Raw genomic sequence first — 114,468 nt, forward strand, 5'->3', positions numbered from 1 at the left:
TCAGTGTCGTGCCGGACACCCCCGCGTACGCCATTGTCGCTATCGGCGACTCGATCACGGACGGCATGCGTAGCACGTTGAACGCTAACCGGCGCTGGCCGGACGGGCTGGCGCGGCGGCTGGAGAGTGCCGGGCGGCGCGACGTTGCGGTGCTCAATCTCGGTATCAGCGGTAATCGTCTGCTGCATGATTCGGCCTGCTACGGCGAGCGTCTCGTCGCGCGTTTCCGCCGCGATGCGCTGGAGCAACCGGGCGTGCGAACCGTCATTGTGCAGATCGGTATCAACGACATCAACTTCGGCTACGTGCCACCCCACGGCGGTCTCGACTGCGACGTGCCCCATGTGATCGTGACCGCGCCGGAAATGATTGCCGGATATCAGGCGCTGATCGCCGCGGCACGCGCGCGCAACGTCCGCATACTCGGAACGACGATTCCACCGGGTAAGCTGCCGCCCGAGCGAGAGGCCGTGCGTGAGGCTGTCAATCAATGGGTGCGTACGGGCGGTGCGTTCGATGGCGTTATCGATTTCGATGCTGCCCTGCGCGATCCGGCGCAGCCCACGCGTATGTTGCCGCGTCTGGATAGCGGCGACGGCACGCACCCGAGCGATGCCGGCTACGCCGCCATGGCGGATGCCGTATCGCTGCCGCTGGTGCTCGGCGGGGTCAGGTAACGCCTCGGGTAATGTGCGGGTAATACGCGGGCAGGCACGTCAGCGTTCGCGCTGAACACCGATCGTCACCTGCTGCAAACGCGCTACATCGGGCGAGCGCAGCCATTCCGGGTGAGCGAGGCAGTGGCGGAACAACGCTGTGGCATCGTCTCCCCAATACAACTCCCCCTCGTAGGCGAACGTCGGCACCCCGAATATCCCTGCGGCAATCGCCGTTTCGGTGTTCGTGCGCAGGGCCGCCTTGGTCTCGGGCGCTTCGGCCCGGGCGATGGCGTCGTCGGCCGGGAGACCGAGACGCTCACATAAGTCTTGCCAGCCCTGTGCATCGGTGACATCGCGACCTTCGGCCCAGATGAAGCGGAAAATCGTACGCACGACGTCATGGGTGGCGCCGAGCGCTACCGCCAGCCGCAGCACACGTATCGGATGAAACGGATGCACCGGCGGCATGCGAAACGCGATGCCGTCTTGCTCGGCGCGGAATTGCGCCATGCGGTACGTGAAGATGCGCTTATGGGGGGTCTCGGCCGGCCCCTGCGTTTTCAGATGCGCGAGGATCGCGCCCAGCACGATCGGCTTGAGGTCGATGGCGAGCGAGCGCGGCAGCGTGTCGAAACGCTCGAATTGCAGATAGGCGAACGGGGAAGCGAAATCGAAATACCACTGCGCGCGGGGCACGGCGGCGTCGGCGGCTTGTGACATGAGGCATGGTCTCCGTATCGGAATGCTGGACGCTCTTTCAGGCGGCTTCGAAGAGTGTAGCGGCCCACGGGCGACGGTTGCATCCGTCTTCCTCCGTGCTGCGCGGGAAAAATGCCAATTATTCAGAGGGTTGTGCGATAAATCGATAATTATCGGTTATTTGGATATATCGTATCCGATATAACGATTTTTATTATCGAAGCGGAGTTTTTAGACTTGTAGTCATTCCAGAGGAGTGCCTGCAATGACCACAAAAACCCATACTACCCGCCCCGCCACGGCCAGCCGGCCCGATACGCTGGTGCCGGATCAGCAGAATCCGTGGGCCGGTCTGGTGCTGTCGACGGTGATCGCGTTTGTGGCGTTGCTGCTTGGCCGTCAGATGCCGATCATCGGCGGCCCGGTATTCGGCATCCTGCTTGGCATCATCGTTCGCAATGTGTTCTCACCCGGCGTTCGCTACGAGGCGGGCATCAAGTTTGCCTCGAAGTATGTGCTCCAGTGGTCGATCATCGCGCTTGGCTTCGGCTTGAGTTTGTCGCAAGTGGCGCATACGGGCCTGGAATCGCTGGCGGTCACGGCGGTGACCATTACCGCCGCCGGCCTGTCGGCCTGGGGGCTGGGACGCCTTCTGGGCGTGGGCGACAAGCTCAAACTGCTCATCGGCGTGGGCACGGCAATCTGCGGCGGATCGGCCATTGCGGCGGTCACACCCATCGTCAAACCGGACGACCACGAAACGGCGTTCGCCATTTCAACCATCTTCCTGTTCAACATTGCCGCCGTGTTGCTGTTCCCGATGCTCGGTCACATGCTTCATCTGTCGGATCTGGGCTTCGGCATGTGGGCGGGCACGGCGATCAACGATACGTCGTCGGTGGTGGCTGCCGGGTATAGCTACAGCAAGGCGGCGGGCGATTACGCCACCATCGTCAAGCTCACGCGAGCCACGCTGATCATTCCGATCTGCCTGACGCTGGCTGCCATCGTGGCGTACCGTGCCAAGCGTGCCGGTGCCGGAAACTTCAGCCTCGCCCGTATCTTCCCGTGGTTCATCCTGGGCTTCCTGATCGCGTCGGGTGTGCGCACGGCGGGTCTCGTACCGGCGGAGTTGCAGCCGTGGATTCACGACGCTGCCGAGTTCCTCATCATCGTCGCCCTGACGGCTATCGGTTTGTCGTCGAACCTGCGTCGCATGGCGTCGACGGGTGTGCGTCCGATTCTGCTGGGATTGGGCGTGTGGGCCGCCGTGTCGGTCAGCAGCCTCGCGGTACAACTGGCGATGGGTCAACTCTGATGTCTCCGGGGTTTCCGTTGCCGCGGGCCGTGAGCGCCACTCAAGCCTAGGGCAGACCCGGCGGGCAAGCCGGGTTCGGTCGCCTAAAATGAAATCACGGATGACCGTTGGTCGTCCGTGAAGCATTTTCCGGAGGCCGTGATGGCAACCTCATTCGGTGAGATCTGGTACACGGTCGGCGCACTGGTCGTAATCGCAGTGCTGGCCGCCATGGTGTGGGAGCTGGGTGTCTGGTGGACGCGGCACCCCGATCACCGCGCAGTGCAACGTCTCGAGCACGCGTGGGAGAAGATTCGCCACCCGCGTCATTGAGTGCCCGAGGCAGGGCAGCGGGAGACAGACTGGGAAGGCGGTAGGGCGGCTGACGTGCGTCGGCCGGCGGGAAAGTGTGTGCCGCCTCAGTTGAGTTTCAGATGGCCCGGAACGTCGGAATCCCAGCGTTCCAGATCTTCCAGCGGATACGGTTTGCTGCCGTGCACGGCGCGCTTGAAGCGGCTCTTGCCGCTGGGCCGGGGCACGTTGGGCAGGGCGGCGCCGGCCGGCGTGCCCGCCAGATCCAGGTAGCCGCGTTTGAATTCCGCCTGCGTCATTCCCCACTTCATCAGAAATTCGCGGCTCCCGCGATTTTTCACCACGCGGCCCGTCGACCGGCAGCCGAAGTGATACACCACGCTCTTGCCAACGATGCGGAACGTGCGGCAACCCACGAGCCACAACTTCATCAGGAAGTCGTCGTCGCTGCTCATGCCCGGGCCGAACTCGATGCTGTAGCCGCCAACGAGATGCCACAGGCTGCGGCTCACGAGGGTGGGCTGCGTGGGTACACCGTTGACGTCCTCACGGCCGAGCGACGCTGCGAAGGCGAGCAGGGCGGCTTCGTCGAACGTTTCCGTTGTCGTGCCGAAGTCTCGCGAGACCACCTGATTGCTGGCGCCGGCGTTCGGCTCGATCATCACCGACGAGAGGTAGTACACCGGCGTGTCGAGCGCGCGGGCGGCGTCAATGAGTGCAGTATCCCAGCCGGGCGTGACGAACATGTCGTCGTTCAGAAAGAGCAACTGATCGTGCGACGCGAGCGGCGCGAGCTGGTTGAGCGCCAGACAGACGCCCACGTTGCCGGTGCTGTGTGTGTGGCGCAGACCCTGTTCCCGGACCCATTCGAGCGTGCCGTCGCTGCCGTCGTTCACGTGAACGAGGATCTCGTGCGCCTCGCCGGAGTGACGGCGAACGCTGTCGATACACAACTTGAGGAACGGCAGGTTGTTCCAGGTCGGGATCAGGATACTTAGCATGTAGGGAGCAGCGCGGTTACCGGGCGGTGGGTGTCTTGTCGTCGGTCGTATCGACCGGCGTGCCGACAGGATAGGCGAAGGCCGCGAACAGAGCCACCATTGTCGAATAGAAAGCAACCGTGACCTTCAGATTGAAGGTCTCGACCGTCAGGCCGAAGATCGCGAAAGCGACTGCCGTCATCAGGCCCATCAGTGCCGCGCGGTGCTCTGTCGGACTATGGCGGATCTTGGCTGATCGGATGAAGAAGTAGGCCGGCCCCGCGTAGACGCCAAGAATGCTCAGCAAGCCGAACACGATTCCGTAATCGACGGCGTAAGCGAGGATCTGGTTGTGTACTTCGCCTTTTCCATAGTCCGCCGCCATGGGGGTCAGCACACCGGTGGCTGCCATGGCGGGCATGGCGTCGCGATAACCGTGGGCGCCCAGTCCGAGCAACGGCTTCGCCTCGATGAGCTTTCCAGCGGCTTTCCATAATTCAAGCCGGATGCCGGTGGATGAATCGGGCCGTCCCGCAGACAAGCCGGTGATATCCGTTCGAATGGCCTCGAATCGTTCCCGTACCACGGAGGAAGCGAAGGTACTCGCCAGCAGAACCACCGCGATGACGGCAATGGCAGCGCGCCGACCCGTGCTGATGGGATGTTTGTGCCAAAAAAACCACACTACAAGCAGGCACGGCAGTGCGATCCAGCCTCCACGTGACTGACTTGCCCATGACGCGTAGCAGCCGGCAGCGGCCCCGAGAATCTTGAAGGCCACAATCCAAGGCCTGTCGTGGGATAGCCAGTGGATCGAAACCAGCGAGAGGACACCGAGCAACAGAGCCATGTCTCCGAAATGAATCGGATTCAGAAATGAACTCTCTGCTCTCGCAACGAGAAGGTCTGCCGTCGAGTAGAGGGCCATGATCGCGGCACAGATAGCGCCAGCGGCAAAGGTGAGGTCCACCCATTTCGGGACGACATTGACAAGCCTGCGCAGACTGAAAAACACGACGGTGGCGAGCAGAAAGCGCACGGGGGAATCGAGCGTATTTGCGGCGATCTTGCCGTGGAGTATCTCGACCGCCAGGATCGCAAAAAAAGGCAGGAATAACGTGACGACGAGCACCCGGACGTGCAGGCTGGTCTTGAGGAGCGAGGAAATCTCACCGCGCTTGCGATCCATCAGGAGGATGGTCGCGCCAAGGGCCACGGTCAGGAACATAACAGTGTTCCCTCCGCGCGGTACGACGAGGGCGGCTGCGGGAAACAACAGGATCAGGGTGCCGAAAATTCTGGCAAAGAGATGCCGGCCGGGAATCAATGCCGACGCTTCAGACTTGCTCATTGGCTAACAGGCGAACTTCGCGGTTTACTTGGCACGAAGTATGCCAGAAATGCTCGCGCCAACGTGTTTTCGTAGGTCACACGCAACGACCTACGAAAATTCTAATGGCGATGCCTCCGATTTACAGGTTCATCGCTCCCAGCACCCCGCACAGGTGCAGCGCCACATGGGTCCAGGCCGCTTCATCGTAAGCATCCCCTTCGCGCGCTTTTTGTTGTGCTGTATGAAACGCGCGCCAGAGGGCGGCAGCGCTCGACGGCGTGCCGCCGGCCAGTTGATATTGACGCTGAAGGGCTTCGGCCAGCCACGGTTGCTCGTGGGCACAGGCTTCGGCATAGGCCTCGACGGCAACCCGCGCATAGGGGTCTCCCGCCGGGTCCAGTACCACAGGGTGACTGGCCGCCGGAAGCGGCAAGGCGGACAGGGCGTGGCGCTCGGCGGCGCTATGGCGTGTGTGGTGCTGTTTCATGAAGGTCTCGTCTTGTTGGCCGCGCCAGAGTCGCTGGCGCGGAATCACTTACGTGGACTCAGTCGTTTTCCATATCGCGGATGAACAGCATGGCCGCGTGCTTGGCCTGATCGATGCTCGAGAACGTTCTCCCGTCCATCGGCCAGACGTCGACCAGAACGGCATAGTTGCCCGGCTGATCGGCCTGCATGATGCGGATGTAATGCTGCCGGAACACGCAGCGTGCGAGTTCCACTGTCGGGTGCGGTCGGCGGAAATGGGCAGTTGCCATGACAGTCTCCAGAAATTCGGCCCTCCGGCCTCGACGGGCCGTTGGAATGTCATAAGCAAGTTGCGCGCCACCCGCGATGAGATGGCTAACTGTTTGATGTTTAAGGGAGTTGCCGGGTGGCAGGGCGGGCGGGGATGAAAAAACGTTACGAAAACGAAACACTGCCGGAACGGCAGGACGTAACACCGCCTGAGAGTGTGAAGCCGGGGCCCCCAGACCCCCCATGGGGTGCCGCTTTTTGCTTGCGCCGGACACGAAGCGCAGCTGATGCCCGCTACGCAAGCGGGCTCACCCGATCTCGATCTGCGGGGAGCAACGTCATCGCCGTCACACAGGGTCTGTGGCCCGGGCCCGAGGCGCGTTAGTCAGCCCAGATGCCGCGCAGGCTTTGCCGCCGCGGGGCGTAGTTGTGCTCGGCGATCAGGCTGGCAACGGTGCCGCACATAACTCGGCCAGTCCGGCGAGATCGCCACGCTGTGCGAGATGATGGACGTGCCGGGCAAAGCCGTCGAATTGCGGCGATTGATCGCTCAGGTCGCGCGCCCAGTCCATCAGATCGGTAATGGCGCCCATGGCGATCAATTGCCGGGCCTGCACGAGATGCTCGCGTGACGGCAGCAACCATGGTCCGTCGTCCGGATGACCTGTATCGCTGCGATCCTGCGTGTTCGCGAGCGCGTCGTCGCGATGCAGATTGAGCAGCCGGGCGAGCGTATTGCGCAGGTCGGCGAGTTCGATCGGTTTGAGCAGGCTCGCATCGTAGCCACTGCCAGCGACGATCTGCGGCGATGCCGAGATCGCCAGCACGGGCATATCGGGCCAGTGCTGGCGTATGGCCCGCGCGACGGCAAGGCCGTCGGCATTGGGCATCATGTGATCGGTGATCACCAGATGCGGTCGCGTCAGACCGGGGGTGCCAAGCTCGGCGATGAGCGCCACGCCATCGCTGAATGTATGCACCGTGAAGCCGAGACTCGCGAGTTCGTCATGCAGGAATTGCCGGATCTCTGGCGAATCTTCCGCGAGCCAGAGGTGGTATCCGCTGCCGTCGAGCGGCGGCAACGTGTGAGTCGCGCCGGCAAGCGACTGCGGCACGAGATCCGATTCGCGCGCCACGCGCAGCGGCAGCGTGAACACCACGCGCGTGCCCACGTCCGGTGTGCTGTCGAGTGTGATCGTGCCGTCCATGCGTTCGACCCATTGCTGCACGATGGCCAGCCCGAGGCCCACGCCCGGCACGCGGCGTGCCCGGTCGAGTCGCGCGAACGGTTCGAAGACGCGGGACAGATCGTCGCTGGCGATACCGCAGCCGGAATCTTCCACGCTGAATCGCACATGGACGATATCGGCGCGCGTCACGTCCGATGTCGCCGAGAGCGACAGCGTAATCGTGCCGTTGCCGGTGTACTTCGCGGCATTGTCCAGCAGGTTGCCGAGCACCTGGCGCACGCGCTTGGCGTCGAACTCGAGCAGCGCAGGCAGCGGCGCTCGCACATCGAGCAGGAAGGTGTTGCCGTGCTTGCGCGCGAGGCTCATCCCTTCGTGCGCCATACCGTCGATGAACGCGTGGACGTAGACGGGCGCGACATGCAGCGCATCGGCCGCCCCGCCGCCGGCATACTCGATGAGGTCGTTAACCATGGCGAGCATGTGATGCGCGCTGCGGCGGATGATGCGTCCCCGGTCGGCATCTTCGCGCCCGCCCGACTGCACGAGGTCCGCAAAGCCGATGATCGACGTGAGCGGCGTGCGCAGATCATGACTGATGCGGGCGAGGAAGTCGTTCTTTGCGCTGTTGGCTTCGTCGGCGGCGATGAGCGCGGCCTGCAATTCCCGCGTGCGTGCGTCGACGGCATTGGCAAGCCGGGTCTGTTCTTCGCGCCGTGTCTGAAGCAACTCGTGCTGTGCCGCACGTTGTTCGCGCACGAGTTCGCGCGAGCGTCCGGCCACGATGATCGTGAGCATGAGCAGCACGGCGATATTCGTGCTCCATGCCATCGCCGTGTTGGCGAGCCAGTCCTCGGGGAGCCGGCCGTTGATGATCGCCAGCCGCCAGAACAGCGCGACGCAGCTGGGCGAGAACGAGAGCAGGCAAAGCCGCGCATTGGCCAGGCCGCGTCGCCAGCCGTCGATCAGCGACACAACCCACAGGACGTTAAGTGCCGAGAGCAGTTGCAGATGCGTAAAGGCGGCATCCCGGTGGTCGCCGAACGCGACCCAGACCGTCATGCAGGCCATGACACCGATTACCACGCGATAGGTCCGGCGCCACAGGGTCACGCGGCGCAGCCCGGTGAAGCTCAGCACCATCGCGCTGAAGAAGCCTGCGGTCAGCGTCGAGAAAAAACTCGGCGCGCGCACGATGAATTCGCCGCCCTGTGTCAGCAGGTAGCGATACAGGAAGCCCTGAAACGCCATGTCTTGCGCGACCTGCGTGATCGTGGTGAGTGCGAGCAGCACGAACACCCTGTCGCGTCGCGCAATGCCGAGCACGAAGGCGTAGAGCGCGATGGAGATCATCGAGCCGGCGAGAAGCATGGCGATCATCGCGTTGCGCGATTCGGCGATGCGGAAGTCGTCGGGGTGCCAAAGCTGCGGCACGATGCTCACCGACGAGCGGGTCTCGACGCGCACGAGGAACGTCAACCGTTCGCCGGGGGCGAGCGTGATCGGGAAGACCGGCGTTTCCGACACGATCGGGTGCCGCTCCAGCGGCACCTTATGCCCCGCGAGCCACGTGACGGAGGGTTGCGTGCTGCCGGCTGGCATCGAATAGAAACGTACGTCTTCCAGTCGCACGATGCCGACGCTTAGCCAACGGGTAACGGTGGCCTTGCCGAGGTTGACGAGGTTGCCTTGCAGCCAGAACGCCGAGCGGCTATAGCCGGGGTTGAGCATGCGCGGCACAACGTCGTGCCAGCCAGACGCGTTGAGCGCTTGCGTGGCGTCGAGGCGTGCGGAGCGGTCTTCCAGCAAACGCAGTTGCCGGTCTAGCTTGAGCGGTGACGGCGCGCTCGCGAGGTCGATGGCGGCGGATGACGCCTGCGAAGCCGGCGATGCTGGCGATGCTGGCGACGCCGTCAGGAGGGGCGGCGCAGAAGTGTTCGCTGCCGGTAAGGCGAAGGCGGTAGCGCCATGCAGCATCCACGTCAGGAGGACGACGAAGAAGATAAGGCATTCAACACGCGACCGGCGCAAATCGGGCGTTGGCATGTCCGAAGGCGCAACGGTCATGGCGCGGGGGCGGATGTGCTTTGCGCGCCGAGCTCGCGGAAACCGCTCGGCGGCATGCCGAAGCGCTCGCGAAATGCCGTGGCGAAATTGGCGGCGCTGGCGAAGCCGACGGCGCTGGCAATGTCCTGCACGTCGAGCGATGTTTCCGAGAGCAGACGGCGCGCCTCTTTCATGCGTTCTTCGCGCAGGAAGTCGAACACCGTCACGCCGACGCAGCGTCGGAACGCCAGATTCAGACGGCGCGTGTTGGTGCCGACGGCACTGGCAAGACCGGCGAGTTCGGGCGTGATGTCGAGCCGGTTGAGCAGCAGGGTGCGCGTGGCGCGATAGAGAACGGCGTCGAGCGTGTGCGCCTGCACGGGCAAGGGGGTCGGCTTGCTGCTTTCACCCCCGGCGCCGGGTAGCGGCGCGGGTGTGGTCGCCTTCAGATGAATCGACAGCCGCAAGCGCACCTCTTCGAAGTCATACGGCTTGGCGACGTAATCGACGGCACCCGCCGAGAGTCCGGCAACGCGCTCGCCGGGCAGGGCGGCAGCCGTCAGGAAGATCAGCGGAATGTGCCGGGTACCGGGGTCGGCCTTGAGCAGGCGGCAGGCGCCGAGGCCGTCGCACACGGGCATGCGGATGTCCATGAGGATCAGATCGGGCTGCACCGTGCGGGCTTTCGTGTAGCCGTCGCGGCCGTCTTGCGCGATGTAGACGCGGCACCCCTGCTGACTGAGAAAATCCATCAGCAGCATGCGGTCTTCCTGATTGTCGTCGACGACGAGCACTCGCACGCCCGACAACTGGCGGGCATGCGGCGAAGTGGGCCATGTGCCACCCGGCGAATGGGTGCCTGGCGCGGCAAACGGCTGCGAGGGCGGGGGACGATCGCTCATGATGGTCGCCATTCTTTCACATTCGCCTCGTTGCGCTTCACGCTTGCGATGTGAATTCGGTTGCGAGAGAAATATTTTTCCGCCGGGCAAACGTCACATGCCGTCGGGCAAAGGTGTGGAGACGTCGGGCGGGATCGGCTCAGGTAAGGTCAGCCGTCGGGTTCGCCGGGGTGAGGACCGGTGCGTGGGCGATCGGGGGGTTGTCTGCCGCTGGCGTGCCCCGTCTGGCGAACCCGGCCCCCCCGGGGGGGCCGGATGCCGGTACGAGACGAGCGACTTACTCCGGCGTTGTCCAGACGACGTTCGCGCCGACCGAGCACAGATTCTCGACAAAGCGCGGGTGCGCGCGGCGAATCGGCTGAGCGTTCTTGATGGTCGACTGGCCGTCGATGCTGGCGGCCACCATCAGCAGTGCAATCGCCACGCGGATGATGTAAGGACTCTCCACGACCGCCGGCGTGAGCGGCACGCCACCGAACGTGATCAGGCGATGCGGATCGGATTGGAAGACGTGCGCGCCGAACTTCGACAACTCGGTCGACCAGCCCATGGCGCCGTCGTACACCTTGTTCCAGAACATCGCACTGCCTTCTGCCTTCACGCCCAGCGCGATGAAGATCGGCAGCAGGTCGACCGGGAAATACGGCCACGGTGCGGCTTCCACCTTCGTCAGAATGTTCTGCGTGAACGGTGTCTGCACCTTGAGCTTGCCTTGCGCAGTGGCCGTCGACCAGCCGTCGCGGTGTTCGACTTTGACACCGAACTTGGCGAACGTGCGGTCGATCAGCGGGAACTGATCCGGCGCCGTGTTCTTGACGGTGATTTCACCGCCGGTGATCGCGCCGAGCGCGAGGAACGTGGTGATCTCATGGAAGTCTTCCGCGAAACGGAATTCGCCGCCGCCGAACCGTTCCACGCCTTCGATGGCGAGTTGCGATGTGCCCACGCCTTCAATGGGCACGCCCAGCATCTGCATGAAGCGGCAGAACTCCTGCACGTGCGGCTCAGAAGCCGCGTTGTTCAATTGCGAGCGGCCCTTGGCCGATGCGGCGCAGAGCACGAAGTTTTCCGTCGTCGTCACCGACGCGTAATCGAGCCAGTGGCGAATCGCGGGGCGCGTTTCGTCGGCATGGATCAACAACGAGCCTTCGGTGCGCTCGACGCGTCCGCCGAAATGGCGCAGCACTTCGATATGCGGGTCGATCTCGCGCACACCCAGCGTGCAGCCCTTGATGTTGTCTTCAATGCGCGCCACGCCGAACCGGGCGAGCAGCGGCGGCACGAGCATGATCGACGAGCGCATTTCTTCCGGCAGGTGGTCGGTGCGCGGGTCGAACTTCGTGTTGCGGTGGTGGATATCGAGCGTGCCGGCCTCGAAATCGACGCTCACATCGCTGCCGAGCTGCCGGAAGATATCGAGGATCTTACGAACGTCGGTGATCTCGGGCACGCCAATGAGGCGTACCGGCTGATCGGTGAGCAGCGTGGCGCACAGCACCGGGAGAACGGCGTTCTTGTTGGCAGAGGGGGTAATGCGGCCACGCAGGGGCTGGCCGCCGTGGACTACCAGATGGGACATGGGCTTCCTTCGGGCTTCGTGCCGTCGTGCTTTCGTGTATCGGGCGGGGGGCGAAAGTGGCAGGCGGGCCGCTGGCCCGTCGCAAACAGGCGAAATATACCCCTGAAAGCGGCGTGTGTGCCATGCGACCCCCTCCCCGTGGTGGGATTGCCGCGCGGCTTGACGGGCAACAGGCCCGTGGTATCGGCCGCGTGGTTGCGGCCGATCCACCATGCCGCCCGGCACATCAGGAGGCCCCGCCTGCAAATGCCTCGGCAAAGATGGCGCGGAAATCTGGCGTTTCGGCGGCGGCGGCACGCGTGAGTACCCGGGCTTCGAGTTCGTCGAGATGCGCCGCGGCAAGGGCAATGGCGGCTTGCGTCTTGCCGTCGCGCAACTGTCCGACGAGCTGGGCGTGCTCCGTCGGCGCGCAATGCATGAACTCCGCGGGGTCGTACAGGGCTTTGTATAGCTCGGTCTTGGCGACGAGCTGGCGCGCGAACGTATCGAGTTCGGCGCTGCCCGCCATGCCGATCAGCTTCAGATGGAACTCACCGGCCAGGCGGATCGAGCGCTCGTGCGTGCCGTCGGCATGCGAGCGGGCTTCGGTGGCGACGTGCGCGTCGAGCACCGCGAGTTGCGACACGCTCAACTGGCCGCAAATGCTCGCGATCACCCCGGTTTCCAGCACGCGCCGAGCGCGATAGGTCTGGCGAATGTCGTCGAGCGAGGGCTGTGGCACAAACGCCCCGCGATTGGGTTCGAGCACGAGCTTGCCTTCGAAACCGAGCCGCGCGAGTACCTTGCGCACTGCGCCGCGCGTGCAGTCGAACGCCTGCGCCAGATTGCGCTCGCGCAGCGGCATGCCCGGGCGGAGCTTGCCGGAGAGCAGTGCCTGCGAGATCGCCTGATAGACGCGTGCCTCGATCTGCTGTCCCGCGCTGCCCGGCGAGCCATCGCCGTCGGCCGGGAGATTCGGGGCCGTATCGGACGCGGCCTCAGGGCGGGAAGCGTCGCGCGGCGACGCCGGTGCTGCGGTGCGGCTCAAGCCTGATCTCCTTGAGTATCGAGGGGCACGGCCCGTAGTTCACGGTTCGCGCAGGTGTGGGCCGCATTGTAACCGGCCCCCTCGACCTCCCGGTTTCGCTCCCGGAAAACCCTCGGTTTCGGCCGCCCGGACATTGCGACCTTGCATTTCGGCAAATCGTTACCGATAATGGTCAACAAAAATGGTTAACCATTTTATTGCGTTTGGTTGATGATATGGCAAATCGGTGCGATATGCCATGCCCCGACAGTGATGAAGTGGACAAGCCATGGGGCCGCCGACGAACGCATCCGAGCGGCCGACCGTTGAATCCTTTTTGGGTCTGGAGACGTCATGAAACCTGTGCATTGCCTGGCTGCGCTTCCTATCGCGGCCTTTTACAGCGGCGGTTGGCTCGCCGAACATGTGGGTACCCGTCTGGCCGGGCTGCCGTTCCTGATGACGTGGAACATCGTCTGGTTGCTGCTTACCTCGGTGGTGATGGTCGTGATGTTCCGCTTCGACGGATCGCGCGAAGCGGCGAGCACCCCGGGGAAGGATCTGCGCGAACATGACGGAGTGGCGTCATGAACGCCGCGCTGGCCGTGATCGCGGCATTTCTCGCCTTTGCATTGTTCGTGGGGCTGCGCGCACGGCGCGGCCGAACGATGAGTCTGGAGCAGTGGGCCGTGGGGGGGCGTGGTTTCGGCACGTTGCTCGTGTTCCTGCTGATGGCCGGGGAGGCCTTTTCGACCTTCACGTTCCTCGGGGCGAGCGGATGGGCGTACAGCAAGGGGCCGCCGGCGTTCTACATCCTCGCCTATGGTGCGCTTGCCTACCTGCTTGGCTACTGGATGTTGCCGGCGGCGTGGCGTCATGCCACGCGGCATGGCTGTGTGTCGTTCTCGGACTTTTTCGCCACCGCGTACCGTTCGCGTGCGCTGGGGGTAGTCGTCTCGCTGGTGGCTGTGCTCGGCATGACCGCGTTGCTCATCATTCAGTTGCGCGGGCTGGGCATCATCGTGTCCGAGTCCTCGTACGGCACGATTCCGCCCGCCGTGGCGATCTGGTGCGGGGCTATCGCGATGGTGCTCTACATCACGGTGTCGGGCATTCACGGCTCGGCGAGCATTGCAATTTACAAAGACATTCTGATTCTCGTGATCGCGGTGTTCCTCGGTATCTATCTGCCGTTGCATTACTTCGGCGGCTTTGGCGAGATGTTCGATCGGATTGAAGCGGCACGGCCGGGCTTCCTGCAAATGCCTACGAGCGGCCTCACGTTGTCCTGGTACAACTCGACGATTCTGCTCACGTCGCTCGGCTATTACCTGTATCCGTACGTTTTCACGTCCGTGTATGCAGCCAAGAGCGAGAGCGCCGTGCGCAAGAACACGATTCTGATGCCGCTCTATCAGATGGTCATCGCATTCATGTTCTTCGTGGGGTTCGCGGCGATTCTGCAAGTGCCGGGCCTCACGGGAGCGGACTCCGACCTGGCGTTGCTGCGTATCGTGAAGCAGACGTTCTCGCCGTGGTTCGTCGGCGTGATCGGTGGCGTGGGGGTGTTGACCGCGCTCGTGCCGGGCTCGATGATCCTGCTCAATGCGTCGACCCTGATCGCGAAGAACATCTACCGCGACGGCTTTGCGCCCCATGCGAGCGAGGCCTTCGTGGGCAAGCTCGCCAAGCGCGTGTTGCCGGTTTTCGGTCTGGTGGCGGTGTTCTTCGTGTTGCGAGGCGGTGCAACGTTCGTGGCGCTGGCGCTTTTCGCGTCGAGCTTGCTGACGCAGTTGTTCCCATCGTTCGTGGCGAGCTTGCTGCCGCGTCCGTTCGGTAACAAAAACGGCGCGTTTGCCGGCATCGGCGCGGGCGCTATCGTGTTGGCGGCCGCCGTGGGGTTCGACGTCAATCTGCGCACGCTGTTGCCCAGCGCGCCGGATACCGTGGGGTCGATCAACATGGGCCTCGTGGCGCTGGCCGTCAATGCGGTGACGTTCGTGGTCGTGAGCCTGTTCACGCGGTCGCACAACGTCGCCACGGAAATCAACTTGAGGAAGGCATGACGACACTGGACATACGCAACGCACGCGGCCTCGACGGCAAGCCGGTCGAGGTGCGCGTCGAGGGGGGACGAATTGCGGCCATCGGGCCGTCGTTACCCGCCCTGCAAGGAAACGTCCCCCGTGAGATCGACGCGCGCGGTGCGTTGCTGCTGCCCGGTCTGGTGGAGTCGCACACGCATCTGGACAAGACCGTGTGGGGCATGCCGTGGTACGTGAACGAGTGCGGCTCGCGACTGATCGACCGCATTGATAACGAGCGCCGGTGGCGTGCCGAGAGCGGACACGACGCGGGTGCAGCGTCGCTTGCGCTCGGGCGCGCGTTCCTCGCGGCAGGCACCACGCGCCTGCGCACGCACGTCGACATCGATACCGATGCGGGCCTGCGCCATCTCGACGGCGTGCTGGCCACGCGCGCGACGCTGGCGGACACGCTGGACATGCAGATCGTCGCCTTTCCGCAGTCGGGGGTGCTGGATCGCGAGGGCACGCTCGCCTTGCTCGACAACGCACTTGGGCGGGGCGCCGACGTGCTGGGCTGGCTCGATCCGTGCGCCATCGACCACGACCCCAGGGCGTCGCTCGACGCCATGTTCGCCTTGGCCGACAAGCATGGTTGTCCTATCGACATTCATTTGCACGAGCCGGGCGAGATGGGGGTCTTCTCGTTCGAGCTGATGCTCGAGCGGATTGCGGCGCTGGGCATGCAGGGCAAGGTCGTCGTGTCGCACGCGTTTTGTCTGGGGGAACTGGAGGCGGCGCGCGCCGACGCGTTGCTCGCGCGGCTGGCGCACGCCGGTGTCGCGCTGATCACCACGGCGCCGCCTTCGCGTGTTGTGCCGCCGCTCATGGCATGCCGCCGTGCGGGCGTGCCGCTCGCGGGAGGGAACGACGGCATTCGCGACACATGGACGCCCTACGGCACGCCCGACATGCTTGAGCGCGCCATGATGATCGGTCTGCGCTACAACCTGCGCCGCGACGACGAGTTGGACATCGCGCTCGACTGCGTCACCTATCAGGGGGCGAGGGCTTGCTGGTTCGATGACTACGGCCTGCATGCCGGTGCGCGCGCCGATCTGGTGCTGGTCGATGCCGTCAATGCCGCGCAGGCCATCGTCACACGCGCACCGCGCCGCTGGGTGGTAGCGAACGGCCACCTCGTGGTGAGCGAGGGCGTAGCGGTATGACCCTGTGGCTGGCCATCGTCGCGGTCGGGTTGACGCTGCGACCAACACTCACCTCCATCAGTCCGCTGCTGCCGCAGATTCGCGAAGCCACTGGAATGACCTATCCGGTGGCGGCGTTGCTCACCTCGTTGCCGGTGCTGGCGATGGGCGCGGGGGCGTTTGCGGCGAACGGACTGAGCCGACGGTTCGGCGAACGTCGGGGCGTGCTGCTCGGATTGGTCGCGCTGGCGCTGGCGTGCGGCGTGCGATTCGTCGCCGACGATACCGTAACGATGATTGCCACGGCGCTCGCGTCGGGTATCGGCATCGCGATCATTCAGGCGCTCTTGCCCGGCGTGGTGAAGGCCAACTACAGCGCCGCGCGCATGACTGCAATGATGGGCCTGTACTCGGCGGCGCTCATGGGCGGTGGTGGGCTCGGGGCGGCGGCGAGTCCGTGGATGGCGGCGCGCACGGGAGACTGGCGCATCGGCTTGGGTATGTGGCTCGCGGTGGTCTGCGTGGCGGCGCTCGCGTGGTGGCGTGCACCGCTGCTTGGGGCGGCGGCCCGGCCAAAAATGGAAACGCCTGCGGGCACGATGACCGCAACGGACCTGCGCATGGCGTGCCGCGAGGCGAGCGAGCGCGTGGCGTCGACAGCCAACGGCGCGCCGTCCATGCTCGAACTGCTGCGCAAGCGCCGCGCGTGGACACTCGCCCTCTACTTCGGTCTCATCAACTGCACCTACACGACGATGGTGGCATGGTTGCCGCCGTTCTATCAGCAGCACGGCATGAGCGCAACGCAGAGCGGCGCGTTGCTCGCCGGACTCACCGCATGTCAGGTCGTGGCGGCATTGATGCTGCCGTGGCTCGCCCGGCGAAACGTCGATCGCCGGCGCTGGCTGACGCTCGCGCTTGTAGCCACGCTCGGCGGGCTGATCGGATTGGCGGCCGCACCGGACACCGCACCATGGGAATGGGTCGGCGCCATCGGATTCGGATTGGGCGGGACCTTCTCGCTCGGACTCGTGCTGGCACTTGATCACCATGCGCATCCGCGCCATGCCGCCGCGCTTGCGGCGTTCATGCAGGGCGTGGGTTTCTGCATCGCGGCACTCGCGCCGTTCGGTGCAGGCGCGGTGCTGGCGGCGACCGGAAGTTTCGTGCCGTCATGGATCGGACTCATGGGGCTCAACGTGGCGCTGATCGCATTGACCTGGCGCTTCGATCCGGCCGGCTACGCGTCGGCGCTAGGTCTGTCGCGCGACACCCAGAGCGGACATCGTCAGCGCGCCTAAGCCTGCGACGCGGGACACCCGGCGCCCGTGCGTTGCACACGCGAGACAAGTATTCCGTATGCAAAATTCATGCGAGTCTCTACGCAATCCGCGCTAAGATGATCCATCGTGTGATGTCGCAGCGGGGCTTCGGCGCGAGACCGTAGTTCCCGGCCCGATCGGCCTGCGTGGCCCGGGTGGCTATGGGCTGCCAGAAACCAAGGGAGAACGGATGCTCGGAATGTCGCGCAGGGCCGTGAGACGATCGTTCGCGACGATGCTCGTCGCGCTCGGCGCCTGCAGCCTCGGCATGTCCTTGCTCGTATCGTTCCCTTCACAGGCTTCGGCTGCCGACACGACGGTGCCAGGCAAGTCGGTCGTAGCGCCTGCCCCCGCATCTCCCTCGACTTCTGCATCTCAGTCTGGCGCAGCGTCTGCACCGAATGCCCCTTCGCCCACCGGTGTCGACCAGCGAGTGCTGCGTAGCGACGGCGGATACGTCAACCTCCATGTCTTCCGGCCGCCGACGGCGTGCAGCGGTGTTGCGGTGCTCAGCCCCGGCGCAGGCGACGACCGCGATGCACTGGCCTGGCTCGGTCGTGCGCTCTCGCAATACGGGTGGTTCACGGTAACGATGGCCCACAAGGAAAGCGGGCGAGAGTCGTTGCGCGATCGCGTGCGCAACGGTGGGTTGCGCGACGGATTGCTGGCGCTCACTACGGACCCCGAAGCGTATGACGACCGGCTCGAAGACACCGGTGCTGCGCTGCATTGGGCGCGCACGCAGTGCCGGTCGGGGCCGGCGGTCTTTGCGGGGCATTCGATGGGTGCGGTCACGGTCATGATCGAGGCGGGGGCGAAGAACAAACTGGGGCTCGACAGCGACGACCGTTTCGACGGTTACATCGCACTGTCGCCGCAGGGGCCGGGGCCGATCTTTCCGGCGGGAGCGTGGCACGACATCCATAAGCCCATGTTGCTCGTGACCGGCACGCGAGACGCGCCGCTCGATGGCAAATGGCAGACACGCACCGAGCCGTACACCGACTTGCCGGCCGGTTGCCATTGGCTCGCCGTGGTCGATGGCGCCACGCATTTCAACTTCGCGGGATTCGGTTACGGGCATGGAGACATCGAAGTCAAGGTGTTGCCGCTGATCCAGCGCTTTCTCGATAACTTGCGCGCTCACCGGTGCGCCGTGCCTGTGCCGGCAACCGGCGTGAAGTTCGACGCCAAGTAGGCGCGCCATGGCCGGACACGACCTCACGCGCGGCCCCATCGGCAAAACGCTGTTCTGGTTCTCGCTGCCGGTGCTTGGCAGCAACGTGCTTCAGTCGCTCAACGCTTCGATCAACGCCATGTGGATCGGGCACTATCTCGGCGAATCGGCGCTGACGGCGGCATCGAACGCCAACATTCTGCTGTTCTTCCTGCTGGGCGTGGTGTTCGGCATCAGCATGGCGAACACCATTCTCATCGGCCAGTCCATTGGCGCCAAGAATCAAGAGCTTACCCGGCGTATCGTTGGTACAAGCGCCTCCTTTTTTATACTGGCGTCGACTGCCGTGGCTGTCTTCGGCTACCTCTTCACGCCTGAATTGCTAGGGGCATTGGGCACACCGGGCGATGCGCGCGCGTTTGCCGTTGCGTATCTGCGCATCATCTTCGTGGCGTTGCCGGTCATGTACTTCTACAACTTCGTGATGATGGCGTTGCGAGGGGCGGGAGACGCACGAACGCCGTTTCGTTTCATGCTGCTCTCGGCGGGGCTCGACGTTGCGCTCAATCCGCTGCTGATCTTCGGCTGGGGACCGCTGCCGCCGTTCGGCATTGCGGGGTCGGCGGGCGCAACGCTCATTGCGCAGACGGTAAGCCTGGCCGCGCTCATGTACACGCTGTACCGGCGCCGCGATCCATTGTGGCTGCGACGCAAGGACTGGAAGTACCTGCGCATCGATCCCGAGTTGTTGCGGCTGCTCGTTGTCAAAGGCTTGCCGATGGGGCTGCAAATGGTGGTGATCTCGTCGTCGGCGATGGTGATGATGGGTTTCGTCAACGGCTATGGATCGCAAACAACGGCGGCTTACGGCGTGGCATCGCAGCTTTGGACGTACGTTCAGATGCCGGCGCTGGCCATAGGGGCGGGGGTATCGGCGCTGACCGCGCAGAACGTCGGGGCCGGATTATGGGATCGCGTCTCGCGCATCGGGCGGGTGGGCGTTGGGCTGAACTTCGTGATGACGGGAAGCCTGGTCGTGGCGATCTTGCTCTTCAACCGACAGTTCATGAACGCCTTTCTGCCCGAGGACGGCTATGCGATTGCTGTCGCGCAGCACATCAACGCGGTGGTGGCGTGGTCGTTCGTGCTGTTCGGCGTGACGATCGTGCTCTTCGGTGTTGTGCGTGCGACGGGCGCCGTGACGGCACCGCTCGTCATTCTGTTCGTGTCTCAGTGGGTGATCCGGTTGCCGTTTGCGTGGCAGATGCGCAAGACGTGGGGGGCGGAGGCCATCTGGTGGAGCTTCCCGCTCGGTTTCGCCGTGTCGCTGATCATGGCGCTCGCCTACTACCGCTGGGGGCATTGGCGGGGAGTGCGTATGTTGCCAAGGGGAGCCCCACCCGTTGTCACGCCGTTGGGCGATGGTGTGAATGCCGCAGCCGGCCCGCCGCCGGCACCGATGTCACCGACCTCGGTGCCCCCTGCCGTGCAAGCGGAACGCGCACCGGAGGATGGTTGCCGCTGAGCGGCGGTCGTCGGCGAGTATTAGCGAATACCCACCCGGTATCGACGCAAAGGACATTAGCTCATATCAACGCATGTCCGTTTGTGCGTCGTGGGCGATCCACTTCGCGGCCGATTCCGCGAGTGCGGCGCGAAGCCAGTGCAAGAGTGCTTCGCGTGCCGGGTTTGCGGCAAAGGGTTCACGCGCGAGTGCGACGTAGGCCGAACCGTCGCGAACAAAGCCATAGGGGGCCACCAGGCGTCCGGCGTTGAGCTCGTCGCTCACCATATACACAGAGCCGATGGCGATACCCAGTCCGGCTCCTGCTGCCTGCAAGCTCAAATAGAAGTGTTCGAACGGCGGCGTGGACATCGCGCTCGCGCCGATGGTTGGCGGGCGGGTGGCCCGCTGCCAGTCCTGCCATGCCTGCGGGCGCGTACGGGTATGGAGTTGCGTGGGGTGGGGCGAATCGAACGAGGCGGGCAGGCCGACGGGGCCGATCCATTCGTCGGCCAATGGCTCCGAGACAAGCGTATGTCCCCAAAAAAAATCATTGCGTCGGATAGCGACATCGACACCGGCGGCGGTCAGGTCGAGGGGGCCGCCTGCCGAGTGGAGATGCAGGGCGATGTCTGGGTGCGACTGGGCGAAAGTGCCTAGACGCGGGATGAGCCAGCGCATGGCGAGGGTGGGTTCGCAGGAGACAACGAGTGTGTGCGTGGGGGATGGGGGGTGGAGATTGGCGACGGTTGAGGCGAGTTGTTCGAACATTTGCCGGGTGGTGGCGTAAAGGCGTTCACCGGCGGGGGTGAGGAAGACTGCGCGATTACGGCGTTCGAAGAGTGGGAGACCGAGGGCGTTTTCGAGGGTACGAATTTGACGGCTGACGGCGCCGTGGGTGACGAACAGGCGATCGGCGGCGCGGGCGAAGCTGAGTTCGTTGGCGGCGACGTCGAAGACGTGGAGGGCATTGAGTGGCAGCGATCGATTCATGGGTGAGAAATTATCACGAATAACCGTGAAAAAAGATCGTTTTCAACGCCTGGAAATCCCCGGGAAAATACCAAAAAGCGGGGGCGCCCTAAGCAAATAAACGCCAGAACAACCAAATAAGACGGACCGCAGCCCTGTTTTGCGGCGAGTTGGGTCAATGTCTGAGCGGCGGAACAGGGCTGCGGTCCGTCTGGCAAATACTCGGCAAATCAGGTGAAATTTAATCATGCAAGAGCTACTGGCGGTAATGACGATCACGGTATTGGCGGTTATCAGCCCGGGGGCTGATTTCGCGATGGTGACGAGAGCGAGTTGGCGGCACGGTCGGCGGGCGGGGTTATGGTCGGCGGCGGGGATAGCGGCGGGGGTGCAGGTACATGTCATTTACACGCTGGTGGGCGTGGGGTTATTGATCACGCAGTTGCCGTGGCTCTTTACGGCGATCAAGTGGATTGGCGCGGCGTATTTGATGTATATCGGCTGGCGGACGTTGAGAGACCGTTCGTTGGTGGTTGATGTGACGCGGGAGGGGATGGAGGACGGGGCCGTGTCGGCGTCGCAGAAATCGGGGTTGCCTGAGCGTGCTGCCTGGCGGGCGGCGGCAAGTGCCTTTCGCACGGGTTTTTTCACCAACGCATTGAATCCGAAGACAACGTTATTCGTGGTGAGCACGTTCACGCAGATTGTTCATCCGGGAACCGGGTGGGCGCTTGGGCTGGCATATGGCGCGTTCATGTCGTTTGCGCATTGGGTGTGGTTCAGCCTGGTTGCGCTGGGATTCTCGGCAGGTTGGATGCGCGCGGCGATGGTGCGGCGTCAGCACATCGTTCGGCGCACCATCGGTGGGGCGCTCATGACACTTGGCGGTTTATTGGCGGTGGCGAATCGATAAGGGCTTTGGCGAGGGGGGGTGGCAAGAGCTACCCACCGACATGGCACAAAAATGGCGCGACAATGACTTCCCGATGACCGGAACTGGATTGAAAAGGGGGCGAAACCTTATCGTTTTGCGCATTCGTCACAAATAGTCACAAATTTATGATTCCCGGGGAGCGGCGTCCCAGCAGACGATTGGGGTAATGTGAGTGCCTGCTTCGAAGGTTTTGCCGATGCATCTTTAGTCAATCGGTGAATGAACGGGTAAAATTGCGCGTTCGGCGCACGCTGGCGACAGTCGGCACGCGCGTTACACGCTATCCCCCACTGCCGATGGAATTCCTGCTCAACGCGGTTCCCCGCATGATTTCCCACCGTGCCGTGCGCCTGGCGCTTGCCAGTGTGCTGAGTCTTTGCGCACTCGTCTCCGGTGCGGCGCATGCTTTCTCGTTCGACGATGTCGCCAAGCAGGCGCGCACCCTTGCGAACAGCCGCTACAAGCCGAAAGACCCGAATCTGCCCAAAGACCTGCAGAACCTCAGCTACGACCGCTATCGCAACATTCGCTTCAAGCCCGACAGGGCGTTGTGGCGTGCGCAGAAGCTGCCGTTCGAGCTGATGTTCTTCCACGAGGGCTCGTACTACGACCGTCCCGTCAAGATCAACGAACTTTCGGGCAACACCGTGCGCGAACTGCGCTACAGCCCCGATATGTTCGATTTCGGCGCGCTCAAAGTCGACCAGAAGCAACTGCGCGGCCTGGGCTTCGCTGGCTTCCGCGTCCACTTCCCGGTCAACACTCCGAAGTACAAAGACGAAGTGATGGTCTTCCTCGGCGCGAGCTACTTCCGTGCGCTGGGCAAGAACCAGACATACGGCCTGTCCGCGCGGGGGCTGGCGCTCGACACCGCGCTTAATTCCGGCGAGGAATTTCCGCGCTTCACCGAGTTCTGGATTCAGCGTCCGGCGCCCGGCGCCAAAGAGCTGACCATCTACGCGTTGCTCGATTCGCCGCGCGCGACCGGTGCTTACCGATTTACCTTGCGTCCCGGAGTGGATACCACGGTCGACGTGAAGGCCGAACTGTTCCTGCGCGAGAACGTCACCAAGCTAGGCATTGCGCCGCTCACGAGCATGTTCTTCTTCGGTGAAAACCAGCCGGCAGCGGTGGCCGACTATCGCCCTGAAGTGCACGACTCCGACGGCCTGTCGATCCAGTCCGGCACAGGCGAATGGATCTGGCGTCCGCTCGTCAATCCGAAGCGCTTGCTCGTGTCGTCGTTCGCGTTGTCGAATCCGGCCGGATTCGGACTCGTGCAGCGCGATCGCGACTTCAGCAACTATCAGGATCTGGAAGATCACTACGAACTGCGTCCGAGCGCCTGGGTCGAGCCCAAGGGCAAATGGGGGCAGGGGCGAGTGGAGTTGGTGCAAATCCCGACACCCGACGAGACCAACGATAATATCGTTGCGTATTGGGTGCCGGATGCGCCGCCTAAGCCCAAACAACCGTATTCGCTCGAATACCGGCTGTCGTGGCAAAAAGATAACGACAAGCGCCCGCCAATGGCGTGGGTGTCGCAAAGCCGGCGTGGACATGGCTACCGGGGAAAACCAGACGACAGTCTGTTGTTTGCGCTCGATTTCGAGGGCCCGGCGCTCAAGAAACTGCCGGACGACGCCAAGGTCGAAGGGAACGTGTCCATTGACGGCAATGGCAAGATCCTGGAAGTGCAGACGCAGCGCAATGACGTCACGGGAGGCTATCGCGTCATGCTCCGCATGCGCCGCCTCGATTCCGAGAAACCCGTCGAAATGCGCGCTTACCTGCGCAACGGCAGTAACACCCTATCCGAAACGTGGAGCTACCTGTTACCCCCCGAGTGAGCGACCGCTCCGATATTCCGGTCGACGAGCTTTACGTCGACCGATTGCCCCTGCCCGCCGAGAAACGTCGCGCGTTGCTTGCACAAGCGCAGCGTGACGGCGGCGATTCGCTCGACGTTCTGACGCGCTTGCAGCGCCTGCTCGCCACGCGTGTGACGAACGGTGCGGGTGAACGCTTGCCGTCCGCAGGCGACACGTCCATTGCAGCCGACGCATCCGATACCGCCAAGCCGCATGCATTGGCCGATGCCGGTGACGCGCCAGGCCAGGAGGACGCTTCTTCCGCTTCTGCTGCGCCTTTTACCGCAACGGCGGCTGTGTGGCATCCGCACGATGTCGCCGAGATCGAATCCGACAGTGACGCCGTGCTCGCCTCGCAACCGGTTCGCCTCTCCATGACCGAGGGCGGATCGTTGGCGGCGGCTGCCGGACTGAAGGAGGTGCGCGGCGTGCAGACATTGCGCATTGCGCCGCCGGTACGCCGCACGTCGCTCATTCCGCGCGCCTGGTCCCTCAATCCGCTCGCGCGCTTGTGGCGCAAACTGATCGGCCGCAAGGACCCCGATCCGCTCGTGCGCGATGCGCCCGACCCCAAGGGCAAGTGGTCGCAGGCCGGCCGCCGGCGTCGCTGGATGCTGCTCACGCTGATGATCGCGCAGACAGCATTGGCCACGCACTTCATGGCTTCCGTGCTGCCGTATCACGGCGCCGATCCGCTCGAGTTCTCCGTGCTGGTCCTGTTCGTGCTGCTCTTCGGCTGGGTTTCCGCCGGATTCTGGACGGCCATCTTCGGCTTCTTCGTTTTGCTGTTCGGTGGCGAGCGCCACATGATCTCGAAGATGGCGGCGGGCGATGCGCCCATCGAACCCGATGCGCGTACCGCCATCGTCATGCCGATCTGTAACGAAGACGTCGGTCGCGTGTTCGCCGGATTGCGCGCGACCTACGAGTCGCTGGCGAAGACCGATTCGCTCGAACGTTTCGACTTCTTCATCCTGTCGGATTCGAACGAGGCCGATAACTGCACTGCCGAAGTCGATGCATGGCAGGCGCTGTGCCGCGAGGTCGGCGGCTTCGGCCGCATCTTCTATCGTCGCCGTCAGCGTCGCGTGAAGCGCAAGAGCGGCAACCTCGACGACTTCTGCCGCCGCTGGGGCAGCGACTACCGCTACATGATCGTGCTCGACGCGGATAGCGTGATGAGCGGCGAGTGTCTGACGAAACTCGTGCGCATGATGGAGGCGCACCCGAGTGCGGGTCTGATCCAGACCGCACCGCTCGCGGCCGGACGCGAAACCTTCTATGCCCGTCTGCAACAATTCGCCGGACGAGTGTACGGTCCGCTGTTCACCGCAGGTCTGCACTACTGGCAGTTGGGCGAGTCGCATTACTGGGGCCACAACGCGATCATTCGCCTGAAGCCCTTCATGGAGCATTGCGCGCTTGCCCCGTTGCCGGGCAAGGGGGCGATGTCCGGCGCGATTCTCTCGCATGACTTCGTCGAGGCGGCGCTGATGCGACGCGCCGGCTGGGGCGTGTGGATTGCCTACGATCTGCCTGGCAGCTACGAAGAAATGCCGCCGAACCTGCTTGACGAACTCAAGCGCGACAGGCGCTGGTGTCAGGGCAACCTCATGAACTTCCGCCTGTTTCTGGCCGAAGGCATGCATCCGGTGCACCGCGCGGTGTTTGTCACGGGAGCCATGGCTTATGTCTCCGCGCCGCTGTGGTTCATCTTTCTGATCCTCTCGACGTGCCTGCTCGCCAAGCACACGCTGGTCGTGCCCGAGTACTTCACCGCGCCACGTCAGCTATTCCCCGTCTGGCCCGAGTGGCATCCCGAGCGGGCGCTGGCCTTGTTTTCGGCCACGGCAACGCTGCTCTTCCTGCCGAAGATCCTCGCCGTGCTGCTGATCTGGGTGAAGGGCGCGAAGCGTTTCGGCGGTGCATTGGCGGTGACGGTAAGCATGTTCATCGAGATGGTGTTCTCCGCCGTGCTCGCGCCCGTGCGCATGCTGTTCCACACGCAGTTCGTGCTGGCTGCGCTTACGGGTATTGCGATTCAATGGAAGTCGCCGCCGCGTGAGGACGCCGAGACACACTGGGGCGAAGCGATTCGCCGTCACGGTCTGCAAACACTGATCGGGCTGGGGTGGGGCGGGGTCGTCTACTGGCTCAATCCGGACTTCATCTGGTGGCTCATGCCGATCGTCGGGTCGATGATGATCTCGATTCCTGTGTCGGTGTTCTCCAGCCGCGTGTCGCTCGGCCGCAGCCTTAAGCGCGCCCGCCTGTTCCTGATTCCGGAGGAGTCGTGGCCGCCCAAGGAATTGCGCATGACCGAGAAGTACACCGAAGAAGCGGCCAGGCGCATCGACTTCGTCGACGCCGTGATCGATCCGATGGCCAATGCGCTGATCGCTGCGAGCGTGGCGCCGACTCGCGACGATGCGAAGCGCGACGCTGTGCGCGCCGGCCGTGTGGAGGCCGCGTTGCTTAGGGGGCCGGCCAAGCTGACGAACACGCAGAAATGGGAGTTGCTCAACGATCCGCGAGCCCTCGCGGCGCTCCATTTGCTCGTGTGGACCGACCCGCGTGCTCATCGTGATTGGCGCGCCGCGCGCGCCAACGGGCTGTCGCAAGGGTTTCTCGCGTCAGCCTGATCGGCGCGCGCCGCATGCGCGATGACGGAATGTCAAACGGCAAGGCATCGCGCCTTGCCGTTTTTGCTTTGCCGCTTTCGTCCGCAAAGCACAGACCGATGCCATCGACCGGATCAGCGCGATGGCAGGAAGTCGCGCGGGTTGAAAGGCGTGCCTTTTTGACGCACTTCGAAATGCAGCTTCACGGTCCCTTGCGAGTCGGTGTCGCCCATTTCGGCGATCTTCTGGCCCTTGCTGACCGATGCCCCTTCCTTCACGAGAACGGCGCGATTGTGGGCATAGGCGGTGAGATAGCCGTTTTCGTGCTGCACCATCACCAGGTTGCCGTAACCGCGCAGACCGTTCCCCGCGTAGACAACCTTGCCTGCGGCGGCAGCATAGACCGGATCGCCGGCCTTGCCGCCGATATCGACCCCCTTGTTACTGCTGCCGTTGAAATTCGCCAGCACGGGGCCGTCAGCGGGCCAGACCATTGGGATCTTGTTTGTCGCAGTGCGCGGGGCTGCCGGTGCCGGCGCGGCCTTGGGAGCCGGTTTGGCCTGTGCTCGCGGCCGTGCAGCGCCCGACGACGCACTCCCCGATGAGGCTGCGGCTGCGGCAGGGGCCCTGGACGTGCCGGCGGGCGGCACGACACGCAACACCTGGCCGACCTCGATCTTGTCGGGATCGGTCAAACCGTTCCACCGAACCAGATCGGCCGTGCTGGCATTATTGCTGCGCGCAATGCCGTAAAGCGTATCGCCGGATTGCACACGATAGCTGCCGGCCGGCACCGGACCGTAGGTCGGCGACCCGGCACAAGCGGCAAGCGTTGCGCAAACGGCCAGACTCAGGAAATGCGTATGGCAACGGGCGAACCAACGCGGTCGGCCGGATATTTTTACTTCAGATTGCGGCCTCGAGGGGCGCATGAAACGAGTAGGCTCCATCCGTAGGCAGGTGAGAGGTCCATTGGCGGTCGCGGAAAGTGCCGAATAGGCAATGCGTTAGGCAATGCGCGTCGAATAGGGGAAAACCGTAGCAAAGTGATTTCAGACAGCACAAAACGCGAGCAGGACGCGCGACAACGGCATGGACACGGGACAAAACGCCCATTGTACGGGCTGCGGCACCGGGTCGGACACCCGAAGAGTGCCCAAATTCCCGGCTATTTGCGGAAATTGTTACTTAATTTGCGGTATTTACCCTGTTGACAAGCGGCGGCGCTACACGTATAAAACCAACTGCAGATTGTCAAGCCGCGAAGTTGTTGTCAGACGTAGTTTTCCTGCTTCTCGCTGGTTTCTAGTCCTTCATTTTCCCTTGATTGTCAGCGCTGGAGGGGTCATTCCGACCCCAGGCTATTGTTTTATTAGGAAAAAACATGGAAACCGGTATTGTTAAGTGGTTCAACGACGCAAAGGGCTTCGGCTTCATCACCCCGGACGCCGGCGGTGAAGACCTGTTCGCTCACTTCTCGGAAGTGAAGGTTGACGGCTTCAAGTCGCTGCAAGAGAACCAACGCGTGTCGTTCGAAGTGAAGACTGGCCCGAAGGGCAAGCAAGCTGCGAACATCAAGCCGATCTAAGCGGCTTCATCGCTTTCTCGTGATGCTGCACCAGCCTTAGGGCGAGGCAGCGTCTCGCGATCAACAGGCCCGATGGCGAAAGTCATCGGGCCTGTTTGTTTTTTGATTCCCTTTCGTTTCGTATAAGACGTGCACGCGAACGGTGTCACCGTCACGGTTCGACGCTACAATGCCTGATCGAATTCGCATCGGCATTTTTCTGAGGCAATCATGAGCCTGCAAACGTGGTGGCTATTCGTAGTCACCGTTTTTTTCGTCTCGGCGACGCCGGGACCGAACATGTTGCTCGTCATGACGCATGGCGCGCGTCATGGCTTACGTCCGTCGTTGGGAACGATGGCCGGTTGCATGACGGCACTCATCGCGATGATGTCGATCTCGGCGGCAGGTCTGGGCGCGGTGCTCAAAGCGTGGCCGATGCTGTTCGATACGCTGCGCTATGTCGGCGCGGCCTACCTGATTTATCTCGGTTACAAGAGCTGGCGCTCGCCGGTGGATGCCAAGGAAGCGGCCGCCAATCTCGGCGCGCCTGCACTGGTGGCCGACTCGAGTTTCGGCAAGCTGTTCAAATCAGGTTTTCTGGTGGCGGCAAGCAACCCGAAGGCCATTCTGTTCGCCGCGGCGTTCTTGCCGCAGTTCATCGACCCGGCGGCCGCCAAGCTCCCGCAGTTCTCGATTCTGCTCGGCACGTTCGCCGTGATCGAGATGAGCTGGTACATGGTCTATGCCACGGGCGGACTGCGCATTGCGCCGTACTTGCGTGAAGCGCGTGTGCTCAAGGCATTTAACCGCATTAGTGGTGGCGTGTTCATGGGCTTTGGCGCGTTGATGGCAGCGGTGCATCGCTGAGCTGGCGAGATCAGCAACAAGGGCGCATGGCACGGGGAGCAGTAGGTCCGTGCGCCATTGCACTTAATATTTGCGGCATGCGACCGTTAACGTTCATGACCAGATGCATGAATGGCGAATGCGTACCGACGGATGCGCTTCGCGCTGTGATGCTGCAAGGTGTCACGGGTTGCAAAGGCTTTAATGCGTACGGCTTGCGTGGACTCGCGTGGCCGTCACGGGGACAAATAGAAGATCAGGTATGGAAACGACAGAACCGCAGGTGACACCGGCGCCCACGGACGAAGAGTCTCAACTGCATGACTCGTATCGCATCAGCAATCCGCTGGAGATTGGTGGCGTGCTGCGTCATCTGGCAACGCGGGGCGACTTCATGACGGTGTACTTCGCCAACGGCCAGCGTCAGCTCGTCACGCGTCTGCTCAAGGTCGAGCCGCAAGCCCGCGGCTTTTATTTCGACTGGGGCGGCGTGGAGACGGAGAACCGGGCTCTGCTTGCCAACAAGCGCGCGCTGTTCGTGGGGGTGCCTGAAGGCATTCAGGTGCATTTCCCCATTGGCGACGTGGAAGAGCGCGAATATGAAGGCTATCCGGCGTTCTATTCCTCTTACCCGGAAACGCTCGTGCGCTTGCAGCGCCGTGACTATTTCCGTGTGAAGACACCGATTCTCGATCCCTATCAGTGCACCATCAAATTCCCTGACGACTCGCCGATGCGTCTGTCGGTGTTCGACCTGTCGCTCGGCGGCGTGGGCTTGCGCACGAAGTCCGATGTGGCCGCCGAGATTCCGAAAGGCTCGATGCTCATGCACGCCGAGATCGAGTTGCGCGACTACGGTACGGTTCAGGTCGATCTGGAAGTGTGTGCCATTCGTAGCGTGCCGCTCGCGAAGGATGTCGAGTATCACATTGGCTGCCGCTTTATCGCGCTCTCGCGGACCGCCGAGTCGCGTCTGCAAAAACTCATCACGCAACTTGAACTCAACCGCAAGGCATTTGCGCGCGGCTAAGTGATAGCACGGCTGAGTGTTTGACGTTTGACGTCGGCCAGCGATCGCGTTGCCCAGGTTTGTGCCGTCTCGGGAGTGAGGTGAGTGGACCCGATCGGATGCGATCGAATCTGATAAGGGCGACCCGTGGGGTCGCCCTTTTGCATTTCGCGGATTTGGTGACCCCCTGCGTCAGCCCGGTGCATGAATCTTCAGGGCCGGAATAGCGTGCAATAACCGTGTCAGGTCGGCCTGACGCCGGCATCCCGTCTTGTCGAAGATGTGACGCAACTGAGTGCGCACCGTGTTAATAGCCACGTCGGCGTCTTGTGCGTATTGCGCCAGTTCGCGGCCTTCGGCCAGCGCCTGAGCGAGACGCGCCTCCGCAGGCGACAGGCCGAACAGCACCTTGAGCGTGTAAGGCCCGAGCGTTACCCGCCGGTCCAGTTCGCCAATGGTGAGCATGACCATCGGACGCTGCCAGGGGGCGGCGCACGCATGCGATTCCCGTAGTGGCAGCGCCGTGATCACCCAATGTCGCTTCTCGTCCTGCAGGCGATGGGTGCCGGCAATCGGCATGGGCGCCGTCGCGTTAGCGATCAGACGGCGCACTGCCTGATCGTCGCTCGGAAGCAGCGCGGTAAACTTCCCGCCGCAAATGCTGACGTTGCGCGTCGCCCCCAATTGCTGATGGGCCGCGATATTCAGGTAGTGCACATGACATGTCTCGTCGGTGACGACGATGGCCATCTCTAATTGATCGAGCACCGACAGGCCCATGGCCGCTTGCGCTTGCAGATGCCGGGTGCCGGCGCGCAAACGCGCCGCCCGGGCGATATGCCGGGTGATGATGTCCAGGTCGGGAGCGGTATCCGACGCTTCGAAGGGCGGTCGGTCGGGACCCCGCAGAATCGCCAGCAACTCACTGGTGCCGTCGGCCCCATCGAGATGCAGGCCGTACGTGTAACGTACGCCGTTGGGAATCAGAAAATCGTTGAACAACTCGCTGCGCGCTACATAGCGCTCGCTCAGATGATGGTGGCATCGCATGGCATGCCCGACCGGCTGGCTCAGCATCAGTGACACGCGCGGATCGGTGGGAGCGAGCTTTTCAACGAACTCGCGAATGAGATCGGGCGGCGTTTCCAGCGAATAAGAGTCGCGTGTGGCGCAGTGGCGCGCGCGATCCCATGTCACCGAATGAAACCCCGTACCGCCGGCCCACCGATTGAAATCGCGCAACGCCTGATCCCAACGCGCCTCGTCCAGCACCCCGTCATAGCAGGTGCTGATCAGCGCGTCGAGAGACAACTTCCCCGTGTCGTCCACCATCGCCTCCCATGGCTCTGTCTCGACGAACCTCGATGTCTTGCCTTGTGCCCGCTTCAGCCCATTGCGCCTTTGCCGCTGACGGGCATGTTGCGCATGGTGCGTATTCTGGCAAGCGCCATCACGGGGATCAATCCGGTTTTACTCGTCGCGTTGCGGCATCGCGACATGTTCGGGCGGCTCGCCACGCGCTTCGCGCACACCATCGGGGTAGATGCGCACGAGCACGATTCGCGGGCCCTGCATCTTCTTGACGACCACGGAGAAGCCATCGAAGTCGATCTTCTGGCCTTCGCGTGGCAGATAGGCCAGCGTATCCATGATCAGGCCGCCCACCGACTCTGCGCGTTCGCTCGGAATCTCGATGCCCAGCGAGCGCTCCAGCGTAAGGATCGGCAAGCTGCCACGCCCGATGAGCGTGCCGTCTTCCATGCGGGTCCAGTCGTCTTCCGTTTGACGGAATTCGTCGCGGATTTTACCCACCAGCGCAGAGAGCAGGTTGTCCAGCGTGAGGAAACCGATGGGCTTCTGGTCGGGCCATCCCACAATGGCAAAGTGCGGAGCGCCCCGGCGAAAGCGCCCGAACAGCTCGCGTGCGGGCATGTCGGGCCGCACGCGCTCGACCGGACGCGCCATGCTGCCAAGGTCCTCGATCGACTGGCCGTGATGCTCCGCGAGGAACAGGTCCTTCAGGTGAACCACGCCGAGTATGGTCTCGCCGTCGTTGTCGAAGAACGGATAGCGGCTATAGCGGTGCCGGTAGGCCGTGTCCATGTTCTGCTCGAACGTGGCGTTGCGGCGGAAGGCGGCCACTTCGCTCATCGGATGCATCAGATCGGACACCGTCAGATCGCTGAAGTCGATGGCATAGGCCACCACGTTCCAATCGTCGCGCGAGAGTTTTTCGCTCGACGCGCCCCGGCGCATGATCAGCTTGATTTCGTCGGCCGAGTAATGCGCATCCGCCCCATGGGAGGGGTCCAGGCCAGTCCAGCGCAGCAGGCGGTTGGCACTGTGGTTGAGCACCCAGATCGCCGGATACATCAGCCAGTAGAAGGCGTAGAGCGGTGCTGCCGTCCAGATGGAGACGGCTTCCGGCACGCGCAGCGCCATCGACTTCGGCGCGAGTTCGCCCACGACGATGTGCAGATACGAAATCGTGAAGAAGGCGATGAAGAAGGCCAGCGCGTGAATCAGTTCGGCCGAAGTGACGCCCAGTGCCGCGAACAGCGGCGTGAGAATGCGCGCGAAGGCGGGTTCACCGATCCAGCCCAGACCGAGCGAGGCGAGGGTGATGCCGAGTTGGCATGCAGAGAGGTAGGTATCGAGCTGGCCGTGCACCTTGGCCAGAATACGGCCGCGCCAACCGCGTTGGCGGGCAATGACTTGAACGCGCGTCTGGCGCAGTTTGACGAGGCCGAATTCCGCCGCCACGAAAAAGCCGTTGAGAAACACCAGCAGGATCGCAGCGACGATCAGTAAGAGATTTTCCAAAATATAAGAAATGGGACAACAGGCCCGTCAGTATAAGTGACATTTGCTCCAGGTAAGAAATAACCGTCACGTTCCGGTGTTTTGCCAGCCAGTTGCCGGTGATTCACGGGGCTTTCGCGGCGGATGCGGGCAAGTCTGGATTCGCTAGCGGCGGTCGATCGCCCGCCAGCCGGGCATCGCGAAGGCTTCGACAAGGAAATCGATCAGGGCGCGCACCTTGGCGCTCAGGTATTTGCGCGACGGGTAGACCGCGTAGATTCCAGTCTCGGCCTGCGTGTACTCGGGCAGGAATTCGATGAGCTGACCGTTGCGCAGGGCGTCTTGCACGAGAAACGCGGGTTGCAGAAGAATGCCCGCACCGGCCACGCCCGCAGCGAGGCAGGTGTCGCCGTTGTCGGCGATGAGTTTGGCGCGGGTACGCACGGAGACGGGGCCGTCGGGGCCGTCGAAACGCCACTCGCGCCGGTGCGAGAAGTAGCTGTAGCCGACCGTCTCGTGGTGCGCGAGTTCGCTCGGGTGCTTCGGCGTGCCGTGTTGCGCGAGGTAGCCGGGCGAGGCGCATAGCACCATGCGGGTGCCGGCGAGCCGCCGGTGCACGAGCGAGGAGTCGGGCAGGCGCGTAATACGGATCGCGAGATCGTAGCCTTCGTCGACGATATCCACGAGGCGATCGCTCAGTGTGATGTCGAGCGAGACTTGCGGGTGCTGCGAGAGGAACGTTGGCCAGAGCGGCGCAAGGTGGAGGACACCGAACGTGTGTGGCGCATTGATGCGCAGGGGGCCGGCGGGCTGACCGTCCTGTTCGCCTGCCATGGCGTCCGCTTCGTCGAGTTCCGCGAGGATCTGACGGCAACGTTCGACGTAGCGCTGACCCGGCTCGGTGAGCGACAGGCGCCGCGTGGTGCGTTGAAGCAGGCGTGTACCGAGACGCGCCTCGAGATCGGCGACGTATCGCGAGATGGCGGTCTTCGAGATGCCGAGCGTTGCCGCAGCCTTGACGAAGCTGCCCGACTCGACGACGGCGATGAAGCACTCGATCTCGCGAAGTTTATTCATGCCGGGGCGGGACTCATGAGGGGGATATCGATGCGTTGTCAGGCAGGCCGGTGACGGGTGACAGGGGGCTGTTACTCATTGCCGGCCATGGGATGCCAATGCCGTTATTGTGCCAGCGCATTCACCTCTGCGAGTGTCGGAGCGGCGTTGCCGAAGGCGAAGGCGTCCATGCGCAGGGCGCCGTAGGTGGCGCCGGTGTCGAAATGCGTCTGATGCGCGGCGTTGTCGGCCGCGCCCAGCGCGACGTAAAGCGGCAACAGATGTTCGTCGGTCGGGTGCGCGCGCTCGGCATGCGGCGCGCGGGCGCGATAGTCGAACAGGGCGTCCAGGTCCATCGTGGCGAGATGCTCGGTGAACCACGCGACGAATTCGGCCAGATAGGGCGCTTCCGCACGGTCTTCGGACGGGGCGCGGAACACCTCGTGCAGATTGTGCGTGAAGCTGCCCGACGCGAGGATCAGCACGCCTTCCTGCGCGAGGGGCGCGAGTTGCTGGCCAAGCCGGAAGTGGTACTCCGGGCGCATCTGCCGTTGCAGGGACAACTGCGTGACCGGCACGTCCGCGTCGGGATACAAATAACGCAGCGGCACCCAAGCGCCATGATCGAGGCCCCATTGGTCGTCGGTGGCGGCCGGCAGGCCGGCATCGCGCAGCCTCTGCACCGTACGTTCGGCCAGGGCCGGTGCGCCGGGCGCGGGGTATTCCAGCGCATAGAGTTCGCGCGGGAAGCCGCCGAAATCGTGGATCGTGCGCTGCTGCGCCAGACTGCCCACGCGCGGTGTCGGCGTCGACCAATGCGGCGAGATCGCGAGAATCTCACGCGGACGCGGCACCGCACGCCCCAGCGCCGTCAACAGCGGGCCCGTACGACCCGGATCGACCGCGAGCAGCGGCGAACCGTGGGAGACGAAGAGGGTGGGAAGGGCAGACATGGCAATCACTCCGGCAAAAGAACGCTAAAGAACGTGATGGGCGTAAGCGGATCGGCTCCTTGGGGCGCCGGGCGATCAGGCCGTGCGCGTACGGCGAATCGCGCAGGCGCCGTCGCCGAGCAGGGCGACTACGAGCAGCCCCACCAGCCAGAACGCCGGGAATTCCCAGCCGCCGCCCTTGTTGGTGAAGAGCCAGCCGTTGTGGCCATGTACCGACACAATGGTTCCGAGCATCAGGGCAGCCAGCGGTAGCGCGGCCCAGCGCGCATAAAAGCCCGCGATCAGCATCAGGCCGCCAATGAGTTCCAGCGCCATCGTGACATAAGCGAGCCCGGCCGGCAGACCAAGCGAGCCCATGAACCCTACGAAGCCGGGCACGGTAAACACAAACACCTTCAGAGAGAGGTGGGCGAGGAAGAGGATGCCCAGCGAGACACGCAACAGTAGCGCGGCGTACGGGGCGGTTTTGGTATCGATCATGACAGGCTCCGATGAGAGATCGAGGTAAGGGGCGGTTCAGCCATCCACGGGATGGCTGACTTGCCTACGATTCTAGGGAGCCGGATCGTACAGATAAACGAGCGGGTCAGGGATTGATTGTCCCGTCAGTGGGGATAATCGGCCATTGCCGCAATGCGCCGGTGCAGTAATGCCTTAATGCGCCAATGCTGGCGCCGGAGGCTCAGGCCGCCGCGATCATCCGGTCGAGCAATTCGATCCAGTGCTGTACCGGCGCGTGATCCCGGGCATGCTCGCCCTTGGCGGTCGCCTGCAAATGGCAGATGCAGCCGACGTTGGCCGAGACAACCAGTTCGGGATCGAGGGCATCGAGCGACTTCCACTTGGCGTCGCGCAACTGATGCGACAGCGCCGGTTGCGTTACTGAATAAGTGCCGGCCGAGCCGCAGCAGATGTGGCTGTCCTGCGGCAGCATGACGTTCACGCCCACGCTCGAGAGCACTTTCTCGACCACGCCTTTGAGCTGCTGACCGTGCTGGAGTGTGCAGGGGGGATGATAGGCCACCTTGCCGGTCTTGCGATTCGGCACGCGCCGTTGCAGGGCTTCGAGGTTGTCGAGCAGTACTTCGGAGAGATCGCGCGCCAGTTCGGAGACCCGCTGTGCCTTGCCCGCGTATTGCGGGTCATGGCGCAGCAAATGGCCATATTCCTTGACCGTCGCGCCGCAGCCGGACGCATTGATCACGATCGCTTCCGCGCCCGCTTCGATTTCGGGCCACCAGGCGTCGATGTTGCGGCGAGCGTCGTTCAGGCCGTCGTCGTGATAGTTCAGGTGCAGGCGGATGGCGCCGCAGCAACCGGCTGCCGCGGGGCGAACCATTTCGATGCCGAGCGCATCGAGCACGCGTGCGGTGGCCTTGTTGACGTTCGGCAGCATGGCCGGTTGCACGCAGCCTTCGAGCATGAGCATGCGGCGTGCATGCCGGGTCTGCGGCCAACTGCCGGAGCGCTGACGATGCGGCACTTTCTCGCGCAGCGCGCGCGGCAGCAGGCCTCGGAATTGCTGTCCCAGACGCAGGGCGGGGGTGAACACGCTGCGGTTGGGAAGCACATTCGCGAGGGTCCAGCGCAGCGCGCGTTCACCGGCGGGACGACCGACCTTGGCGTCGACATGGCGGCGGCCGATATCGGCAAGGCGGCCGTATTGCACGCCCGACGGGCACGTCGATTCGCAACTGCGGCATGTCAGGCAACGGTCCAGGTGACGTTGCGTTTCGCGCGTCACGGGCTGGCCCTCGACCATCTGCTTGATGAGATAGATGCGACCGCGCGGGCCGTCGAGTTCGTCGCCCAGCAACTGATAGGTCGGACAGGTTGCGGTACAAAATCCGCAATGGACGCACTTGCGAAGAATGGCTTCGGCTTCGTCGCCGTCCGGCGTGTGACGGAGGAATTCTGCGAGGTTCGTTTGCATCGTCTTTTTTAGCGGGTCAGCCGATGGCGGTTGAAGATGCGGCTCGGATCGAAAGCTTGCTGAAGACGCTTGCCGATAGCATCCAGCGCGGCCGGTTGCGGGGTGAATACGCCGGCCGACTTATCGCCATGGCGAAACAGCGTAGCATGCCCGCCCGCTGCTGCGGCAATTGCGCGGACTTCGGCGGCGCTGTGCGAGGTGATCCACCAGCGTTGCGCGCCACCCCATTCGATCAATTGTTCGTCGCCATGCGCGAGGGGCGGCGTGGTCGACGGCACCGACAAACGCCACAGCGGCTGTCCGTCTCCCGTGACCGGTGCGGGCGCGAAGAACGGGTGCGTTTGCTCCCGCAGGGCTTGCCAGAAGTCGTGGGCTTCGATGGCGTCGACGGGCTCGCCCCCCATGGTGGTGCGTGCGGCGTCGACGGCCGCGGCCGCGCCGCCCAGACGCACACTCAGTACGCCGTTATGCCAGACCGATCCCATGAGCGGAAGCGGCTGTCCGCCCCAGCGATTGAGCTGGTCGATGGCCGGTGCTTGCGGCATTTCGAAGCGCAGCGTGCGCTCGGCCACCGGACACGGCAGCACTTTGATCGAGAGTTCGAGCAGCACGCCGAGGGTGCCGAGCGAGCCCGCGAGCACGCGCGAGACGTCGTAGCCTGCGACGTTCTTCATCACCTGTCCGCCAAAATGCAGTACCTGACCCTGCCCGTTCATCACAACGGCGCCGAGCACGAAATCGCGCGGCGCGCCGACATGCGGCCGGCGCGGCCCGGCAAGGCCGGCGGCAATGCAGCCACCGAGCGTAGCCCCGGGGCCGAAGTGCGGCGGCTCGAAGGGCAGGATCTGACCGCGTTCGGCCAGTGCCGCTTCGATCTCGGCAAGCGGCGTGCCCGCACGGGCGGTGATTACGAGTTCGGCCGGATCGTACGAAACAATGCCGCGATACGCACGCACGTCGAGCGGCTCGCCATCAGGTGTCTGACCGTACCAGCGCTTGGTGTTGCCACCCTGAATGTCGAGCGGTACGCCGCTCGCGGTGGCGGCGAGTACGCGTTCGCGCAGGGCGGCGAGGGCGTGCATTACCGCTTGCTGATCGGCATCGTGCACCGGGGCGTCTAAGGCTTGCGACATCAGAACCTCGGCAAATCGGGATGGGGCAACAGGCCGCCGCGCACATGCATCCGGCCGTATTCGGCGCAGCGCGCACGCGTGGGGATGGCCTTGTCCGCGTTGAGCAGACCCGCAGGATCGAAGGCACGCTTGACGGCAAAAAATGCGTCGCGTTCTTCTGGCGAGAATTGCACGCACATGGAGTTGATCTTCTCGATGCCGACGCCGTGCTCGCCGGTCACGGTGCCGCCCAGTTCGACACAGGCTTCGAGAATGTCGCTGCCGAATGCTTCGGCGCGGTGCCATTCGTCGAGATCGTTACCGTTGAAGAGGATCAGCGGGTGCATGTTGCCATCGCCCGCGTGAAAGACGTTGATGCAGCGCAGGCCGTATTGCCCTTCCATCGCTTCGATGCGCTTGAGCAGTGTGCCGATAGTCCGGCGCGGAATAGTGCCGTCCATGCAGTAGTAGTCCGGCGAGATGCGTCCGGCGGCGGGGAATGCATTCTTGCGTCCCGACCAGAAGCGCAGGCGTTCGGCTTCGGAGGCGGACACCTGAATGCGGGTGGCGCCCGAGGCGCGCAGCACTGCCGAGACCCGTGCGATCTCTTCCGCGACTTCCTCGGGCGTGCCGTCGGATTCGCACAGCAGGATCGCGGCTGCGTTGAGGTCGTAGCCCGCGTGGACAAACTCTTCCACCGCTTGCGTGGCCGGCTTGTCCATCATCTCGAGACCCGCCGGAATGATGCCCGCCGCGATGATCGCCGCAACGGCGTTGCCGCCCGCTTCCACGTCGTCGAAGCTCGCCATGATGACTTGCTGTACCTGTGGCTTTGGCACGAGCTTCACGGTGATTTCCGTGACCACGCAGAACATCCCTTCGCTGCCGATGAACACGGACAGCAGATCAAGACCGGGGACATCGAGCGCGTGCGAGCCGAATTCCACGATCTCGCCGTCCATCGTGACCGCGCGTACGCGAAGGACGTTGTGCACGGTCAGACCGTATTTCAGGCAGTGCACGCCGCCGGAATTCTCCGAAACGTTGCCGCCGATGGTGCACGCGATCTGCGACGATGGGTCCGGCGCGTAGTAGAGCCCGTACGGCGCAGCGGCTTCGGAGACGGCGAGATTGCGTACGCCGGGCTGCACGGTGGCGGTGCGGGCGTAGGCGTCGACCTCGAGAATGCGCTTGAACCTGGCGAGCGAAAGCACGATACCGTCGGTGATCGGCATGGCGCCGCCAGACAGGCCGGTGCCCGCACCGCGCGGCACGACGGGAACACCCTGTGCGTGGCACGCCCGCAGAATGCGGCAGACCTGATCTTCGTCGGCGGGCAACACAACCGCGAGCGGCAACTTGCGATAGGCCGCAAGACCGTCGCATTCATATGGCGTGATCTGCTCGCGATCGGTGAGCCACTGCGCGTCGGGAACGGCGGCGCGCAGCGCAGCGAGGCGAGCGGCGCGGGTGCCGTCGTCAAGCGTCTCGAAGACGGGCTCATCGTTGAGCGACGTTGGCGGTGCCACTGCAGGTTGCGGCGGCTGCCGATGCAGCGGCGCGGAAGCCGGCGACAGGGGCTGAGAGGGCGAAGTCTGCCCCGGGGACGACGGATGCGATGCCATCAGGCTTTGCTCTCGAACGATCGTTGACGTGTAATATGCGTTTGGTCTACTGGTAGACTGGTCGACCAGTCATTGAATGACACCATCGTAAAGGGAATGATCCGATTTCGACCACAGGGTTAACCCTTGGATCGAGGGCGAACCTTTAACGACGCCGGGCGAGAGGCTGGAGGGCTGCCCTGAGCGAAGCGTCATCCTGTATCGTGGCGTCTGTGATTTTTCTGTAGAGAACCTAAGCCGACATGTCGTCCAACGAGTCGTCACTGCCTATGTCATCCCTACCTGCCAGCGAATCTCCGGGCGCCGCAAGTTTCGCGCCGGTTACGCCGCCGCCGCGCTTGCGCCTGTCCGACATGGTGTACGAGCAACTGGAGACGATGGTTGTCGAAGGCCGGCTTGCGCCGGGCTCGGCGCTGCCGTCCGAGCGCGATCTCGCGCAGCAGATGGGCGTGTCGCGTCCGTCGCTTCGTGAGGCGCTGCTGCGGCTGGAGTCGCGCGGCCTGATCGTAGGGCGCGCCGGCGGGGGCTATCTGGTGGCAAACGCCAGCCAGCCGTGGCTCGCAGAGCCGTTGTCGCAATTGATGTCGCGTCATAGCAAGACGGTCGACGACGTACTCGAAATGCGCGAAGTGCTTGAGGCCAAGGCTGTGGAACTGGCGGCCGAACGCGCGACGCCCGAAGACATCGCCCGGCTCGCACAGGCGCTCGAAGCGCTTGAGGCAGCCTATGCCGCAGGCCGCGACGGTCTGGACGGTGAGGGCGATGCCCAAGGGAAGTCGCTGCTGACCCGCGTGCCCGAACTCGACGCGCATTTCCACCTGGCGCTGGCCGAAGCTACACACAATCTGGTGCTGGTGCATCTGATGCACGCGATCTTCGAATTGTTGCGCGGGTCGGTGGTCGACAATTACCGGGCAATTGTGGGACACGGGGCCGATCTGGCCGAGCTGATCGGCCAGCACCGGCGCATCTTCAACGCGGTGGCATCGCACGACGCCAGCAGCGCGCTGCACTCGTTGCGCGAACATCTGACCTTCATTCGCAACAATTCGGGCGACGTCGGGGCAGTCTGACCCCGATTTCCGCAGACTGACGGTGCCCTCGCCAGAGGGCAAATCGATCCCGTCAAAACGTCATCGTTTTCCCTGACCCTGCGCTGCGCGGCATTACGCTGCGCGGGCGGGAGATCGTCTGCGTTCCGGCGTGCAATACCTCCGAACTCCTCCATTTCCCTGCCTTTGCCGGTTATCGAGCGCTTACGTCGCATGAGGTTGCGCACCCCATGAGCGACGAACGGAAGCCGTTATGCAGCCGCTCTCGGGTTGACAGTGCACCGGCCATCGACTAATTTTGGAACCATAAAAAATACTTAATTCGATATATTGAATCTTGTATATCAGATTCAAAGCGTCGAATCGGCAGCGTCAGAACCCGTGAATCGAACCGGGCAGGACGCCGATCCGGCGCGGGACTCATCGGAGACATCAGTTGGGTAAGCACACATTTCCTTTCGGGCAGGCCGCATGCGACGGTTCCTTCGCAGGGTTTGCCCAGTCGTATCCGCCGCTGGCATCCGACGCTATGGGTCGGGCATTGCGGTGTTCCTCATCTGTCTGCCGCCCGTTGTGGGCAGGCGATCTGGCGATCACGCGTCCGCGAGGCGCGCCCGCCTGAGTGACGGGACCTGGCCTGCGACGAGGCTCACGGGATTCCATCGTGACCTGAATCGCGCAGACCGGTCCGCACTCGAATTCGTCATCTCGTCACCCTTCGGCAGTCGGCAACTTGCCGGCGCGGGCCTGAAAAGCCTGCGTCGCCGCGCCGAAGCGGTGGCCGGAAGTGTCCTTTGGCGCTTCCGCAAGTCAGTCAGCCGGGGCTCAAGCCCTGCGAGCGCGCCGCCAGGCAGCGTTCCGCGATCAAGCGGCCAAGCATGAGCCGCATGTAACGCCAGGAGGCGTGCCGTATCTGCGATTCCCCATGCCGGGACGCGCTGCGGCACGCGATGACGGCGGGCACCGCCCAACGAGGTGCGGGCCGCCGCCAATCGTCTGACAGGTATAGGAGGCAAGTCATGCAAGCAGCTGCGCAACCGGAGGAGAAGACCTCTTTTCTGGGAGGGCGCTGGTCACAACTGGTGATCGGCATCATTTGTATGGGCCTGGTGGCCAATCTGCAGTATTCGTGGACGTTGTTTGTCGAGCCGATGGAAGCAAAGCACCATTGGGGCATTGCAGCCATTCAGGTAGCGTTCTCGATCTTCATCGTGGTGGAAACGTGGCTGGTGCCGATCGAGGGCTGGCTGGTCGATCGTTTCGGGCCCCGGCCTGTGGTCGCGGGAGGTGCGATCTGCGTGGCGCTGTCGTGGATCATGTACTCGTACGCCGAAACGCTGACGGTGTTGTACACGGCGGCGGTCATTGCCGGTATCGGTGCGGGTTGCGTGTACGGCACCTGCGTGGGTAACGCGCTCAAGTGGTTCCCGGACAAGCGGGGGCTCGCCGCGGGTCTGACGGCAGCCGGTTTCGGCGCCGGTGCTGCGATCACGGTCATTCCGATTGCCAACATGATCCGCGAATCGGGCTACGAGGCAGCGTTTTTCAACTTCGGTATCGTGCAGGGCGTGGCGATCTTCATTCTTGCGCTGTTGCTGGTCAAACCGCGTGCGCCGAAAGGTGTCACCGTGTCGCGCCGCAATCTGGCGACAAAGGTTGACTACACCTCGGGTCAGATGATTCGCACACCGGTGTTCTGGGTGATCTACATCTGCTTTGTGGCGGTGGCCGCCGGTGGTCTGATGGCGACGGCGCAGATCGGGCCGATCGCGAAGGACTATGGTATTGCTTCGATGCCGATGACGCTGTTCGGCGCCACGCTGCCGCTGCTGACCATGACGCTGTCGATCGACAACCTGTGCAACGGCTTCACGCGTCCGCTGTGTGGCTTTGTATCGGACAAGATCGGTCGTGAGAACGCCATGTTCATCATCTTCCTCGGCGAAGGGGTGGCAATGCTCGGCCTGATGCACTTCGGTCAGAACCCGTACATGTTTGTGTTCTTCGCGGCGATGACCTTCCTGTGCTGGGGCGAAATCTTCTCGATCTTCCCGGCGCTGTGTGCGGATACGTTCGGCAGCAAGAATGCGGCGTCCAATGCCGGCACGTTGTACACGGCCAAGGGGACGGCGGCGTTGCTGGTGCCGCTGGCGTCGGTGCTCGCCATTGGCGGTCACTGGGATCGCGTGTTCATCGCCGCTGCGGTGATCAGCATTACGGCGGCGGTGGCAGCGAAGTTCCTGCTCGCACCGATGCGTCGCCGCTGGATCGAGAGCGTGAACAACAACGAACTGGAAGCGTCGGCAAAGCCGCCGGTTGCAATGAGTGCGCCCGCGAGCGAGTAAGTGAGCAAGCCGGTGGAGCCGTGTGCGGATGAGTGAACGTATCGGACGTATCGGACGTATCGGACGTATCGAAAGTACCGGCGCACGGTTCGGAAGGTGAGATGGCGGGGTGCCGGAGACGGCGCCCCGTTTTCATTGGCGCGACGAAGGCGATGCTGGGAGGGCGGGACGCGGAGGTGCGAGATGCCGGGCGCGGGCGATGGCGTCTTGTTGTGTGACGCCGCCGCAGAAAACAAAAAAGCCTTGCCGATCGGCAAGGCTTTTTGCATTTTGGCTCCTCGACCTGGGCTCGAACCAGGGACCTACGGATTAACAGTCCGGCGCTCTACCAACTGAGCTATCGAGGATCAAACTCGTATGTCATACATCGTTATGACGACGTATCGACTAAAACAAAAGCCTCGCGTGCGCGAGGCCATCGCTTCGGTATTCTTGGCTCCCCGACCTGGGCTCGAACCAGGGACCTACGGATTAACAGTCCGGCGCTCTACCAACTGAGCTATCGGGGATCAAAAGAGAAAGCGATTATAGTGGCGCTATTTGCACGCTGTCAACACCGTGCGCGCATTTTTTCTGCATCAATGGGACGAAGTCCGCCAATAACGCTCGTGGCTCAGCGCTCGAGCAGATGCAGCTTGTCGGTCACGTCTTTCCACTGATCCGCATCGGGCAAAGACGGCTTGGTCTTCGTGATGCTCGGCCAGTTGACCGAGAGTTCCGCGTTCAGCGCGATGAAGGCTTGTTGATCGCCCGGCACGTCCTCTTCGGCATAAATGGCGTTCACCGGACACTCGGCCACACAGACGGCGCAATCGATGCACTCGTCCGGGTCGATGGACAGGAAGTTAGGGCCTTCGCGGAAGCAGTCCACGGGGCAAACGTCCACACAGTCGGTGAATTTACATTTGATGCAGCTTTCGGTGACAACGTGCGTCATGCCAACTCCAGAGTAGGGCGCGAAACGGCTTCGAACGGCCGTTAAAACGCGTATTGTAACGCAGCCCGACGCCGCTCGTGCGAGAGCCGAAATGCGGGTGGAACAAGGCATCCCCGCCATCGTGCGATCCGCCGCAATGTCATGAGTGGCACCGCTTTGCGGTACGATGTTCGGTGTTCTCATACGCTGTCGAAACGGCCTCCGGCCGATCGGTGGTGTTCGCTGCTTTCTCGTAAGCGCTCCTTTCGGGGCCCGCCGTCATGATCATCACGTCGCTGCTCGATACCGATCTCTATAAGTTCACGATGATGCAGGTAGTGCTGCATCACTTTCCCGCTGCGCAAGTGGAGTACCGCTTCAAGTGCCGCACCGAAGGTGTCGACCTGACGCCTTATGTCGAAGAGATTCGAGATGAGATCCGGTTGCTGTGCGGTCTGCGCTTCACCGAGTCGGAATTGCGTTATCTCGGTGCGATGCGTTTCATCAAGAGCGATTTCGTCGATTTTCTCGATCTGTTCCACCTGAACGAGAAGTACATCACCGTGCAGCCGTCGCCGAAGGGCAATGGCGAGATCGACATCACGATTCGCGGCCCGTGGCTGCACACGATCCTGTTCGAAATTCCGGTGCTGGCGATCGTCAACGAAGTGTATTTCCGCAATACACAGCGCACGCCCGCTTATCAGGAAGGCCGCCAGCGGCTCAGGGACAAGATCTGCATGCTCGCTGAGCGCGTGGACTATCGCGAGTGCAAGATCGCCGATTACGGCACACGTCGCCGCTTCTCGAAGGAGTGGCACGAAGAGGTGATTCTCACACTGCGCGACGAACTGGGCGAACAGTTCGCGGGCACGAGCAATGTGTATTACGCGTCCAAGCTCGGTCTCACCCCGCTGGGTACCATGGCCCACGAGTACCTTCAGGCGTGTCAGGCACTGGGTCCGCGGTTGCGCGACTCGCAGATTTTCGGCTTCGAGACGTGGGCGAAAGAGTACCGCGGCGATCTGGGAATTGCGCTCTCGGACGTGTACGGCATGTCTGCCTTCCTGCGCGATTTCGACATGTATTTCTGCAAGCTCTTCGACGGGGCGCGTCACGATTCGGGCGATCCGTTTGCGTGGGGCGAGCGTTTGCTGGAGCATTACGCGCAAAACCGCGTCGACGCGCATACCAAGACGATGATCTTCTCGGACGGCCTCGATATCCCCAAAGTCCTTCAGCTTTTCGAGCGTTTTCGCGATCGCTGCAAACTGGCGTTCGGCGTGGGCACGAACCTCACGAACGACCTTGGCTATCAACCGTTGCAGATCGTCATCAAGATGGTGCGCTGCAACGGCCAGCCGGTCGCGAAACTCTCCGATTCGCCGGGCAAGAACATGTGCGACGACGACGCGTATCTGGCCTACTTGCGCCAGGTTTTCGAGATTGCCCCGGAGCCGGCGGTGGATGCTTGACGACCGGTAGCGGTGGTGTGATCCGAGCGCCGGGACAGAGCATTCCGATAGTGCGCGAACGCTCGTCGCACCGGCTGGGGCAGCCGCTATAATTGCGCATCGCCCGCCGGACTTGTTCCGGTGGCTTCGAAGAGACGATAAGCGACGACGCCGGCGGCAGACCGGTGCGTCGGCTTCACAGGACAGCCCATGGATACCTCCGACGCTCGTAACCGCATCTTTGCCCGCATTCGCAACGCACAGCATCGTCCCGATGTGGCGCGTGCGAACGAGCAGGCAGCGGCCGAGGATTATCTGGCGCGTCATCCTCAGGGGCCGCGTCCTGCACTGTCTGCCGATCTCATCGCGACATTCATCGGAAAGGCCGAAGCGCTCTCGACGACCATCACGCGCGTGCCTGGCATGAGCGACGTGCCGGCCGCAGCCGCGACCTATTTGCAGGCCAACGGCCTCACCATGCAGGCGGTGGCGTGGCCGACGTTACGTGATCTGGATTGGGCGAAGGCGGGCTGCGATGTGGCGTTTCGCAAACCGCATGGCGACGATCTGGTGGGCATCACGGGTTGTTTCTGCGCGATCGCAGAGACCGGCGCGCTGATGATGATGTCCGGGCCGGAGACGTTTGCCTCGGCTACGTTGCTGCCCGAGACCCACATTGCCGTCGTGCCGGCATCGCGGATTGTCGCCGGCCATGAAGACGGCTTCGCGCTCATGCGCAGTGAGCGTGGTCAACTCTCGCGCGCGACCAATTTCATTGCCGGACCCTCGCGTACCGCCGATATCGAACAAACGCTGGTGTTGGGGGCGCATGGTCCCTACCGCCTTCATCTCATCATCGTCGACGGCGCCTGACGAGGGACGCGGCGTCCACGCCGGTCCGCCATCGAAAGCCCTTCATATCCCGACCACCCGCGCGAGTGACGGGGGGATGCGTTGTCTTTCGAGAATCCACCGAAGATTTCCGCCTATGGCGGGACGGACGGTACGTAACTTTTGTATGGGAAATCTCCCAAGCTGGCGTCGTTTGGGGCACTCAGCCGCTAACGGTGACTCATATGGAGTTGACCATCAATCATCAGGAACCATAAAAATGCTTAAGGGGATTTGGGGAGCCTTGGTTACGGCGGGGCTGGCATTGGCAAGTCCTGCGGCGTTTGCTGCCGGACCGGACGGCGCACAACTCGTCGCCTGGTGGGGCGTGCCGTTTGCAGGGCTATTGCTTTCGATCGCGCTTGGACCGTTGCTTGCACCCGCGTTCTGGCACCACCATTTCGGCAAGATCGCGGCCTTCTGGGGCGCGGCATTTCTGGTGCCGTTCGCACTCGTGTTCGGCATAGGCGCTGCATGGCATGGCGCGGTACATGCCATGGTCGCGGAGTTCATTCCTTTCGTTGTGCTGCTCACGGCGCTGTTCACGACAGCGGGCGGCATTTGCGTTCACGGCAATCTACGCGGTGGACCGTGGCTCAATACCGGGCTGTTGCTGCTGGGTACCGTGCTGGCGAGCATTATGGGAACCACGGGCGCGGCCATGTTGCTGATCCGTCCGCTCATTCGCGCGAACGACAATCGAAAGCACAACGTGCATATCGTTGTGTTCTTCATCTTCCTCGTGGCGAACGCCGGAGGCTCGCTGACGCCGCTGGGCGATCCGCCGCTCTTCCTCGGCTTCCTGCAAGGGGTGGACTTTTTCTGGACTACCGCTCACATCTGGCCTGAGACGCTGTTCATCTGCGGCGTGCTGCTGGTGCTGTTTTTTCTGATCGACGCGTACTACTTCCGCCAGAAGAGCGAGCGTCTAATCGAAGACCTGGACCCGACACCGCATGCTGCGCCGCTGCGACTCGAGGGAAAACGCAATTTCGTATTGCTCGCCGCTGCGGTCGGGCTGGTGCTGATGAGCGGCGTCTGGAAGCCGGGCGTCGAGTTCGACGTCTTCGGGACGCCTGTTGAACTGCAAAACATCGCGCGTGATGTGGGGTTGATCGTGGTAACGCTCATGTCGCTGGCGATTACGCCACGCACGGCACGTGAAGGCAACGACTTCAACTGGGAGCCGATGAAGGAAGTGGCCAAGCTGTTCGCCGGCATCTTTCTGACGATCATCCCGGTGGTGGCCATATTGCGCGCGGGTGAAGCTGGCGCACTGGGCTGGGTGATTCGTCTGGTGACCGGGCCGGGCGGTGTGCCGGACGACGTCATGTACTTCTGGGCGACGGGGCTGCTCTCGTCATTCCTCGACAATGCGCCGACCTATCTGGTGTTCTTCAACACGGCCGGTGGCGATGCGGCAACGCTGATGACTGCGGGCGCAACGACGCTGGCAGCGATTTCGGCGGGCGCGGTATTCATGGGCGCGAACACGTACATCGGTAATGCGCCGAACTTCATGGTGAAAGCCATTGCGGAGCAGCGCGGCGTTCGCATGCCAAGCTTCTTTGGCTATATGCTGTGGTCGGGCGCGATTCTGCTGCCACTGTTCGTTGTGACGACCCTGATATTCTTCTGAGCTGCAATATTGCCAAGCGGCCAACCTTTGCGAGACGACTGGTGAAACCGAAGATCCTGGTAGCCCGAGCCATTTTTCCGGACGTGATCGAGCGTCTGGCACAGTATTTCGATGTCGAGCGAAACGACGCGGATACCGTGTATTCGAGTGAAGAACTACGCGCACGTCTGGCTGATAAGGCTGGGGCGATCACAACGGCGAGCGAACGCATCGATGCATCGGTGCTCGCCGGTGCGCCGCATTTGCGCGTGGTGGCCAATATGGCGGTGGGCTACAACAATTTCGACATTGAGGCCATGACCGCAGCTGGCGTCATGGCAACGAACACCCCGGACGTACTCAACGAGACAACGGCCGATTTCGGCTGGGCCTTGTTGATGGCGACGGCGCGTCGCGTGACTGAGTCGGAGCGCTGGCTGCGCGAGGGACACTGGGATAAGTGGGCCTACGACATGTTCCTGGGCGCGGACGTGCACGGCAGTACGCTGGGCATTATCGGCATGGGGCGTATCGGACAGGCGATTGCCCGGCGCGCGATGGGTTTCAACATGCATGTCGTGTATCACAACCGCTCACGTCTCGACGATGCGACGGAAGCCGCCTGCAAGGCGAGCTATGTGGACAAGAACACGCTGCTGCGCACGGCAGATCACGTCATTCTGGTGCTGCCCTATTCGGCGGCGACCCATCACACGATCGGTGCGGCAGAACTGGCCGTCATGAAGCCGACGGCCACGCTGGTCAATTTGGCGCGAGGCGGCATTGTGGACGATGCCGCACTCGCTGCCGCGCTGGCGAAAGGGCAGATTGCGGCGGCAGGGCTCGATGTCTTCGAAGGGGAGCCGAAGGTGCATCCCGACTTGCTGAAGGTGTCGAATATCGTACTGACGCCCCATATCGCAAGTGCTTCGGCGGCAACACGCCGTGGCATGGCGAGTCTGGCGGCCGACAATCTGATCGCAGCATTGGGGTTCGGGGCGGCGGCAGGCAAGCCGCCGTGTCTGCTGAATCCGGCGGCACGTAAGTCGTAGCGGCCAAAGCGGCCACGGTAGCCCTGGCGGCTGTCATGGCCGCCGCACACGATAGTTTCAGGCAGCGGGATCGGAAAGCGTCAACGGGAGTCGCAACGCGATGGTGGAGATGGTGTTGGTAGCGCTCGCAGCGCTAAATCTGTTGGTCATGCTCGCGATTGCGGTGAAGGTCTGGCAACGTAATGGCGATACGTCGCTGCGCGAGACACTCACCGACTCGCTCACGCATGTGAGAGATGACTTGCTGCAAGCCGCCGATCGCAGCGAGCGCGGGTTGCGTCAGGAGTTTGCAGAAATCGCGCGTGCCGGCCGCGGTGAGCAGAGCTCACAAATGGCGCAGTTTCAGCAAACGCTGGCGGCGCAAATGACAAGCGTGGCCACGGTGCAGAACAACCAGATCGATGGCTTTGCACAGCAATTGGCCAAACTGACCGAGTCGAATGCGGCGCAGCTTGAGGCAGTGCGTCAGAGCCTGGTGCTCAACGGGCAGCAGATGCGTGAGGAGCAGACGTCTACGCTGCGCCGCTTCGGCGAAGCTCAACATCAGCAACTCACGCAACTGGCAGAGGGCAACGAACGCCGGCTGGCGGAAGTGCGTGCCACGCTCGAGCAGAAGCTCAAGGACATTGAGGTCAATAACGCGACGAAGCTCGACGAGATGCGCCGCACCGTTGACGAGAAGTTGCATGCCACGCTTGAGCAGCGGCTCGGCGAATCGTTCAAGCTGGTCTCCGACCGTCTGGAACAAGTGCATCGCGGTCTGGGCGAGATGCAGACGCTCGCCGCCGGTGTGGGCGATCTGAAGCGTGTGCTGACCAACGTGAAGACGCGAGGTATCTGGGGCGAAGTGCAGTTGCAGGCATTGCTCGAACAATTGCTCACGCCAGACCAGTTCGCCAAGAACGTTGCGACCAAGCCGGGAAGTGCCGAGCGGGTGGAATTTGCGATTGCGCTGCCGGGGCAGAGTGGCGATAGCAACACGCCGGTGTGGTTGCCCATCGATGCGAAATTCCCGCGTGAGGATTACGAGCGTCTGCTTGACGCCCAGGAGCGTGCGGATCCGGTGGCCGTCGAGGAGGCCTCGAAGGCACTGGAAACGCGTATCCGTCTGGAAGCGAAAACCATCGCCGAAAAGTACCTTGCCCCGCCGCACACGACCGATTTCGCACTGCTGTTCCTGCCCACGGAAGGGCTTTACGCCGAAGTGCTGCGGCGTCCGGGACTCTCGGATCTGCTGCAACGCGAATATCGCGTGACCGTGGCCGGCCCGACAACGTTGACCGCACTGCTCAACAGTTTGCAGATGGGCTTCCGCACGCTTGCCATTGAGCGCCGTTCCAGTGAAGTCTGGCAGGTGCTCGGTGCAGTGAAGACGGAGTTCTCCAAGTTCGGCGACGTGCTTGCCAAGACCAAGGCGCAACTCGAGACGGTGACCCGCTCCATCGACAAGGCGGAAGTGCGAACGCGCGCGATGGCGCGCCAGCTCAAGGCCGTTGAGGCGCTGCCCGGTGAGCAGGCCGTCGAGCTGCTGGGTGTGGAACTGGACACCGACGACGAGGCGTGAGCCGCTCGACCGCTCACACCATGCGGGACAGTGGCGGCGTTGTCACTCGCCTTTGGCAAACCGGCTGAGCGCCTCGCCCGTCATGCGAACGACACGCCAATCGGGCAACACCGTTGCACCCTGCGACGTGTAGAAGTCGATTGCCGGCTGGTTCCAGTCGAGCACCGTCCATTCAAAGCGTCCGCACTGCCGCTCGACGGCGATGCGGGCGAGTCGGCGCAACAGTGCCTGGCCGACGCCTTTGCCGCGCATCGACGGCTGCACGTAGACGTCTTCGAGATACAGACCGCGTCGCCCGAGGAACGTCGAGAAGTTGTGGAAGAACAGCGCGTAGCCAACGGCCTTGCCATTCCATTCCGCCATCAGGCACTCGGCGGCCGGTGTTTTTCCGAATAACGCCTCGCGCACGCTTTCCGGCGTCGCTTCGAAGATATCCAGCAACTTCTCGAAAACGGCCAGTTCCTGCATCAGGCTGTGAATGGCGCCGACGTCGTCGGCGGTGGCGGCACGTATGTTCAAGGACATGGGGGCAATAACGTGAGAGGCGGCGCTGTCACCGGCGCAATGCACCGGGAGTCAGGCGCCGCGGGGGCGGGGATCAGTATTCTTCTTCGGGGGCGTCGCTCAGGGCGACTTCGATCCCGCCAAATCGTTCGGCCACCCAGTTGTAAGCGTGGCACGCGATCCAGAGCAGCACGAAGCCGACGATGGCATTAAGGACCAGTGCAGAAATGAACGCGAGTCCCGGCAGTTCGCCATAGCGGATGAATGCCGCCAGGAAGGCGAGCAGTACCAGCGGAATACTGAAAGTGAGATAGACCAGCACCAGCGCTTTGGCCGTCTGGCCGGGACTGATGTATGTGATCTGCTTTTTCGTTGTCATTGACGTGTGCTTTCGGTTTGTTGCCGTCATCGTCGAAGCGCCGATGACGGCGATATATTGCGGCTACGTTGTTTCGTTGCTTCGTTTTTTGGGGAAATCGGGGGCGGTGTTCGCGCTAGACCAGTCCGTCGAACACAATGACGTCGACCGGTTCGCCTGCCGCCACATCGCCGCGTGCGGTGCCGAGCGTGACAAAGCAGTTGGCTTCGCTCATCGTGCGCAGAATGCCGGCGCTTTGCGCATCGGCGACCGTGACTTGCCAGCGGCCCTGAGCATCGGCGGCAAGAATGCCGCGCAGGAACTCGGTACGGCCGGGACGCTTGGCAATCGCCGTTGTCGTTGGCACGGGCAGACTCGGCGTGGCTTGCGGCTCGGCGCCCATCAATGCGAACAGACCGTCTCGAACCAGATGGTAAAACGACGCCATCACGGCGGCCGGGTTGCCCGGCAGGCCGAAGAGGAGCGCGCGATGGCCGTCGCTCTCGAGTTCGCCGAACGCGAACGGCCGGCCGGGGCGCATCGCCATCTTCCAGAACACCACGTTGCCCAGGCGCGCCATCATTTCGCGCGTGAAGTCGGCTTCGCCGACCGAGACACCGCCCGACGTAATGACGGCATCGGCCTCACGGCAGGCCGTGCGAAGCGTGTCCTCGATCGCCTGCGGGTCGTCGCGCACAACCCCCAGATCAAGCACTTCGACACCTAGCCGTTGCAGCATGCCGAAGAGCGTGTAACGGTTGCTGTCGTACAAATTGCCCGGCGCAAGCGGCTCGCCGACCGAGCGGAGTTCGTCGCCGGTCGAGAAGAACGCCACACGAATGCGGCGGCGCACCGGCACTTCGGCAATGCCCAGCGACGCGAGCAGACCGAGGGCTGCCGGTCGTAGGCGCTTGCCGGCGTGCAACGCCGCATGGCCCGCGGCGAGATCCTCGCCAACATGGCGAACGTGACGGCCGGCGGTGACGGCGTTGGCCGCAAAGGCGATCACTTCCGTATCGCCTTCGCGCCGCACCTGTTCCTGAGGAATGACCGTGTCGCATCCGGCGGGCAACAGCGCACCGGTCATGATGCGCACGCACTCGCCCGGCGCGGCCGTGCCGTCGAACGGATGGCCCGCGAACGAGCGGCCCGCCACGCGCAGGCGTACCTCGCCGCCTGCGGCCAGCGCGCTGCTGGCGAAGGCGTAGCCATCCATGGCGGCGTTTTCGAAAGCGGGAACATCGAGCGGCGAGATGACGTCGCGCCCGAGTACACGGCCCAGGGCACTGCGTACGGCGACCTGCTCGATGGCCGACACCGGACTCGCGGTGCGCACGATAACCGCGCGCGCCAATTCGACCGTCATGTCGTTGGGGTCGTGGTCTGGCAAGCCGGCCAGGGCTTCGTCTAGTGTTGTCATTGGTGTGGCGTCGTCATCCGGCAAGTATCCGGCATGAATCCGTAAATGCGGTGGCGACGGATCTGGCCGCGTCGATGCCCGGATTATCAGGGGGCGCGCGGCGTATCGGTATGGAGGTCGTCCAGCGTGTTGACATTGTAAAACGGACGCTCGTTGCCGAAGTGAACTTGTACGGCCTTGTGGCGCGCCAGCCACGCTCGCACGCGATGCTCGCCTGACGCCAGTGTGGCCGCCAGATCGTCTGCCAGCGCGCGGTGCAAAAGGGCAAATACCGGATGTGGGCCCCGGGCCGTGACGGCAAAGGCGGCCAGCAGCGGCGGAGCGCCCGTACCGGAGGGCGAATCGGTCAACGCGGCAGCCAGCCGTTCGCCAAGATCCTCAGGGAGAAATGGGGAGTCGCACGGTACGGTGAGAACATAGTCCGTACGCGCCGCGCGCAATCCGGCGAGCATGCCGGCGAGCGGACCGGCGAAGTCCTGCGTCTCGTCGCTTACGACCTGCGCGCCGAATGCCGCATAGGCATCGCGATTCCGGTTGGCGCTAATGAGGAATGTTTCGACCTGCGGGCGCAGCCGTTCGGCGACATGCGCGACCAGCGGCCGGCCCGAGAATATCTGCAAGCCCTTGTCGCGCCCGCCCATGCGTTGTCCACGTCCGCCCGCGAGAATCAGGCCGGTGATCGTATCGCGGGGGATCGGGCTGGCAGTCATGGGTGGAATTCCTGCTCGGTGGGAACGTCTTGGCGTCGCTAGGAACGGTTCAACCCGATGACGCGGCCATTGGCATCGAACCAGACCGCACCGTCACCCAGCATCACCCCCTGATCGCGGGCGAACATCAGCCGCGGGACAGCCGCGCCGATCGTGCGAACGTAGCCGTCGGTAAATATCTCGTTATAGCGTGCGAGCAACGACTTCGGGTTCCGAAGGATCAATGTTTTGCCGCGCAGCGACACATGCAGTGGATAGCGAATGGATTGTGCGACGACGTCACGGCGGTCGTCGAGCACCCCTTTCCGGAACTGCGTCGCTGCACGGTTGACCGTTTCATCGTCGTTCACGCCGGCAACCCCGTAGAGATGGTCGATCTTGCCGCTCTGAATGCTCGTGAGCGCCAGTTCGAACGGCACCGAACGTCCGCTGCGCAAATCCTTCCATTGACCGGAAATCACCTCGCAGGTGGACGACGCGCCGCGTTGGCGATTCACGTCATCATTAGAGGAAAACTCGCCTTCGAACGTGGCGCGCGGCATGCCGCCTGCGTCAAATTCGGTCAGTTGCAGGCGCGATCTGGCTTCCAGTTTCCCCGTGAGATAGGTATCGCTTTGCGACGAGGCGTTGGCATAGCGACCCTCAAGCTTGCCGCCGGACGTAGGACGCAACACCAGCCGCAACGGATTGCGTTCGCCAAGTTGACCGCTATAGGTCATCAAATGGTTCGCGATGTCGCGGTTGGACGGATCGCAATCCGCATGCGCAGTGGAGGGGGCGAACGCACTCAGCAGCAGCGTGAGGGCGCTCAGGCTTGCGACGATCAGGCGCCGGGGCCGACGAAGCGCGTCAAGACGTGACGCAGCACGTTGGGAAGCCAGCAGAGAGTCTCGGACGCGGTGAGCGCCCGGGGCAACAGGAATCATGTGTCGAGAAAGAATTCGATAGTTCGAAAGCGTGCGGACGAGCGAACAGGCAAGACGCTGGACGTTCAACCGCCGATGTAGGACATCTCCACTTTCGGTGGTGCGTCTTCAGGCAGGCCGGTGGCCGCCGTACGCAATGCTGAGTACCGGTCGGTGCGACCTCGCCAGATGTCGCCGATGACGGTCGAGATCTGCGCGTCGCTCGCGCCGTTGCGCAGCAACGTGCGCAGGTCGTATCCGGCGCTGGCGAACAGACACAGGTACAACTTGCCTTCGGTAGACAGGCGTGCCCGGGAACAAGTGCCGCAAAAAGCGCGCGTGACCGACGAAATGACGCCGACTTCGCCGCCGCCATCGCGATATTGCCAGCGCTGTGCGGTCTCGCCGGGGTAGTTCGGTTCGAGCGGTTCGACCGGCAGCACCTCGTTTATGCGGGCGATGACGCTGGCCGATGGCAGCACTTCGTCCATGCGCCAGCCGTTCGACGTCCCCACATCCATGTACTCGATGAAACGCAACACCACGCCGCTACCGTGGAAATGCCGTGCCATGGGTACGATTTCGCTATCGTTAGTGCCATGCTTGACGACCATGTTGACCTTCACCGGGCCCAGGCCGACGTGCTGCGCTTGCGCAATGCCTTCGAGTACGTTGGCGACCGGAAAGTCGACATCGTTCATTTGCCGGAAGATCGTGTCATCAAGACTGTCCAGGCTGACCGTCACGCGCGTGAGACCCGCATCCTTGAGCGATTGTGCACGGCGCGCGAGTAACGATCCGTTGGTCGTGAGCGTAATGTCGAGCGGTTTGCCTGACGGCGTGCGCAACCGGGCCAGCATTTCGATGAGCCGTTCGATGTGCTTGCGCAGCAGCGGCTCGCCGCCGGTCAGCCGCAGCTTCTCGACGCCATGCTCGACGAACAGGCGCGCGGCACGCTCGATTTCTTCGAAAGACAGCAGGGACGATTGCGGAAGGAAGGTGTAATCCTTGTCGAACACCTCCTTCGGCATGCAATAAACACAGCGGAAGTTGCAACGATCGGTCACCGAGATTCGCAGGTCGTGCAACGGCCGCGCCAGCGCATCTTCGAGATGGCCGGTCGCCGCGCGCACTTGTGCGGGAATCTGCGGGGAGTGCGCTGCATAACGTGCGTCGCCACGCAGATCGGTGAGTCGGATGATCGTTTCAGTCATGGTGGGGCCTTAGCTTGCGTCTCCATTCTAACGAATTGGGCCGTTGGCCGCCGATGCCCGCCATTGGGACGTCGGATATCGGTACTGCGGCGTTCGTTGGGGGACGTCAAGCCTGTACTACGCCACAAGATACGGACGGGGGTGCGGCAGCACAAGTCGGGACAACGCGGGGTTGCGGGGGGAAAGGCTATCCCCATCATGCAAAAAAGGAGGCCGAAGCCTCCTTTTCTGGCATCACTTAACGTTGGGCGGCGCCTTGCCGTGAGGCACGAACCGCCCGAACGTCAAGCGCGGGACACGTTATGCAACGTGATCCGACGAGGTGCGCGTTTCCACTTGCTCCATCGGACCGCTGTTGATCGGCGTGGCAGGACGGCGCTCGCGTCGCACTTGCGGTGCCGGTGCGGCTTGTGCGGCGGCTTCCTTGGCGGCGCGATGCTTGTCGGCGTCCGTGTGGACCCAGACCAGACCAACGCTTGCCAGCGTCGATTCCAGTGCACTGCGCTCCAGCGTCGGTGCGACGGCCACCGGGGCCGGTGTCTGCGTCACGACTTCCGTGGCCGCGGCTGCGGCTTCCGGTACGACCGGCATGGCTTGCACCGGTGCAGCGGACGGGGCGGCCGAAGCCGGAGCCGGAGCCTGTGCCGGCTTCACCGTCTCGATCATCTGAACCGGCGCGACGGGCGCTGCGGCTTGCGCAGGTGCCGTCGGGGCAGGGCGGATGTCTGCCGGAGCACTGGCGGTGGCAGCGGTCGCAGCGATCTCGGTCAACGCGTCGGCAGGCACCGAGGGCTGAGCCGGGCTCGGCGTTGCCGCCGGCAGCGGTGCGCTGACCGGCGGAACTACCGGTGCCGCGGCCACTTCAGCCGTGGGCAGCGGCGTCACGTTGACCGGAGCGATCGGTTCGGCGATCACGTGGGCCGGGACTTCCGGCGTTGCGGCCGGTGCGGCTTCGCTTACGGTAACGGCCGGTGCTGCGGCAACCGGAGCTTCCGTTTGCACGGCGTGAATCTGAGCAGGCGCAGGCGCCGGCTCGGCTTGCACGGCAGGTGCCGGCGCCGGAGTGAGCGGGACGCTCGCCGGAATCGCCGGCGCTGCCGTGCGGACCGGAGCTTCGATCACTGCGGTGTCGCTGGCGGCACTGGCGTCGTTCGCCACCGGGGCGCGCACGCCTCCGATGTCATCCGACGCAGCGCTTTCCGCGTGTTCGCCATCGGCATGCTGTTGCTGCTCATTCGCTTCGCGCTCACGACGGCCGCCACGACGACCGCGACGACGGCTGCGACGGCGCTCTTCACCACCTTGCTCGCCTTCTTCGCTTGCGGAGACCGTTGCGCCGTCTTCGACTTGCGCCGTCAGACGATCCTGCTCAAGTTCTTCATGCTCGGCGGCGAGCGGTGCGGCAGCTTGTGCCACGCGTTGCGGTGCGGCTTGCTGGCCGTCGACGCCTTCCGGCTGGCGACGTTCGCGGCGCTCGTTGCGGTCGCGACGGTTACCGCGTTCGCGGCCTTCGCGCGGCTCGCGGCCCTCTTCGGCACGCACGTCCTGTGCGGGCTGACGCTGGGTGTCGTCGCGCTCACGCTTGTCGCGGCCTTCCTGACGCTCATTGCGTTCGCCGCGCTCAGCACGCTCGGCGCGCTCTGCACGTTCCGGGCGCGCACCACGACCCTCGCGCCCTTCACGCCCTTCACGCGCCGGTTGGCCGGCGGTGTCCTTGCCCGACTTGTTGTCGTCGCGGGCGTTGCCACGGCGATTGCGGTTTTGCTGATGCGGACGGTCATGACGCTCACGCGGCGGGCGAGCGGTCGGCTTGGCAGGCTCTTCGACCTTGACCGGTGCCGGTGCGGCCGGCTCAAGACCCAGCAAGCGCTTCACGAAACCGATGAAGCCGCCGCTGCGTGCGGGGGCTGCGGCGGCCGGTGCCACGGCAGCGACAGGTTCCGGACGCGGTTGCGCAGCCGGAGCCGGTTGCTCGGGCGTGATGCCCTTGACGGCGGCTTCCTGACGCGGACGCACGTCTTCTTTCTTCTTGCTGTAACCCGCCGGATCGTCTTCCAGCGCGCGAGCGGCTTCCTCGGCGAGTGCATAGCTGGCCTTCGGGGCATCGAGACGCGGATCGTCGAAGCGCAGGCGTTCGAGCTTGTAGTGCGGCGTTTCGAGATGCTTGTTCGGGATCAGCAGCACGCCAACCTTGAAGCGCGCTTCGATCTTGTTGATTTCCTGACGCTTTTCGTTGAGCAGGAACGCAGAAACCTCGACCGGCACCTGGCAGTGGATCGCTGCCGTGTGCTCCTTCATGGCTTCTTCCTGAATGATGCGCAGGACTTGCAGCGACGACGACTCGGCGTCACGGATGTGGCCGGTGCCGTTGCAACGCGGGCAGGTCACGTGCGTGCCTTCCGACAGCGACGGGCGCAGACGCTGACGCGACAGTTCCATCAGGCCGAAACGCGAAATCTTGCCCATCTGGACGCGGGCACGGTCGTGCTTGAGCGCGTCCTTGACCCGTTGTTCGACTTCGCGCTGGCTCTTGGCCGACTCCATGTCGATGAAGTCGATCACGATCAGACCGCCCAGATCGCGCAGGCGCAACTGGCGGGCCACTTCGTCGGCAGCTTCCAGATTGGTGCGAAGGGCCGTTTCCTCGATGTCGGCACCCTTGGTGGCGCGCGCCGAGTTGACGTCGATCGAGACCAGTGCCTCGGTGTGATCGATCACGATCGCGCCACCCGAGGGCAGCGGCACCTGACGCGAATACGCCGTTTCGATCTGGTGTTCGATCTGGAAACGCGAGAACAGCGGCACGTCGTCGCGATACTGCTTCACGCGGTTCAGGTGGTCGGGCATGACCACTTGCATGAAGTTGCGCGCCTGTTCGGCGATTTCTTCCGTATCGATGAGGATTTCACCGATGTCCGGCTGGAAGTAATCGCGGATGGCGCGAATCACGAGGCTCGACTCAAGGTAGATCAGCGCCGAGTCGCGCGGCAGTTCGATGTTGGCAGCGGCGCTTTCGACGGCGTGCCAGAGTTGCAGCAGATAGTTCAAGTCCCACTGCAGTTCTTCGGCCGAGCGCCCGATGCCTGCGGTGCGGGCGATGATGCTCATGCCTTCCGGCAGTTCGAGCTGCGCCATCGTTTCGCGCAGTTCCTGACGGTCTTCACCCTCGATGCGGCGCGATACGCCACCGCCACGCGGGTTGTTCGGCATCAGCACGAGGTAGCGGCCGGCCAGCGAGATGAACGTGGTCAGGGCAGCGCCCTTGTTGCCGCGCTCTTCCTTTTCGACCTGAACGATGAGTTCCTGACCTTCGGAGAGGGCGTCCTGAATGCGCGCATTGCGCACATCCGCCCCTTCGCGGAAGTACGCCCGGGCGACTTCCTTGAACGGCAGGAAGCCGTGGCGACCTTCACCGTAGTTGACGAAGCAAGCTTCGAGAGAGGGTTCGATACGGGTGATGACACCCTTGTAGATATTGCCTTTACGCTGTTCGCGGCCGGCCGTTTCGATATCGATATCGATGAGTTTCTGCCCATCGACAATTGCCACGCGCAGTTCTTCCTGCTGCGTGGCGTTGAACAACATGCGTTTCATGAAAACGACTCCCACCCGCCGCAGTTGCCAATGCGCAGTGCGTCGGGCACGTATCACTCGAGTTATCCAACACGCGAGGTTCGAGCCGGGGGTGGAAGAATTGCCGGGGGGTCCGGGCGATGAGGCCCACGGACGCAAAGGCGCCTGCGAATACGTTATCGCGCTCACCCGGGACCGCCGTGACACCGGAAAACTCCGGCCCAGCGCAGATCACTTCGGGCTTGCAGTCCATACCAATAGAAACTGGACGAGAAACTTCATCAGCGTTTTCTCGGGGCGCCTGCCGACACTTATTCTTCTTGTGACGGCGCCTCACTATGACTTTGTGCGCGAACAATATTCACAAAGCGATCAGCTCAAGTCATGTAACCCGGGCTGATCGCCAAAAAATTCTATAACCACCAACTCTATCCGCGTCCCGCGCGCTGCGACCGAAGCGGCCTATGGGCCCACTTCCTGCCGACGCTGCGTGACGTGCGTGCGCTCGCTGCTCCAGGGTCACCGGACGAGCAGCCTGCCCGGGGTGCTATAAAATACCGTTTTGAGGTACGCACCGACAGAGGTGGAGATTTGGCATGATTCCCGCTACCGCCATCTCTGTTGGGCAAATTATATTCATAATGAATGAGTTAGGCAAAAGTCGGCAGAAAATGGTTTCGCCGGCATCCACACCGCAGGTTCGGCTCGTCGAGATTGACGACGGTTCGGCCGGCCAGCGAATCGATAATTTTCTCCTGCGCGAATGCAAAGGCGTCCCGAAAAGCCATGTCTACCGAATCTTGCGTAGCGGCGAAGTCCGGGTAAATAAAGGACGTATAGACGCTTCCTATCGACTTGTTCTTGGCGATATCGTCAGAATTCCGCCTGTTCGCGTCGCGGCGCCTGCCGCCGAGGCGCCGGCCCATGTTCCTGCTGCCACCTTCCCGGTACTGTTCGAAGACGATTACCTGATGGCGATCGACAAGCCCGCGGGTGTCGCTGTGCATGGCGGGAGTGGCGTGTCGTTTGGCGTTATCGAGCAGTTGCGCCGCGCATTGCCGCATCTGAAGTTTCTCGAGCTGGTGCACCGTCTCGACCGTGAAACATCTGGCATTCTGCTACTCGCGAAAAAGCGGGCGGCGCTGGTCGGCATGCACGAGCAGATTCGCCACAACCGGATGGACAAGCGCTATCTGGCATGTGTCACCGGCGAATGGCACGATCGCCAGCGTGCAGTGAAAGCACCGTTGTATAAGTATGTAACGTCGGAGGGCGAGCGCCGCGTGCGCGTGCAGGAAGACGGCCAGGTCTCGCATACTGTATTTCGCATGGTGGAATCGCTGCCGCCCTATACGTTGCTTGAGGCGGAACTGAAAACGGGACGAACCCATCAGATTCGCGTTCACCTGGCGCATTGCGGTACGCCGATTGTGGGCGACGACAAGTACGGTGATTTCACGCTGAACAAGACACTCGCCCGTCCGGGCAGCCGGCCGGGTATCAAGCGGATGTTCCTGCACGCATGGCGGCTGAAGTTCACGCACCCTGTGTTGGACACGCCGATTGCGTTGCAAGCAGCGTTACCGCCAGAATGTGAGCAATTCCTGAATCAACTTCGAGGCGCTTCCGCCGATGCCAAGCCCTGAGTTTGACCTGGTCGTTTTCGACTGGGATGGGACGTTGATGGACTCGACGCCCACTATTACCCGTTGCATCCAGGCGGCCTGCCGCGATCTGGGGCTGCCCGTGCCGTCCGATGAAGTGGCGAGTCACGTGATCGGCCTTGGCCTGCGCGACGCGCTGCAAATGGCTGTGCCGTCGCTCGATCCGGCGCACTATCCGCGCTTGTCGGAGCGCTATCGCTTTCATTATTTGATAGGCGACAAGGAAACCGTTTTGTTTCCCGGGATTCGCGAGTTGTTAGACGAGTTGCGTTCGCGGGGACGTTTTCTGGCCGTGGCGACGGGGAAGTCGCGTGTCGGTCTGAACCGGGCGCTCGAAGCGGCGGGCCTGATGCGGATGTTCGACGCGACCCGTTGTGCCGACGAGACATTTTCGAAGCCGCATCCGGCGATGCTGCAAGAACTCACCCGCGAACTTGGCCAGGATCTGACCCGCACGGTCATGATCGGCGACACCACACACGATTTGCAGATGGCGCGCAGCGCCGGAACGTCAAGCGTGGCCGTTGCTTACGGCGGTGCGCATCCGCGCGAGCAACTGGTGGCGCTTGAGCCCGCATACTGTGCCGGGAGCGTGACGGAGTTGCGCGACTGGCTGCTGGAGCGGGTGTGAGCGAGCCCGTGCCCCTGCCAATCTGTCCCGGCTCTGCGCTTGAGGACGGCGGCCGCGGCATTCGTTTCGAGGTGCTCGTCAGCGGTCGTCGCACGCCTGCGTTCGTCGTTCGCTATGGCGGGCAGGTCTACGGTTACCTCAATCAGTGCGCGCATGTGCCGATGGAACTCGACTGGTCCGAGGGCCAGTTCTTCGAGACCTCCGGCTTATACTTGATGTGCGCTACGCATGGCGCGACGTACGAGCCCGATACCGGTCACTGCGTCGGCGGGCCATGTCGTGGCGGTGCCTTGCAACCGGTGCGCGTCGAAGAGCGACCCGTCGTGGATGATGCGAGCGGAGAGGCGCGGACAACCGTTGTCTGGTGGCCCGATGGGTACATCGAGGCCCCCGGGCCTTCGGCGCATTGACAGCACGCCATTCTGGTATCGATCGCATTTTTCGCCTTTTGCCCAAGTTCTCTGGATAACGTATGGCCGATTCTCTGCCGCCCGATTCGCCTCGCACCGAACCCGGTTTCCCGCCGTCTGGCGGGCGCCCTCCGTCAGGGGGCGGTGCCATGGGGCGCGATCCTCACGACGTGAAGCCGTGGGAGCGCGAAATGCTGGAAAAGGTATTGATGGCCGGCATTCGCGAGCAGCGCGCCGCACGTCGCTGGAAGATTTTCTTCCGTTTGCTTCTGCTGGCCATCTTCGCGCTCATCGTCTGGTCGGTTTTCGATTTTGATGGCAGCACAACGTCGGTCGGCTCGAGCTCCGGCAAGCACACGGCGCTCGTGACACTGAGCGGCGAGATTTCGCCCGACGGACAGGCGAGCGCCCAGAAAATTAACGCGGCGCTCGAGTCGGCTTTTGAAGATTCGTCGGCCGCAGGGGTGATCCTGCGGATCAATAGCCCGGGTGGCAGCCCGGTACAGGCCGGCATGATCTATGACGACATTGCGCGGTTGCGGGCGAAATACCCGAAGAAGCCGCTCTACGTCGTGGTCGAGGAGATTTGTGCCTCCGGCGGCTATTACGTCGCGGCGGCGGCCGACAAGATCTATGTGGACAAAGCGAGCATCGTCGGGTCCATTGGCGTGCTGATGGACGGTTTTGGCTTCACCGGGCTGATGGACAAGCTGGGGATCGAGCGGCGTTTGCTGACGGCCGGGCGCAATAAGGGCATTCTCGATCCGTTCTCGCCGCAGACCGAGCAGCAGAAAACGTATGCCCTCGACATGCTCGAGCAGGTGCATCAGCAGTTCATCGGCGCTGTGAAAAAGGGACGAGGCAATCGCCTCAAGGACGATCCGGACTTGTTCAGCGGCTTGTTCTGGACCGGTCAGCGTTCGATCGAACTTGGATTGGCAGACGGTCTCGGCACAGTCGATTCCGTTGCTCGCGATGTGCTCAAGGCCCCCGATCTCGTCGACTACACCGTCAAGGAAAACTTGCCCGAACGCGTGGCGCGGCGCTTTGGCGCGGCCGTCGGTGCGGCGGCCATGAAAACGATGATGATGGGCTCGGCCCTGTCGTTGAAGTAACGCTGGCGTCGCAAAAGAGACAAAACCCCACGGAAAGTCCGGTTTCCGTGGGGTTTGTGATTTTGACACCGGATTTTTGCTATTACTGGCCCAAAAACAGAAAAATCGCAGGTCGTTTATGCAGATCGACATCGGCCTGAGGCCATCCCCTGACCCGGTGCGTGACGATCTGCTCCGCCTCTTGCGTGACGTCCACCGCTACGCAAAGGAGGGTGGAGGCGTCGCAACTTTGCAGTAGCGCATCGAGCATGGCCTTGTTGCGATAGGGTGTCTCGATGAAGATCTGCGTCTGTTTTTCCTTGCGCGAGCGCTGTTCCAGTTCGCGCAGCCGCTTCGTGCGCTCGGCGGCATCTGTCGGCAAATAGCCGTGGAACGCGAAGCTCTGTCCGTTCAGGCCGCTGGCCATCAGCGCGAGAAGAATCGAACTTGGGCCGACGAACGGGACGACACGTACGCCTTTCTCGTGGGCGCGTCGTACCAGTAGCGCGCCGGGGTCCGCTACCGCCGGACAACCCGCTTCGGACACGAGGCCACCATCTGCGCCAGCGAGAATCGGCGCGAGCAGCGCGTCAATAGCCGCATCCGGCGTATTGACGTTCAATTCGCGGATATCGATTTCCTGAATCGGTGTGGTCACGCCGGCGAGCTTCAGAAACGCCCGAGTGCTTTTGGCTTGTTCGCCGACGAAGTACTTCAGCCCTGCCGTGACGGCGCGAACCTCCTCTGGGAGCACGGCGGGCAGACCGCCGCGGGTGTTCGCGCCAAGTGTATTCGGGATCAGATACAGCGTGCCGCTCATGCTGATGCTCCCGTCGTGCCGGGGCCCGGCAGGGGGATGCTGGCCTTCATCAGCATGCTCGTCAGCGCGATCAACGGCAGGCCGATAAGCGCGGTCGGATCGTCGTTTTCGATGGTTTCGAGCAGCATGATGCCGAGCCCCTCCGACTTGGCGCTGCCGGCGCAGTCGTAAGGTGTCTCGGCGTGAAGGTAGGCGGCGAGTACGTCGTCGGGCAGGTTGCGGAACTTCACGCGCGTTACCACGTCTGTGGCTTGGCTTTGGCCGCTGCGCGCGTCGTAGACGCATAGGGCTGAGTGAAATTCGACAACTTTGCCGCGCATGTCGCGTAACTGCGACATAGCGTTCTCGAAATTGCCGGGTTTGCCGATCTGGCGACCTTCGAAGGTCGCCACCTGATCGGAGCCGATGATCACGGCGCCCGGTTGGCGCTCGGCGACGGCCGCGGCCTTCAGACGTGCCAGCCGCAGCGAGGTGTCGTGCGGCGTTTCGCCGGGCGCGGGGGTTTCGTCGATGTCCGGGACGTCGACCGAAAACGGCAGGCGCAGGCGCTCGAGCAGTTCGCGGCGATAACGCGATCCGGATGCCAGGATCAGCGGTGGCAGGGGGTGTGCGATCATCGGGTTTAAGTGTTTGACGAGAAACGAAAAACTATTTAGAATTCACGGCTTTTGCAATCTGGCGCTCGGTCCCGCCAGTCTGCGCGATACCGGTTCGAACGCTAGGAAATGGCGTCAGATCAAGGCGCTGCGGGTGGCAAGGGACGTTGAAAAGCAGTCAGATGCGCCAAGGCAAGGATGAGCGTGATGAACGAATATATCGTCGATCTGTTCGAATTCGCGCGTACCGGCCGGGTGGCGGAAGGTGACGTGCAACTTGCGGCGTTGCCGCGCATGGTAACCGAAGTGCCTGCTGAAGTCTCGGCGTCGCGGCGTACAGAGGGCGTATTCCACTGGCGTGCCGAGGGGGCTGAAAAGCAGGTGCTGCGTGCGGATGGCAAGCCCACCGTGGCCCAGTTCCTGACGCTCTCGGTGCAGGGCCCGATGTGGCTCGAGTGCCAGCGGTGCCTCACGCCGTACCAGGAGCCGCTCGATTCGGAAACGACTTTCGAGATCGTGCGCGACGAAGCCGCGGCGGAAAATCGCCCCCTCGACGAAGACGAACTCGAGGCGCTGGTGGGCTCCAAACATTTCGATTTGCGTGAGCTGATCGAAGAAGAATTGCTGTTGGCTTTGCCGATCGTGCCAAAACATGAGGTTTGTCCGAGTGTGCACGAGAGCCTGGCCACGGGGGAAGACGGGCTGGCTGAGCCGGTTCCGGAACCCGAGGAAGAGGATAAGCCGTCTCCGTTCGCGGCGCTGGCAGCGCTCAAGCGCTCGCCGGACAAGGACGGAAAGTAATGTGCGGCCGGGTTTCCGGCTCACCAAAGTACATGTTTGCGTTAGTCGCACAGGTCGGGCCGACAGGCCGACACCGTAGGGCGGCGCTCGAACTGTGTTAAAATTTCGCGATATTTTGAGGAGTTATCATGGCCGTTCAACAGAACAAGAAGTCGCCGTCGAAGCGCGGCATGCACCGTTCGCACGATTTCCTGACCGCACCGGCAACCGCCGTTGAGCAGACGTCGGGTGAAACGCATCTGCGTCACCACATCTCGCCGAACGGTTTCTACCGTGGTCGCAAGGTCATCAAGACCAAGAACGACTAACTCGGCCTCCCAGGCGACACGCGCCCATCATGGCGCTGTTTGATCGTCCGATGTGGCAAAAGCGGCACTTATCCTTCCGCTTTTTTTGTTACCTGTACCGCAAGCCAATCACGTCGACATGACAGTCACCCTGACGATCGATTGTATGGGCGGGGATCACGGCCCATCGGTGACGGTGCCGGCCGCGGTTCACTTCGTGCAATCCACCGACGATGTCGAACTTGTGCTGGTCGGACAGCAGGAGATCATTAACGCGCAGCTCGCGAAGCTGCGTGTGACGGATCACCCGCGCCTGTCCGTGGTCAATGCCAGCGAAGTCGTCGCCATGGACGACTCCGTCGAGACCGCCCTGCGCAGGAAGAAAGACTCCTCGATGCGCGTGGCGCTGAATCTGGTCAAGGAAGCGCGCGCGCAGGCGTGCGTTTCCGCCGGGAATACCGGTGCGCTGATGGCCGTCTCGCGCTATGTGCTCAAAACGCTGCCCGGTATCGAGCGGCCCGCCATTGCGACGGTGCTGCCGAACGAGAAGGGCGGCTACACCACGATGCTCGATCTGGGCGCGAACGTGGACTGCGAGCCGACCCACCTTCTGCAATTCGCCGAAATGGGCCACGCCCTTGTGGCGGCGGTCGACGGCAAGGACCGTCCGTCGATCGGCCTGCTCAACATCGGCGAAGAAGTCATCAAAGGCAACGACGTTATCAAGCAGGCCGGCGAATTGCTGCGCGGCTCAACGTTGAACTTTTACGGCAACGTGGAAGGTAACGACATTTATCGCGGCACAACCGACATCGTTGTGTGTGATGGATTTGTCGGCAACGTCGCGCTCAAGACCTCCGAAGGCCTGGCACAAATGCTTGGCGACATGATTCGCGAAGAGTTCACCCGCACGTGGTGGACGAAAGTGATCGCTGTCGTCGCGCTGCCGATTCTCACCCGCTTCAAGAACCGCGTCGATCATCGCCGTTACAACGGCGCCGCGTTGCTCGGATTGCGTGCGCTCGTGATCAAGAGCCACGGCTCGGCCGATGCCTACTCGTTTGAATGGGCTATCAAACGCGGCTATGATGCAGTTCGCAATGGTGTGCTGGACCGTCTGTCGCACGCCATGGAAGAGAATCAGACTCAGCTCCGGGACAACAAGCCGGTGAGCGCCATTCCAGCGCTTTGATGCCGGCGGCTGCTCTTGGCGCCCTAACCGATCATAAGATGACCCAGTCCGCGATTTATTCCCGTGTCGTTGGTACCGGCAGTTACCTGCCGGCGCGACGCGTGACCAATCAGCAGTTGGCCGACGAGCTTGCTACCCGCGGCATCGAGACGAGCGACGAGTGGATCGTTGCACGTACCGGTATCAAGGCGCGCCATTTCGCGGCCCCCGATCAGACGAGCAGCGACATGGCGGTCGAAGCCGCGAAGCGTGCGCTCGACATGGCGGGCCTGAACGCTGAGCAGCTCGACCTGATTCTGGTCGCCACGTCGACACCCGACTTCGTGTTTCCGAGCACTGCCTGCCTTGTGCAGCACAAGCTCGGCATCAAGAACGGTTGTGCCGCGTTCGACATTCAGGCGGTCTGCTCCGGTTTCGCCTATGCCATGGCGACGGCCGATAACTTCATTCGCTCCGGCGCGTATCGCAACGTGCTGGTGATCGGCGCCGAAACGTTCTCGCGCATTCTCGATTTCAACGACCGTACAACCTGCGTGCTGTTTGGCGACGGCGCAGGCGCTGTCGTGCTGCAAGCGTCAAGCGAGGCAGGCATTCTGTCGACCGCGCTGCATGCAGACGGCAGTCATTCGAACATTCTGTGCGTGCCGGGTAATGTGAGTGGTGGCGCCGTGCAGGGCGAGGCGTTCCTCTATATGGATGGCCAGGCGGTATTCAAGCTGGCCGTGAAAGTGTTGGAAAAAGTGGCCCACGAGGCCCTTGAGAAGGCTGGATTGGATCAGTCGGCGATCGACTGGCTGATTCCGCATCAGGCCAATCTGCGCATCATGTCGAGCACGGCCCGCAAGCTGGGGCTTTCGGAAGAGAAGATGGTCGTAACCGTCGACCAGCACGGCAATACCTCTGCCGCTTCGATTCCGCTCGCGCTCGACGTCGCGGTTCGCGACGGGCGCATCAAGCCGGGCCAGAACGTCATGATCGAAGGCGTGGGTGGCGGCTTTACGTGGGGCGCGGTGCTTTTCCGCATGTAAGTGCCCCGGCGCCGGAGCGTCACGCGTATTGGCGGTGTTCTTTTGGAGCGCTGCGCGTCGTAACGCTCCTGCGCGCGTCATGCCGGCGCGCGACAATGCGCCGCAATGTTTCTGAATCTGACTGCAAAACCAGGCGCTATGACATTCGCTTTCGTTTTCCCGGGACAAGGGTCCCAATCGGTGGGCATGCTCGACGTGTTCGCGGACAACGCCGTAGTGCGCGAGACCCTCGCCGAAGCTTCGGATGCCCTCGGGCAGGATATGGCCAAGCTGATCGCCGCTGGCCCTGCCGAAGCGCTCAACCTCACCACCAACACGCAGCCCGTGATGCTCACCGCCGCCTACGCGATGTATCGCGCGTGGCTGGCCGAGGGAGGCGCCAAACCCGCATTCGTGGCGGGGCACAGCCTCGGTGAATACACGGCGCTGGTCGCTGCCGGCGTGATTGCATTCAAGGATGCTTTGCCACTGGTGCGCTTCCGCGCGCAGGCCATGCAGGAAGCCGTGCCCGTTGGGCAGGGGGGCATGGCGGCCATTCTGGGGTTGGACGACGACACTGTGCGTAATGTCTGCGCCGAGGCGTCGGCGGCGGGTGTGGTCGAGGCGGTCAATTTCAATGCGCCGGCGCAAGTCGTGATTGCCGGTGCCAAGGCGGGCGTGGAGAAGGCTTGCGAACTGGCCAAGGCGGCCGGTGCGAAGCGAGCCCTCGTGCTGCCGGTTTCGGCGCCATTCCACTCGTCGCTGCTCAAGCCGGCGTCGGATCGTCTGCGCGAGTATCTGGCCGATGTCACGTTCAGCGCACCGCAGATCCCGCTCGTCAATAACGTCGATGTGTCTGTCGAGACCGACGTGGCGCGCATCAAGGACGCGCTGGTGCGCCAGGCGGCCGCGCCGGTGCGTTGGGTCGAGTCGGTGAAGTGGCTTGCCGCGCAAGGCGTGACGCAAGTGGTCGAGTGCGGGCCGGGCAAGGTGCTGACCGGCCTGACCAAGCGCATTGACGGCAATCTCACGGGGCTGGCGATCACGGATCCGGCGTCGCTCGCCGACGTGCGTGCCCAACTCTCGTAAGTAACAGAATAGGCAGGGGTATTTCTCTCATGAGCAAGCAACTCGACAACCATGTGGCACTGGTGACCGGCGCCTCGCGCGGCATCGGTCGTGCCATTGCCCTCGAACTCGCTCGCCAGGGCGCAACGGTCGTGGGCACCGCCACCAGCGACGCTGGCGCACAGAGCATCAGCGATTACTTCGCGGTCGAGGGCGTGACGGGCAAGGGCATCGTTCTGAACGTGACGGACGCCGAAGGCGTGGCCGCTGCGCTCGACGATATTCTCAAGCAGTACGGCAAGCTCGACATCCTCGTCAATAACGCCGGCATCACGCGCGATAACCTCGCCATGCGGATGAAGGACGATGAGTGGGACGACGTAATCGATACGAACCTCAAGGCGATTTTCCGTCTGTCGCGTGCAGTCATCAAGCCGATGATGAAGGCGCGTAGCGGCCGGATCATCAACGTGACCTCGGTTGTCGGCTCGGCCGGTAACCCGGGCCAGGCCAACTACGCGGCTGCCAAGGCGGGGGTTGCCGGCATGTCCCGTTCGCTGGCCGCCGAGATCGGCAGCCGAAACATCACCGTGAACTGCGTCGCACCGGGGTTCATCGACACCGATATGACGAAGGCACTGGGCGACGCACAGCAAGAAACGCTCAAGGCGCGCATTCCGCTGGGCCGTCTCGGTGCGCCGGAAGATATTGCCAATGCGGTGGCATTCCTTGCGTCTCCGCAGGCGGGCTACATCACCGGCACGACGCTTCACGTGAATGGTGGCATGTTCATGAATTAAGGGATGATCGTGAAAATTGTGCTGGATTTGCGCAATTTTGAGCGATATTGAACATTATTTGGCGCAGGCTAACTTTGCTTGGCAAACCTGTTAAAATGCGCGCACTTGTCTGAACTAACTACCCCGGAGGGTTTGAATGGATAACATTGAGCAACGCGTCAAGAAGATCGTCGCGGAACAACTTGGCGTGAACGAAGCCGACGTCAAGAACGAATCCAGCTTTGTGAACGATCTCGGCGCTGACTCGCTCGACACGGTTGAGCTGGTGATGGCACTGGAAGAAGAATTCGAAACGGAAATCCCGGACGAAGAAGCCGAAAAGATCACCACGGTGCAACAGGCCATCGATTACGTTCAGGGCAATCAGAAGGCCTAAGGGCCGGCGAATCGCCTGGACGGCCGGGGTGCCGACCCGGTTCCCGGCGCCAGGTATGCCTGTCAGCCGTAGGGAGCACAGGGGCGGACCCTGTTGCCTCTGTGGCTTTTGTTTTGTATGACCCAGCAGAAGAAGGGGAGTATCGTGAGTCGTCGTCGCGTCGTCATTACCGGTCTGGGCCTGATCTCGCCGGTCGGCAACACTGTTGCCGAAGGTTGGAAAAATCTGGTCGAAGGCCGTTCGGGCATCGCCAACATCACGAAGTTCGATGCGAGCAACCATCGGGTGCACTTCGCGGGAGAAGTCAAAGACTTCGACACCGAGAAGTACATTTCCGCCAAGGAAGCCCGCCGTATGGATACGTTTATCCATTACGGGCTGGCTGCCGGTATTCAGGCGTTCGAGGATAGTGGTCTGCAGATCACCGAGCAGAACGCGGAGCGCGTTGGCGTGCTGGTCGGATCGGGAATCGGCGGTCTGCCGATGATCGAAGATACCGATAAGGCGCTTATCGAGGGCGGTCCGCGCAAGATCTCCCCGTTCTTCGTGCCGGGCTCGATCATCAACATGATCTCCGGCCATCTGTCGATCAAGTACGGTCTGAAGGGGCCGAACCTGGCGATCGTCACCGCTTGCACGACCGGTCTGCACTGTATCGGTCAGGCCGCGCGCATGATCCAGTATGGCGACGCCGACGCGGTGCTCGCCGGTGGTGCCGAATCGACGGTGTCGCCGCTGGGCATTGGCGGTTTCGCGGCCATGAAGGCACTCTCGGAGCGAAATGACGATCCGGCGACGGCCAGCCGTCCGTGGGACCGTGATCGCGACGGTTTCGTGCTGGGCGAAGGCGCCGGCGTGATGATGGTCGAAGAGTACGAGCACGCCAAGGCGCGCGGCGCGAAGATTTATGCCGAGCTGACCGGCTTCGGCATGAGCGCCGATGCGTACCACATGACCGCGCCGTGCGAAGACGGCGACGGCGCACTGCGTGCCATGACGAATGCGCTTCGCGACGCCGGTGTCAACGCCGATAAGGTGAACTATGTGAATGCGCACGGCACGTCGACCCCGCTGGGCGACATTGCCGAGACGGTTGCGGTCAAGCGCCTGATGGGCGATGCCGCAAAGTCGGTCGTGGTGAACTCAACCAAGTCGATGACCGGTCACCTGCTGGGTGGCGCGGGCGGCCTGGAGTCGGTGTTTACCGTGCTGGCCGTTCATCACCAAAAGTCGCCGCCGACGATCAATATCTTCAATCAGGACCCCGCTTGCGACCTGGATTACTGCGCAAATGTGGCTCGCGACATGAAAATTGATGTCGCATTGAAGAACTCTTTCGGATTCGGCGGGACTAACGGCACGCTGGTCTTCCAGCGCGTCTAAGTTCGCGGGACGCCGCGCAGGCGTCCCGTCCCGCTGACCCACGCTCCGGTGAGTGTGCCCGGGCGTGCGGCGTCAAAGACACTTCCAAGCCGTGGCAGCGAGTGCTGCCGTGGTGCAATCGGGCTCGATAAGGGCCTGGCAGCCAGAGAAAATACGGATCCAAATCAGGTGAGTGAACGAGAAATCGACCAAGCGCTCGTCGAGCGCGTGCAAAAAGGCGACAAAGCCGCCTTCGAGCTATTGGTCGCGAAATATCACCGCAAGATCATCCGCCTCGTATCGCGGCTCGTACGCGACGCCGCCGAGGTCGAGGATGTGACGCAGGAGGCCTTTATCAAGGCCTACCGTGCCTTGCCGCAGTTTCGCGGTGAGTCGGCGTTCTATACCTGGCTGTATCGTATTGCTGTTAACACGGCGAAGAATCACCTGGCTACACAGGGACGCCGTGCACCGACTTCGACTGAAGCGAACGCTGAAGAAGCGGAAACTTTTGCCGAGGCCGATCAACTAAGGGATATCAACACGCCTGAGTCGATGCTGATGAGCAAGCAGATTGCTCAAACGGTCAACACAGCGATGGAGGCTTTGCCCGATGAACTTCGAACGGCAATTACCCTGCGGGAAATCGAGGGTTTGAGCTACGAAGAGATCGCCGAAGCCATGGGGTGCCCGATCGGAACGGTCCGTTCGCGAATTTTCCGGGCGCGTGAAGCGATTGCCAGCCGGCTCCGGCCGCTGCTGGACACGCCTGACGGTAAGCGCTGGTGAGCGCGCCGCCGGGAAAGTTATTTTCGTTGGGGGATATCATGGGATCAGCGACGGTGCAAACGCAGCGGGGGCTGCAAGCCGAGCGGATTTCCGCGTTAATGGACGGGGAATTCGATTCGGGCGAACTGGCCGCTCTGCTGGACGAGGCTGACACCTCTGGCCGGCCTCTGTGGGACGATTACCATCTGATCGGCGACGCGCTGCGTTCCGATGAACTGACGCTACCGCGTTCGGAGTCGGCCTTTATGGCTTCCTTCGCCGCACGTCTTGACGCTGAGCCGCATCTGCTCGCGCCGGCTGCACTGGCCGACACCCAGGCCGGCGCCGCACAGGCTGCCAAGGCTGGGGGCTCGCGAGTCGCTCGCATCAACCCGTTCCTGCGCGTACGCCGCGTGTTGCCGACGGCGGCGGCTGCCGCCGCGGTGGCTGCGTTGTCGTGGGTCGTGGTGCCGCGTTTGCAGGATCATCCGGCAGGTGGCGCACAAACCCAGGTGCTCGCTCAGAGCGCCGCACCGGCGGCGGTAGCTGGCGGTTCGAGCCTCACTCGCGTCGCGCTTGCGCAGCAGCCCCAAGCGGCTGTGGCGGCCAACGGCGCGAGCGACGCTGCTCCGAACGATCTGATCGTGCTGCGCGATGCGCGTCTCGACCAGTATCTGGCGGCGCACCAGCAATACGCCCCGACCCCTATCGGCCAGAGCGTTTCCCCTTATATGCGAGCCTCGGCGCAAGCGGACGAATAAATGCAGCGCCTGAGTATCGAATCCTTGCCGCGTGCGCCCATCGGGCGCACTTTCTTCCTGTTCGCTTTCCTGCTGGCGACCACGCTGCAATCGCAGGCGTGGGCACAGGCTTCCGCACCGACGGTCGATCCACTGATCGAGCGGCGCGAAGTCAGCGCGTGGCTTAACAAGATCCATCGCGCGGCACAGACGCAAAACTACATTGGCACCTTCGTTTACCAGCGTGGTTCTACCATGCGTTCGTCGAAGATCAGTCACTTCGCCGACAAGGGTAACGAGTACGAGGAGCTCGAGACGCTGGATGGACGTCAGCGCCGCATTCTTCGTCAGAACGAAGATGTCTACACGCTCATTCCCGAGCAGAAGACTGTCTTCCAGGAAAAGCGCGAGAGCAAGGATTCGTTCCCTGCCCTGCTTGCTACGCCCAATCGCGATGTCCTCGATTTCTACGCGCCGAAGGTGCTGCCCAACGAACGGATGGCGGGCTTCGACTGCATGGTGATCGAGCTCACGCCGAAAGACGAATACCGTTTCGGCTATCGGTTGTGGGCTGACCGCAATACGGGACTGCTGCTGCGTGCCCAGACCCTCGATGCGGAAGGCCATTTGCTCGAGCAGGCGGCGTTCTCGCAGATCTCGATCGGCGTGCCGAGCGAGAAGGCGCGTATCGTACATGCGATTCAGGCCACGCATGGCTGGCACGTCATCAAGCCGCAGATTACAGCGGTACGACTGTCCGACGCCGGCTGGAGCATCGACATCGACAAGAAGGTACCGGGATTCAAGGCGGTGCGTGAAGTGCGTCGAACGATGCGTTCTACGGTCGACGGGAAACCGCTGGAGGTCCAGCAGGTGGTATATTCCGACGGCATGGCGGGACTTTCGGTGTTTATCGAGCCGGCCACGCGTGAACGCAAGGAAGGCCACGGCAACGCCGGCGCGACGAACATCCTCATCAAGCGCTACGGCGATTACTGGCTGACCTTGCTCGGCGAAGTGCCGCAGGCCACCTTGCAGCAGTTCGCTTCCAGCATCGAGTACAAACAGCCGGCGAAGTGACCGGCTGTCGGGTGGGCCGCGACCGGCAACGGTGTGGCCCGGGCAGCGAGGTGCATATCAGACGCGATGCCGTGTCGGGTGCCGGACTGCCCTCAGGAATTCCGAGACTATCGCGTACCACGATCTTCCAATGAAGAAGACTCTCCTGCTTCGTGTCATCCTCGGCGGCGCCATTGCCGCTCAATTGGCGGGAGCGCCTGCCGCCTTTGCCGCACCGGCCTCGGCGTCGACCGCACCGCTCGTTACCAATCTTCCCGATTTCACCCAACTCGTCGACCGTGTCGGCCCGGCTGTCGTGAATATTCGGACGACCGAGCGCGTTAGCCGCAATCAGCGTGGCTTGCCGCCCGGTATGGACGACGACATGGCGGAACTGTTCCGCCGGTTCTTCGGTGTTCCGATGCCACAGCCCGGGCCGAAGGGCGGCACGCCGCGGCGCGGTCAGCCGCAGCCGGACGAGGAACAGAACAGCGGTGTCGGGTCGGGCTTCATCGTCTCGGCCGACGGCTACATTCTGACCAATGCGCACGTTGTCGACGGCGCCGACAGTATTTACGTCACCCTCACCGATAAGCGCGAGTTCAAGGCAAAACTGGTCGGCGCAGACAAACGCACCGACGTGGCCGTGGTCAAGGTCGAGGCCAAGGATCTGCCGACCGTGCCGGTGGGGGATTCCAACAAGCTGCGTGTCGGCGAGTGGGTCGTGGCGATCGGTTCGCCGTTCGGTCTGGAAAATACGGTGACGGCGGGCATTGTGTCCGCCAAGGGCCGAGATACCGGCGATTACTTGCCGTTCATCCAGACGGACGTGGCCGTCAACCCGGGCAATTCGGGCGGCCCGCTCATTAACATGCGCGGCGAGGTCGTGGGCATCAACTCGATGATCTACAGCCAGACCGGCGGCTTCATGGGCATTTCGTTTGCGATTCCGATTGACGAGGTCATGCGCGTCGCCGACCAGCTCAAGAAGAGCGGTAAGGTGGTGCGGGGCCGGATCGGCGTGGCGATCAGCGAGGTCAGCAAGGATGTGGCCGATTCGCTGGGTCTGCCGCGTGCGCAGGGTGCGCTGGTACGCAGCATCGAACCGGGCAGTCCGGCCGAGAAGGCTGGCGTGCAGCCGGGCGACATCATCATGAAGTTCGAAGGCCGAGCCGTCGATCACGCGACGGATCTGCCGCGTATGGTCGGCGAGACGAAGCCGGGTTCGACTGCCACGTTGCAAGTGCTGCGCAAGGGCAAGAACCAGGATCTGCGCATCACCATCGCGGAAGCGGACACCGATACGCCGAAGGCGTCGAAGGCGCAGAGTGGTAGCGCCGATACCCCGCATCCGAATGCGCTGGGCCTGGTGGTCTCCGATCTCACCGATGCGCAGAAGAAGGACATGAAGTTGCGCGGTGGCGTGCAGGTGGAACTGGCCGAAGGTCCGGCGGGCCGGGCCGGTTTGCAGCAGGGCGACATCATCCTGCGAGTGGGTGACGCCGACATCGTCAGCGCGAAGCAGTTCGAGGACGTGGTCAAGGCGCTGGATCCCAAGCGCCTCGTGCCGATTCTCGTGCGTCGCGGCGATGCCACGCAATTCGTGCCGCTGCGCCCGCGCGCACCCGGCAAGTAATACCGGCTGCATCATGACCGCGCCGGCGCTGACCCTCTACGGCCGCAAGTGGTGTCATCTTTGCGATGACATGCTGGCGGCGCTGGAGGCAATGCGCCCGGCGTGGAATTTCTCGGTGACGGTCGTTGATGTCGACAGCGACCCGGCGCTTGAGGCGCAGTACGATGAGATCGTGCCGGTGCTTGCATTGGGCGGGCGCGAGTTGTGCAGGTACCGTTTCGACGAAGCGGCGGTCGCTGCCGCATTGCAATCGGATTGACGTTACGCCAGACCCATTCCCCGAACGACCTCAGAACCCTCCCGCCATTTCCGATCTGGCGCCGTGATCCGCGCGATTCCAGACGGAATCGGTGCACTTTCGGCTAAAATGTCGTGTTTGCCGATTCTCTCGAAAGCCGCTGCCGAGCCGAATCCGATGGCACCGACTTTTCTATAGCCCCGCCTCATGGACCATATTCGCAATTTTTCGATCATCGCCCACATCGACCACGGGAAATCTACCCTGGCCGATCGCATCATCCAGTTGAGCGGCGGTTTGTCCGATCGTGAAATGGAATCCCGAGTTCTTGACTCGATGGACCTTGAGCGTGAGCGTGGCATTACCATCAAGGCACAGACGGCCGCGCTGCAATACAAAGCACGCGACGGCAAGATCTACAACCTGAACCTTATCGATACGCCGGGACACGTCGACTTCTCGTACGAAGTGAGCCGCTCGCTGTCCGCATGCGAAGGCGCGCTGCTCGTGGTCGACGCCTCGCAGGGCGTGGAAGCGCAGACCGTGGCGAATTGCTACACGGCAATCGAACTGGGTGTGGAAGTCGTGCCGGTGCTCAACAAGATCGATCTGCCGTCTGCCGAGCCGGAAAACGCAATTCAGGAAATCGAGGACGTCATCGGTATCGAGGCTGTCGACGCCGTGCGCTGCTCGGCCAAGACGGGCTTCGGCGTGGAAGACGTGCTGGAATCGCTGATCGCCAAGGTGCCGCCGCCCAAGGGTGACGCGAGTGCCCCGCTGCAGGCGCTGATCATCGACTCGTGGTTCGACAACTACGTGGGCGTGGTGATGCTCGTGCGCGTGGTGAACGGCACGCTCAAGCCGAAGGAAAAGATTCAGTTGATGGCCACCGGCGCCACGTATCCGGTCGAGCAGGTCGGCGTGTTCACGCCGCGCTCCCAGCAGCGCGAGTCGCTGTCGGCCGGTCAGGTGGGCTTCATCATCTCCGGTATCAAGGAACTGCACGCGGCGAAGGTCGGCGACACCGTGACCCACGCCGTTACCACCACGACCAAGCCTGCGCCGGAACCGCTGCCGGGTTTCAAGGAGGTCAAGCCGCAGGTCTTCGCCGGTCTCTACCCGGTCGAGGCGAACCAGTACGACGCGCTGCGCGAATCGCTCGAAAAGCTCAAGCTCAACGACGCTTCGCTGCAATACGAGCCGGAAGTCTCGCAAGCGCTCGGCTTCGGTTTCCGCTGCGGCTTCCTCGGCCTGCTGCACATGGAAATCGTGCAGGAACGTCTGGAACGCGAGTTCGACATGGACCTCATCACCACGGCGCCGACCGTGATCTATGAGGTGATCGAGCGCGACGGCACGCTGACCACGGTGGAAAACCCGTCGAAGATGCCGGACCCGGGCCGCATTGAAGAAATTCGCGAGCCGATCGTCACGGTCAACCTGTATATGCCGCAGGAATATGTGGGTGCCGTGGTCACGCTGTGCCAGCAAAAGCGCGGTGTACAGATCGACATGCAATATCACGGCCGTCAGGTTCGTCTGATTTACGAAATTCCGATGGCCGAAATCGTGCTCGACTTCTTCGATCGTCTGAAGTCGGTGTCGCGCGGCTATGCGTCGATGGACTACGAGTTCAAGGAATACCGTTCGTCGGACGTGGTCAAGGTCGACATGCTGATCAACGGCGACAAGGTCGATGCGCTGTCGATCATCGTGCACCGCTCGGAGAGTCGCCGCCGCGGCAATCAGGTGGCAGCGAAGATGCGCGAAATCATCCCGCGTCAGATGTACGATGTGGCGATTCAGGCGGCCATTGGCGCGAACATCATTGCGCGTGAAAACATCAAGGCACTGCGTAAAAACGTGCTGGCGAAATGCTATGGTGGCGACATCACGCGTAAGAAGAAGCTGCTTGAGAAACAGAAGGAAGGTAAGAAGCGCATGAAGCAGGTGGGGAGCGTTGAGATTCCTCAGGAAGCGTTCCTTGCCATTTTGCAAGTCGAAGACAAATAACGTAGCGACAGGTCCCGCATGAATTTCGCCCTGATTCTTTTGATCCTGGTGCTGGTGACCGGGGTGGCCTGGGTGGCCGACAAGTTGGTGTTTCAACCGGCGCGCCGCCGGGCAGCACAGGAGGCTGTGGCGCAATTCGATCAGCAGCAGCTTTCATTGCAGGGCACCGGCGTGCCGGGCTCAGGCCCGCAGGAAGGCAACGCGCTGTCGAGCGCCCGGGCAAAAGTGCGCGACGACAAGTTGCGCCAGCCATGGTGGCTGGAGTATTCGGCGAGCTTCTTCCCGGTGATTCTGGCGGTGTTCGTGCTGCGCTCGTTCGTGGTCGAGCCGTTCAAGATTCCGTCCGGTTCGATGATCCCGACGCTGCTCGTGGGCGATTTCATTCTCGTGAACAAGTTCGACTACGGGATTCGCCTGCCGGTGATCAACAAGAAGATCGTCGAACTGGGCGAGCCTAAGCGTGGCGACGTGGTGGTATTCCGCTACCCGAAAGATGAGTCGATGGACTACATCAAGCGCGTGATCGGGGTGCCGGGCGACGTGGTGGCGTACGAGAACAAGAAGCTCACGGTGAACGGTCAGCCGGTGCCCGAGACGGCCCTGCCGGACTACTTCGACGACGAGCACATCGCTTACTTTAAACAGTTCGAAGAGACGGTGGGGGGCGTGAGCCACCGGATTCTGAACGATCCGAACGTGCCGCCGTACATCATGGGCGCCGACGACTTCCCGAACAAGCAGAACTGTCAGTACAACAGCCAAGGCGTGATCTGCAAGGTGCCGCCGGGCAACTACTTCATGATGGGCGACAACCGAGACAACAGCGCAGACAGCCGTTACTGGGGCTTCGTACCCGAGCAGAACATCGTGGGCCGGGCGTTCTTCATCTGGATGAATTTCTCGAACCTCAAGCGCCTGGGCGGCTTCCAGTAGGCGTCTGCCAACCGGGGAGGCGTTCTCCCCGGGATTGGGTTCGATTGATGCGGAAATTGACGGTAAATTGTCGATTTCCGCATTATTATTTTAAAAATTAAAACAATTGATGCGACGGTTGTAGGCCCCGGGGAAGATCGATCCGTCGTCACCTCGGAAATGTCCGATCCGCACCCCTCGCGCGAGTCCGAAAAGCCCGTCAGACGGCGGTTAAGCCCGTCGTTTCTTGGCGACGACGCGCGCCGGGGCGGAAGCGTCGCGCTATACTTGCGCCATGTCTCAATCACTGAACCAACTGGAAGAACGTCTCCAGTATCGTTTCCACGATGCGGAATTGCTTTGCCAAGCACTGACGCATCGTAGCCATAGTGCCGCCAACAATGAGCGGTTGGAGTTTCTCGGCGATTCCATTCTGAACTGTTCGGTCGCAGCGATTCTGTTCCGTCGCTACGGCAAGCTCGACGAAGGCGACCTCTCGCGTGTGCGCGCCAATCTCGTCAAACAACAGTCGTTGTACGAAATTGCGCAGACGCTGGGGGTTTCCGACTTCCTGCGCCTGGGCGAGGGTGAACTCAAGAGCGGCGGTTTCCGTCGTCCGTCGATTCTGGCCGACACGCTCGAAGCGCTGTTCGGGGCGATGTATCTCGATGGCGGTTTCGATGCGGCGTATGCGGCGATCGAGCGCCTGTACACGCCGGTGCTCGAACATGTCGATCCGAAGACACTTGGCAAAGACGCCAAGACGTTGCTTCAGGAATATCTGCAAGGTCACAAGATCGCGTTGCCGCAGTACACCGTCATTGCAACGCATGGTGCGGCACACAACCAGCAATTCGAAGTTGAGTGCACCGTGCCGAAGCTCGACATCAAGGTCGGTGGCTCGGGCGCGAGCCGACGTGCAGCCGAGCAGGCTGCCGCCAAGAAGGCGTTGGAGGAAGTGCAGAAGATGCCGGCGCTAGCCAAGCCGAAGGCGGAGAAGAGCGCCAAGGCGGCGAAAAAGCGTGCTGCGAAGGCGGCGGCATCCGAGGCAAAGAAGGCGGGGCAGATGAGTTCCATCCCGCCGGGCGAGGCACGCGAGCCGAAGGACGCGAAAGACACGAAGGATGCAAAGGACGCCAGGGAGCCGAAGGACACCCGTGATGCCGCTACCGGCGCGGGCAGTGTTCCGGCCATGACGGCGTCCGCCAGCAACGGCGCGGGTCGTTCAGCGACAGCCCCTGCGGAGAAGAACGCAGAGAAAGCCATCGAGAAGGCTGCTGAGAAGAGCGACGTCGCCAAGCAACCCCCGGCAGCCGCCTGAGCCCCATTCAAAGGGGAGGGCGCGCGGCGCCGGCCCCCTATCAAGAGAGTTTCCAACCATGAACGATAAGACGGATTTTCGCTGCGGGACCGTGGCGATCGTCGGGCGTCCGAACGTCGGCAAATCGACGATGCTCAATGCCCTCGTCGGTCAGAAGATCAGCATTACGTCGCGCAAGGCGCAGACGACGCGCCATCGCATCACCGGCATTTGCACCACGGACGATGCGCAGTACATCTTTGTCGACACACCGGGCTTTCAGACCCGTCATGCTACGGCGCTGAATCGCTCGCTTAATCGCGCTGTGACGTCCACGCTCTCGAGCGTCGATGTCGTGCTGTTCGTCATCGAAGCGGGCAATTTCGGCCCGGACGACGAGAAGGTACTCAACCTGCTGCCCGACAACACGCCGGTGCTCCTCATCGTCAACAAGCTCGATCGCATGGCCGATAAGGCGAAGGTATTGCCTTTCCTGCAATCGATGGGCGAGAAGCGGGATTTCCGCGAAATCGTGCCGCTTTCGGCAAAGCGTGCGGACGACATCAAGCACCTGCTGGGTGTGCTGCGTCCGTATCTGCTCGAGGGCGATCCGATCTATGGCGAGGACGACCTGACCGATCGCAGTGAACGGTTCATGGCGTCGGAAATCCTGCGCGAGAAGGTATTCCGCTGGACCGGCGATGAGTTGCCGTACACCAGCACCGTCGTCATCGATAAGTTCGAGCAGGAAGGGAATCTGCGCCGGATCTTCGCCACGATTCTGGTCGATCGAGATAACCACAAGGCGATGATCATCGGCAACAAGGGTGCCAAGCTCAAGCAGATTTCCACCGATGCGCGTGTCGATATGGAGAAGCTTTTCGACGGGCCCGTGTATCTGGAAGTCTGGATCAAGGTCAAGGGCGGTTTGCGTCCGCTAGAGGGCGATGCGTTGCTGTCCGGCTTCTATCTGAACGAATTGCTGGTCAAGTTCTGTGCACGCGACGATCCGCACGACAAGCTGTTCCAGCACTATCTGACCACGCTGCACCATCTCGCACATGGCGAGCCGGCAGGCGTCATCCTGCGGGCGTTCGAGCGTGTGTTGCTGCGCGAGACCGGATACGCCGTTGCGTTTGACCGTTGCACGCAGACGCGCGGCAAAGTGGTGCCCGAGCGCCGTTACGTATTTCATCCCGACTGGGGGGTGCGCCCGGCGCGCGGCGACGAGCCGTCCGACTGGCCGGTCGTCATCGGGCAGACGTTGCTCGACATGGAGCAAGACGATTATTCCCGGGCGCAGACCGTGCAGCAAAGCAAGCTGCTCATGCGCTTTCTACTCAACCACCATTTGGGCGGCGTTCCGCTCAATACCCGGCAGATCCTGCTCGACCTGCAAAAACTATGAGCCTCTTCTTCCACGGCAACCCCATCGACCTTGGGGTGAATATCGACCACGTCGCAACGGTTCGCAATGCGCGCGGCACGGCTTATCCTGACCCGATCAAGGCGGCGCTGCTGGCCGAAGAGGCCGGGGCAGACGTCATCACGCTGCATTTGCGTGAAGACCGTCGCCATATTCGCGACGACGACGTGACGAATCTGCGCGACAAGCTGGTCACACGTATGAACCTCGAGTGCGCCGTGACGGAAGAGATGCTGTCGATTGCATGCCGGGTGAAGGCGCACGACGTGTGTCTGGTGCCGGAGCGCCGTCAGGAACTGACCACCGAGGGCGGACTGGATGTCGTTGGTCTCTATGACCAGGTGGCTGCCGCGACGCAACGGCTTGGTGACGCCGGAAGCCGAGTGTCGCTGTTCATCGATCCGGACGAAGCGCCGATTCGCGCGGCCGCTCGCATGGGGGCCCCGGTCGTCGAGCTGCATACGGGCCGCTATGCCGAGGCGCACGACGAGGCTACGCGCGAGGCCGAATTCGCTCGCATCGAACGCGCGGTTGCACTCGGCCTGTCGCTAGGGCTGCGGGTCAATGCCGGACACGGCCTGCACTACGAGAACGTGCAGCCGATTGCGGCTATCGAAGGCATTTCGGAACTGAACATCGGACACGCAATCGTCGCCCATGCCATCTTTGCCGGCTGGGAGAATGCCGTGCGCGAGATGAAGGCGATCATGGTTGCCAGCCGCATTGCGGCGCGCGGCTGAGTCGCAGCGTCTCGCGCTTCCCGATTCCCAATTCCCTATTGGTCTCTTCATCAGGCACTGCCCATGAGTGAACCGACGCCACCGTCGTCCTCGTCCCCCGACCCGCAAACCCATTCGGAGATGTTGCCGCAGGGTAATACCCTCGCGCTCGAAGCGGGCGCGACGGCGATTTTCGGCGTGGGCACCGACATCCTTCAGATCAGTCGTGTCGTTGGTGTAATGACGCGGACCAACGGACGGTTCGCGGAGCGCGTGCTGGGGCCCGAGGAACTCAAGGTCTATTACGCTCGTCAGAAGCGATCCGAGGTTCGCGGACTTGCGTATCTGTGCACGCGCTTTGCCGCGAAGGAGGCCGTGTCAAAGGCCATCGGGCTGGGCATGCGGTGGCCGATGACATGGCGCGCCGTGCAAACGCTCAACGCGCCGTCCGGCAAGCCGGTGGTGGTGGCGTCGGGCGAGTTGGTGCAGTGGCTTGCCGAGCGGCAACTGTCGATCGAGATTTCGATCACGGACGAGAAGGAATACGCGGTCGCGTTTGCGATCGCATCACGTAACTTAGGCAACATTCGCAATATTGCATCGGAGAAAACGCAATGACGAAGCGCAGGCCGGGCCCGGTGATGCTTGATGTCGTCGGGCTGACCCTCAGCGAGGACGACATCCGCCGTATCGACCATCCGTTGACCGGGGGTGTCATTCTGTTTGCTCGAAACTTCGATGATCGCGCGCAGTTGTGCGCGCTCACGAAGCAGATTCGCGACGTGCGCGACGACATCCTGATTGCTGTCGATCATGAAGGGGGGCGCGTGCAGCGTTTCCGTACCGACGGCTTCACCCATTTGCCCGCGATGGGCAAGCTGGGCAAGCTCTGGCACGAAGACGTATTCAAGGCGACGCGTGTGACGACGGCTGTAGGCTACGTGCTCGCATCGGAATTGCGCGCATGCGATATCGACCTCAGCTTCACACCCGTGCTGGACCTGGACTATGGGACGTCGGCAGTGATCGGCGATCGCGCGTTCGATGTTGATCCGCGCGTGGTCGCTATGCTGGCCAAGAGTCTGAATCACGGCCTGCTCCTCGCGGGGATGGCGAACTGCGGCAAGCACTTCCCGGGGCATGGTTTCGTGGCCGCCGACTCGCATCACGAAATTCCGGTCGACGAGCGCTCGCTCGACGAAATCCTCTCGGTCGATGCCCAGCCGTACGACTGGCTCGGCATGTCGTTGGCGGCGGTCATGCCGGCGCATGTGATTTATCCGCAGGTCGATCCGAATCCGGCGGGCTTTTCTGCCAAGTGGCTCAAGGAAATCCTGCGTGGCAAGTACGGTTTCGATGGCGTGATTTTCAGCGACGACCTGTCGATGCAGGGGGCGAGTGCGGCCGGGGACGTCGTCACGGCGGCGCATGCGGCATTGGATGCCGGATGCGACATGGTGCTCATCTGCAATAGCCCGGAGAAGGCGGATCGATTGCTGCGCGAAATGAAGTCGGCGCCCGATACCGTTTCGCAGCGTCGCATCAAGCACCTGAAGGGCCGCGGCAAGGTGCATGGCTGGGAAAAGATGCTCGCGCAGCCGGAATATCAGGCAGCAAAGCGTCTGATCGCGGAGACCTTTGGCGGATAAGCTTCAGGTGTCCGGCGTCAGGGATGCCACCGGTCGCCGGATGGTTGGCCCAAACAAAAAGCGCTCGGCCCCGTAGGGTCGAGCGCTTTTTTGTTACCTGACGGCCGCAACGCCCGGAGACGTTGCGGCAGCCCGCCGTCGCTTAGACGCGGCTGCGGTACTCGTCGGTACGCGTATCGATTTCGATCTTGTCGCCGGTGTTGACGAACAGCGGCACCTGGATTTCCAGCAGATCGTTGATCTTGGCGTTCTTCAGCACACGGCCCGACGACGTATCGCCCTTGACCGCCGGTTCGGTGTATTCCACAACGCGGACGAGCGAAGTCGGCAGGTCGACCGAGATGGCCTTTTCATTGTAGAAAACGACTTCGCATTGCATGCCGTCTTCCAGGTACTTGATCGCGTCGCCCATGTTTTCGGCTTCGACTTCGTACTGGTTGTAGTCGGCGTCCATGAACACATACATCGGATCGGCGAAGTACGAGTAGGTCACTTCCTTCTTGTCGAGCACGACGACATCGAACTTGTCGTCGGCCTTGTACGAGAATTCGCCACGACCTTCGGTCAGCAGCTTCTTGTACTTCATCTTCACGACGCTGGAGTTACGACCCGACTTGACGTATTCGGTCTTCAGCACGACATTGGGCTCACCGTCGATCATGACGACGTTGCCGACGCGGAGTTCTTGAGCGGTTTTCATAAAAAAACGAGATCCTGTGACGAAATAAGCGATTTGCCGCTTGTTTGAGCGCTTCCATACGCCCATTCGCCGCTTGATTCCCGCGTCCGCCCGGAACGGTCTGGGGCAGCAGGTTCAGCAGCAAAGCGTTGAAAAACCAGCTATTTTACCTGAATTTCCGTGAAGCTTGCCAACTGTCGCGCTAGATCCGGAAGGGCCGCCTGCGCCGTTGCCCACGCACGGGCGTGGCGGTTCAGTTCCGGCAGCGCTTTGGCCAGCGCCGGCCAGTCGGGCGGGGTGCTCGCGTAGCCGTTCCAGAGATGCCAGAAAGTGCGCAACGCCTCGCGCGCGCCGTGCGAAAGCGGGGCATCGTGCGTGTCGGGGATATCGGAGGTGTCCGACTTAGCGGACCTATCTGATGTACCGTCTTGCCGATCCGCCAGATATCGACCGAGAAAGGCATCGAGCTTCCCATGGTGGGCATTTTCGTCCTGCGGGTAGATATGCCAGACGAACGGCTTGGCAGCCCACTGTGCGCGAACGAACGAATCTTCCCCGCGTACGAAATTGAGATCGCAGGCCCAGAGCAGAGCGTCGAAGTCGGTTTGCGGGACGAAGGGCAGACCGTACACCGTCAGCCCGCCTCGGGTCGCAGACTCTCCCGGTGCCAAAGTCTCGCGGTTGAACCAGGCGCCTACGGCGGGCGCAATACGGCCTTGCGGAACGAGGCAGACGATCGGTGTCGCACTATCGGCCCACTGCGCGAGCAACGCGGGAAGCGCGGCGTTCTCATACGCAAACAGCGATACCACTAACGCGTCCGTCGGCGCGGCGGGCATGCCAAGCGTCTTTTGCCACCAGATATCGCGCAACTCAGGTGACGCGAGGAAGGCGTCGCGCCGGGAGAATAGCTCCCGCTCGCGTATCAGTCCGCCGGTGCGCTCGGTGAATCCGGGAAAGAAAAACGTTTTGAGCAGCCCCAACTGTGGATGGAGCGACTTTTGACGGTGGCAGTCGTCGACCCAATCTTCCGCGCTCAGATACTCCAGGTTGATCCACACCGGCGCACGCCCCGCCTGCTTGCGAACGTGCATCGCCTGAACGCAGGCATCGGGAATATTGCAGGCAAAAGCTTCGATGACGATATCGCCCGGCGCATTGTCGTCGGTGATGGGGCCGAAGTCGGCATCCCAGCGGCGTACTTCCACGCCGTCGCAGCGTTGCTGGGCCAGTGACGGATCGATGTCCGGACGCAAATGACGGAAGCTCGCCAGATCGTCGACCCATAGCCGGACCGACCAGCCGTGTTCGCGCACGAGTTGCCGGGCGAGCCGCCAGCACACGCCGATATCGCCGAAGTTGTCGACGACGGTGCAGAACAGATCGCAACGCGGCACCAGCGGGCGTGTGCTCGAAGCGAGAGAGGGGGCGGTGGGCAGGGACATTGAGAGGCGGCGACGCGGATTGGTCTAAACTTCCGATTTTAGTCCCTGCGACGCGTGACGACCTGATTACGCAAGCCGTGAGCGGTGTCGCGCTTGTCTCCGTTAGCCACAGGGATGCCTCGATTGCCAGAGTTCATGACCGAAGACGCCAACGACGTCACGCCACCGCGCAAGTCCCGCAAAGCGAAAGCCGCCACAGGTGCGGACGCCGCGCCGCCGTCGGTGCAGACCGCACCGGAGCACGGGGCTCCCCCGGTTGAGGGGGCGGCTTCGGCCGCGTCATCGGACAAGCCCGCCCAAGCCGCGAAAGCCACCAAGGCCGACAAGCCGAAACGTGCGCGGCGGTCTGGCGATCCAGCGCCGTCGTCCTCCCGCAAAACGGACGGGGCGGAGGGTGCGGATGATGTGGATGGTACCAGTGACGCACCAGCGTTCGACGCCCGCAAGGTACTCGCGCAGTTGCCGAATCTGCCCGGTGTCTACCGTTATTACGATGCGTCGGGCAACGTGCTTTACGTTGGTAAGGCCCGCAATCTCAAGAAGCGCGTGTCGAGTTACTTCAACAAGACGCAGCTTTCCCCGCGCATTGCGCTAATGGTTGCGCGCATAGCGAAACTGGAAACGACGGTCACCCGGTCGGAAACCGAGGCGCTGCTGCTCGAGAACAATCTGATCAAGGCGCTGCATCCGCGTTACAACATTCTGTTTCGCGACGACAAGTCGTACCCGTTTCTCAAGCTCACGCAGCACAAATATCCGCGCATGGCGTACTACCGGGGATCGGTGGATCGTCGCGGCCAGTACTTCGGCCCCTTCCCCAGTGCATGGGCGGTGCGCGAGAGTATTCAGATCTTGCAGAAGGTGTTCCAGTTGCGGACCTGTGAGGATTCCGTCTTTGCGAATCGCACACGTCCGTGCCTGTTGCATCAGATCGAGCGATGCAGTGCGCCCTGCGTGGGCGCCATTCGCGACGAAGACTACGCGCGCGACGTGAATAATGCCGCGGCGTTCCTCTCCGGCCGTCAGAGCGAAGTCCTCGGCGCCCTCGAAGCGAAGATGATGGCGTACGCCGAGGCGCTTCAGTTCGAGCAAGCGGCCGTGGTGCGCAATCAGATGCAGGCGTTGTCCGGCGTGCTGCAGCAGCAGTCCGTGGAGACTGCGGGCGACGTGGATGCCGATATTCTTGCCGTTGCCTATGCCGGCGGACGCGCTTGCGTGAACCTCGCCATGGTTCGCGGCGGACGGCATCTCGGCGATAAGGCGTATTTCCCGGCGCACGTGGAGCGCGGCGTCGAAGGGGGGATTGCAGACGAATTCGAGGAAGACGAGGACGGACTCGCGCCGGCGGCCTCCGGGGCTGACTCGGACGATTCCGCAGCCACTGCGGGCGAGGGCGGCATCGCGGCCGACATGCCCTCGGACATCCCATCGGCGTCGCTCGAATCGCGACTGCTCGAAGCCTTCGTCGCACAGCACTATCTGGGGCAGTCGGTGCCGCCGGTGCTGGTCGTGAGCCACGCACTGCCGAGCGACGAACTGCTGACGGTTTTGTCCGAGCAGGCCGGCCGGCGTATTGCCATGGTGCGCCAACCGCAGGGGCAACGACGCGCCTGGCTCGACATGGCGCAGCAAGGCGCGCAACTCGCACTGACACGCCTGTTGACGGAGCAGGGCAGTCAACAGGCGCGCACGCGGGAGCTGGTGCAAACCATCGGGCTCGATATCGAAGACCCGGCGCTGCTGCGTGTGGAGTGTTTCGACATCAGCCATACGCAGGGGGAGGCGACGCAGGCGTCGTGCGTGGTATTCCATCATCACAAGATGCAGACGAGCGAGTACCGCCGTTACAACATCACAGGCATTACGCCGGGCGACGATTATGCGGCCATGCGTCAGGTGCTCACGCGCCGTTACGGCCGTCTCATGGAGGCTACCGCCGCGACAGTGAGCGACGCCGCCGATCCGTCGTCGGTGGCGGCCGACGTGGCGCGAGCCGAAGCCGATACCGTCATGCTGCCGGACAGCGAAGTCACGCCGCCGACGGGCGAATCGACCGAGATCGCGGCATCGACCGTCGCCGTACCGGACGCGACGGATCTGGAAGCCAATCTTCCCCAGTTGGTGCTGATCGACGGTGGCAAGGGGCAGGTCGAAGTCGCGCGCCAGGTGTTCGTTGAACTGGGGATCGACATTGGCCGTCTGGTCGGCGTGGCGAAGGGCGAGGGTCGCAAGGTGGGACTCGAGACGCTGATTTTCGCCGACGGGCGCGCGCCGCTCGAACTGGGGCGCGAGAGTGCGGTGCTGATGCTGATTGCACAGATTCGCGACGAGGCGCACCGCTTTGCGATTACCGGCATGCGGGCCAAGCGTGCGAAGGCGCGTCAGACGTCCCGGCTCGAGGAGATCGAGGGCATCGGGGCGAAGCGTCGCCAGCGATTGCTCATGCGGTTTGGCGGGTTGCAAGGCGTGGCATCGGCCAGCGTCGACGAACTGGCGAGTGTCGAAGGCATTTCCACAACGCTCGCCGAGCAGATTTATCGTCAATTGCACTAACGGCGTCAACTCCCCTAATCACCGCAGCACTCCCCACGGCGATTCATGTATCGCCGTGGAATAGCAGGCGCATCACGGTATCGTTATCGACCGTCTCGCCGGACAGCGTGCGGGCGAGAAGCTCTCCGCCGACGACGGGCGGTGCGAAGATCATGTCCGGCTGAACGCGCTTGAGCTTACTCAGATGCTTGCTGTCGTTGACGGAGGCGATGGTGCGCACGGTGGGTGCGATTTCCTTCGACGCGAGCACGATGAAGGCATTTTCCGAATCGTCGGCCCGTAGCGCCAGTACTGCCTTGGCGTGTTCGATACCGGCCTGGGTGAGCACGGCGTTGTCGCTGGCGTCGCCATGCATGACATCGGCGTCTTCCGGATACGGATTGTCGGTGCCGCTGGCGATGATGACGGTCACCGGCCAGCCGCGTTTGGTGAGTTCGTGGTGCACGTTAATGGCGAGCGGCGACGCGCCGGCCACGATGAAGTGGTTCTTGCGTATCACGTGAATGAACCTCCCCGCGAGAATTTTCCTAAGGTTGCCACCGACGAGCGGGCCGATGACGACGGTCAGCGACGTCGCAAACACACTGATCCCGAAGATGATGACCGATGCGGTGAAGAGCCGTGCGTCGGTGGAGTGGGGCACGATGTCGCCATAGCCGACGGTCGTCATCGTGACGATGGAGAAATAGAACGCCGTGGCCAGATCGGTAACGGGCGGCGCGAATTCTCGACCCAGATACATGGTGCCGAACGTGGCGTAGACAAGCAGCGCGAATACGGCCACGAGCGTATAGAGCGTGGCCGCAGCGAAGCTTGCCCGGTCGAATTCGCGCCAGTACCAGAGCAGCAGCGCGATGCAGACGAGCGAGAGGGCGAACGTCAGATCGAAGCGGATGTTCAGATGGAAGTTGATGGCGGCGGCCAGCGTGAGCATGACGAGCGTGAAGGCCCAGGCGGTGCGGGCCCGGATGACGAGTCCGCAGGCGAGCGCGACCAGCGCCAGCCCGGCGAGGGCGCGCGGCAGGTGCGAGAAATCGATGCGTTCGATGGCGTTCAGCCCGAAGAGAAGCCGGGGGAGATGAGTGGCTTCGATGCGCGCCAGCGCGGAAAGGTCGCCGCGCACGAAGAGATCGATGAGCACCGAGCCGGGCACGCGCAGCAGTACGGAGGCGACGAGCAGCAGGCCATTGATACCGACGAGCGCTGCGATGAGAACGTGTGGAGGCAGCAACGGTCGTCGCAGAGCGGGCAGGGGCCAGGGCAGTTTCACGAGATCGGTGCTATTGGCGGGGTGTTGCGAGCAAGATAGGGGCACACCGGCGCACATGTCAACCGCTGTGCGGTGCCTCGGCCTTGTGGCTGCGGGGCATACACGGCACAATGCGGGTCTGGTACGGCTGCCGAGGGCGCCGTGTGTCGACCGCCGCTTGCCGAACTCATGCTGCCATGCCTTTCAATGTCCCCATATTCCTGACCTGGCTTCGGATCGTGCTGATCCCGCTGGTGGTCGGCGTTTATTACTTGCCAACGACCTGGCTGTCGTCGGTCGAGATGAATTGGGTGGCGTGCGGCGTCTTCGTACTGGCGGCGCTGACCGACTGGTTTGACGGCTTTCTGGCGCGCCGCTGGAATCAGACCTCGGCATTCGGGGCGTTTCTGGACCCGGTTGCCGACAAGTTGATGGTCGCGGCGGCGTTGCTGATGTTGTTGCAGATGGGGCGCATCAATGCACTGGTGGCGCTGATCATCATTGGCCGCGAGATCACGATTTCGGCGTTGCGTGAGTGGATGGCGCAGATAGGCGCGTCGCGCAGCGTGGCGGTGCACCAGTTGGGCAAGATCAAGACGGCGGCGCAGATGGTGGCCATCCCGTTGTTGTTGTTCAACGGCACGGTAGTGTGGAACGGATGGCGTTTCGACTCGCGGTTCTGGGGGACGTGGCTGATTTACGTGGCGGCAGTTCTCACGCTGTGGTCGATGTTGTACTATCTGCGCCGCGCGTGGCCGCAGATTCGGGAGCGCGGCGCGGGCGAGATGTGAGCGTAAGTGCCTGAAGACGCGGGATTTGCGCGGTGGAGGAGAAAAAACTTCACAAATTTTCGATGCAGGTGCTTGACACTGAATCGCGGTTTCGACATAATCTCCTTCTCGCTGCTACGGCACTTGCCCGGCAGCGAAGTTTTGAGAAGTGGTTGGATTGGTAGTACGCATGACAATGCGGGAGTAGCTCAGTTGGTAGAGCGCAACCTTGCCAAGGTTGAGGTCGCGAGTTCGAGACTCGTCTCCCGCTCCAGTTTTCACACTGGACATTAAGTGAGTGAATCCTTGGTGTTTGGTGTCATGCGGGAGTAGCTCAGTTGGTAGAGCGCAACCTTGCCAAGGTTGAGGTCGCGAGTTCGAGACTCGTCTCCCGCTCCAAATCCAGAGGGAAGCCTGGCTTCCCTTTTTATTTGCCGAAAAGCCCACGGCGATCGATCCGACGGGCGCCCTCGATGGCAACAGCGAGCGGTTACAATGCGGCATGCCAAATGGCGGGATGGCAGAGTGGTCATGCAGCGGCCTGCAAAGCCGTGTACGCCGGTTCGATTCCGACTCCCGCCTCCAAAATTCAAAAGCCCTGACTTGTCAGGGCTTTTTCTTTTCCGCTCTCCCATTTCATTCCCTTGAGCCGAGGGCGGCGAGTATGGCCGCCGCACAGTGGCGAGGCTCGATACCTGCATCGTGTCCGCCGAATTTGTCAAAGCCGTGATGGCCAGCCAAAACACCCTCGCGGATCTCGATCGCGCGGTCCAGGTTACTTTGTACGTCTCTCTGAAATAAAAAGTCATCCTAAGTATTTTATCGATCACATCGACGCCGCACTGGCAGAGGACTGCGAGGGGGCGGCAGGTCGATCGCTGGCAAGCCCGAGCCATTGCAAAAGGAACTTGGGACCTGTACGAGACATCAGCCGTTGCTCGTCGATCACCGGCCTGATGCTGGCCTGGTGCGCGGCCAATCGCCTGATTGTCTGTGCCACTTCGCTAACGGTGAACAGTCAGTCACGGTTTCATTGGGCAATACCGTGGCCGGGGTGGTTTGACCTACATCCTCCGTTTGGATGATATAGGGCTCGACTGGCGCGGGCTAAGCTGTTCTCGCGTAGATCGAACGACGCGGTGAAGCGAAGAACAAGTCAGGTTTGCCGGGTGAATACCGAGCAGCAAAGGGGAGAGAATAATGAAATCGGCGATTCGGGGCGTCGGTGCCCTATGTGTGGCGGTGGGCTGTTTGGCTGGCTGTGCCAGCGAATATTTGTACGATAGCTACTACAACAAGCAAATGGGTCAATACATGTCGTTGCCTTATAACAAGGCGCTTGCATTTGCGAAGACCACGGCAGCGAACGGAAGCAAGCAGGCGCTCTTGGACCCCGTCGGCGGGCGAAGCAGCCCGGAACAAGCAAAGGCAGACGCGCTCGATTTGTGCCGCTCAGTAATCAAGCGAACTGGCTCCGCGGTTCGTGAAGATTGTCGTATTGTCCGGGTCAATGATCAGGTGGTTGAGGATCTGTATCCATTTACTGAATCCGCGTACAACGCGAGAAAGGCTTCGACGAACGTCTGGGCCGACGCGGTGTCGGCGATTGCGGGTGGGGCTGCAACGGGCGTTGCGCAAAGTTCAGCCACCCGAAGCGCGACGCAAGCGCGTGTTGTTTCTCCGGTGTTTCCGGCGGCAAACGGCGTTTCTATGGCGTCTGTCAATCGCTCAACGTCAACGGCTATTCCTGCTGCCGCAACCGTGGCTACGCCGCCGCCCGTTCGGAATCATCCTGAAAACGTAGCGTCCAGTTGCATCAGGACGCGCCGCGGCAACCAAGGGAATTTCGGATACGGCATGGAGATGGTCAACGACTGCGGTTACGTCGTCGAGGTGGCCTGGTGTGCCATCGTCAAAGGAAATGCCCAAAGTTGCGCGCACGGTTTTGATTCGATGGAGGCTATTGGCCCGGGAAAGTCGTGGCCAGTGGACGCCTTGGCTGGAAAAGACGTTGTTGAGGTCAAGTTTGGTGCGTGCAAGGGACCAAACGGGTTGCAGGACGTCAACATCAATAACTCGACAATGCGGATTTCGTGCGGTCCTTATCCTAACTAACCCGCGTGAGGGTGGCCGACGCGGCCGCGCTGTATGCCCATCTCGAGGTGCACGACGTGAGGATCGTCAAAGGCATTTGCGACACAGACTTCGGATTGCGATGCTTCGTCTTCGCCGATCCCGACGGCAATCGTATCGACGTCGGCGAAGCCGTCACCCGTAACCGCACGTCAGCGGCTCAGAAGCCAAGCTGCTTGACGAAGGCGTCGACGGGCCTTGACCACATCTTTCCACCGTAAGTGAGCAACTGATGACCGTCGTGGCCGGGCAGGTCTTCCGTGTGGACGAATTGCGCAGGACTGCCCGCCGCAGTGAACGCGTCGAACCATTGCCGGGGCGCATCCGGCCCCCAGTACTGGTCGTTATGCGCATAGAGCCAGAGGCCGGGAATCTTCGTCGACTTGCCGAACTCGCCGTAGACAGTCTTCATCTGCTCGGGATCGCAACTGTGCCCCGGCGCGCGCTCGGGCATGCCTCCCGCACCGCCCGAGAAGTTGATGTAGCCGATCACGCCGGGCGGGTTGGTCGCCGCCGTGGCCACGGTGGTGAAGCCGCCGACCGAGCGGCCTTCCAGCACGATACGTTCCTTGTCGGCCCACGGCTGCTCGCGAACCCAATGGACGGCCGCAAGGCTTGCTTCCGCCGTGACCCTGCCGAGTTTCTCGAAATCGGGGCGGCGTGTGCATCTGCCCTGCATGTCGAACGACGCGCCCGAGTTTTCGCGATCCGGGCCGCCCGTCGCGCCATAGCCCACGCGAACCGGCGCGACGATGGCGAAGCCCTTGGCGAGCCAGTAACGCACATGTCCCTTGAGAATCGGCTGATTGAGTTTGGCCCGCACGAGAGCGTCGGAGGAGCGTCCGTGTTCGAAGATGAGCACTGGGAACGGCCCGCTGCCCGACGGTTTGTAGACCTCTGTGTGCATAGCGATATCGCCACCGAAAGTGCCCGCACCCGGCACCACGATCGACACGATTTCCGGCGCGGGATCTCCGGCAGACGCAGGCGTTGCCGTGCCGGTGGCGTCTGCGTCGCTGGCGGCAACCGCCGTTGACGTGCCGATGAAGGGCGTCATCAAAAGCAAGGCGCAAAGCGCGCCTGCGCAGAATCGTGAATGTGCGGTGAAGCGTGTCATGGTGATGAGGATGTCCCCGTATCGTGGCGCGTGCGTGGAGTCCATGCGCAGAACGGCGATCTGGTTTCAGCGCGCGGACTGGCGCTCATACTACTTCGCGGCATACGACCGCGACACTCATGCGAATGACCGATGGGCAGCGAAGGATTGTCTGATGTGGCTGGCTCGACACTTCAGTCGGCGGCATCGATAAGATCGGTCGAGTCGGCGGCGAAGTACCGCCCCGGTGTTGTGTGAAACGTGCGGCGAAAAAGCGCGATGAAGGCGCTGACGTTGTCGTAGCCAAGATCGAGCGCCACGGTTCCGACGGGTTGCCCCGAGGCCAGCAATTCCAGCGCACGCAGCAGCCTTGCGCGTTGCCGCCACGCCGTGAACGTCAGCCCCGTTTCCTCGACGAAGCGCCGGCTCACGGTACGAGGCGCGGCGTTTGCCCAGGCTGCCCACGCGTCGAGGGTGCGGGCGTCGGCGGGATTGTCGACCAGCGCGGCGGCAATGCGCCGCAAACGCGGATCGCTCGGCATCGGCAGACGAAATACATCGGCAGGACTGACGGCGATTTCATCGAGTATCACGTTCATGACGTTGGTCTGCACCCGATCGGCCGCACCCAGATCCCACTGTGCCGCGCGCACGACACCTTCCCGCAACAACCCCGACACCTCAATGGCACGCGGTTGCGCCGGCAGACCCGCGCATCGATCCGGCCGTACGTACACCGCCCAGCCGTAAAACGGTCCGTGAGAAAACGCGGCATGCGGGCAGTCAGGCGGCACCCATACGGCTCGCGTGGTCGGAATCACCCAGGCGCCGAGGGCGGTGCGAACCGTCAGCAAGCCGTTGAACGAGCCGAGCAACTGACCCGACGTGTGTTGGTGCGTCTGCGAGACACGCGGCTCGCTCTCGCGCCCGACCAGTGCGATCAACGGCGGATCGTCCGGCGTCATGCAGTGCACGCGCGCCATCTTCGGTTTCAGGTGTTCAGGCAAAATCATGGCGTAATTGCGCTATTAAATGGCATTAATAGTCTATCAGCGCCATGCGAGGGCGGGATATGCTCGGCATACGTTTCTGAAGGAGTGCTCTTATGCCGCATACCAACCTGCCCTCTGCGTCTACGGCGTCTGCCGTCGATCTCGATCAACTCTACGATCCGCAGTCGGAGATGATCGTGAAAGGCGTCATGTCGAGACTGTTGCCGTTTCACATTGCTTATCTCGAGGTGGCCACCTTCTTCTGTCTGGCGACCGGCAGCGCGCAGGGTCTCGACGCGTCGCCGCGCGGTGGCGAGCCGGGCTTCGTGAAGGTGCTCGATGAGAAGAGCGTGGCGTTTGCCGACTGGCCGGGCAATAACCGCATCGCGTCGCTGCGCAACCTGACCGAGGACAACCGCGTCGGCATGCTGTTTCTGTTCCCTGGGCTGGAAGTCTTCATGCGCATCAACGGTCATGCGCAGATTCGTGTCGAGCCCGCGCTGCTGGAGCGACTGAAGGAAGGGGAGCGTACGCCGAAGACTGCCATCGTCGTGACCATCGACGAAGTGCTGTTCCACTGCGGCAAGGCGATCAACCGGGCGAAACTATGGCGAACCGAGTCGCAACTCGACCGCACGTCGGTGCCGTCGATGGGCGATATGAAGGCGGCGCTGACCGGCATGGACAAAGCCCACGCCAGCGCGATGGATGAAGGATATTACCGCGCGGTGCGCGGCGATCTTTACTGAGACGCTGAGCTTCTGAGATCGCCGAGAGGGCAGACGCGACCGACGCGGCCGCCATCGGCAACGTTGGGCGGCTTATCCCTGCGGGTTGGCCGACTCCTGCGCGCGGCGCAGGCGCTCGCGGCTGTTCGTGAGGTGAGTGCGCATCGCTGCGCGGGCCGCCTCCGGATCGCGTCGCGCAATGGCGTTGTAGATGTCCTCGTGTTCCCGATTCACCCGATTGAGGTACGACACCTGATCGTCGTCGGCCAACGCGGCGGAATTCACACGCGTGCGCGGAATGATCGTATTGCCGAGTTGCTCGAGAATGTCGTGGAAATAGCGGTTGCCGGTCGCGCTCGCCACTTGCAGGTGGAAGGCGACGTCGGCTGTCACGGCATTGCCGGTGCGCTGACGAACGTGCATTTCGAAGTCGTCCAGCGCCTGACGCATCAGTTTGAGTTGCGTATCGGTGCGGCGATTCGCGGCAAGGCCCGCCGCTTCCGTTTCCAGCGAAATCCGCAGTTCCAGAATCGCCATCACGTCGAGCATTGTCAGAATGCTGTTGGTGTCGACCTGAAGGGAGTTCTCGCGCGGCGCTTCCAGCACGAACGTGCCGATACCGTGCCGCGTTTCCACCAGTTGCCCCGCCTGAAGCCGCGAAATCGCTTCGCGCACCACGGTACGGCTCACCCCAAGGCTTTCCATAATGGCCGACTCGGTCGGCAGCTTGTCGCCCGGGCGGAACGTGCCGCTGCGAATCTGCTCGGACAAGGCACTCACGACCTCTTCCGTGAGGCTGCGAGACTTGCGGCGAGGACGTGCGGGCAACGGGCTGGTCATGGACATGGCGTCGTGAAAAGGGTGGGGAAACAATAACGCCCTCAGTTTACCTTATCGACCGTCGCATACATACGACAACCGATAAGAATCGACCGCCAATGCCATGCCCCAATGACTGCCGGGCATCGGCGGCCCAACGCACAATCTCGTGCGACTTCTCGCGACCACTCATGACTGTCCGGGCGGGCACCCACGGATACCGGTCCGGACAGCTTTGCTACACGCCGTCAGGCGTCAGACGTCAGAAATCGACGCGAATCCCCAGCATGCCGACGAACTGCGAACTCGTCGCCGAGGGCGTGCTGTTCTGCGAGTCGCCGACGACCGGCCCGGCGTTGATGATGCTTGTGGCGTTCGCCGCGAGCGACTTGCCGTTGGCGTGCTGCCACGCTTCGAGCGCGTACAGCGAGGTGCGCTTCGAGAGCGAATACACCTGCGCGAGCGAGACCTGATGATAAGTGGCGGAATCGTTGATGCCGTTGGCCTTCGATGCGGCGGTGTAGCTGTACGCTGCGGCCAGACGCCATTGCGGCGCCACGATCCACGACGCATGCACGCCCGCCGTGTTGAAGATCGCCGTGTCGTGGAACAGCGACGCGGCGCCCGGTTTGTACTGCACGTTGCTGTAGCTTGCGCCCAGCGTCACGCTACCGATCGTGTAGATGCCGGCGAAGGCGATGTGTTGCAGCGCATCTGCGGACAGATAGCCCTGATTGACGGCGGATGCGCCCGGCGTGCCCGTCGACGCCCCATTCCAGCTCGTGCCGGTGCCGCCGATGTTGTTCATACGCAGATAGCCGGCTGCCAGCGAGAGCGGCCCGCCGTCGTAACGCAGCGCGCCGGAGTAGGTATTGCCCTTGCTGAACGCCCCGGCCTGACCGCCGAAGCCGTATTGCAGGCTGGCGGTCACGCCCCACAGGACCGGCGAGGTGTAGGTCACCGAGTTGTTGATGCGGATGGTCGTGTCGAGACCGTCGATATCGCCCGGGTGTGCGCCGGTCGCCCCCGTTACGTAGGCCACGGGGCCGATAGTGCCGACCATCAGGTAGTAAGGCGAGTACTGGCGGCCGATGGTGACCGTGCCGACCTGATCGTTCTTCAGGCCGACGAACGCCTGACGATTGAACATCACACCCGACGAGCTGAAAGCGCCGCTGTTGACGTCGAAACCGTTCTCCAACTGGAACAGCGCCTTGGTGCCGCCGCCGAGATCTTCGGTGCCGCGCAGGCCCCATCGGCTGCCCGCCAGGTTGCCGTTGCGCAGGTAGGTGTTTGACTTGCCGTTCTGGTTGCTGCTGTAGGTCAGTGCATCGTCGACGATCCCGTACAGCGTCACGTTCGACTGCGCGAACGCCGGCATGGCGCCGGCGGCGAGACCGGCCAATACTAGCCCGGCAAACAGTTTCGAATGTCTCACGACTTCTCCTCTTGTGATGTGTTTTGTTGGACTTCGTTTGAAACGTTGCTGCGTGCTCACTGGGGTTAAAAACGGGGCGCCTTGCCGCGCCAGTCGGGTTGGTATTTGCGCATCTGAACTGCATCGTTACGGGTGCGCAGCCCGCAACGCAGGTATTGCTCATGCAGTTTGGCTAACTGGTCCCGATCGATTTCGAGGCCGAGCCCCGGCGCTTTTGTCACGGCGACCGCGCCATTGCGGATCGCGATCTTGCCGCCGCGCACGACTTCCTCGTCGGCGGCTTGCCACGGGTAGTGCGTGTCGCAGGCATAGGACAGACGCGGCACGCTGGCCGCCAGATGTGTCATCGCCATCAGGCTGATACCGAGGTGCGAGTTCGAGTGCATCGACAAGCCGAGATCGAACGTCTCGCACATACGCGCGAGCAGTTGCGTGTCGCGCAATCCGCCCCAGTAGTGGTGATCGGAAAGAATGATCTGCGCGCCGTTCAGTCGCACGTTCTCGCGGAATTGCCGCAGGTCGGTAACCACCATGTTGGTGGCGAGCGGCATGCCCGTGGCGCGATGCAGTTCGGCCATGCCTTCGAGCGTGGGCGTGGGGTCTTCGTAGTACTCGAGATCGCCCGCGAGTTCGCGTCCCATCGCAATGGCTGTCGGCAACGACCAGTTGCCGTTCGGATCGATGCGCAGCGGCTTGTCCGGGAACGCGCGCTTGAGTGCCTTCAGGCACTTCACCTCCTCTGCGGGGGCGAGCACGCCGGCCTTGAGCTTGATGCTGCCGAAGCCGTAGGTGTCGATCATCGTGCGCGCTTGTGCAACAAGCTGCTCGGCGTTTAGCGTTTCTCCCCAGCCATCGGGCGCGTAGCCGGTCGCCGGTGCATCGATGTGCTGCGCATATTTGAAGAACAGATACGCGCTGTACTGCACCTCCCGACGCACTGCGCCGCCGAGCAATTCAACGAGTGGAATACCCAGGTGACGGGCCTGCAAATCGAGAAACGGCACCTCGAACGCGGAGTAGATTTTCTCCACGTCCTTGCGCGGGTCGGTGCCCGGTGCGAGTTCGTATTCCACGCGCTCGCCGCGTACCCCCTGACGCACCACTGCCGCCACGCGCTCACGCAGGCCGTTGGTGTCGAACGGGTCCATCCCGATCAAGTGGGGGCGGGTGTTCTCGAGCAAGGCGAGCACCGGCGCGTCGCCATACGTCTCGCCTAGTCCGATGTGTCCGTTATCGGTCTCAATCTCGATGATCGAGCGCAGCGCATACGGCTCATGGATGCCGGCGGCGTTGAGCAGCGGCGGGTCGCGAAAAGCAATCGGAGTGATCGTGATGCGTTGGATTTTCACGGCGGGGGAATCCCTTTCTCGGTAGGCGCAAACCACCTGCGAATACGCAATGGATGTCGATTAATTTCACTTTTACGTCATCGTATGACTGGCCGTAATTTAGGTGACGCTTAGGGCGTCTCTCTATCGGTGTAATCCCTGATCAGAGGTCTGCTGTTCTAAGGAAATCGCCTGAAAATATGCATAAATGCCCAATTATTTCGATTTCCTAGGGAAATCTCTGAGGCGCGTCGGCATGTCTCCTGATTGCAAATTCGCCACTCAAGTCATATGATGACTTACGAGAAATTCCACTCAAAAGAGGAGACAGCATGGCCTTCAGCCGCAGGGGATTCTGGCAACGCACGCTTGGCGCACTAGCATGTGCCGCCGCACTGGGAAGCATGGCGAGTACCGCAACCGCTGCGCCGGTGGCGCTGAACGTCGTCGACGTCGCAGGTAACCTGGCGCTCACGCAGAAGGGCTTCGAGGCATTCCGCGACAAGTACCCGGATCTCGTTTCCAAGATCACCTTTACCAACGCACCGGCCCCGCAGTTGCCGGGCAAGATCAAGGCCATGCAGGCCGCCGGACGTTCCGACATCGATATCGTGTTGACCGGGACCGACGCCCTTGCCGCCGGTATCCAGCAAAACCTCTGGCAACGCCTGCTGCCCGAGTACAGCGCGAAGTTTCCGGGCGTGCTCGACAAATACGCGCCGAACGTGCGCGCCATGCAGGAACTCTCGAAGGGCTACGGTCTTGCCGTAACGTTCATGCCGGCAGGTCCGCTCGTCGAATACAACCCGGCGAAGGTGGCCAACCCGCCGAAGTCGCCTGCCGAATTGCTGGCCTGGTGCAAGGCGAATCCGGGCAAGCTGATTTACGCGCGTCCGGCCAACTCGGGCCCGGGCCGCACCTTCCTGATGGGGCTGCCGTATCTGCTGGGCGACAAAGACCCGCACGACCCGATCAAGGGATGGGACAAGACGTGGGCATTCCTGAAAGAACTCGATTCGTGCATTCCGTACTACCCGGGCGGCACGTCGGCAGTGATGAAGGAGCTTGGCGAAGGCAGTCGCGACATGACGCTCACCGTCACGGGGTGGGACATCAATCCGCGCGCGTTGGGTATCGTGCCGGCGACCTTCAAAGTGCAGTCGTTCGACAAGTTCACATGGGTCAACGACGCGCATTACATAGTCGTGCCCAAGGGCGTGCCGAAAGAGAAAATGGACGTCATCGTCAAGCTGATCAACTTCATGCTCGAGCCGGCACAGCAAGCGCTCACGTATGACGACGGCTACTTCTATCCCGGCCCTGCGGTGAAGGACGTGCCGCTGAGCGCAGCCCCCGCGAAGAGTCAGGAAGTGATCGCGAAGTACGGCCGTCCGGAATACGCGAAACTCATCGCCGACTTCCCGCATGCCGTGCCGCTCGACGCCACGGCGATGGTTGCGGCGTTCCAGAAATGGGATGCCGAGATCGGCTCGCTGAAATCGAAGTGACCGGAGTGATCGGAGCCGCGTATGAAGCACAATTTTCAACACCTGCGCCTCGACAACGTCGCGCGTAGTTTCACCAATGCGGAAGGGCAGTCCGTGGCCGCCTTGAACGGCCTGGACCTGAGCATCGAGCGAGGCGAATTCATCGCGCTGCTCGGGCCCTCCGGCTGCGGCAAGTCGACGGCGCTCAACTGTATTGCCGGACTCACGCCGCTCACCGGCGGCGCGATCTGGCTCGACGACGAACGCATCGACGTGCTGCCGAGCGAGAAGCGCGGCTTCGGCATGGTCTTTCAGAATTACGCGCTGTTCCCGCACATGAGCGTGCTCGATAACGTGGGCTTCGGCCTGCGCATGCGCGGCGTGCCGCGCGCCGAGATCGAGAAGCGCGCCCGAGAGGCGTTGCAACTCGTGCAACTCGTGGGGCACGAGCGCAAGCTGCCCGGCCAGCTCTCCGGCGGGCAGCAGCAGCGCGTAGCGATTGCCCGAGCCATTGTGATCGAGCCGCCGGTCGTGCTGATGGACGAACCGCTCTCGAACCTCGACGCCAAACTGCGAATCGAGATGCGCGCCGAGATCCGCCGCATTCACGGCAAGCTCGATCGCGCAACGATCTACGTCACGCACGATCAGGACGAAGCGCTGTCGATGGCCGATCGCATCGTGGTGATGAAGGAGGGTGTCGTGCAGCAGATCGGCGCGCCGCGCGACGTGTACAGCCGTCCGCGCAATCTGCATGTGGCGCGCTTCATGGGGTACCGCAACGTGCTCGACGTGTCGATTACCTCGGCGCAGGGCGATCACGCGCGCGTGTCGTGCGGCAGCGCCTCGTTCGACGGCGTGCTTATGGAGTCGCCCGGCAGCGAGAGCAAGGTCAGCGTGGCGATTCGTCCCGACGATTTCGAGCGTGCGCAGGCGGCGAACGACAATGCCTTCGAAGGGGTGGTGGAGACCGTCGAGTATGGCGGTCGCGATTCGTTGCTGCGCGTGGCGTCGCCGTTCGGGCCGCTGTATGCGCGCCTGCCCGGCGACTACGCGGTTGGCGAGCGTGTGCCGCTGCGTGTGCCTGCCGACCGTACGCTCGTCTACGCAGGGGAGCGCGCATGAGTGCCGCCGCAACGTCTGCGTCGCTGAGCCCGGCCACGCGTTTCGACGGCCGGGGCTGGCTGGTCGCGCCCGCGCTTGTTTGCTTGATCGCGATGTTCGTGTACCCGTTCGCCTACGGTCTGTTCCTTTCGTTCCAGCCGATGGAGGGCGGTGGTGTCTTTGCAAACTACCTGAAGTTCTTCACCGAGCCGACACTGTGGCCCACGGTTCTCATCACCCTCAAGCTCGCCGTGCCCGCCACGCTGATCAACGTGGGGGCGTCGGTGCCGGCCGCTTTCGCGTTGCGCAGGAGCACGCGGGCATCCAAATTCGTGACCATGCTGCTCGTTGTGCCGGTCACGCTCGGCACGGTGCTCATTGCCGACGGCATGCTGACGTACTACGGTCCGAACGGCTGGTTCCCGCAAGCATTGCATGCGCTTCATCTGTATAGCGACGAAGTCCGTCTGACACATAACTACTGGGGGGTGCTGATCTCGCTGGTGATCTCGGGCTTTCCGTTCGCGTTTTTGTTGATCCTGTCGTACGTGACGGGCATTGACCCGACGCTCGCACGCGCGGCCGGCACGCTGGGCGCGGGGCCGTGGCAGCAGTTCCGTCTGATCTATCTGCCGTTGCTGGTGCCGGGGCTGACCATGGCGGCATGCCTGTCGTTCGTGCAGGCCTTCTCGGTATTCCCGTCGGCCGTGCTGCTCGGTGTGCCGGCCGGTGCGACCCGAGTGGTGTCGATTGCGGCGTATGAGGCGGCGTTCGAGAGCTATGACTACTCGCTGGCATCGTGCGTGGCGATTGTGATGGGCTTCGTTCAGTTGCTGATTGTGGCGGGCATGCTCGGCGCGCGCCGGGCGTTTTACAGTGGTCCCACCACGGGAGGCAAGGGATGAGCGGTACAGACAAGCATCTGGCCGGAACGCTGGCCGCGCAGGAGGGAGATTTCATGACGACGCCTTCGCCCGTGAGTCAGGCGCCGGCGGCGCCCGCGACACGTCGCAAACCGGGTCGTGCGGGACCGGGCTCGCGTCTCTGGCGCGCAATGGTGTGGGGGGCGATGATCTTCTTCCTCGTGAATGTGGGGTTGATGATCGCCACCGTCACGATGAACTCGTTTGCCACGCGTTGGTTCGGCACGCCGTTGCCCGAAGGTTTCACGCTGCACTGGTACGCACAGGCATGGCAGGACTTTCAACTGGCGCAAGTGCTGTGGGTCACGCTCGAAGTCGTGGGCGCGGTGGTGTTGCTGTCGATTGCGTTGGGCGTACCCGCCGCGTATGCGTTGGCGCGTGTGCAGTTTCCCGGCAAGCGGCTTGCAATGCTGGTGTTCTTGCTGCCGATGATGGTGCCACCTGTGACGTACGGCATTCCGATGGCAACGGTGCTCTACAAGGTTGGACTGGGCGGCACGCTCACCGGCGTGATTCTTGCGAACCTGGTGCCGTCGCTGCCGTTCGTGATTCTGGTGATGACGCCGTTCATCGAGCAGATCGATCCGAATCTCGAAGCCGCTGCGCGTATTTTCGGTGCCAACACGTCGAAGTACTTCCGTCATGTGTTGTTGCCGTTGCTGGTGCCGGGCATTCTCGCGGCCGGGTTGCTGACGCTGGTGCGCACCATCGGCATGTTCGAGCTGACCTTCTTCACGGCCGGCCCCGACACGCAGACGTTGGTGGTTGCGCTCTACTACGCCGTGTTCTCGACCGGCGTGCGAGCGCCGCAGTCCATCGACGCCATGGCCATGATCTACATGGCCATCACGCTGCTCTGGGTGCTGATTGCGCTTCAGTTCGTGAGTCCGACGCAATTGGTGAGTCGCGTCAAGGAAGCGCCGAAGGGAGAGTGAGTTGTGCGGGTGCCTCGGGCCTTCGCCATTCGGAAGGTTCGCGCGGCACCCGCCGTACCGTCATTGCGCTCGCGTTATTGTCATCGCCATCGGGCGTCAACGAATCATTGAGGCGACGTACGCGAGCAAGCGTTGTATAGCGAACACGAAGTGCCCGGATTGTTGCGCTGCAACGAAAAATACCGTTCGAATTCACTGGAATTCAATGGAATAAGGCGCGGGGGCCAGGCGTTCTGAGAGTGTCGTCATCGACATTTCACTCAGGAGCCAAAGTCATGAACCAACGTCAATCGATGTCTGCCGTGCTTACCGCAGTCGTGGCCGCCGCCGGTCTCTTCGCCGCTGCCGCCGCGCACGCCCAAGTCCCGCTCAAGGCCATGGGCGGCATGCTGGTCGATGGCCAGAACCGCACTGTCTATACGTTCGACAAGGATGTGGCCGGCAGCGGCAAGAGTAGCTGTAACGGCCCATGCGCCGAAGCCTGGCCGCCGGTCATGGCCGCCCCCGGCGCGAAGGCCGAAGGCGACTACACCGTGATCACGCGCGACGACGGCAAGATGCAATGGGCCTACAAGGGCAAACCGGTCTACCTGTTCACCAAAGACACCGCACCGGGCGAGATGAAGGGCGACGGCTTCAAGGACGTGTGGCACGTTGTCAAGCCCTGAGCGCACGCATAGGCAGCACTGACGGGGAGCAAGAGGGTGTTGGCGTTCCGGGCGGCCGCGCGGCAAGAGGCAAAGTCCTGGCGGCTCAGTATAATTTCGCGGCAGGCGTCGGCGGGACTCGCTGACGATGCTTCGGATTGGCCTGCCGCCACGCACCCTCCGCCAGGAAATTCGCCGATGACCGGTCAGGATTTGCCCAGCTTGCTTCCGGGCTTGCTGCCACGCCTCTGGGCGTTCGCGCTGCGCATTGCAGGCGATCGTCACGATGCCGAGGACCTTGTGCAACGCGCTTGCGTGCATGCGCTCGAGCGCGTGCATCAGTGGCAGCCGGGCACTTCGGCATTGAGCTGGATGTACAGCATCGTGCATACCACGTGGATCAACGAGATCCGCGCGCGTCGCGTTCGTTCGCGCGGCAGTCTGGCGTGGGACGACGCCGACGTCGAAGCGATTCCCGATCTTCAGGCGTCGACCCCGGAGGATCTTGCCAGTTATCACCAGGTGTTTGGCGCCGTCGACCGTTTGCCCGAAGCGCAGCGGCTCGTCGTGCTGCTTGTCGCCGTGGAGGGCCTGAGCTATCAGGAGGCGGCGCTCGTGCTCGGTGTGCCCATCGGTACCGTCATGAGCCGTCTGTCACGCGCACGCCGTACCATCGGCGACCAGTTCCGCAACGCCGAGGGGCAACCGCGTCCCGCCGAGAGTATCGGCCCAGCATCCGGCGCACGTGAGGAGGACGCGTGATGAACGAAGACGATATCCGCCTGCTCGCTTACGTCGACAACGAACTCGCCCCGGCCGAGCGCGCCGAGGTGGAAGCGGCCGTGGCCGCCTCGCCAGTGCTGGCCGACGTCGTGGCCTCACTGCGTGCGTCGCGCCTGCCGTATCGAGAAACATTCGTTGCGCAAGTGTTGCCCCCCGTTCCCGAAAACCTGAGCGCCCATCTCGACGCGCTGCTGCGCACGCACGCGCAACGTCAGCAGACGGGGATAACAGCTGCGGGCGAGATTCCGCAAGCGAAGGCCCCAGCCGCAAACGATGCGCCGGTCGCACCGTCGACGTTGGTGAATGAGCCGGCACCGGGGCGCCGCGTGCGTTCGTGGTGGCTGGCAGCGGCGTTTGCGGCAGGGGTTGCGGTGACCGCCGTTACTATGCCGTTGCTGCAGGGCGGGCTGCAAAAGGCCGGACTGGGCGGCACGGTGTTGACCAGCGCCACGACATCCCCGCCAAAGTCGCCGCAAGGCGTGACGTGGGTGCGCGCAGCAGCCGAATATCAGCAGCTTTATGCGCGCGACACGGTGGCGTCGATCAAAGTGGATGACAGCGACACCGCGCACACGGTGGCCGATATTCAGCGTGACGACCAACTCGATATCCGCGTGCCCGATCTGAAGGCGCAGGGACTGACGTTCAAGCGCGTGCAGCGCTTGCGCTGGCAGGATCGGGCATTGGTGCAGATGGTGTATCTGCCGGAGAAGGGCGACCCGATTGCCTTATGCGCCGTGAAGGATCCGCGCCCCGATCAGGGCGTGGCCGAGCAGCATATCGACCGCATGGGCGTGCTCACATGGCGCAAAGGGCAAGTGGGTTATGCGCTGATCGGGGCGCCCGGTTCGGTCGATCTGAAGGCCGTTGCGACTTCGCTGGCGCAGCTTTAACCCGCCAGAATATCGGGCAGCAACGGCCGGCTAAGGCGCTGGCTCCACCACTTCAACGCCTCGCCCATGCGCTCGGTGCGCCACGCCAGCCAGAAGGTCTCCGGCGGGCGAGGCTCCTCGACCTGCAATTCCACCAGCGCACCGCGCTTGAGTTCCGCACACACGCAGGCGCGCGGCAGAAATCCGTGCCCCAGCCCTGCCAACTGCGCCGCAATCTTCGCCTGCATGCCGGGTACCGTGATCCGGCGCTGACCCAGCAAGAGTCCCACCGAGCGATCGACCAGCGAGCGCGCTCCGTCACCCACGACGATGGCGGTGTTCTCCAGCAGATCGTCCCGCGTGAGCGGGCGCCCCAGCTTGGTGAACGGGTGGGTGGCGCTCACACAGAAAGCGAAATCCAGCGTGCCGATCGCCACGGCCTTGTAGCCACCGCTGGCCGGTCCTTCCCCGGCGGCCACGATCAGATCGGCCCGTCCTTCGCGCAACAGCTCCCATGTCCCCGTGAGCGTCTCCGTGCCAATGCGCAGGCGCGTGCCGCAGTTCAGGCTTTCGAAGGCGCAGATATCGGGATTGAAGGCGCTCGTTGGGATCAGCGAATCATGGACCAGCCGGATTTCCGCCTCGAAACCGGTGGCGATTTGCCGCATGCGCGATTCGAGCTGGTTCGCCGCCGCCAGCAGCCACCGGCCCTCCTTGAGCATCTCTTGCCCCGCGTCGGTGAGCGAGACCCTCGGCCCGTTCCGAACGAATAGAGCCAGGCCGAGCTGATCTTCCAGCTTGGAGACGGCGTACGAGATGGTCGACGGCACTTTGTGCAGCCGTTCGGCCGCGGCGGCGAACGAGCCGTACCGCGCGATGGCATCGACAATTTCGATGGCTTCCAGAGACAGCTTGAGCACGGGTGAGTCTCCCCAAAAGTCGATCATCGAAATTTTCGATGATAAGTCGCCAAAACCTTCAACCTCGCGTGCCTCGATTCCGACGAAACTTCTTCCAACGCGGCGGGAAACACAGACGAAAGCATACCTGAGCCGCAACGTTTGATTTAGTGAATTTTATCGAACAGTAGAACGTAACTTCCCGTTGGTTTTTATCTTTTCTGTCATTCAACGCAATCAAGGAGACTTACCATGGCCCTCAACAAACCCGTCGCCGTCGCCAAGCCCGGTTCGCTGCTGCTTACCCCGCACGACCACACGCTGATCATGATCGACTTCCAGTCGCAGATGGCTTTCGCTACGCACTCCATCGACGCCGTCACGCTGCGCAACAACGCCGCGCTGGTCGCTAACGCTGCCGCCGGTTTCGGTGTGTCGACCATCCTCACTACCGTGGCCGAAAAGAGCTTCAGCGGTCCGATGTTCGAAGAAGTGACGGCACCGTTCCCCGGTCAGGCGATGCTCGACCGCACCTCCATGAATACGTGGGAAGACGAAGCCGTCATTCGCCGCGTGAACGAGATTGGCAAGTCGCGCATCGTGCTCGCAGGCTTGTGGACCGGCGTGTGCATCGTGGGCCCGGCCCTCTCGGCGATCGATCAAGGTTTCGAGGTGTATGTGATTACCGATGCCAGCGGCGATGTATCGACGGAAGCCCACGAGCGCGCAGTCGAGCGCATGGTCCAGGCCGGTGCCCGCCCGATGACGGCATTGCAGTATCTGCTGGAATTGCAACGTGACTGGGCGCGCACCGACACGTACGACATGACCACGGGGATTGCGAAGAAGTGGGGCGGCGCGTACGGGATCGGCATCAACTATGCCAAGACGATGTTCAACGCTCACGAAGGGTAAACCGGAGGAAGACGATGAGGTCCTCCCCCCTGTCATTGGCCGTCGACGTAGCGGTTGGTGCGATCAGGGGGGGGCTTCAAGGCGACCGGCAAGCTTGCGGCGGCGTTGGTCAAGGGTGCGCAGTTGAAGGTCTATGCGGGCGCGCCGCACGCCGCAGCGACCACGCATGCCGATCAAGTCAATGCCGATCCGCCGGCATTCTTCATGAGTTAAGGGGCGAGTGCCCCGGGGGCGCGTCGCGCCTCCCTTCGAGAATTTTTCATGACCCCTGTGTCCACGCCCATTCAGGTACAAGACAATCCGGCGAAGCACCGCTTCGAGTATTCGGTGCAAGGCGAGCATGCCGTCGCAATCTACTCGATTGAGGGCAATGTCATCACGTTCATTCACACGCTCGTGCCTGACGCGTTGCGTGGCCAAGGCATCGCAACGAAGTTGGTGCTCGCAGGGCTGGCCTCGGCTCGGGAGCGTGGTCTACGCGTCATTGCGCAGTGTCCCGTGTTTGCCGCCTACATGCGCGCGCATCCTGAGACGCACGATTTGCTGGCCGATGAAGGCCGCGCTTTGCTCGGTCTGTAACGACACGGAGCCGTCATGATATCGCCCGCTGCTACCGATTTGATCGACAGCCCGCGTCCCCGCGTCCGCCTGCTCGGGCTCGCCATTTCTGCGCGCGCGTTTGAGATTCGCGATTTCCTGAGCCGAAGTGTCGTCACCTTCGACTGGGTCGAGTTGGATGAGGCGGCGGCGCGTCGCATTCCCGGCATTCGGGGGCTGGACGATCCCGGGCTGCCGGTGTGTGAATTTCCCGATGGCACCCGGTTGTACAACCCAAGCGTCGCAGACGTTGCGCGCCGGCTGGGATGGGTGGAAAAACCCCGGCGAAAGGCCTATGACGTGTCCATCTACGGTGCCGGCCCGGCCGGGTTGAGTGCGGCGGTGTATGCCGCTTCGGAAGGGTTGAGCACGGTGCTGGTCGAGCGCGATGCGGTCGGCGGGCAGGCGGGAAACTCTTCGTTGATCGAGAACTACCTGGGGTTTCCTCAGGGTATCAGCGGCGGCGAACTGGCCGAGCGTGCGCGCCAGCAGGCGGTGCGCTTCGGTGCCGAAATTCTCCGTCTGCGCGAGGGGGTCTATGCCGTGTTCGCCGAGCGTGGCATTCATGTCGATCTGGCCGACGGCACACAGCTTTGCGCAAGCACCAACATCTGCGCGACCGGTATCGAGTGGCGGCGCCTCGGCCTGCCGGACGAAGCGCGGTTGCAGGGGCTGGGGCTTTTCTATGGCGCAGGCGCGAGCGAAGCCCCGATGTGCACGGGGGAGACAGTGTACGTGGTCGGTGGCGGTAATTCGGCAGGGCAGGCCGCCATGCATCTGGCGGCCTATGCCCGCGAAGTTGTCATGCTGGTGCGCGGTGCACGCTTGGCCGACACGTTGTCCGACTACCTGATTCAGAAGATTCAGGGCACGTCGAACATTCGGGTTGTCACGGGCTGCGAGGTGAGTGCGTTGCATGGCGATCGCTTTTTGGAAGCGATCACGGTGCACGAGCGCGAGAGTGGTGCGCAGCAGGTGTTGGCGACGCATCACTTGTTTGTTTGTATCGGCGGTCTGCCCAATACCGATTGGGCGCGCGATACTGCGATTACGCGCGACGGTTCCGGGTATCTCGTCACCGGACCGGATCTCACGCCTGCGATGTTAGCGGCGGCGGGCTGGCCGCTCGCGCGTGCACCGTTTCCTCTGGAAACCAGCGTGCCCGGCTCGTTCGCCGTGGGCGACGTGCGGCATGGCTCGATGAAGCGCGTCGCGTCTGCGGTGGGCGAAGGCGCAATGGCAGTCGCGTTTATCCATCAGCATCTCGCAACCATTTGAGGAGAGATCGCCATGTCCAAACGTTGCACGCATACCGACAGCATTCAACACGTTACGCCCAGCGCACTCGGCTGCGAGGAGTGTTTGAAATCCGGCAGCCGCTGGGTGCATTTGCGGCTGTGCCGCACCTGCGGCCATGTGGGGTGCTGCGACGACTCGCCTAATCGGCACGCCAGTGCGCACTTTCACGAAACCGGCCATCCGATCATCGAGGGCTACGACCCGCCAGAAGGCTGGGGCTGGTGTTATGTCGATCGCGTCATGCTCGATTTGGGCGACGATACGACGCCGCAAAACGGGCCGATTCCACGCTACGTCTAAGTGAAAATTCGAAGAGGATCTCATGCGTCAAGCTGAAACCACGGCATCCGCCGATTCCATGGATCCACGCGACCCCTCGCTGCGCCGCGCCTCGCTGGGCGATCTGTCGGCACGCAGTTTGCCGCGCCCCGAGAGCGTCACGGCCGTCATCGAGCATCACGTGCGACCCGAGGCTGTCGCCGCGTACGAGGCGTGGCTCAAGCGGATTGTGCCGATCGCGGAACGATTCCCTGGTCATCGCGGTGTGCACGTCATTCGTCCTGCATCAGGCTCGACGGTCTACACCGTGACGTTGCGTTTCGATTCCCTGGCGCATGCGGAGGATTGGTTTCAGTCGGACGCGCGGCAAACGCTGCTAGGCGAAGTGACGCCTTTTCTGGCGAGTGACGAGCGGCGTCAGACAGTGACCGGGCTCGAATTCTGGTTTCACCCGGCACCGGGACAAAAACCTGCCAAGCGCTACAAGCAGTTTCTGCTGACGCTCTCGGTGATCTTTCCGCTCACGGTGGTTGTGCCGCTTCCCGTGCATTGGCTGGCGCCGAGCCTGCCTTGGCTGACCCATACGATCTTCGCCAAGCTCGTGGTCGCCGCCATCATCGTCGGGTTGATGACCTATGTCATCATGCCGCGTGTGACGCGTCTCGCCTCACGATGGCTGTATGAATGACGCGAGAGGCGCATCGGGAAACGTTTTGAACCACTACGTTTCTCGATGACGCCTCTCGCGTGTCACCTATCACTCGGGAATTACGCTTGCTTTAGCGCACCGTCGACCAGACGCCACAAACCGAGCGGATTTTCCTGGCGCAACGCCTCTGGCAGCAGCGCGTCGGGCAGGTCTTGATAGCAGACCGGGCGCAGGAACCGATCGATAGCGGTGGCACCCACCGACGTGAACATCGCATTTGACGTGGCCGGGAACGGGCCGCCGTGCACCATCGCATGACAGACTTCCACGCCTGTCGGAAAGCCGTTGGCGAGGATACGTCCGGCGCGGCGCTCAAGGCTAGGCAGCAAGCGGCGTGCCGTTGCGGTGTCGCCCGCATCGAGTTGCAGCGTGGCCGTGAGCTGGCCTTCCAGACGCTCGGTGATGGCGATCATTTCGTCAACGGTATCGCAGGCAATCACGACCGACGCCGGGCCGAAGACTTCGTCGTGCAGCGCCGGCGTGGCGAGGAATTCGGACGCTGTGGTGCGGAAGAGGGCCGCTTGTCCCTGACATCCGCTACCGGCCTGGCCGCGAGCAAGAACCGTTACGTTTGGCTCGTCGGCCAGTCGTGCCACGCCCCTGTCGTAAGCCTGATGAATGCCCGGTGTGAGCATCGTGCCTGCGGCCTTCGCCGTGAGCGCTTCGGTGGCCGCGAGGCAGAAGCGTTCGAGTGCGTCTCCCGCGATGCCGAGCACCAGACCGGGGTTCGTACAGAATTGACCGGCACCCATCGTCAGCGAATCGACGAAGCCCCGGGCGATCGCGTCGCCGCGCGCCGCCAGCGCTTCGGGCAGCAGGTGGACCGGGTTGATGCTGCTCATCTCCGCGTACACGGGGATCGGCACAGCCCTCGCCTGCGCGATGCGTTGCAGTGCGAGACCGCCGTTGCGCGAGCCGGTGAAGCCCACGGCGGCGATGGCAGGATGCGCGACGAGCGCTTCGCCCACGGCACGCTCGCCTACCAGCAGCGAGAACACGCCCTCGGGCAGCCCAAGCTTTTGCACGGCCGATCGCACGGCGCGCGCCACAAGTTCCGATGTCCCCAGATGTGCTGAATGTGCCTTGACGATCACCGGGCAGCCCGCAGCGAATGCCGACGCCGTGTCACCCCCCGCCACCGAGAACGCCAGCGGGAAGTTGCTGGCCCCAAACACTGCCACGGGGCCGAGGCCGATCTTTGCCAGACGCAGATCGCTGCGCGGCAGCGGTTCGCGCGCGGGCTGAGCGGGGTCGATGGTCGCGTCAAGGAAGTGGCCGTCGCGGACCACGCGGGCAAACATCCGCAATTGACCGGCGGTTCGCCCGCGCTCCCCTTGCAGACGGGCCACGGGCAAGCCGGTCTCGGCGTGGGCGCGCTCGATGAGGGCGTCGCCCAGATCGAGAATCGCCTGCGCCACGGCTTCGAGGAATTCGGCGCGGGTTGCCAGCGGCAAGGCGCGAAACGGATCGAATGCGGCCGCTGCCAGTTGGCACGCGCGCTCGACGTCCTGCACGGTGCCTGCACCGAACGCCGGTGTCAGCCGCTCGCCGCGCGTCGGATCGAACGCCTCAAGCGTTCCCGCACTGCCGCGCACGTCGGTGCGGCCTATCAACATCTCACCGGTGATCTGCATGCGAGCTCTCCTCAGCCTTCCACTTTCTTGATCAGCGCGTCGAGCGCGGCGAGTTCATCGGGCAACAGGTCGGTCAGCGGCGCGCGCACCGGCCCGGCATCGTGCCCGACGAGTTTCGCGCCCGCCTTGACGATACTCACGGCGTAGCCCTCGCGGCGGTTGCGAATCTCCAGATACGGCAGGAAGAACGTATCGAGCAGATGGCCCATCGTCTCCTGATCGTTCTCGCACACGGCGCGATAGAACTTCATTGCGGTCTTCGGAATGAAGTTGAAGACTGCCGACGAGTACACCGGCACGCCCAGCGCACGATAGGCTGCGGCATAGACTTCGGCGGTCGGCAGGCCCCCCAGATAGGAGAAACGATCGCCCATGCGGCGGCGAACCTGGACCATGCGCTCGATGTCGCCCACGCCGTCCTTGAAGCCGATCAGGTTCGGGCACTTCTCGGCCAGACGTTCGAGCTGGTCGGCGCCCAGCTTCGAGTTGGCGCGGTTGTACACGATCACGCCGATGTTCACCGCACGGCAAACCTGTTCCACGTGAGCGGCAATGCCGTCCAGGCTCGCTTCGGTGAGGTAGTGCGGCATGAGCAGCACGCCCTTGGCGCCGAGACGTTCGGCTTCGCGGGCGTACTCAATGGCCATGCGCGTCGGGCCGCCCGCGCCGGCCAGAATCGGCACCTTGCCTGCGCAGGTGTCGACCGCCGTCTTGATCACGGCGCTGTAGTCCTGCGGCGTGAGCGAGAAGAATTCGCCCGTGCCGCCCGCCGCGAAAAGCGCCGTTGCGCCGAACGGTGCCAGCCACTCCAGACGCGCTGCATAGCCGCGCGCATTGAAGTCGCCGTTAGCGTCGAAGTCGGTCACGGGAAAAGACAACAAGCCGTCGGAGACGATCTGCTTGAGTTCTTGAGGTGCAGTCATTTCAAGAGTTCCTGTCGGCCGAAGGGCCGGATTTGATGATGAAAAAGGGCGCTCAACCAGCGCTCGGCGCTGAGTTATATGTCATCGTATAACATGTGACGAAGCCGGGCAAGAGGGAGCTGGATCAAATGGCAGTGGGATAAACCCGCAAAAGGGTTGGAAAGGGTTTCTCCCGATTCCGTCGCAGCCCTTTGGGGGTGCCCGCAACGGGCTCTCTAGATGTATGATGACACATAAGTGACGCGTGATTGAACCCACGTCAACGAACGCCGTAAAGGCAAAAATTACGGGCGCAAACTACGTATTGCGGGGCGGCAAATTGAACGCCTCGGCACGACGCCGAGGTTGCGGCTTGTCAGGACAGCAGGAGGGGGAAGAGGTGAGCAACATGGCATCGAAGTCGGACACGGCCCGCCCGGCGGCGGGCGGACAGGAACAGCAAACGCGCGCGAAAGACGTGCCGCGCTATATCCGGATGCAGGCAGAGGACAACGTCGCCATCGTCGTGAACGACGGCGGTTTGGCCGCGGGTAGCCGGTTTGCGGACGGGCTCGCGCTTGTCGACGCCGTGCCGCAGGGACACAAGGTTGCGCTGACGGATCTGGCCGAGGGGGCCGCGGTGATTCGCTACGGCGTGGTGATCGGCTACGCCGCGCGGGCGTTGCCCGCCGGCAGTTGGGTCAACGAGCGCAATCTGAACATGCCCGAAGCGCCGTCACTGGATCGTCTGCCGGTCGGCACGCGTGCGAGCGCAGCGCTACCGCCGCTCGACGGCTTCACGTTTCAGGGCTATCGCAACGCCGACGGCTCGGTCGGCACCCGCAATATCCTTGCCATTACCACGACGGTGCAGTGTGTGGCCGGGGTGGTCGAATTTGCTGTCAAACGCATCAAGGAGACATTGCTGCCGCAGTACCCGAACGTCGACGACGTGGTGGCGTTGGCGCATACCTATGGCTGCGGCGTTGCCATCGATGCCCCGGACGCCATCGTGCCGATCCGCACGTTGCGCAATATCGCCACGAACCCGAACTTCGGCGGCGAGGTGATGGTGGTGAGTCTGGGGTGCGAGAAGCTCCAGCCCGAGCGCCTTTTGCCGGCGGGCAGCATTCCCATCGGCAGTGCCGACACTGACGGCAAGCCAGACACCGTTTGCCTGCAAGACGAGGCGCATGTCGGCTTCCTGTCGATGATCGATTCGATTCTTGCCACGGCGCGCACGCATCTGGCGCGGCTCAATGCGCGGCAGCGCGAAACGGTGCCGGCATCGGAACTGATCGTCGGCGTGCAGTGCGGCGGCAGCGACGCGTTCTCCGGCGTGACCGCGAACCCGGCCGTAGGCTTCGCCACGGATCTGCTCGTGCGCGCTGGCGCGACGGTCATGTTCTCCGAAGTCACCGAAGTGCGCGACGGCATCGATCAACTCACCTCGCGCGCCGCCACGCCGGAAGTCGCGGAAGCGATGATTCGAGAGATGGCCTGGTACGACGCGTATCTCGAGCGCGGACGCGTGGATCGCAGCGCCAACACAACGCCGGGCAATAAGCGCGGCGGGTTGTCCAATATTGTGGAAAAGGCGATGGGGTCAATCGTGAAGTCGGGCACGGGGCCGATTCACGGCGTGCTCTCACCCGGTGCCAAACTCGACCGTTCGCAACAGCGCGGATTGATCTACGCGGCAACGCCGGCGAGCGACTTCATCTGCGGCACGCTGCAACTCGCGGCGGGCATCAATCTGCACGTCTTCACGACTGGCCGGGGCACACCCTACGGGCTGGCCGAGGTGCCCGTCATCAAAGTGGCGACGCGCT

The 114,468-nt window shown here is 62.8% G+C and carries 103 protein-coding genes, 5 tRNA genes and 4 pseudogenes (2 of these 112 running past the window's edge); 70 read left to right on the top strand and 42 right to left on the bottom strand.

Translation table 11 applies throughout. The features are described 5' to 3' along the window. Nucleotides 1-677, top strand: the 3' portion of a protein-coding gene (locus AT395_RS04795) for an SGNH/GDSL hydrolase family protein (protein ID WP_082164657.1). 622 nt of this gene lie to the left of the window's left edge; only the last 677 of its 1,299 coding nucleotides appear in the window; its start codon lies beyond the left edge, outside the window; it ends in the stop codon at nt 675-677. A 39-nt stretch (nt 678-716) separates the two neighbouring features. Here AT395_RS04795 and AT395_RS04800 read toward each other — a convergent pair whose 3' ends face one another. Then, entirely contained in the window at nt 717-1,379 is a 663-nt protein-coding gene (locus AT395_RS04800) for a 2-hydroxychromene-2-carboxylate isomerase (protein ID WP_048627946.1), read from the bottom strand. A gap of 244 nt (nt 1,380-1,623) precedes the next feature. On the opposite strand from AT395_RS04800, the gene AT395_RS04805 reads away from it, so the two are divergent. After that, on the top strand, nt 1,624-2,676 hold the full coding sequence (locus AT395_RS04805; protein ID WP_042112904.1) for a YeiH family protein: 1,053 nt from the start codon (nt 1,624-1,626) through the stop codon (nt 2,674-2,676). A 141-nt stretch (nt 2,677-2,817) separates the two neighbouring features. Next, nucleotides 2,818-2,988: a hypothetical protein gene (locus AT395_RS25475; protein ID WP_156181715.1), complete on the top strand. Its 171-nt coding sequence runs from the start codon at nt 2,818-2,820 to the stop codon at nt 2,986-2,988. A gap of 86 nt (nt 2,989-3,074) precedes the next feature. Here AT395_RS25475 and AT395_RS04810 read toward each other — a convergent pair whose 3' ends face one another. From AT395_RS04810 to AT395_RS04845, 8 genes are all read right to left on the bottom strand, one after another. Next, nucleotides 3,075-3,968 (bottom strand): glycosyltransferase family 2 protein, encoded by an 894-nt coding sequence (locus tag AT395_RS04810; RefSeq protein WP_042112900.1) that lies wholly within the window; start codon nt 3,966-3,968, stop codon nt 3,075-3,077. 16 nt (nt 3,969-3,984) lie between these two features. After that, nucleotides 3,985-5,298 carry an O-antigen ligase family protein gene (locus tag AT395_RS04815; RefSeq protein WP_052765420.1) on the bottom strand — a complete coding sequence of 438 codons (1,314 nt, stop codon included), beginning with the start codon at nt 5,296-5,298 and terminating at the stop codon, nt 3,985-3,987. A gap of 121 nt (nt 5,299-5,419) precedes the next feature. Beyond that, nucleotides 5,420-5,767: a hypothetical protein gene (locus AT395_RS04820; protein WP_124988538.1), complete on the bottom strand. Its 348-nt coding sequence runs from the start codon at nt 5,765-5,767 to the stop codon at nt 5,420-5,422. 58 nt (nt 5,768-5,825) lie between these two features. Continuing rightward, nucleotides 5,826-6,038 carry a hypothetical protein gene (locus AT395_RS04825; RefSeq protein WP_039374776.1) on the bottom strand — a complete coding sequence of 71 codons (213 nt, stop codon included), beginning with the start codon at nt 6,036-6,038 and terminating at the stop codon, nt 5,826-5,828. 420 nt (nt 6,039-6,458) lie between these two features. Beyond that, nucleotides 6,459-9,272, bottom strand: coding sequence for an ATP-binding protein (locus AT395_RS04830; protein ID WP_125347481.1), 2,814 nt, complete (start codon nt 9,270-9,272; stop codon nt 6,459-6,461). After that, on the bottom strand, nt 9,269-10,012 hold the full coding sequence (locus AT395_RS04835) for a response regulator transcription factor (protein WP_231586239.1): 744 nt from the start codon (nt 10,010-10,012) through the stop codon (nt 9,269-9,271). Before AT395_RS04835 ends, AT395_RS04830 begins: the two co-directional genes overlap by 4 nt. 418 nt (nt 10,013-10,430) lie before the next feature. Further along, nucleotides 10,431-11,732 carry a UDP-N-acetylglucosamine 1-carboxyvinyltransferase gene (locus AT395_RS04840; protein ID WP_042112896.1) on the bottom strand — a complete coding sequence of 434 codons (1,302 nt, stop codon included), beginning with the start codon at nt 11,730-11,732 and terminating at the stop codon, nt 10,431-10,433. A gap of 226 nt (nt 11,733-11,958) precedes the next feature. Further along, complete coding sequence (locus tag AT395_RS04845; RefSeq protein ID WP_231606059.1) at nt 11,959-12,759, bottom strand: GntR family transcriptional regulator; 801 nt, start codon at nt 12,757-12,759, stop codon at nt 11,959-11,961. Between the two features lie 333 nt (nt 12,760-13,092). On the opposite strand from AT395_RS04845, the gene AT395_RS04850 reads away from it, so the two are divergent. The 6 genes from AT395_RS04850 to AT395_RS04875 all read left to right on the top strand — a co-directional run bounded on the left by AT395_RS04850 (nt 13,093) and on the right by AT395_RS04875 (nt 19,994). Beyond that, nucleotides 13,093-13,329, top strand: coding sequence for a DUF3311 domain-containing protein (locus tag AT395_RS04850; RefSeq protein WP_042112894.1), 237 nt, complete (start codon nt 13,093-13,095; stop codon nt 13,327-13,329). Beyond that, a complete protein-coding gene (locus tag AT395_RS04855) occupies nt 13,326-14,804 on the top strand; it encodes a sodium:solute symporter family protein (RefSeq protein WP_048627943.1) in 1,479 nt (492 codons plus the stop codon). Before AT395_RS04850 ends, AT395_RS04855 begins: the two co-directional genes overlap by 4 nt. After that, complete coding sequence (locus AT395_RS04860) at nt 14,801-15,991, top strand: amidohydrolase family protein (protein ID WP_048627942.1); 1,191 nt, start codon at nt 14,801-14,803, stop codon at nt 15,989-15,991. The genes AT395_RS04855 and AT395_RS04860 overlap by 4 nt, the downstream gene beginning before the upstream one ends. Next, nucleotides 15,988-17,271, top strand: a complete 1,284-nt coding sequence (locus AT395_RS04865; RefSeq protein ID WP_053086322.1) for an MFS transporter — start codon at nt 15,988-15,990, stop codon at nt 17,269-17,271. Before AT395_RS04860 ends, AT395_RS04865 begins: the two co-directional genes overlap by 4 nt. A 289-nt stretch (nt 17,272-17,560) precedes the next feature. After that, nucleotides 17,561-18,490, top strand: coding sequence for an alpha/beta hydrolase family protein (locus AT395_RS04870; RefSeq protein WP_125347479.1), 930 nt, complete (start codon nt 17,561-17,563; stop codon nt 18,488-18,490). A gap of 7 nt (nt 18,491-18,497) precedes the next feature. After that, nucleotides 18,498-19,994, top strand: coding sequence for an MATE family efflux transporter (locus AT395_RS04875; RefSeq protein ID WP_058375290.1), 1,497 nt, complete (start codon nt 18,498-18,500; stop codon nt 19,992-19,994). A 66-nt stretch (nt 19,995-20,060) separates the two neighbouring features. Here the strand turns inward: AT395_RS04875 and AT395_RS04880 are convergent, their stop codons facing one another. Then, the gene (locus tag AT395_RS04880) at nt 20,061-20,966 is read right to left on the bottom strand and encodes a LysR substrate-binding domain-containing protein (RefSeq protein ID WP_042112887.1); all 906 of its coding nucleotides are present in this window, start codon (nt 20,964-20,966) and stop codon (nt 20,061-20,063) included. Nucleotides 20,967-21,192: 226 nt separating this feature from the next. On the opposite strand from AT395_RS04880, the gene AT395_RS04885 reads away from it, so the two are divergent. The 3 genes from AT395_RS04885 to mdoH all read left to right on the top strand — a co-directional run bounded on the left by AT395_RS04885 (nt 21,193) and on the right by mdoH (nt 26,392). Beyond that, nucleotides 21,193-21,858: a LysE family translocator gene (locus AT395_RS04885; RefSeq protein ID WP_048627921.1), complete on the top strand. Its 666-nt coding sequence runs from the start codon at nt 21,193-21,195 to the stop codon at nt 21,856-21,858. A 347-nt stretch (nt 21,859-22,205) separates the two neighbouring features. Then, nucleotides 22,206-23,729: a glucan biosynthesis protein G gene (locus tag AT395_RS04890; RefSeq protein ID WP_042117358.1), complete on the top strand. Its 1,524-nt coding sequence runs from the start codon at nt 22,206-22,208 to the stop codon at nt 23,727-23,729. Nucleotides 23,730-23,929: 200 nt separating this feature from the next. Further along, nucleotides 23,930-26,392, top strand: a complete 2,463-nt coding sequence (gene mdoH, locus AT395_RS04895; protein ID WP_376738398.1) for a glucans biosynthesis glucosyltransferase MdoH — start codon at nt 23,930-23,932, stop codon at nt 26,390-26,392. Nucleotides 26,393-26,505: 113 nt separating this feature from the next. Here the strand turns inward: mdoH and AT395_RS04900 are convergent, their stop codons facing one another. Continuing rightward, nucleotides 26,506-27,303: a peptidoglycan DD-metalloendopeptidase family protein gene (locus tag AT395_RS04900; RefSeq protein ID WP_082164654.1), complete on the bottom strand. Its 798-nt coding sequence runs from the start codon at nt 27,301-27,303 to the stop codon at nt 26,506-26,508. Nucleotides 27,304-27,755: 452 nt separating this feature from the next. Here AT395_RS04900 and AT395_RS04905 point away from each other — a divergent pair, with 452 nt between their 5' ends. From AT395_RS04905 to AT395_RS04915, 3 genes are all read left to right on the top strand, one after another. Continuing rightward, complete coding sequence (locus AT395_RS04905; protein WP_010805153.1) at nt 27,756-27,959, top strand: cold-shock protein; 204 nt, start codon at nt 27,756-27,758, stop codon at nt 27,957-27,959. 210 nt (nt 27,960-28,169) lie between these two features. Next, nucleotides 28,170-28,808: a LysE family translocator gene (locus tag AT395_RS04910; protein WP_042112884.1), complete on the top strand. Its 639-nt coding sequence runs from the start codon at nt 28,170-28,172 to the stop codon at nt 28,806-28,808. Between the two features lie 241 nt (nt 28,809-29,049). Continuing rightward, a complete protein-coding gene (locus tag AT395_RS04915) occupies nt 29,050-29,817 on the top strand; it encodes a flagellar brake protein (RefSeq protein WP_042112883.1) in 768 nt (255 codons plus the stop codon). Nucleotides 29,818-29,988: 171 nt separating this feature from the next. On the opposite strand, the gene AT395_RS04920 is transcribed toward AT395_RS04915, so the two are convergent. The 8 genes from AT395_RS04920 to AT395_RS04955 form a co-directional block, all read right to left on the bottom strand. Beyond that, nucleotides 29,989-31,128, bottom strand: coding sequence for a PAS domain-containing protein (locus AT395_RS04920; protein ID WP_042112879.1), 1,140 nt, complete (start codon nt 31,126-31,128; stop codon nt 29,989-29,991). 138 nt (nt 31,129-31,266) lie between these two features. Beyond that, nucleotides 31,267-32,619, bottom strand: coding sequence for a hemolysin family protein (locus AT395_RS04925; RefSeq protein ID WP_042112877.1), 1,353 nt, complete (start codon nt 32,617-32,619; stop codon nt 31,267-31,269). A 144-nt stretch (nt 32,620-32,763) separates the two neighbouring features. Further along, nucleotides 32,764-33,675, bottom strand: coding sequence for a LysR family transcriptional regulator (locus AT395_RS04930; protein ID WP_042112874.1), 912 nt, complete (start codon nt 33,673-33,675; stop codon nt 32,764-32,766). A 104-nt stretch (nt 33,676-33,779) separates the two neighbouring features. Continuing rightward, nucleotides 33,780-34,607, bottom strand: coding sequence for a dioxygenase family protein (locus tag AT395_RS04935; RefSeq protein WP_042112872.1), 828 nt, complete (start codon nt 34,605-34,607; stop codon nt 33,780-33,782). 75 nt (nt 34,608-34,682) lie between these two features. Next, complete coding sequence (locus AT395_RS04940) at nt 34,683-35,087, bottom strand: DoxX family protein (RefSeq protein WP_042112870.1); 405 nt, start codon at nt 35,085-35,087, stop codon at nt 34,683-34,685. Between the two features lie 202 nt (nt 35,088-35,289). Further along, nucleotides 35,290-36,540, bottom strand: coding sequence for a glycolate oxidase subunit GlcF (gene glcF, locus AT395_RS04945; protein WP_048627919.1), 1,251 nt, complete (start codon nt 36,538-36,540; stop codon nt 35,290-35,292). 8 nt (nt 36,541-36,548) lie between these two features. Continuing rightward, nucleotides 36,549-37,622 (bottom strand): glycolate oxidase subunit GlcE, encoded by a 1,074-nt coding sequence (glcE, locus tag AT395_RS04950; protein ID WP_048627940.1) that lies wholly within the window; start codon nt 37,620-37,622, stop codon nt 36,549-36,551. Between the two features lie 50 nt (nt 37,623-37,672). Further along, nucleotides 37,673-39,277: an FAD-linked oxidase C-terminal domain-containing protein gene (locus AT395_RS04955; protein WP_082117650.1), complete on the bottom strand. Its 1,605-nt coding sequence runs from the start codon at nt 39,275-39,277 to the stop codon at nt 37,673-37,675. Nucleotides 39,278-39,546: 269 nt separating this feature from the next. Between AT395_RS04955 and AT395_RS04960 the strand changes: the two genes are divergently transcribed. Together AT395_RS04960 and oxlT are read left to right on the top strand one after the other, a co-directional pair. Further along, nucleotides 39,547-40,350, top strand: a complete 804-nt coding sequence (locus AT395_RS04960; protein WP_048627918.1) for a FadR/GntR family transcriptional regulator — start codon at nt 39,547-39,549, stop codon at nt 40,348-40,350. A 998-nt stretch (nt 40,351-41,348) separates the two neighbouring features. Then, nucleotides 41,349-42,674, top strand: coding sequence for an oxalate/formate MFS antiporter (oxlT, locus tag AT395_RS04965; protein WP_042112868.1), 1,326 nt, complete (start codon nt 41,349-41,351; stop codon nt 42,672-42,674). Between the two features lie 271 nt (nt 42,675-42,945). Here the strand turns inward: oxlT and AT395_RS04970 are convergent. The 3 genes from AT395_RS04970 to fdxA all read right to left on the bottom strand — a co-directional run bounded on the left by AT395_RS04970 (nt 42,946) and on the right by fdxA (nt 43,611). Further along, a tRNA-Asn gene (locus tag AT395_RS04970) sits at nt 42,946-43,021 on the bottom strand. Nucleotides 43,022-43,107: 86 nt separating this feature from the next. Further along, nucleotides 43,108-43,183, bottom strand: a tRNA-Asn gene (locus AT395_RS04975). A gap of 104 nt (nt 43,184-43,287) precedes the next feature. Further along, on the bottom strand, nt 43,288-43,611 hold the full coding sequence (fdxA, locus tag AT395_RS04980; protein ID WP_042112866.1) for a ferredoxin FdxA: 324 nt from the start codon (nt 43,609-43,611) through the stop codon (nt 43,288-43,290). 260 nt (nt 43,612-43,871) lie between these two features. On the opposite strand from fdxA, the gene pncB reads away from it, so the two are divergent. From pncB to AT395_RS05005, 5 genes are all read left to right on the top strand, one after another. Continuing rightward, nucleotides 43,872-45,065, top strand: coding sequence for a nicotinate phosphoribosyltransferase (pncB, locus tag AT395_RS04985; protein WP_042112864.1), 1,194 nt, complete (start codon nt 43,872-43,874; stop codon nt 45,063-45,065). Nucleotides 45,066-45,254: 189 nt separating this feature from the next. Next, nucleotides 45,255-45,917 carry a LutC/YkgG family protein gene (locus AT395_RS04990; RefSeq protein ID WP_048627917.1) on the top strand — a complete coding sequence of 221 codons (663 nt, stop codon included), beginning with the start codon at nt 45,255-45,257 and terminating at the stop codon, nt 45,915-45,917. 238 nt (nt 45,918-46,155) lie between these two features. Beyond that, nucleotides 46,156-47,574 (top strand): sodium:proton antiporter, encoded by a 1,419-nt coding sequence (locus AT395_RS04995; protein ID WP_042112859.1) that lies wholly within the window; start codon nt 46,156-46,158, stop codon nt 47,572-47,574. A 38-nt stretch (nt 47,575-47,612) separates the two neighbouring features. Next, nucleotides 47,613-48,605 (top strand): 2-hydroxyacid dehydrogenase, encoded by a 993-nt coding sequence (locus tag AT395_RS05000; RefSeq protein WP_042117353.1) that lies wholly within the window; start codon nt 47,613-47,615, stop codon nt 48,603-48,605. A 103-nt stretch (nt 48,606-48,708) separates the two neighbouring features. Then, nucleotides 48,709-50,169, top strand: a complete 1,461-nt coding sequence (locus tag AT395_RS05005) for a DNA recombination protein RmuC (protein ID WP_048627939.1) — start codon at nt 48,709-48,711, stop codon at nt 50,167-50,169. A gap of 42 nt (nt 50,170-50,211) precedes the next feature. On the opposite strand, the gene AT395_RS05010 is transcribed toward AT395_RS05005, so the two are convergent. The 7 genes from AT395_RS05010 to AT395_RS05040 form a co-directional block, all read right to left on the bottom strand. Beyond that, nucleotides 50,212-50,694, bottom strand: coding sequence for a GNAT family N-acetyltransferase (locus AT395_RS05010; protein WP_042112857.1), 483 nt, complete (start codon nt 50,692-50,694; stop codon nt 50,212-50,214). A 73-nt stretch (nt 50,695-50,767) separates the two neighbouring features. After that, entirely contained in the window at nt 50,768-51,052 is a 285-nt protein-coding gene (locus AT395_RS05015; RefSeq protein ID WP_042112855.1) for a hypothetical protein, read from the bottom strand. A 115-nt stretch (nt 51,053-51,167) separates the two neighbouring features. Next, a complete protein-coding gene (gene moeA, locus AT395_RS05020; protein ID WP_042112852.1) occupies nt 51,168-52,451 on the bottom strand; it encodes a molybdopterin molybdotransferase MoeA in 1,284 nt (427 codons plus the stop codon). 86 nt (nt 52,452-52,537) lie between these two features. Then, the gene (gene mobA / locus AT395_RS05025) at nt 52,538-53,161 is read right to left on the bottom strand and encodes a molybdenum cofactor guanylyltransferase MobA (protein ID WP_042112849.1); all 624 of its coding nucleotides are present in this window, start codon (nt 53,159-53,161) and stop codon (nt 52,538-52,540) included. Between the two features lie 38 nt (nt 53,162-53,199). Continuing rightward, nucleotides 53,200-54,087, bottom strand: coding sequence for a hypothetical protein (locus AT395_RS05030; RefSeq protein ID WP_048627916.1), 888 nt, complete (start codon nt 54,085-54,087; stop codon nt 53,200-53,202). Between the two features lie 65 nt (nt 54,088-54,152). After that, on the bottom strand, nt 54,153-55,280 hold the full coding sequence (moaA, locus tag AT395_RS05035) for a GTP 3',8-cyclase MoaA (RefSeq protein ID WP_042112846.1): 1,128 nt from the start codon (nt 55,278-55,280) through the stop codon (nt 54,153-54,155). Nucleotides 55,281-55,580: 300 nt separating this feature from the next. Next, the gene (locus AT395_RS05040) at nt 55,581-58,874 is read right to left on the bottom strand and encodes an Rne/Rng family ribonuclease (protein WP_048627915.1); all 3,294 of its coding nucleotides are present in this window, start codon (nt 58,872-58,874) and stop codon (nt 55,581-55,583) included. 620 nt (nt 58,875-59,494) lie between these two features. On the opposite strand from AT395_RS05040, the gene AT395_RS05045 reads away from it, so the two are divergent. The 4 genes from AT395_RS05045 (at nt 59,495) to AT395_RS05060 (ending at nt 62,673) form a co-directional block, all read left to right on the top strand. Next, nucleotides 59,495-60,499 carry an RluA family pseudouridine synthase gene (locus tag AT395_RS05045; protein ID WP_042112843.1) on the top strand — a complete coding sequence of 335 codons (1,005 nt, stop codon included), beginning with the start codon at nt 59,495-59,497 and terminating at the stop codon, nt 60,497-60,499. Further along, the gene (locus tag AT395_RS05050) at nt 60,486-61,148 is read left to right on the top strand and encodes an HAD family hydrolase (RefSeq protein ID WP_042112840.1); all 663 of its coding nucleotides are present in this window, start codon (nt 60,486-60,488) and stop codon (nt 61,146-61,148) included. Before AT395_RS05045 ends, AT395_RS05050 begins: the two co-directional genes overlap by 14 nt. Continuing rightward, the gene (locus AT395_RS05055) at nt 61,145-61,558 is read left to right on the top strand and encodes a Rieske (2Fe-2S) protein (RefSeq protein WP_042112839.1); all 414 of its coding nucleotides are present in this window, start codon (nt 61,145-61,147) and stop codon (nt 61,556-61,558) included. Before AT395_RS05050 ends, AT395_RS05055 begins: the two co-directional genes overlap by 4 nt. A 62-nt stretch (nt 61,559-61,620) precedes the next feature. Next, nucleotides 61,621-62,673, top strand: coding sequence for a S49 family peptidase (locus AT395_RS05060; RefSeq protein ID WP_048627914.1), 1,053 nt, complete (start codon nt 61,621-61,623; stop codon nt 62,671-62,673). An 82-nt stretch (nt 62,674-62,755) separates the two neighbouring features. On the opposite strand, the gene AT395_RS05065 is transcribed toward AT395_RS05060, so the two are convergent. After that, nucleotides 62,756-63,472: an SAM-dependent methyltransferase gene (locus AT395_RS05065; protein ID WP_048627913.1), complete on the bottom strand. Its 717-nt coding sequence runs from the start codon at nt 63,470-63,472 to the stop codon at nt 62,756-62,758. Next, nucleotides 63,469-64,089: a Maf family nucleotide pyrophosphatase gene (locus AT395_RS05070; RefSeq protein WP_048627912.1), complete on the bottom strand. Its 621-nt coding sequence runs from the start codon at nt 64,087-64,089 to the stop codon at nt 63,469-63,471. Before AT395_RS05070 ends, AT395_RS05065 begins: the two co-directional genes overlap by 4 nt. 177 nt (nt 64,090-64,266) lie before the next feature. On the opposite strand from AT395_RS05070, the gene AT395_RS05075 reads away from it, so the two are divergent. The 22 genes and pseudogenes from AT395_RS05075 (at nt 64,267) to nagZ (ending at nt 83,421) form a co-directional block, all read left to right on the top strand. After that, complete coding sequence (locus AT395_RS05075) at nt 64,267-64,869, top strand: YceD family protein (protein WP_082117648.1); 603 nt, start codon at nt 64,267-64,269, stop codon at nt 64,867-64,869. Between the two features lie 128 nt (nt 64,870-64,997). Continuing rightward, entirely contained in the window at nt 64,998-65,177 is a 180-nt protein-coding gene (rpmF, locus tag AT395_RS05080; RefSeq protein ID WP_039375606.1) for a 50S ribosomal protein L32, read from the top strand. Between the two features lie 118 nt (nt 65,178-65,295). After that, entirely contained in the window at nt 65,296-66,348 is a 1,053-nt protein-coding gene (gene plsX, locus AT395_RS05085; RefSeq protein ID WP_042112830.1) for a phosphate acyltransferase PlsX, read from the top strand. Nucleotides 66,349-66,386: 38 nt separating this feature from the next. After that, complete coding sequence (locus tag AT395_RS05090) at nt 66,387-67,376, top strand: beta-ketoacyl-ACP synthase III (RefSeq protein ID WP_042112828.1); 990 nt, start codon at nt 66,387-66,389, stop codon at nt 67,374-67,376. A gap of 138 nt (nt 67,377-67,514) precedes the next feature. Next, nucleotides 67,515-68,444 carry an ACP S-malonyltransferase gene (gene fabD / locus AT395_RS05095; RefSeq protein ID WP_048627911.1) on the top strand — a complete coding sequence of 310 codons (930 nt, stop codon included), beginning with the start codon at nt 67,515-67,517 and terminating at the stop codon, nt 68,442-68,444. A 29-nt stretch (nt 68,445-68,473) separates the two neighbouring features. Then, nucleotides 68,474-69,223 (top strand): 3-oxoacyl-ACP reductase FabG, encoded by a 750-nt coding sequence (fabG, locus tag AT395_RS05100; protein WP_048627910.1) that lies wholly within the window; start codon nt 68,474-68,476, stop codon nt 69,221-69,223. A 136-nt stretch (nt 69,224-69,359) separates the two neighbouring features. Further along, nucleotides 69,360-69,599, top strand: coding sequence for an acyl carrier protein (acpP, locus tag AT395_RS05105; protein WP_042112821.1), 240 nt, complete (start codon nt 69,360-69,362; stop codon nt 69,597-69,599). Between the two features lie 144 nt (nt 69,600-69,743). After that, the gene (fabF, locus tag AT395_RS05110) at nt 69,744-70,982 is read left to right on the top strand and encodes a beta-ketoacyl-ACP synthase II (protein ID WP_042117348.1); all 1,239 of its coding nucleotides are present in this window, start codon (nt 69,744-69,746) and stop codon (nt 70,980-70,982) included. Between the two features lie 168 nt (nt 70,983-71,150). Then, complete coding sequence (gene rpoE, locus AT395_RS05115; protein WP_010805230.1) at nt 71,151-71,750, top strand: RNA polymerase sigma factor RpoE; 600 nt, start codon at nt 71,151-71,153, stop codon at nt 71,748-71,750. A gap of 38 nt (nt 71,751-71,788) precedes the next feature. Continuing rightward, entirely contained in the window at nt 71,789-72,490 is a 702-nt protein-coding gene (locus AT395_RS05120; RefSeq protein ID WP_072632778.1) for a sigma-E factor negative regulatory protein, read from the top strand. Next, nucleotides 72,491-73,549: a MucB/RseB C-terminal domain-containing protein gene (locus AT395_RS05125; RefSeq protein ID WP_052765415.1), complete on the top strand. Its 1,059-nt coding sequence runs from the start codon at nt 72,491-72,493 to the stop codon at nt 73,547-73,549. A gap of 130 nt (nt 73,550-73,679) precedes the next feature. After that, on the top strand, nt 73,680-75,164 hold the full coding sequence (locus AT395_RS05130) for a DegQ family serine endoprotease (protein WP_052765414.1): 1,485 nt from the start codon (nt 73,680-73,682) through the stop codon (nt 75,162-75,164). Nucleotides 75,165-75,177: 13 nt separating this feature from the next. Further along, entirely contained in the window at nt 75,178-75,423 is a 246-nt protein-coding gene (locus AT395_RS05135; protein WP_042112816.1) for a glutaredoxin family protein, read from the top strand. 186 nt (nt 75,424-75,609) lie between these two features. After that, complete coding sequence (gene lepA, locus AT395_RS05145; protein WP_042112813.1) at nt 75,610-77,415, top strand: translation elongation factor 4; 1,806 nt, start codon at nt 75,610-75,612, stop codon at nt 77,413-77,415. A gap of 18 nt (nt 77,416-77,433) precedes the next feature. Further along, nucleotides 77,434-77,566, top strand: a pseudogene (locus AT395_RS26345) (signal peptidase I); the annotation flags it as partial. Nucleotides 77,567-77,631: 65 nt separating this feature from the next. Then, nucleotides 77,632-78,348 (top strand): annotated as a pseudogene (gene lepB / locus AT395_RS05150) (signal peptidase I); the annotation flags it as partial. Between the two features lie 274 nt (nt 78,349-78,622). Beyond that, nucleotides 78,623-79,639, top strand: a pseudogene (gene rnc, locus AT395_RS05155) (ribonuclease III); the annotation flags it as partial. A 67-nt stretch (nt 79,640-79,706) separates the two neighbouring features. Next, a pseudogene (era, locus tag AT395_RS26060) lies at nt 79,707-80,555 on the top strand (GTPase Era); the annotation flags it as partial. Nucleotides 80,556-80,606: 51 nt separating this feature from the next. Next, complete coding sequence (gene recO, locus AT395_RS26065) at nt 80,607-81,035, top strand: DNA repair protein RecO (RefSeq protein ID WP_237165750.1); 429 nt, start codon at nt 80,607-80,609, stop codon at nt 81,033-81,035. Further along, complete coding sequence (gene pdxJ, locus AT395_RS05170) at nt 81,032-81,793, top strand: pyridoxine 5'-phosphate synthase (protein WP_048627907.1); 762 nt, start codon at nt 81,032-81,034, stop codon at nt 81,791-81,793. The genes recO and pdxJ overlap by 4 nt, the downstream gene beginning before the upstream one ends. A 120-nt stretch (nt 81,794-81,913) precedes the next feature. Further along, nucleotides 81,914-82,390 carry a holo-ACP synthase gene (gene acpS / locus AT395_RS05175; protein ID WP_042117344.1) on the top strand — a complete coding sequence of 159 codons (477 nt, stop codon included), beginning with the start codon at nt 81,914-81,916 and terminating at the stop codon, nt 82,388-82,390. Continuing rightward, nucleotides 82,387-83,421, top strand: coding sequence for a beta-N-acetylhexosaminidase (gene nagZ / locus AT395_RS05180; protein ID WP_048627906.1), 1,035 nt, complete (start codon nt 82,387-82,389; stop codon nt 83,419-83,421). Before acpS ends, nagZ begins: the two co-directional genes overlap by 4 nt. Nucleotides 83,422-83,563: 142 nt before the next feature. Here the strand turns inward: nagZ and efp are convergent, their stop codons facing one another. Both efp and earP read right to left on the bottom strand, forming a co-directional pair. Then, the gene (efp, locus tag AT395_RS05185; protein ID WP_042112803.1) at nt 83,564-84,121 is read right to left on the bottom strand and encodes an elongation factor P; all 558 of its coding nucleotides are present in this window, start codon (nt 84,119-84,121) and stop codon (nt 83,564-83,566) included. Nucleotides 84,122-84,261: 140 nt separating this feature from the next. Next, nucleotides 84,262-85,539, bottom strand: a complete 1,278-nt coding sequence (earP, locus tag AT395_RS05190; RefSeq protein ID WP_053086320.1) for an elongation factor P maturation arginine rhamnosyltransferase EarP — start codon at nt 85,537-85,539, stop codon at nt 84,262-84,264. Between the two features lie 141 nt (nt 85,540-85,680). On the opposite strand from earP, the gene uvrC reads away from it, so the two are divergent. Next, nucleotides 85,681-88,098, top strand: a complete 2,418-nt coding sequence (gene uvrC / locus AT395_RS05195) for an excinuclease ABC subunit UvrC (RefSeq protein WP_231606054.1) — start codon at nt 85,681-85,683, stop codon at nt 88,096-88,098. A gap of 43 nt (nt 88,099-88,141) precedes the next feature. Here the strand turns inward: uvrC and kch are convergent, their stop codons facing one another. Continuing rightward, nucleotides 88,142-89,368 carry a voltage-gated potassium channel protein gene (gene kch / locus AT395_RS05200; RefSeq protein ID WP_231586141.1) on the bottom strand — a complete coding sequence of 409 codons (1,227 nt, stop codon included), beginning with the start codon at nt 89,366-89,368 and terminating at the stop codon, nt 88,142-88,144. A gap of 176 nt (nt 89,369-89,544) precedes the next feature. Between kch and pgsA the strand changes: the two genes are divergently transcribed. From pgsA to AT395_RS25485, 6 genes are all read left to right on the top strand, one after another. Then, nucleotides 89,545-90,138, top strand: a complete 594-nt coding sequence (pgsA, locus tag AT395_RS05205) for a CDP-diacylglycerol--glycerol-3-phosphate 3-phosphatidyltransferase (RefSeq protein ID WP_042112800.1) — start codon at nt 89,545-89,547, stop codon at nt 90,136-90,138. Nucleotides 90,139-90,315: 177 nt separating this feature from the next. Beyond that, nucleotides 90,316-90,391: transfer RNA gene (locus AT395_RS05210), tRNA-Gly, on the top strand. Between the two features lie 49 nt (nt 90,392-90,440). Next, nucleotides 90,441-90,516: transfer RNA gene (locus AT395_RS05215), tRNA-Gly, on the top strand. A 112-nt stretch (nt 90,517-90,628) separates the two neighbouring features. Beyond that, nucleotides 90,629-90,702: transfer RNA gene (locus tag AT395_RS05220), tRNA-Cys, on the top strand. Nucleotides 90,703-91,317: 615 nt separating this feature from the next. Beyond that, entirely contained in the window at nt 91,318-92,232 is a 915-nt protein-coding gene (locus AT395_RS25480) for a hypothetical protein (protein ID WP_125347477.1), read from the top strand. Between the two features lie 56 nt (nt 92,233-92,288). After that, a complete protein-coding gene (locus tag AT395_RS25485; RefSeq protein ID WP_231606056.1) occupies nt 92,289-92,471 on the top strand; it encodes a hypothetical protein in 183 nt (60 codons plus the stop codon). Here the strand turns inward: AT395_RS25485 and AT395_RS05230 are convergent. After that, nucleotides 92,411-93,307: an alpha/beta hydrolase family protein gene (locus AT395_RS05230; RefSeq protein WP_048627903.1), complete on the bottom strand. Its 897-nt coding sequence runs from the start codon at nt 93,305-93,307 to the stop codon at nt 92,411-92,413. The two genes, AT395_RS25485 and AT395_RS05230, sit on opposite strands and share 61 nt — an antisense overlap. 233 nt (nt 93,308-93,540) lie before the next feature. Then, entirely contained in the window at nt 93,541-94,359 is an 819-nt protein-coding gene (locus AT395_RS05240) for an AraC family transcriptional regulator (protein WP_224787407.1), read from the bottom strand. A gap of 92 nt (nt 94,360-94,451) precedes the next feature. On the opposite strand from AT395_RS05240, the gene AT395_RS05245 reads away from it, so the two are divergent. After that, a complete protein-coding gene (locus AT395_RS05245; RefSeq protein WP_048627902.1) occupies nt 94,452-95,087 on the top strand; it encodes a pyridoxamine 5'-phosphate oxidase family protein in 636 nt (211 codons plus the stop codon). Nucleotides 95,088-95,159: 72 nt separating this feature from the next. On the opposite strand, the gene AT395_RS05250 is transcribed toward AT395_RS05245, so the two are convergent. The 3 genes from AT395_RS05250 to AT395_RS05260 all read right to left on the bottom strand — a co-directional run bounded on the left by AT395_RS05250 (nt 95,160) and on the right by AT395_RS05260 (nt 98,672). Further along, nucleotides 95,160-95,906, bottom strand: coding sequence for a FadR/GntR family transcriptional regulator (locus AT395_RS05250; protein WP_042112798.1), 747 nt, complete (start codon nt 95,904-95,906; stop codon nt 95,160-95,162). A 241-nt stretch (nt 95,907-96,147) separates the two neighbouring features. Beyond that, entirely contained in the window at nt 96,148-97,266 is a 1,119-nt protein-coding gene (locus AT395_RS05255) for a porin (RefSeq protein ID WP_042117339.1), read from the bottom strand. A 122-nt stretch (nt 97,267-97,388) separates the two neighbouring features. Further along, nucleotides 97,389-98,672 (bottom strand): glucarate dehydratase family protein, encoded by a 1,284-nt coding sequence (locus tag AT395_RS05260; RefSeq protein WP_048627901.1) that lies wholly within the window; start codon nt 98,670-98,672, stop codon nt 97,389-97,391. A 383-nt stretch (nt 98,673-99,055) separates the two neighbouring features. Here AT395_RS05260 and AT395_RS05265 point away from each other — a divergent pair, with 383 nt between their 5' ends. From AT395_RS05265 to AT395_RS05295, 7 genes are all read left to right on the top strand, one after another. Continuing rightward, nucleotides 99,056-100,159, top strand: coding sequence for an extracellular solute-binding protein (locus tag AT395_RS05265; protein ID WP_231606055.1), 1,104 nt, complete (start codon nt 99,056-99,058; stop codon nt 100,157-100,159). A gap of 21 nt (nt 100,160-100,180) precedes the next feature. After that, entirely contained in the window at nt 100,181-101,263 is a 1,083-nt protein-coding gene (locus AT395_RS05270) for an ABC transporter ATP-binding protein (RefSeq protein WP_048627899.1), read from the top strand. Continuing rightward, on the top strand, nt 101,260-102,147 hold the full coding sequence (locus AT395_RS05275) for an ABC transporter permease (protein WP_042112792.1): 888 nt from the start codon (nt 101,260-101,262) through the stop codon (nt 102,145-102,147). The genes AT395_RS05270 and AT395_RS05275 overlap by 4 nt, the downstream gene beginning before the upstream one ends. Nucleotides 102,148-102,200: 53 nt before the next feature. Continuing rightward, nucleotides 102,201-103,100 (top strand): ABC transporter permease, encoded by a 900-nt coding sequence (locus tag AT395_RS05280; protein WP_042117338.1) that lies wholly within the window; start codon nt 102,201-102,203, stop codon nt 103,098-103,100. Nucleotides 103,101-103,375: 275 nt separating this feature from the next. Beyond that, complete coding sequence (locus tag AT395_RS05285) at nt 103,376-103,768, top strand: COG4315 family predicted lipoprotein (RefSeq protein WP_048627898.1); 393 nt, start codon at nt 103,376-103,378, stop codon at nt 103,766-103,768. Nucleotides 103,769-103,945: 177 nt separating this feature from the next. Next, nucleotides 103,946-104,509 (top strand): RNA polymerase sigma factor, encoded by a 564-nt coding sequence (locus tag AT395_RS05290; protein ID WP_042112790.1) that lies wholly within the window; start codon nt 103,946-103,948, stop codon nt 104,507-104,509. Then, a complete protein-coding gene (locus tag AT395_RS05295) occupies nt 104,509-105,423 on the top strand; it encodes a hypothetical protein (protein WP_048627897.1) in 915 nt (304 codons plus the stop codon). The genes AT395_RS05290 and AT395_RS05295 overlap by 1 nt, the downstream gene beginning before the upstream one ends. Here the strand turns inward: AT395_RS05295 and AT395_RS05300 are convergent. Then, a complete protein-coding gene (locus tag AT395_RS05300; RefSeq protein ID WP_042117336.1) occupies nt 105,420-106,322 on the bottom strand; it encodes a LysR family transcriptional regulator in 903 nt (300 codons plus the stop codon). The two genes, AT395_RS05295 and AT395_RS05300, sit on opposite strands and share 4 nt — an antisense overlap. 231 nt (nt 106,323-106,553) lie before the next feature. Here AT395_RS05300 and AT395_RS05305 point away from each other — a divergent pair, with 231 nt between their 5' ends. The 6 genes from AT395_RS05305 to AT395_RS05325 are packed head-to-tail and all read left to right on the top strand — an operon-like array spanning nt 106,554 to nt 110,079. After that, nucleotides 106,554-107,216 (top strand): isochorismatase family protein, encoded by a 663-nt coding sequence (locus tag AT395_RS05305; RefSeq protein WP_042112787.1) that lies wholly within the window; start codon nt 106,554-106,556, stop codon nt 107,214-107,216. 54 nt (nt 107,217-107,270) lie between these two features. Beyond that, nucleotides 107,271-107,429 carry a hypothetical protein gene (locus AT395_RS25490; protein WP_231606053.1) on the top strand — a complete coding sequence of 53 codons (159 nt, stop codon included), beginning with the start codon at nt 107,271-107,273 and terminating at the stop codon, nt 107,427-107,429. Nucleotides 107,430-107,477: 48 nt separating this feature from the next. Then, nucleotides 107,478-107,795, top strand: a complete 318-nt coding sequence (locus AT395_RS05310; protein WP_042112784.1) for a GNAT family N-acetyltransferase — start codon at nt 107,478-107,480, stop codon at nt 107,793-107,795. 15 nt (nt 107,796-107,810) lie between these two features. Continuing rightward, a complete protein-coding gene (locus AT395_RS05315) occupies nt 107,811-109,091 on the top strand; it encodes an NAD(P)/FAD-dependent oxidoreductase (protein ID WP_048627896.1) in 1,281 nt (426 codons plus the stop codon). Between the two features lie 12 nt (nt 109,092-109,103). Next, the gene (locus AT395_RS05320) at nt 109,104-109,412 is read left to right on the top strand and encodes a UBP-type zinc finger domain-containing protein (RefSeq protein ID WP_042112781.1); all 309 of its coding nucleotides are present in this window, start codon (nt 109,104-109,106) and stop codon (nt 109,410-109,412) included. Between the two features lie 22 nt (nt 109,413-109,434). Beyond that, the gene (locus AT395_RS05325; RefSeq protein ID WP_048627895.1) at nt 109,435-110,079 is read left to right on the top strand and encodes an antibiotic biosynthesis monooxygenase; all 645 of its coding nucleotides are present in this window, start codon (nt 109,435-109,437) and stop codon (nt 110,077-110,079) included. 80 nt (nt 110,080-110,159) lie between these two features. On the opposite strand, the gene AT395_RS05330 is transcribed toward AT395_RS05325, so the two are convergent. Both AT395_RS05330 and kdgD read right to left on the bottom strand, forming a co-directional pair. Beyond that, nucleotides 110,160-111,734: an aldehyde dehydrogenase (NADP(+)) gene (locus AT395_RS05330; RefSeq protein WP_048627894.1), complete on the bottom strand. Its 1,575-nt coding sequence runs from the start codon at nt 111,732-111,734 to the stop codon at nt 110,160-110,162. 11 nt (nt 111,735-111,745) lie between these two features. Then, a complete protein-coding gene (kdgD, locus tag AT395_RS05335) occupies nt 111,746-112,657 on the bottom strand; it encodes a 5-dehydro-4-deoxyglucarate dehydratase (RefSeq protein WP_042112778.1) in 912 nt (303 codons plus the stop codon). A 475-nt stretch (nt 112,658-113,132) separates the two neighbouring features. Between kdgD and garD the strand changes: the two genes are divergently transcribed. Next, on the top strand, nt 113,133-114,468 hold the 5' portion of the coding sequence (gene garD / locus AT395_RS05340) for a galactarate dehydratase (RefSeq protein ID WP_048627935.1). Its footprint extends 197 nt past the window's final position; the window shows 1,336 of its 1,533 coding nt (coding positions 1-1,336); its start codon is at nt 113,133-113,135; the stop codon falls past the right edge of the window.

Source organism: Pandoraea apista (genome assembly GCF_001465595.2).
Lineage (GTDB): Bacteria > Pseudomonadota > Gammaproteobacteria > Burkholderiales > Burkholderiaceae > Pandoraea > Pandoraea apista.

What these genes read in the sequence shown, in the direction of transcription:
- fabG (WP_048627910.1), top strand. Translation starts at nt 68,474, where the DNA reads ATGAGCAAGCAACTCGACAACCATGTGGCACTGGTGACCGGCGCCTCG.
- AT395_RS04920 (WP_042112879.1), bottom strand. Translation starts at nt 31,128, where the DNA reads ATGGTGGACGACACGGGGAAGTTGTCTCTCGACGCGCTGATCAGCACC.
- AT395_RS04935 (WP_042112872.1), bottom strand. Translation starts at nt 34,607, where the DNA reads ATGTCTGCCCTTCCCACCCTCTTCGTCTCCCACGGTTCGCCGCTGCTC.
- AT395_RS04820 (WP_124988538.1), bottom strand. Translation starts at nt 5,767, where the DNA reads ATGAAACAGCACCACACACGCCATAGCGCCGCCGAGCGCCACGCCCTG.
- AT395_RS04805 (WP_042112904.1), top strand. Translation starts at nt 1,624, where the DNA reads ATGACCACAAAAACCCATACTACCCGCCCCGCCACGGCCAGCCGGCCC.
- AT395_RS04885 (WP_048627921.1), top strand. Translation starts at nt 21,193, where the DNA reads ATGCAAGAGCTACTGGCGGTAATGACGATCACGGTATTGGCGGTTATC.
- AT395_RS04825 (WP_039374776.1), bottom strand. Translation starts at nt 6,038, where the DNA reads ATGGCAACTGCCCATTTCCGCCGACCGCACCCGACAGTGGAACTCGCA.
- AT395_RS04850 (WP_042112894.1), top strand. Translation starts at nt 13,093, where the DNA reads ATGAAACCTGTGCATTGCCTGGCTGCGCTTCCTATCGCGGCCTTTTAC.
- lepA (WP_042112813.1), top strand. Translation starts at nt 75,610, where the DNA reads ATGGACCATATTCGCAATTTTTCGATCATCGCCCACATCGACCACGGG.
- uvrC (WP_231606054.1), top strand. Translation starts at nt 85,681, where the DNA reads ATGACCGAAGACGCCAACGACGTCACGCCACCGCGCAAGTCCCGCAAA.
- AT395_RS05315 (WP_048627896.1), top strand. Translation starts at nt 107,811, where the DNA reads ATGATATCGCCCGCTGCTACCGATTTGATCGACAGCCCGCGTCCCCGC.
- AT395_RS04875 (WP_058375290.1), top strand. Translation starts at nt 18,498, where the DNA reads ATGGCCGGACACGACCTCACGCGCGGCCCCATCGGCAAAACGCTGTTC.
- AT395_RS04960 (WP_048627918.1), top strand. Translation starts at nt 39,547, where the DNA reads ATGTCATCCCTACCTGCCAGCGAATCTCCGGGCGCCGCAAGTTTCGCG.
- AT395_RS05120 (WP_072632778.1), top strand. Translation starts at nt 71,789, where the DNA reads ATGGGATCAGCGACGGTGCAAACGCAGCGGGGGCTGCAAGCCGAGCGG.
- AT395_RS04915 (WP_042112883.1), top strand. Translation starts at nt 29,050, where the DNA reads ATGGAAACGACAGAACCGCAGGTGACACCGGCGCCCACGGACGAAGAG.
- AT395_RS04905 (WP_010805153.1), top strand. Translation starts at nt 27,756, where the DNA reads ATGGAAACCGGTATTGTTAAGTGGTTCAACGACGCAAAGGGCTTCGGC.
- AT395_RS04855 (WP_048627943.1), top strand. Translation starts at nt 13,326, where the DNA reads ATGAACGCCGCGCTGGCCGTGATCGCGGCATTTCTCGCCTTTGCATTG.
- AT395_RS04990 (WP_048627917.1), top strand. Translation starts at nt 45,255, where the DNA reads ATGGATACCTCCGACGCTCGTAACCGCATCTTTGCCCGCATTCGCAAC.
- AT395_RS05305 (WP_042112787.1), top strand. Translation starts at nt 106,554, where the DNA reads ATGGCCCTCAACAAACCCGTCGCCGTCGCCAAGCCCGGTTCGCTGCTG.
- oxlT (WP_042112868.1), top strand. Translation starts at nt 41,349, where the DNA reads ATGCAAGCAGCTGCGCAACCGGAGGAGAAGACCTCTTTTCTGGGAGGG.
- AT395_RS04890 (WP_042117358.1), top strand. Translation starts at nt 22,206, where the DNA reads ATGATTTCCCACCGTGCCGTGCGCCTGGCGCTTGCCAGTGTGCTGAGT.
- AT395_RS05045 (WP_042112843.1), top strand. Translation starts at nt 59,495, where the DNA reads ATGAATGAGTTAGGCAAAAGTCGGCAGAAAATGGTTTCGCCGGCATCC.
- AT395_RS05310 (WP_042112784.1), top strand. Translation starts at nt 107,478, where the DNA reads ATGACCCCTGTGTCCACGCCCATTCAGGTACAAGACAATCCGGCGAAG.
- AT395_RS05050 (WP_042112840.1), top strand. Translation starts at nt 60,486, where the DNA reads ATGCCAAGCCCTGAGTTTGACCTGGTCGTTTTCGACTGGGATGGGACG.
- AT395_RS05295 (WP_048627897.1), top strand. Translation starts at nt 104,509, where the DNA reads ATGAACGAAGACGATATCCGCCTGCTCGCTTACGTCGACAACGAACTC.
- AT395_RS04995 (WP_042112859.1), top strand. Translation starts at nt 46,156, where the DNA reads ATGCTTAAGGGGATTTGGGGAGCCTTGGTTACGGCGGGGCTGGCATTG.
- nagZ (WP_048627906.1), top strand. Translation starts at nt 82,387, where the DNA reads ATGACGAAGCGCAGGCCGGGCCCGGTGATGCTTGATGTCGTCGGGCTG.
- AT395_RS05070 (WP_048627912.1), bottom strand. Translation starts at nt 64,089, where the DNA reads ATGATCGCACACCCCCTGCCACCGCTGATCCTGGCATCCGGATCGCGT.
- AT395_RS04910 (WP_042112884.1), top strand. Translation starts at nt 28,170, where the DNA reads ATGAGCCTGCAAACGTGGTGGCTATTCGTAGTCACCGTTTTTTTCGTC.
- AT395_RS05290 (WP_042112790.1), top strand. Translation starts at nt 103,946, where the DNA reads ATGACCGGTCAGGATTTGCCCAGCTTGCTTCCGGGCTTGCTGCCACGC.
- AT395_RS05135 (WP_042112816.1), top strand. Translation starts at nt 75,178, where the DNA reads ATGACCGCGCCGGCGCTGACCCTCTACGGCCGCAAGTGGTGTCATCTT.
- AT395_RS05265 (WP_231606055.1), top strand. Translation starts at nt 99,056, where the DNA reads ATGGCGAGTACCGCAACCGCTGCGCCGGTGGCGCTGAACGTCGTCGAC.
- AT395_RS05325 (WP_048627895.1), top strand. Translation starts at nt 109,435, where the DNA reads ATGCGTCAAGCTGAAACCACGGCATCCGCCGATTCCATGGATCCACGC.
- AT395_RS04810 (WP_042112900.1), bottom strand. Translation starts at nt 3,968, where the DNA reads ATGCTAAGTATCCTGATCCCGACCTGGAACAACCTGCCGTTCCTCAAG.
- AT395_RS05060 (WP_048627914.1), top strand. Translation starts at nt 61,621, where the DNA reads ATGGCCGATTCTCTGCCGCCCGATTCGCCTCGCACCGAACCCGGTTTC.
- efp (WP_042112803.1), bottom strand. Translation starts at nt 84,121, where the DNA reads ATGAAAACCGCTCAAGAACTCCGCGTCGGCAACGTCGTCATGATCGAC.
- AT395_RS04930 (WP_042112874.1), bottom strand. Translation starts at nt 33,675, where the DNA reads ATGAATAAACTTCGCGAGATCGAGTGCTTCATCGCCGTCGTCGAGTCG.
- AT395_RS04800 (WP_048627946.1), bottom strand. Translation starts at nt 1,379, where the DNA reads ATGTCACAAGCCGCCGACGCCGCCGTGCCCCGCGCGCAGTGGTATTTC.
- pgsA (WP_042112800.1), top strand. Translation starts at nt 89,545, where the DNA reads ATGCCTTTCAATGTCCCCATATTCCTGACCTGGCTTCGGATCGTGCTG.
- pncB (WP_042112864.1), top strand. Translation starts at nt 43,872, where the DNA reads ATGATCATCACGTCGCTGCTCGATACCGATCTCTATAAGTTCACGATG.
- AT395_RS05090 (WP_042112828.1), top strand. Translation starts at nt 66,387, where the DNA reads ATGACCCAGTCCGCGATTTATTCCCGTGTCGTTGGTACCGGCAGTTAC.
- moeA (WP_042112852.1), bottom strand. Translation starts at nt 52,451, where the DNA reads ATGACAACACTAGACGAAGCCCTGGCCGGCTTGCCAGACCACGACCCC.
- AT395_RS05250 (WP_042112798.1), bottom strand. Translation starts at nt 95,906, where the DNA reads ATGACCAGCCCGTTGCCCGCACGTCCTCGCCGCAAGTCTCGCAGCCTC.
- moaA (WP_042112846.1), bottom strand. Translation starts at nt 55,280, where the DNA reads ATGACTGAAACGATCATCCGACTCACCGATCTGCGTGGCGACGCACGT.
- plsX (WP_042112830.1), top strand. Translation starts at nt 65,296, where the DNA reads ATGACAGTCACCCTGACGATCGATTGTATGGGCGGGGATCACGGCCCA.
- AT395_RS04955 (WP_082117650.1), bottom strand. Translation starts at nt 39,277, where the DNA reads ATGGCATCGCATCCGTCGTCCCCGGGGCAGACTTCGCCCTCTCAGCCC.
- kdgD (WP_042112778.1), bottom strand. Translation starts at nt 112,657, where the DNA reads ATGACTGCACCTCAAGAACTCAAGCAGATCGTCTCCGACGGCTTGTTG.
- AT395_RS04830 (WP_125347481.1), bottom strand. Translation starts at nt 9,272, where the DNA reads ATGACCGTTGCGCCTTCGGACATGCCAACGCCCGATTTGCGCCGGTCG.
- glcE (WP_048627940.1), bottom strand. Translation starts at nt 37,622, where the DNA reads ATGCACGCCCTCGCCGCCCTGCGCGAACGCGTACTCGCCGCCACCGCG.
- AT395_RS05255 (WP_042117339.1), bottom strand. Translation starts at nt 97,266, where the DNA reads ATGCCGGCGTTCGCGCAGTCGAACGTGACGCTGTACGGGATCGTCGAC.
- AT395_RS25480 (WP_125347477.1), top strand. Translation starts at nt 91,318, where the DNA reads ATGAAATCGGCGATTCGGGGCGTCGGTGCCCTATGTGTGGCGGTGGGC.
- AT395_RS25475 (WP_156181715.1), top strand. Translation starts at nt 2,818, where the DNA reads ATGGCAACCTCATTCGGTGAGATCTGGTACACGGTCGGCGCACTGGTC.
- AT395_RS04840 (WP_042112896.1), bottom strand. Translation starts at nt 11,732, where the DNA reads ATGTCCCATCTGGTAGTCCACGGCGGCCAGCCCCTGCGTGGCCGCATT.
- AT395_RS05125 (WP_052765415.1), top strand. Translation starts at nt 72,491, where the DNA reads ATGCAGCGCCTGAGTATCGAATCCTTGCCGCGTGCGCCCATCGGGCGC.
- AT395_RS04865 (WP_053086322.1), top strand. Translation starts at nt 15,988, where the DNA reads ATGACCCTGTGGCTGGCCATCGTCGCGGTCGGGTTGACGCTGCGACCA.
- AT395_RS04815 (WP_052765420.1), bottom strand. Translation starts at nt 5,298, where the DNA reads ATGAGCAAGTCTGAAGCGTCGGCATTGATTCCCGGCCGGCATCTCTTT.
- fabD (WP_048627911.1), top strand. Translation starts at nt 67,515, where the DNA reads ATGACATTCGCTTTCGTTTTCCCGGGACAAGGGTCCCAATCGGTGGGC.
- fdxA (WP_042112866.1), bottom strand. Translation starts at nt 43,611, where the DNA reads ATGACGCACGTTGTCACCGAAAGCTGCATCAAATGTAAATTCACCGAC.
- acpP (WP_042112821.1), top strand. Translation starts at nt 69,360, where the DNA reads ATGGATAACATTGAGCAACGCGTCAAGAAGATCGTCGCGGAACAACTT.
- acpS (WP_042117344.1), top strand. Translation starts at nt 81,914, where the DNA reads ATGTTGCCGCAGGGTAATACCCTCGCGCTCGAAGCGGGCGCGACGGCG.
- pdxJ (WP_048627907.1), top strand. Translation starts at nt 81,032, where the DNA reads ATGAGCCTCTTCTTCCACGGCAACCCCATCGACCTTGGGGTGAATATC.
- AT395_RS04870 (WP_125347479.1), top strand. Translation starts at nt 17,561, where the DNA reads ATGTCCTTGCTCGTATCGTTCCCTTCACAGGCTTCGGCTGCCGACACG.
- AT395_RS05075 (WP_082117648.1), top strand. Translation starts at nt 64,267, where the DNA reads ATGAGCGTGATGAACGAATATATCGTCGATCTGTTCGAATTCGCGCGT.
- AT395_RS05010 (WP_042112857.1), bottom strand. Translation starts at nt 50,694, where the DNA reads ATGTCCTTGAACATACGTGCCGCCACCGCCGACGACGTCGGCGCCATT.
- AT395_RS05015 (WP_042112855.1), bottom strand. Translation starts at nt 51,052, where the DNA reads ATGACAACGAAAAAGCAGATCACATACATCAGTCCCGGCCAGACGGCC.
- mobA (WP_042112849.1), bottom strand. Translation starts at nt 53,161, where the DNA reads ATGACTGCCAGCCCGATCCCCCGCGATACGATCACCGGCCTGATTCTC.
- AT395_RS05240 (WP_224787407.1), bottom strand. Translation starts at nt 94,359, where the DNA reads ATGATTTTGCCTGAACACCTGAAACCGAAGATGGCGCGCGTGCACTGC.
- AT395_RS05285 (WP_048627898.1), top strand. Translation starts at nt 103,376, where the DNA reads ATGAACCAACGTCAATCGATGTCTGCCGTGCTTACCGCAGTCGTGGCC.
- AT395_RS04860 (WP_048627942.1), top strand. Translation starts at nt 14,801, where the DNA reads ATGACGACACTGGACATACGCAACGCACGCGGCCTCGACGGCAAGCCG.
- AT395_RS04940 (WP_042112870.1), bottom strand. Translation starts at nt 35,087, where the DNA reads ATGATCGATACCAAAACCGCCCCGTACGCCGCGCTACTGTTGCGTGTC.
- glcF (WP_048627919.1), bottom strand. Translation starts at nt 36,540, where the DNA reads ATGCAAACGAACCTCGCAGAATTCCTCCGTCACACGCCGGACGGCGAC.
- AT395_RS05130 (WP_052765414.1), top strand. Translation starts at nt 73,680, where the DNA reads ATGAAGAAGACTCTCCTGCTTCGTGTCATCCTCGGCGGCGCCATTGCC.
- AT395_RS05270 (WP_048627899.1), top strand. Translation starts at nt 100,181, where the DNA reads ATGAAGCACAATTTTCAACACCTGCGCCTCGACAACGTCGCGCGTAGT.
- AT395_RS05320 (WP_042112781.1), top strand. Translation starts at nt 109,104, where the DNA reads ATGTCCAAACGTTGCACGCATACCGACAGCATTCAACACGTTACGCCC.
- AT395_RS05330 (WP_048627894.1), bottom strand. Translation starts at nt 111,734, where the DNA reads ATGCAGATCACCGGTGAGATGTTGATAGGCCGCACCGACGTGCGCGGC.
- AT395_RS05245 (WP_048627902.1), top strand. Translation starts at nt 94,452, where the DNA reads ATGCCGCATACCAACCTGCCCTCTGCGTCTACGGCGTCTGCCGTCGAT.
- AT395_RS04835 (WP_231586239.1), bottom strand. Translation starts at nt 10,012, where the DNA reads ATGCTGCTGATGGATTTTCTCAGTCAGCAGGGGTGCCGCGTCTACATC.
- AT395_RS05065 (WP_048627913.1), bottom strand. Translation starts at nt 63,472, where the DNA reads ATGAGCGGCACGCTGTATCTGATCCCGAATACACTTGGCGCGAACACC.
- AT395_RS05230 (WP_048627903.1), bottom strand. Translation starts at nt 93,307, where the DNA reads ATGACGCCCTTCATCGGCACGTCAACGGCGGTTGCCGCCAGCGACGCA.
- rpmF (WP_039375606.1), top strand. Translation starts at nt 64,998, where the DNA reads ATGGCCGTTCAACAGAACAAGAAGTCGCCGTCGAAGCGCGGCATGCAC.
- AT395_RS04900 (WP_082164654.1), bottom strand. Translation starts at nt 27,303, where the DNA reads ATGCGCCCCTCGAGGCCGCAATCTGAAGTAAAAATATCCGGCCGACCG.
- AT395_RS05040 (WP_048627915.1), bottom strand. Translation starts at nt 58,874, where the DNA reads ATGAAACGCATGTTGTTCAACGCCACGCAGCAGGAAGAACTGCGCGTG.
- AT395_RS04880 (WP_042112887.1), bottom strand. Translation starts at nt 20,966, where the DNA reads ATGAATCGATCGCTGCCACTCAATGCCCTCCACGTCTTCGACGTCGCC.
- AT395_RS05275 (WP_042112792.1), top strand. Translation starts at nt 101,260, where the DNA reads ATGAGTGCCGCCGCAACGTCTGCGTCGCTGAGCCCGGCCACGCGTTTC.
- AT395_RS05280 (WP_042117338.1), top strand. Translation starts at nt 102,201, where the DNA reads ATGACGACGCCTTCGCCCGTGAGTCAGGCGCCGGCGGCGCCCGCGACA.
- AT395_RS05030 (WP_048627916.1), bottom strand. Translation starts at nt 54,087, where the DNA reads ATGATTCCTGTTGCCCCGGGCGCTCACCGCGTCCGAGACTCTCTGCTG.